Raw genomic sequence first — 112,895 nt, 5'->3', positions numbered from 1 at the left:
CATTAACTCGCTGACAGCGGCGCCGACCTTGCGCACGGCATTCTCCACTTCGCTGGTCGGCTTGGCCGAATAATTCATGCGCAGGCAGTTCCGGTATTTGCCGGACGCCGAGAAAATACTGCCTACCGCCACCTGCACGCCCTGATCGAGTAGCGCCCGATTCAAGCGCAGGGTATCGAAATCATCCGCCAGCTCCACCCACATCATGAAACCACCTTGTGGCCGACTGACCCGGGTGCCCGCCGGAAAGTAACGGGTAATCCAGTCGATCATCTGGTCGCGACCACGCTGGTACTGGCTGCGCATGCGCCGCAGATGCGGCTCGTAGTGGCCAGCCTGAAGAAACTCGGCAATAGCCATTTGCGGCTGGGTCGCGGTAGAACCCGTGCCGATGTATTTCATGTGCAACACCCGCTCCAGGTAGCGCCCCGGTGCAACCCAGCCAATGCGCAGGCCGGGTGCCAGGGTCTTGGAAAATGAACTGCACAGCAGGACACGACCATCGACATCGAAGGACTTGATCGTCCGTGGTCGCGGGTAGGTGTAGGACAGATCGCCATACACATCGTCTTCGATAACGGCGACGTCATAGCGCTGGGCCAGAGTCAGCAAGGCCTTCTTGCGCGCCTCCGGCATGATGTAGCCCAGCGGGTTGTTACAATTGGGGGTCAACTGTATGGCCTTGATCGGCCACTGCTCCAACGCCAGCTCCAGTGCTTCGAGGCTGATACCGGTGATGGGGTCGGTGGGAATCTCCAGAGCCTTCATGCCCAGCCCCTTAAGGGTTTGCATGGCGCCGAAAAAGCTCGGCGAATCCACGGCAACGATATCTCCCGGATCGCAAATCGCACGGATGCTGGCGGACAACGCCTCATGGCAGCCCGTGGTCACCACCAGTTCGGCGGCATTGACCCGGCAGCCCGAGTCCAGCATCAGCCGGGCAATCTGATCGCGCAGGGCCTGGGTGCCGTAGATATTGTCGTAATACAGGCCAGGCATATCGTGATGCCGGCTGATCTTGCCCAGGGCACGCAACAGCGGCCGCAGGGTCGGGCTGCTGACATCCGGCATGCCACGCCCCAACTGGATCACATTGATATCGAGCTTGGCCCTGATCAGCTCCAAGACCTGGTCCCACTGGGAAATATCCACAGGTCGCTGCGCCGGGCGCCCTACAGCGGGCAGAGCTGGCGCCTTACGACTGGCGGGCACGAAATAACCCGATTTCGGCTTCGGCGCCGCAAGGCCGTTGTCTTCGAGCAAGCGGTAAGCCTGCTGCACGGTGCTGAGGCTGACGCCGTGCTCCATGCTCAAGGCGCGCACGGAAGGCAGGCGGTCGCCGGGGCGGTAAAAGCCGTTTTCAATGCGCGCGCCGAGCAATTCGGCAAGATTGACGTAAAGCGTCATGGATTAATCTCGCTATAGGACAAAGGACCATACAGATAGCGCAAAAATACAGCATTCAGCCGCTGAAACAACCTGACTGTATGCAAATAAATAGCTTTGTTTGAATCTGTAATGGTTTTGCTTAAGCCACCATCATAGAGCCACACCACACAGTGATTGGAGGCAGGGAGATGAACGGGTTAAGCGATGTGCGTCTGGCGCTTTACAGCCAAGAATTGAGCGAGGGGATCGGGGCGAAACTGTCCTGCCCGCCAAACTTGAACCGCTGGGCGCTGTATCGTCACCGCTGGATGTCACGCAAGACCCTGCTTAAGCTGACAACCGAACAGTTGCATGACATCGGTATCACGACCGAACAGGCTAGGGCAGAAGGACTGAAACCGTTCTGGCGTGATTGAAGAAGGGCTCAGGCCAGCTCTTTGAGGCGATGCCAGAGCATCCCCAGTGCCAGCAGTGGCGAACGCAAATGCTGGCCGCCGGGGAAAGTGATATGCGCCACCCCGGCAAACAACTCGAAGCCATCGCTGTGTTGACCGGCGATGGCTTCGCCCAACAACCTGCCCGCCAGGTGCGTGGCATTCAGGCCATGGCCTGCGTAAGCCTGGGCGTAGAAGACATTAGGCTGATCCTTGAGCCGCCCGATCTGCGGCAGGCGGTTGGCACCGATGCCAATCATCCCGCCCCATTGATAGTCGATCCTGGTCCCGGCCAGCTGCGGGAACACCTTGAGCATCTTGGGCTGCATATACGCAGCGATATCCTGCGGGTCGCGCCCTGAATAATGGCAGGCACCGCCGAACAGCAGGCGTCGATCAGCAGACAACCGGTAGTAATCCACCGTGACCCGTTGATCGCACAACGCCAGATTTTGCGGCGATATCTCCCTGGCCAGCGCCTCACTCAGAGGCTCGGTGGCAATAATGTAGCTGCCCGCAGGCAGCACCTTGCCACTTAGCTGTGGATTCAGGCCGTTGATATAGGCATTACAGGCCAGCACCAGGGTCTTTGCCCGCACGTTGCCGTGGGCGGTATGGACGTTCACCTCAGGTCCATAGTCGATGCGTGTGACCGCTGACTGTTCAAATAAGCGCACGCCGAGCGTCTGCGCCACCGCCGCTTCCCCCAGGGCCAGATTCAACGGATGCAGATGCCCGGAGCCCATGTCGATCATGCCGCCGACATACCGATCCGAGCCGACCACGCTGTGCATGTCTTGCGGCTGAACCAGGCGCAACTCGTGGCGATAGCCCAGCTCGCGCAGCTCTGCGGCATCCTCCTCGAAACCGGCCAGGTGGGCAGGCTTGTTGGCCAGATCGCAGTAGCCCCAGGTCAGGTCGCAGTCGATACCATAGCGTTCGATTCGCTGGCGAACGATCTCCACCGCCTCAAGCCCCATGAGTTTGAGCTGGCGCACTCCCTCGCTGCCAATAGCCGGCGCGAACTGATCCAGACCATGACCCACGCCACGAATCAACTGCCCGCCATTGCGCCCACTGGCGCCCCAACCTATCCGATGCGCCTCCAGCAACACCACCTTCAGCCCGCGCTCAGCCAGTTCAATGGCTGTGTTCAGCCCGGAAAAGCCGCCGCCGACCACACAGACATCAGCGACCCACTCGCCTTGCAGAGTCGGATATACAGGTTGTTCGCGGCTGCTGGCGGCATAGTAAGAGGCAGTGTGCTGCATAAGATTTATCCGCAAGGCTGTGTGAAAAACTTTACGGAGAATAGGCCGCGAGTCGATCGACGGGCAAGGCGGCGCTGTCATGGCGCGGGTATCTGATGCAAAATTGCTCACCCGCGCCGTTGGAGCGAGGTTTGCCCGCGAAGGCCTCGACGCTGTGTGCCTGATTTACCGTGCCGCGCAATTCGCGCGTAAGCCTCGCTCCAACGCAGAAGTAATGACCTCGACACAGGAAAAACCCCTGCAATGAGCTGTAACAGCCAGACAATCCGCTCGTTGCGCCAACAGATCCCTTCTTTCGACTGCGTCCCCGGCTGCCATGACTGCTGCGGCCCGGTCACCACGTCATCAGAAGAAATGTCGCGCCTGCCACGCAAGTCCTCCGCCGAGCAGGAAGCCGCTCTTAACGAGCTGAACTGTGTGCACCTGGGCCCCAACGGCTGCACGGTGTACGACGAACGCCCGCTGATCTGCCGGCTGTTCGGCACTACGCCGACGCTGCCATGCCCGAACGGGCGGCGCCCGGTTGAGATGATTCATCCGCGCGTGGAAAAACAAGTGCATGAATACATTGCCAGTACGCGCCAGGTACTGGTCTAGACTCTGTACTTACTCCGGAATCGGCAGATTCAGACTCTCTTTCACCTCTTCCATCACGATATAGCTCTTGGACTCACGTACGTGGGGCAGCTTGAGCAGGATGTCGCCCAGCAGCTTGCGGTAGGAGGCCATCTCCGAGATACGCGCCTTGACCAAATAATCGAAATCCCCCGAGACCAGGTGGCACTCCAGGACGTGGGGCAGTTTCAGCACGGCGCGGCGGAACTCCTCGAAGGTGTCGCCGGACTTGTAGTCCAGGCTGATCTCGACGAACACCAGCAGGCTGGCCTTGAGGCTCTGCGGGTTGAGGCGGGCGTTGTAACCCATGATGATGCCTTCGCGCTCCAGACGCCGGACCCGCTCTGTACAGGGCGTGGTAGACAGCCCGACGCGCTCGCCAAGCTCAGTGAAAGAGATCCGGCCATCGGCCTGCAGAATGCGCAGGATGCTGCGATCGATCTTGTCCAGTTCACGTTTTGACTGGTGCTGGGTGCGCATGAAAAAGCTCCTCTCTGCCAAAGGCCCTGTTACCGGGAATTCCCGTTGAATATAGGTCTTTATATAGTGAAAAGCACTGCCCAATGCTTTTTATACTGAGCACATCCTTGCTTACATTTGCACATCTTCAGCGGATATCCGCGACGGAGTATTCAACATGCGCGTTCTGGTCCTCGGCAGCGGCGTCATTGGCACCACGAGTGCTTACTATCTGGCACGAGCCGGTTTCGAGGTGACGGTAGTTGACCGTCAACCGGCCGCCGCCATGGAGACCAGTTTTGCCAACGCAGGCCAGGTATCGCCGGGCTATGCTTCGCCCTGGGCTGCGCCGGGCGTGCCGCTCAAGGCGATCAAATGGCTGCTGCAACGCCACGCGCCGCTGGCGATCAAGGCCACGGCGGATATCGATCAGTACCTGTGGATGGCGCAAATGCTGCGCAACTGCACCGCCAGCCGTTATGCGGTGAATAAAGAACGCATGGTGCGCCTGTCCGAGTACAGCCGTGACTGCCTCGACGAACTGCGCGCCGAAACCGGCATCGCCTACGAGGGCCGCACCCTGGGCACCACCCAGCTGTTCCGCACCCAGGCACAACTGGACAATGCCGCCAAGGACATCGCCGTCCTCGAACAGTCCGGCGTGCCTTACGAACTGCTCGACCGCGACGGCATCGCCCGGGTCGAACCAGCTCTGGCCGGGGTCACCAATATCCTCGCTGGCGCCCTGCGCCTGCCCAACGATCAGACCGGCGACTGCCAATTGTTCACCACTCGCCTGGCGGACATGGCCGCAGAGCTGGGTGTGGAATTCCGCTACAACCAGTCCATCGAACGCCTCGACTTCGCTGGTGATCGCATCAATGGCGTATGGATCGACGGCAAGCTGGAAACCGCAGACCGCTACGTTCTGGCCCTGGGCAGCTATTCGCCGCAACTGCTCAAGCCGCTGGGTATCAAGGCCCCGGTCTACCCGCTCAAGGGCTACTCCCTGACCGTGCCGATCACCAACCCGGCCATGGCCCCGACTTCGACCATTCTCGACGAGACCTACAAGGTCGCGATCACCCGTTTCGACAACCGCATCCGTGTCGGCGGCATGGCGGAAATCGCCGGTTTTGACCTGTCGCTCAATCCGCGTCGACGTGAAACGCTGGAGATGATCGTCGGCGACCTCTATCCTCAGGGCGGTGATCTGACTCAGGCTGATTTCTGGACCGGCCTGCGCCCGACCACTCCGGACGGCACGCCGATTGTCGGTGCCACACCGTTCCGTAATCTATTCCTGAACACCGGCCACGGCACCCTTGGCTGGACCATGGCCTGCGGTTCCGGGCGTTTGCTGGCCGACCTGATCGCCCGCAAAACCCCGCAAATCAGCGCCGCGGGTCTCGATATTTCTCGCTATGGCAGTTCCAAGGAGATCGCAAAACATGTCAATCCAGCGCCAGCTCACTAATGAGCGCATGAGCCAGCTCGTCACGCACAACGGCACCGTATACCTCGCGGGCCAAGTGGGCGACGACATGGCCGCCGGGATCGAGCAACAGACCCGGGAGACGCTTAACAACATCGAGCGACTGCTGGACCTGGCCGGCACCGACAAGACCCGCATTCTGTCGGTCACCATCTATCTCAAGGACATCGACGCGCATTTCGCCGGCATGAACAGCGTCTGGGACACTTGGCTGCCAAAAGGCTCGGCACCTGCCCGGGCCACCGTGGAAGCCAAGCTGTGCGAACCGGAGATTCTGGTTGAGTTATCGGTTGTAGCGGCGTTGCCGTAAACGAACCTGCGGCACCGGCTCATGCCAATGCCCATGCCCATGCAGGCTGCGTGGGACCGGCTTCAGCCGGGAAGGCCATATGACAGACGATAGAAATGCATCGGTTATACAGGCGTTTTCCCGGCTAAAGCCGGTCCCACAGGTGGTGCCAGGGTTACAGCAATGCATCCCAAAGGCCCCTTTCCTTTTTCCAACCTAGAATCCCGTCATGCGTCCAGCTCGCGCTCTTATCGATCTTCAAGCCCTGCGTAACAACTATCAGCTCGCCCGTGAAAGCACCGGGGCCAAGGCCCTTGCTGTGATCAAGGCCGATGCCTACGGCCATGGCGCAGTAAAGGTTGCCCAAGCCTTGCAGGACCAGGCGGATGGCTTTGCCGTGGCCTGCATCGAAGAGGCGCTGGAGCTGCGCGCCGCCGGTATCCGTGCGCCGGTCCTGTTGCTGGAAGGCTTTTTCGAAACCGATGAACTGGCGCTGATAGTCGAACATGACTTCTGGTGCGTAGCCCATTCGCCTTGGCAGGTCGAGGCCATCGAGCGGGCGACGCTGAGCACACCGATCACGGTCTGGCTCAAGCTGGACTCGGGCATGCACCGCGTCGGTCTGCATCCTCACGAATATCAGGCGGCCCACCAGCGCCTGCAGGCAAGCGGCAATGTCAGCAAGATCGTCCTGATGAGCCACTTCGCCCGCGCCGACGAGCTGGACAGTTCGCGCAGCGAAGAACAGATGGCGATTTTCCAGGCCGCTCGTCAGGGCCTGAACGCCGAAATCAGCCTGCGCAACTCCCCGGCAGTATTGGGTTGGCCGCAGATCCCCAGCGACTGGGTACGCCCCGGCATCATGCTGTATGGCGCATCGCCCTTTAATCAGCCACAAACCTTGGCTGATCGCCTGCAACCGGTGATGAGCCTGGAATCGAAGATCATCAATGTGCGTGAGCTGCCTGCCGGTGAGCCGGTGGGCTATGGCGGCGCCTTTGTCACCGAGCGGCCGACCCGCATCGGTGTAGTGGCCATGGGTTATGCCGACGGTTATCCGCGCCAGGCCCCCACCGGTACACCGGTATGGATCGACGGCCAGCCGAGCCGACTGCTCGGGCGGGTATCCATGGACATGCTCTGTGTCGACCTGACCCATCTGCCCCGTGCCGGGCTCGGCAGTGACGTCGAATTGTGGGGCCGCAACGTCCCGGTCGGTGAAGTCGCCTCCCGCGCCGGAACCATTGCCTACCAAATCCTGTGCAACCTGCGCCGGGTGCCAAGGCTCTATTGCGGGGCTTGACGCGCGATCGTCAGCGCACCCTCCTGCAGCGGCCGCCTGCGCTTGGCGGCCGCTAGTCCCCTCTCTCTGCCGTCAGCCGGTTCAGGTGTTGTAAATACTGAACGCTGTTGCCATCATGCGCACTTCTGACCATCCCAGACCTATCAAGGGGGCTGCCGTATTGGACGTCGGTGAACGACTGCAATCCATTCGTAAACTCAGGGGCCTGTCCCAACGCGAGCTCGCCAAGCGCGCAGGCGTGACCAACAGCACTATCTCCATGATCGAGAAGAACAGCGTCAGCCCTTCGATCAGTTCGCTGCGCAAGGTGCTGGGCGGTATCCCGATGTCCATGGTCGAGTTCTTTTCCGAAGAGCTCGAACAAGAAAACCCCACGCAGGTCGTCTACAAGGCCAGCGAACTGATCGATATCTCGGACGGCGCCGTGACCATGAAACTGGTCGGCAAGGCCCACCCGAGCCGCGCCATCGCCTTCCTCAACGAAATCTATCCGCCGGGCGCCGATACCGGTGACGAGATGCTGGTGCACGAGGGTGAAGAGACCGGAATTCTGGTCGAAGGCCGCCTGGAGTTGGTGGTCGGACTGGACACCTACATCCTCGAAGCGGGGGACAGCTATTACTTTGATAGCACCAAACCCCACCGCTTCCGCAATCCGTTCGACGTCCCGGCGCGACTAATCAGCGCAGCCACGCCCGCCAACTTCTAAGCCAAAACCCGCCGAAGGCCCACAGAACGTGGGCTGTCGGCATGGGAAGCTGATTCGCACTGCCGCAGATGAATAACCCTTCTTTCACTAGGGATGTTTCGCGGTAAAAGGCGAGGGACTATACTTCTGCCGCCCGCTAAAACCGTGGCGGCGGGCGTGATCAGTCACCATGAGGGTGTAAAGCGTGGACCTAACTAACAAGATTCTGGCAGCGACTGCCGTGCTGGCCTTTTGGGCCTTCGGCGCTCAGGCCGCTACCAACGATGACATCGCCAAACGACTGGAGCCGGTGGGTCAGGTCTGCATTCAGGGCAAGGAGTGCGCCGGCATGAACGTAACGGCATCGGCCGGTGCTGGCGGCGGGGCAAAATCCCCCGACGACGTGATCGCCAAGCATTGCACTGCCTGCCACAGCACTGGCCTGCTGGGCGCGCCGAAGATCGGCGACGGCGCTGACTGGAGCAAGCGCGCCAAGGAACAGGGCGGCCTCGACGGCCTGCTGGCCAAGGCCATCACCGGCATCAACGCCATGCCGCCCAAAGGCACCTGCGGCGATTGCTCCGATGACGAGCTCAAGGGCGCGATCAAGAAGATGTCCGGGTTGTAAACACCCCTTCTTGCACAAACAGAAGCCGCCCGTTGGAGCCGGGCTTACCCGCGAACATCTCGACGCGATATGTCTGATATATCGCGGCGTCCTTTTCGCGGACAAGCCTCGCTCCAACGGATTAGATCAGCCCCCAGCGAACCGCACGGCTAAATCCTTAAAGCAAATGCAGTAATTTCCTACACACCCCGGTCCAACCTGAACATCCAGGATGTTCCGGGAAAAAAGCCGATGCCGCAGTACTGTTCCATCGAACACGCCGTCGATCAGGTTCTCGCGCAATTGCCGACCCATATTCGTATGGCCATGCCGCTGGGCCTGGGCAAGCCGAATCGGTTCGTCAACGCGCTGTACGCCCGGATCAAACAGCTGCCCGAGCGCCAACTGACTATCTACACCGCCCTCAGCCTGGGTCGGCCAAAAGTGGGTGACGGCTTGCCTGCGCGCTTTCTCGAACCCTTTCAGACGCGGATCTTCGGTGATTACCCGGAGCTGCAATACCTGAGCGACCTGCATGTCGACAAGCTGCCGGACAATATCCAGGTCGAGCAATTCTTCATGCAACCCGGCGACCTGCTGCACAGCAGCCAGGCGCAACAGAGCTACGTCAGCAGTAACTACAGCCACGCAGCACGGGATATCAACGCCAATGGCGTCAACCTGATCGCGCAGATGGTCGCTCGGGATGAGCAAAAACCCGACCGCCTGAGCCTGAGCTGCAACCCCGATGTCACCCTGGACCTGCTGCAACTGGTAGCCAGGCGCCGCGCCTTGGGCGAAACCATTCTGCTGCTGGGGCAGGTACACGCAGACTTGCCCTACATGCCCGGCGACTCGGAGCTGGATATCGAAGCGTTCGACCTGGTTCTGGAAGAAGAAGAGCGCAGCACCCTGTTCTCCACGCCCAACATGCCGGTGGGCACGCAGGACCACTTCATCGGCCTGCACGCCAGCACTCTGGTGCGGGACGGTGGCACGCTGCAGATCGGCATCGGCTCCATGGGCGACGCTCTGACCGCCGCCTTGCTTGCGCGCCAGGCCGATCAGGACAGCTATCACAGCCTGCTGGCCGAACTGGAAGTCAGCGACTGGCTGCCTCTGATCGAACGCGAAGGCGGCCTGGCGCCCTTTAGCATGGGCCTGTATGGCTGCAGCGAAATGTTCGTCAACGGCCTGCTGGTGTTGGCAGATGCCGGCATCATCCGACGACGGGTCTACGCCGATATCGATCTGCAACGCCAGGCCAACGAAGGCATGCTCGACGAAAGCGAGCAGCAGGGCGGCACCCTGATCCATGGCGGGTTCTTCCTTGGCCCACAGAGTTTCTACGCGCGCCTGCGCGAACTGCCCTCGGACCGGCTGGCGCAGTTCAATATGACCGCCATCAGCTATATCAACGAGCTGTACGGCAACGAAGAACTCAAACGCCTGCAACGCCGCGATGCACGCTTTATCAACAGCACGTTCAAGATGACCCTGATGGGCGCGGCGGTGTCCGACCAACTGGAAGATGGCCGGGTGCTCAGCGGCGTTGGCGGCCAGTACAACTTCGTCGCCCAGGCCCACGCCCTCGAAGGCGCGCGCTCGATCCTGATCATGCGCAGCTGGCGTGAGGCCGGCGGCGAAGTGACCTCCAATATTGTCTGGGACTACGGTCATGTGACCATTCCCCGACACCTGCGCGATATCGTGATCACCGAATACGGCATCGCCGATCTGCGGGCGAAAACCGACGCCGTGGTCATCGAGTCGCTGCTCAATATCACCGACTCACGCTTCCAGAGCGGCCTGATCGAACAGGCACAGCGGGCGGGCAAACTGCCCAAGGACTTCGTCCTCGATCCGCGTTTTACCCGCAATACGCCCGAGCGTTTGCAGGAAATCCAGGCACGTTATCCGCTGCTGTTCCTCGAATACCCCTTGGGCAGCGATTTTTCCTCCGAAGAAAAAGACCTGCTGCGCGCCCTGAACTGGCTCAAGAGCAAGTTCAAGCTCACCGAGCTGCTGGAACTGGGCAAAGCCACTCTGGACGCCCCGGACCCCACAACCTTTCCCGCGCACTTACAGCGCATGGACCTGGAAAAACCACGTGGTTTGCGCGAAGAGTTGTATCAGCGGCTGTTGTTGGCGGGCTTACAGGCCACCAAACAAGCCTGAAGGGAGCGATTTCCTGTGGGACCGGCTTTAGCCGGGAAAGCGTATTCCCGGCTAAAGCCGGTCCCACAGGATTACATCAGCGCTTTGCTTGCCATCAAAATCGCCGCCAACACCCCAACCACCGCAAATAACTGCTGCAACCGCGGCCCGGCCAGGTACTGGGTCAATTGCCTGCCCGCGATCAGCCCCAACACGGCGCCGACAGCAAAAGGCGCCCCCACCGCCCAGTGCATGACCCCGGCCACACTGGCCGTCACCACGCTGCCGGTAGACACCAAGGCAATCACCGCCAGGGACGTCGCCATGACGCTTTTCATCTCCAGATCGGTGTAGCGGGTCAGAGCCGGAATGATAACGAAACCGCCGCCCACCCCGAGCAAACCGGAAAGCAGCCCCGACAATGCACCGGTCACGGCCAACGCCCGAAAGCACGGCAAGGTCCAGCGCAGGCGGCCCTGCAACGGGTTGAGCACACAAGGCAAAAAAGCCGCGCGGGGCGCTGGCTGGGCGGTTTTCAGCTCGCGCCAGGCCTTGATGAAGATCCGCCCGCAGGCGTAAACCATCACTGCCGCAAACCCCAGGGCCAGAGGCATATTGGGCAGGCGATGGGCGAGCCACAGGCCCACGGGCGCGAACAGCACGCCAATCCCGGCGATATAAGCCGCCGCCCGATAACGCACGATGCCCTGACGCAGGCCGAGCAACGCACCCACCGCCGACGCCAGGCCCACGGCCAGTAAACCTACGGGCGCCGCTTCGACCATGGACAGACCGAGGCCGAAGACCAATAACGGCACCGCGAGAATGCCGCCACCGGCACCGGTCAGGGCCAGGATCATCCCGATCAGCGCGCCCAGCCCACCGCCCAACAGTTGATGGTCATTCATTGCGCAGCAGGCCCTACTGGTGCGAGTCGGGGTTCAGCCAGCCACTCATGGCCCTTGAGCATGCCGCGCCAGTACAGCGGTGGCAGGATGCGCTCCTTGAGCCACCAGGCCAGGCGAGTCGGCTTACGGCCGTCGAGCAACCAACCGGGGAAACTCGGCGCCAGCTTGCCGCCATAGGTGAACTCGGCCAGGACGATCTTGCCCCGCGCCACGGTCAGCGGGCAGGAGCCGTAACCATCGTAATGGGCCAGGCGCTCGCGGCGGCCCAGCGCCACCAACAGGTTATTCGCCACCACCGGCGCCTGCTTGCGCGCGGCTGCGGCGGTCTTGGCGTTGCTGGTGTTAGCGACATCACCGAGGCTGTGGATATTGGCGAATCGACGATGCTGCAAGGTCGCCGGATCGACATCGACCCAACCCGCCGCATCGGCCAGGGCACTGCCAAGAATGAAGTCCGGCGCCACTTGGGGCGGCACCACATGCAGCATGTCGAAGGCTTCAACCACCGTCTCACTGCTGCCATCGGCCAGGCTGCGGACAAAAGTCGCGCGCTTGCCCGGCCCGTCGACAGCGACCAGGCGGTGGCTGAATTGCAGATCGATCTCGTAGCGCTCGATGTAGCTCATCAGCGCCGGAACATAGTCAGCCACGCCGAACAGCACCGCTCCCGCGTTATAGAAGCGCGCGTCGATCTGACCCAACAGCCCCGCACGCAGCCAGTGATCACAGGACAGATAAAGCGCCTTCTGCGGCGCCCCGGCGCATTTGATCGGCATCGGCGGCTGGGTGAACAGCGCACGACCTTGCTTGAGCCGCTGCACCAGCTGCCAGGTATAAGGCGCAAGGTCATAGCGATAATTGGAAGTCACGCCGTTGGCGCCAAGGGTTTCGCTCAACCCGTCTATAGCCGCCCAGTCGAGCTTGAGGCCGGGGCAGACCACCAGTTGTTCGTAGCTGAGCGTGCGGCCGTTATCCAGAGTCAGAGCGTTGGCTTCGGGAGAAAAACCGTCCACCGCCGCCTTGATCCATTGCACGCCACGAGGGATCAGCGAGGCCAGGGTGCGCGCAGTGGACTCGGGGCGAAACACTCCGGCGCCGACCAGAGTCCAGCCCGGTTGGTAGTAGTGCACGTCGGCAGGGTCGATGATGGCGATATCCAGCGACGCGTCCCGGGCCAGCAGGCTCGACGCCGTGGCGATACCGGCCGCACCGCCGCCGATGATCAGGATCTGGTGATGGCGTTCGCCCATGGCATGGGTAGAAGCAACTTCAGGCATGGCAGCAATTCCGATTGAGTCAGAGGACATTGAGCGGGATTTTCAGATAGCTCACGCCATCGCTTTCCGGTTCCGGGAAATGGCCGCTGCGCATGTTGATCTGCACCGCAGGCAGGATCAGCACCGGCATATCCAGGGTCGCGTCCCGGGCTTCGCGCATGCGCACGAAGGCTTCTTCGTCGATGCCCTCATGCACATGGATATTGTTCATGCGCTGCTCCTCGACCGTGGTCATGTACTGCAACTCGCGGCCGTTGGGCAGGTAGTCGTGGCACATGAACAGGCGGGCCTGGGCGGGCAGGGCGAGGATGCGCTTGATCGAGTGATACAACGTGCGCGCACTGGCGCCGGGGAAGTCGCAGCGGGCGGTGCCGTAGTCCGGCATGAACAGGGTGTCGCCGACGAAGGCCAGGGTCTGGCCATCCGCTTCGATCACGTAGGTCATGCAGGCCGGGGTATGGCCGGGGGTGTGCATGGCCCGAGCCTGGATCGAGCCGATCATGAAACGCTCATCGTCCTCGAACAGCTGGTCGAACTGGCTGCCATCACGGGCGAAATCGGCGGGTGCGTTGAACAGCGTGCCAAACACCTTCTGCACCGCCGTGATATGGCTGCCAATGGCCGTCCTGGCCCCCAGTTGTTCCTTCAGGTAGGCCGCTGCCGACAGGTGATCGGCATGGACATGGGTTTCCAGAATCCATTGCACCTTGGCGTCCAATGCCTTGACCCTCGCAATCAGCTGATCGGCGGTGTCGGTGCGGGTGCGCCCGGACTTCGGGTCGTAGTCGAGCACGCTGTCGATCAGGGCGCAGTGGCGGGTGCTGCGATCCATGACCAGATAGCTGATGGTCCAGGTGTGCGGGTCGAACAGGGCTTCTATGTGCAGGGTCTCGCTGATAATCATGTGCAGGCTCCGCAAACAGGACTTTTGCCAGAAACATAGCTGGCAGTCATGCACTGTCAGTGTCAATTTGCGTGCCAAGCGTCCGATTAGCGTAAAGCCCTAATAAATGCTTGATACAGGTCAATATCTGGGTAGGCTGGGCAGGGCCGCCCTGCCAGTTTTGGCAGTCAAAATGGCAGTCATTGGCAGCTATTGGCAGAATTCGTTGATCTCTAAATCCTGTACGACCGGCTTCAGCCGGGAGGGCGCTCTCGCGGCTAAAGCCGCTCCTATGCTCGCAGCAATCGGGAAGTGACATGCAGATACCCCGCACCCCCCACATGCAGGCCCTGGTCTCGTACCTTGAACACGATGGCCTGCCGACCATTGTGCTCGACACCGAGTACAACATCATCGCCGCCAACACCGCCTACCAGCGCCAGTTCGGGGTCGAGGGCAAGCCGCATATCGGTGCCAAGTGCCATCGGGTCTCGCATCAGTATGCGGTGCCCTGCGATCAGGCCGGGGAGCTGTGCCCGATGCGCAAAGCCCATGAAACCGGGGCGCCGGAGCGTGTACTGCATATCCATCACACACCGCGCGGGCCGGAGCATGTGGACGTGGAACTGCGCCCGATCCTCGATGACCGGGGCGAAGTGTTTGCCTATGTCGAGCGCCTGACCAGCGTCACCGTCGCCTCGGTGCAGCCGCAGAAAAACATCCTGGTTGGCCGATCGGCAGCCTTCAACGAAGCGCTGATCGCCCTGCAACGCGCGGCACCGGCACAGATTCCGGTATTGCTGCAAGGCGAGTCCGGCACCGGCAAGGAGTTGTTTGCCCGCGCCCTGCACGTCAGCAGCCCGCGGGCCAACGGGCCGTTGGTGGTGGTGGATTGCACCGGGCTGACCGAGTCGTTGTTCGAGAGCGAGCTGTTCGGCTATGAGAAGGGCGCGTTTACCGGCGCCTTGCAACGCAAGATCGGCCTGGCCGAAGCGGCCCATGGCGGCACGCTGTTTCTCGATGAGATCGGCGAAGTGCCGCTGGCGATGCAGGTCAAGCTGCTGCGCCTGATCGAATCCGGCAGCTTCCGCCCAGTGGGCAGCCTGCGTACCGTGCATTCGGACTTCCGCCTGGTGTCGGCGACCCATAAGCCGCTCAAGGAGATGGTCGCGGCGGGCAGCTTCCGCCAGGACCTGTACTACCGCATCAGCGCTTTCCCGGTGCGCCTGCCCGCCTTGCGGGAACGCAGCGAAGACCTGCCCCTGCTGATCGACAGCCTGCTGCAGCGTCTGGCCCCCGGCACACCGCCACGGGTCGACGAGCAAGCCATGAAACTGCTATGCCTGTATGCCTATCCGGGCAATATCCGCGAGCTGCGCAATATCCTCGAACGCGCGCGCTTGTTCGCCGACGACGGGCTGATCCGCGCCGAGCACCTGCCCGCTGAAGTGCGGGGGCAGGCCGAGGCACCGTCACTGATGCGGCCACGCAAACGCAGCGAACTGGAGCAGTTGGCCCATGCCCTGGAAGTGTTCAAGGGCTCGCGCAGTGAGTTGGCGGTGGAGCTGGGGCTGAGCGAACGGACCTTGTATCGGCGGTTGAAGGCGCTAGGAATAGGGAGCCAGGCACTGTGGGACCGGCTTTAGCCGGGAAGGCGTCGGTGCAGACGTGAGAGATGTATCGGCTTCACCGGCCTCTTCCCGGCTAAAGCCGGTCCCACAATGTTTATTCGACGAAGGTCACGGCACCACCGGCCAATGACTTGACCCGCGCCAGCGACTCCACCCGATACCCCTGGGCATCCAGCTCGGCGCGGCCGCCCTGGAACGACTTCTCGATCACGATCCCCAAGCCGACCACCGTCGCTCCAGCCTGCTTGATGATCGATATCAGCGCCTGGGACGCCTTACCGTTGGCCAGGAAGTCATCGATGATCAGCACGCGGTCGCTGCTGCTCAGGTGCCGGGGCGAGATGGCCACGGTGCTTTCCACTTGCTTGGTGAACGAGTAGACCGTCGCCGACAGCAGGTTTTCCGTGAGAGTCAGGGACTGGTGCTTGCGCGCGAAAATCACCGGCACGCCGAGTTTCAGCCCGGCCATGATCGCCGGGGCGATACCCGAGGCTTCGATGGTGACGATCTTGGTGACACCTTCGCTGGCGAACAGCCGGGCGAATTCGTCGCCGATCTGCTGCATCAGCAACGGGTCGATCTGATGGTTGAGAAACGCATCGACCTTGAGCACCTGTTCGGACAGAACGATGCCTTCATCACGGATTTTCTGGTGCAGTGCTTCCACGTCGGCTCCTCAAGGGGCGCAATAATTCAGCGTTTGAGCATGGCGCGGATATCCGCCAATGCCGTGTTGCCGCGAACGGCTTTCACTTCGGTAGGGGTGTCGTCGTTGCCCTCCCAGGCCAGGTCGTCCGGGGGCAACTCATCGAGGAAACGACTCGGCGCGCAATCGATGATCTCGCCGTACTGCTTGCGTTTGCCGGCGAAGGTAAACGCCAGAATCTCCCTCGCGCGGGTGATGCCCACATAGGCCAGGCGGCGCTCTTCTTCGATGGTATCGGCTTCGATGCTGGAGCGGTGAGGCAGAATTTCCTCTTCCATGCCCATGATGAACACGTAAGGAAACTCCAGGCCCTTGGACGCATGCAGGGTCATCATCTGCACACCCTCTGCACCTTCCTCTTCTTCCTGTTGCCGCTCGAGCATGTCGCGCAAGACCAGCTTGCCGATGGCTTCCTCGATGGTCATGCCACCGTCTTCGTCTTTTTCCAGGGTGTTCTTCAGGGCTTCGATCAGGAACCAGACGTTGCTCATGCGGTAGTCCGCCGCCTTGTCGCTTGAGCTGTTCTGGCGCAGCCAGTTCTCGTAATCGATATCCATGACCATGCTGCGCAGCGCGGCGATCGGGTCGTTCTGCGCGCACTGCTGGCGCACGCCATCCATCCAGCGTTTGAAGCGTTGCAAGCGGTCGGTGTAGCGGCTGTCCAGATGCTCGCCCAGGCCGATTTCCTCGGTGGCGCTGTACATCGAAATCTTGCGCTCGGTGGCGTAGTTACCGAGCTTTTCCAGGGTTGTGGAGCCGATTTCCCGGCGCGGCACGTTGATCACCCGCAGGAAGGCGTTGTCGTCATCCGGGTTCACCAACAGGCGGAAGTAGGCCATCAGGTCCTTCACTTCCTGGCGACCGAAGAAGCTGTTGCCGCCGGACAGGCGATACGGCACCTGATGGTGCTGCAACTTCAGCTCGATCAGCTTGGCCTGGTAGTTACCGCGATAGAGGATGGCGAAATCGCTGTAAGGGCGATCGGTGCGCAGGTGCAGGGTGAGAATCTCCATGGCCACGCGCTCGGCCTCGGCTTCCTCGTTGCGGCAGCGGATCACGCGGATCTCGTCGCCGTGGCCCATCTCGCTCCACAGCTGCTTCTCGAAGGCGTGGGGGTTGTTGGAGATCAGCACGTTGGCGCAACGCAGGATGCGGCTGGTGGAGCGGTAGTTCTGCTCCAGCATGACCACCTTGAGGGACGGGTAGTCGTCCTTGAGCAGCATCAGGTTTTCCGGACGCGCGCCACGCCAGGCGTAGATCGACTGATCGTCGTCGCCCACCACGGTGAACTGGTTCCGCTGGCCGATCAGCAATTTCACCAGCAGATACTGGCTGGCGTTGGTGTCCTGATATTCGTCCACCAGCAGGTAGCGGACCTTGTTCTGCCACTTTTCGAGGATGTCGGCGTGTTCTTGGAACAGCTTGACCGGCAGCAGGATCAGGTCGTCGAAGTCCACCGCGTTGTACGCCTTGAGCGTGCGCTGATAGTGGGTGTAGACGATGGCGGCGGTTTGCTCGCGAGGGTTGCGCGCGTTTTCCAGGGCTTCGGCGGGCAGCACCAGGTCGTTTTTCCAGGAGCCGATCATGTTCTTGATCTCGTCGACGCCGTCGTCGCCCGAGTATTCCTTCTGCATGATGTCGGTCATCAGGGCCTTGACATCGGTCTCGTCGAAAATCGAGAACCCCGGCTTGTAGCCCAGCCGCGTGTGCTCCTTGCGAATGATGTTCAGGCCCAGGTTGTGGAAGGTCGAGACCGTCAGGCCGCGTCCTTCACCGCCGCGCAGCAGGGTGCCGACCCGCTCCTTCATCTCCCGCGCCGCCTTGTTGGTAAAGGTCATGGCGACGATGTACTGCGCACGGATCCCGCAGTTCTGGATCAGATGGGCAATCTTGCGCGTGATCACGCTGGTCTTGCCGGAGCCCGCACCGGCAAGAACCAATAGCGGACCGCCGACGTAGTTCACGGCTTCTTGTTGCCGGGGATTGAGTCGGGACATGAGTTTAGAGGGGTCGCTGCACGTAAAGGGCGGGCATTTTAACAGGCCGGAGATTTTGTGCAGCGACCGTCTGACGCTATCTAATTTTTTTGGTTTTGTTACATTTGCTGACAGGACACAAAAAAATGCATCCGGTTCCCTCTTTTGGATGGATGCTAAAAAATTTTCCTTTGCGTTTAGGGAGTTAGCTTGTCCAACCCTGTCGAACCCTTGCGGTTGCTGCTGCTGGCCGACGAGCCCGCGTGGCTCGGGCTTTTGCGCAATTGCCTCACACCTTTAGGGAAATCGGTGACGTTGGTGCAACTCTCTCGCTGGGACGGCGTAGGCGATCAGTATGCGGACGAACGCAATACGGTCCTGCTGACCACCGCGACCCTGCGTCCATTGGACTCGAGCTGCAAAATACCGGTGATTTTGCTTCTCGAGGAGGAACCGTTCGTCGGCATTTCGGGCGTCAGCGACTGGCTGGTACGCAGCCAGTTGACCTGCGATGTGGTACGCCGCTGCCTGCGCCATGTACGTGAACGCAGCCTGCTGGAAAACACCCTGCAACGCCTGGCCGAACAGGATCCGCTGACCGGCATCGCCAACCGCCAGGGTTTCCATGCCCTGCTCGCCGCGCGTCTGGCCGAAAATGGCGGCAGTGGCCTGGCCCTGGGCCATCTGGACCTGGACAACTTCCGCCGTGCCAACGACGCCCTCGGCCATCAGGCCGGCGACCGTCTGATCCTGCAGGTGGTCGCACGGCTCAAGAGCCAGTTGGAAGTCGGCGATCAAGTCGCGCGTCTGGGCAGCGATGAATTCGCCCTGCTGATCGACACCCGCCACGCGCCGCAACGCGCCGAGTGGATGGCCGAACGCATCGTCGAAGCGCTGTCCGAACCCTACTGGGTCGACGGCGAGAGCCTGTTGATTGGTTGCAGCCTGGGTATCGCCCACGCTCGCCCCGAAGCCGGTGCCGATCCGCTGATGTGGCACGCCCATATCGCCATGCAGCAGGCCAAGAGCATTCAAGGCTGCACCTTTCACGTCTTCAACGAACGCATCAACCGTAACGCCCGCAGCATCGCCGATCTGGAAAGCGAACTGCGCCGGGCGCTACGCCGTGACGAACTGGAACTGCACTACCAACCGCGCCTGTGCCTGACGACCGGCGTTGTGGTCGGCCTCGAAGCCCTGGTGCGCTGGCGCCATCATGAACGCGGCCTGTTGCCGCCCAGCGAATTCGTGCCCCTGGCCGAACAGAGCGGGCTGATCGTGCCACTGGGTTACTGGGTGATTTCCCGAGCCCTGCGCGATATGCAGGCCCTGCGCGAACTGGGCCTGCCGCCGATGCACATGGCGATCAACCTGTCGTTCCGCCAGTTCCAGGACAACCAGTTGCTGGCCACCCTCAGCCGTCTGATCGATGAACGCGGCGTCGATGCGCGCTGGCTGGAGTTCGAACTGACCGAAACCGCCGTTATGCGCCGCAGTGACCTGGTGCGCCAGACCATGGATGCCCTGGGCCGCCTGGGTGTGCGCTTCTCCCTCGACGACTTCGGCACCGGCTTCTCGTCCTTCGTGCACCTCAACAGCCTGCCGATTGCCCTGCTCAAGATCGACAAGAGCTTCGTCGGCGAAATGCAGACTCGGGAAGAAAACCGCAAGCTGGTCCACGCCATGATCAACCTGGCTCACAACCTGAGCCTGGAAGTGGTCGCCGAAGGCGTCGAAACCCCCGAGCAACTGGCCATGCTGCGTGAGTTCGGCTGCGACCAGATCCAGGGCTACCTGATCAGCCGGCCACTGCCGTTGGCGGAGTTGCTGAATTATTTGATGCGCGATGATCAAGGCACATCCAGTGCGAGCCAGATCGCCTGACGCAACCTCATTGCATGTGGGACCGGCTTTAGCCGGGAAGACGATAGGGCAGACGATAAAATTGCATCGATCCTGCCTACGCCTTCCCGGCTGAAGCCGGTCCCACATGGGTTCTGGACACAAGAAAAGTGACGAATCTGAAGGATCGCTCTCTATCTCTTGAGTGAAATTTCCTAAACAATCCCGCCCGCTTGTGCTCGTCGATTTCCGTCACTAGTCTGCGCACCGCCACTGCAAACCAGTGGCCGGGTGTGGAAACCTGGTAAATGAGGAGTCGATGAGCGTCATGTAGTTGGTTGCCCTTGGGCAGGCACTTTATGGCAGCTATGTTCGGGCAGACTTCGGTCTGGCCGAGGGACTCCTCACTCGGTTTTCCACCCCGTTCATAGCTGCCACCTCTTCGCCGTGTGGAAACGGTAAGGAGATGGCTCCGGAAATTGAGGAGTTACACCATGATTAAAAAGCTAATCCCCGATCCACCCCACACCACCGAAGAAACGTTGATCCGCATCTTCGACCTGCTGCGCAGCGCCGCAGCGGTGATGTATGAATCCGGCGATCAACAAAGCGGTACTAACCGCCATCTGGCATTTGCGGCGTTGTATCTGGTCGATATGGCCAAGGCGCTGGCGGATCATCAGATCCAGTCGTTCCATGAGCCGCGCACGGCCTAATCTCACAATTTAAGACCAAACCGTGGGAGCGGGATCCAACTGTGGGAGCGAATTCATTCGCGAAGAGGCCAGTCCATTCGACACATTCTCATCGACTGAAATATAGCTTTCGCGAATGATTCGCTCCCACAAGTCGCCCACACAAATAGCTCCCACGGTTCGCTCCCACAAATCGCTCCAGACAGGTCGAGCGAGCGTCACCCCATCACCACCGCACCCGCCGCCTCGCGCCGCAGCAACCGCGTGGTCTTGCGTTCAAATGCATAGGTCAGTGCCACCGCCGAGCACAGCAGCCCCAATGCCAAGCCCCACCACACACCCACGGCGCCGTCGGTGGTGTAGAACCCCAGCAGCCATGCCGCCGGGGCCGCCACTAGCCAATAGCAACCGAGGCCAATGAGGAAGGTGGTCTTGGCGTCCTTGAAGCCGCGGATCGCGCCCATAGCGATGGTCTGGGTGCCGTCGAGGATTTCGAACCAGGCGGCAATCGCCAGCAGTTGCGTGGCCAGGGCCACAATCGGCGCGAACTCGGGGTTGTTGATGTCGAGGAACAGGTTGATCACCTGATGAGGCGCCAGCCAGAACAGGATGCCGAAGCACAGCATCACCATGGCGCCAAAGGCGATGCCGACACGCCCGGCGGTACGCGCCAGCAGCAGGTTACCCGCGCCGTAATGCAAGCCGATGCGCATGGTCACGGCGTAGGAAATGCCCACGGGAATCATGAAGGCCATGGACACCGACTGCAGGGCGATCTGGTGCGCCGCCATCTGGTTGCTGCCCATGGCACCCATGCAAAAGGCCGCAAAGGTGAACAGGCCGACTTCCACTGCGTAGGTCCCGCCGATGGGCAGGCCCAGGCGCCACAGCTCCTTGAGATGCTGCAACGACGGCGACCAGAAGCCCTCGCGGATCGGGAAAGCGGCATAAGCCGGATGCTGGCGAATATGCAGGGCCAGCAGCGCCGCCATGCAGTTGGTGACAATCGCCGTGACCAGACCGATACCCATCAAACCCAGGTGCGGCAAGCCGAACAGGCCGTGAATAAAGGCATAGTTGAGGCCGAAGTTGGCGGCAGCGCCACCGAGGCTGATGGCCATCACCGGACCCGCGCGGCCCAGAGCGCTGGTAAAGCCGCGCAGGGCCATGAAAGTCAGCAGGCCGGGCAGGGCAAAGGGCAGGGTGATCAAAAACTGACCCGCCATATGCACGTTGGCTTCTTCCTGACCGAACAGATAAAGAATCGGCTCCAGATTCCATAGCAAAACCGCCGCGATCAACGCCATGCCCCAGGCCAGCCAGACCCCGGCCTGGATCAGCCGGGTGGCACCCAGGGTGTCGCCAGCACCGTGGCGAATGGCAACCAAAGTGCCCACCGCCGCCATGACACCCACGCAAAAGAACGAAATCAGGTTGTAGCTGGCCACGCCCAAGCCGCCACCGGCCAGGGCTTCAGGACCCAGATGGCCCATCATCACGGTATCGGTGAAGACCATCAGCATATGCGCCATCTGCGAGGCGATCAGCGGCCCGGCCAGACGCAGGATGACCCAAAGTTCTTTGATGGCGGGTTGTTGCATGGCGCGACACTCATTTCACAGGCATTGATGAGCGGCTCATTCTCATGATTTAGCAGCCGCTGCACAAAGGGATAAATCCGATCAGTTGCATGAGTTAAACTCATGCAGCCGTTTCTACACTCATTACCCCTCCAGCCAGCCATAGGAAAGTTCTGAATGCCTCGTAGCCTTCCTCCTCTTTACGCCCTGCGCGCATTTGAAGCGGCGGCGCGGCACAGCTCTTTCACTCGCGCGGCACAAGAGTTGTCGATCACGCAAAGTGCGGTGAGCCGACACATCCGTACTCTGGAAGAGCACTTCGCCTGCCGCCTGTTCCAGCGCAGCGGGCGCAATATCCAGTTGACCGAGGCGGCGCGCACGCTATTGCCTGGCGTGCGCGAAGGCTTTCTGTCGCTGGAGCGGGCGTGCAGCATTCTGCTGACCGAGGAGGGCATCCTGCGCATGAAGGCGCCGTCGACCCTGACCATGCGCTGGCTGTTGGCGCGGCTCAGTCGCTTCCGCCATTTGCAGGTCGGTAATGAAGTGCAACTGACCAGCGCCTGGATGGACATCGACAGCGTGGACTTCTCTCAGGAACCGTTCGACTGCGCAGTCCTGCTCAGTCATGGGCATTTTCCTGCGGACTGGGAAGCCACATTGCTGTTCCCGGAATGGCTGATTCCGGTTGGCGCACCGACCTTGTTGCAGGATCAACCCTGGGATGTCGAACGCCTGGCCAGTGCCGAACTGCTGCACCCCACGCCTGATCGCCGCGACTGGCGCAATTGGCTGGAGCGCATGGGGTTGTCGGATCAGGTCTCGCTCAAGGGCGGACAGGTATTCGATACCCTGGAGCTGGGCATGATCGCGGCGGCCCGTGGCTACGGGGTGTCCATGGGTGATTTGCTGATGGTGGCCGAAGATGTGGCGCAAGGCCGCCTGAGTCTGCCATGGCGCACGGCGGTGTTCAGCGGCGAAAACTATTACCTGGTCTGGCCCAAGACGCGCCCCGGTGGCGAGCGCTTGCGGCGCCTGAGCGAGTTTTTGCAGAGCGAAGTGCAGGCGATGGTCCTGCCTGAGGTGGAAATTCTAGGCTAAGTGCCATTTGGCCATGCGAACCCGCAAACGATTGGCTATACCCACATGTAGGACTCAAGTATTAGTTCTGTCGGCCGAATCTGTACGTATGTACCATTCGGTCCAACCTTATCCGTCATTGAAGTGAGTCGAGGCCAGGATAGCCCGATCTTTCTCCAGGAGTTTTCATGTCTCAACCCCGCGCCCGTATTGCCTCGCAACTGGGCCTCGCCCTGGCCGTCATTCTGGCTGTGGTCATCAGTGCCAGTACCTTGTTCGCCTTGCGTTCTCTGGACGATGCCAATCTGGATATCCGCGAAGAGCATATGAGCAGCGAAGCACGCTTGCTCGCCGACCAGCTCAACACCTTTCATAGCACCCTGCGCGACAGCACCCAGCGCTTGAGCGGGCTGTTCGAGCAGCGTTTCGCCAGCGGCCTTACGGTTGCGGCAGACAAGCAGGTCAACGTCGCCGGCATCCAGAGCCCAAGCCTGCTGCTGGGCGACACGGTGATCAATAACGATTTCACCCAGGCCGATGACTTCCGCAAGATGACCGCCGGTGTGGCGACCGTCTTCGTGCGCAATGGCGAGGATTTCATCCGCATCAGCACGTCACTGACCAAACAGGATGGCTCCCGGGCCATCGGCACCCTGCTCGACCGTGCCAGCCCGGCGTATGGCCGCTTGATTGCCGGCCAGAACTACGTCGGCCGCGCCCTGTTGTTCGGGCGCAACTACATGACCCAATACACCCCGGTGCGCGACAGTAGCGGCAAAGTGATTGCGGCGCTGTTCGTCGGCTTCGACTACACCGAGGCGCAGAACGTCCAGTTCGAAAACCTGAAAAACTTCCGCATCGGCGACACCGGTTCCCTGGCCCTGCTTGATGAACAGAACCATTGGCTGGTAGCGCCTGCGGACATCAACTCGCCGGACGATGCCGCCAGGACGGTCGCTGCATTCACCCAGAAACCGGGCGTTGGCCACTTCTGGAACGACGGTAAACAAGACATCTATAGCGTCGCCATGCCTTTTACCGGTGGCCCGTGGACCGTGTTGGCCAGCATGCCCCGCGCGGAAATCAGTGCCATGACCTGGAGCGTCGGTACTCAATTGGCCATCGGTAGCCTGTTGGCCATGCTGATCGCCGTGGGCGCGGCGATCTGGCTGTTGCGCAGCAAACTGCGTCCGCTGGCCGCGCTGGTATTGCAGGCCGAGGCCCTGGGCGCCGGCAACCTGAGCGTGCGCTCAAAAGTCAGCAACGACGAAATCGGCCAGTTGGCCCACGGCTTCAACACCATGGGCGAGGCGCTGTCGACCATGGTTTCCCATATCCGTGTCGCGGCGCAGGAAGTCAGCACCCGTGCCCATAGTCTGTCCGGCCTGTCCAGCGGCGCCCACGAAGGCATGGAGCAACAGTCCGGCGAGATCACCAGCATGGCCGGTGCGGTGGAGGAGTTCAGCGCCACTTCCCTGAATATCGCCGACAACATGACCAGCACCGAGCGCCTGGCCCAGGACAACGCTCAACAGACCCGCATCGGCCGCAACTCGATGCAGGAAGCCTCCACCTCCCTGGAGCAGATCGCCGGCTCGCTCAACAGCACCGCCAAAGTCATCGACACCCTCGGCCAGCGGTCGCAGGAAATCGGCAGCATCGTCGGCACCATTACCTCGATTGCCGAACAGACCAACCTGTTGGCCCTGAACGCCGCCATCGAGGCCGCCCGCGCCGGTGAAGCCGGACGCGGGTTTGCCGTGGTCGCCGATGAGGTGCGCAGCCTGGCCTCGCGCACCCGCCAGGCCACCGACGAAATCTCCGGCATGATCGCCAGCATTCAGCAGGAAACCGGCAACGCCATCAGCACCATGCAGGAAGGCAATGCCCTGATGCAGGAAGGCCTGAAGCTCAACGCCAACGTGGCTGCCGCTTTGGCGCGCATCGACGAACAAAGCCGCAGCGCCGGTGAGCAGTTCGCCGCTATCACCACTGCCACTCAGGAACAAAGCAGCACCGCGACCCTGCTCAGCAGCAACCTGCAAAGCATCGCCCTGGGCAACAGCGAGCAGCGCGAAGTGGTGTCGCACTTGGCCGACACCGCTCGGGAGCTGAACGCACTGGCGGCGGAACTGACTCAAGAAGTCGACCGTTTCCGCTGATTGCAGGCCCAGGCAATCGCTATCGCCAGCAGGATCAGTCCTGCGGCGATGGCGAAAGTGCAGCTTGTGCCGTGGGCAATTGCCTCGGCATCGGCACGACTGATATCGGTCGTGCGCGAGGCCGCAGAGAAGACCGCGCCCATCACCGACACCCCGCTGATCAAGCCCAGATTGCGTGACAGGCTGAGTGTGGCGGAAATCACACCGCGCTGATCGGCACGCACGCCGCTCATGATCCGCGTGTTATTGGCTGCCTGAAACAGCGCGTATCCGGCGGTCAGCAACATGATCGGCAAGACATAACCCGCCACGCCGAAGGTGTTTGGTAACAGCGCCAGTACGCTGCAACCCAGCGCCATGCCCAGCAGCCCAAGTGACGTCATGAACGGGCTGCCAAAGCGGTCGACCAGGCGCCCGGCGGGCATTCCGGCACACACCGCCGTCAGCGGCCCCACAGACAAGGTCAGACCCACCGCTGCCGTCGCCAATCCCAGACTGTGAGCCAGGTAAAACGGCCCGACCACCATGGTCGTTGCGATCACCGTTGCCACCAGCAGGGTCATCGCCAACCCCCCACTGAGCGTGCCCTCGCGGAACATCGCCAGGCGCAGCAAGGGTGCCGCCACTCGCGACTCGCCCCAGACAAACAGCCCCGCACCGCAAGCCGCCACGCCCAGCAGCGGACCATTGTGCGAACTGAGTGTCATGGAAAGAGCGAAAGCAATCAGGGTCAGGGCCAGTAGCAGCGTGCCAAGCCAGTCAAAAGCCGGCCGCTGCCGCGATTGCGCAAGGTTATCCACAGGCAGATAGCGGTACACCAGCCATAAGCAGATCAGCCCCAGCGGCAGATTGACCACAAAGATACTCGGCCAGCCGAAATGCCCGATCAGCACACCGCCCAAGGATGGACCAAGCGTCGTGCCGAACGCCGACATGCTGCCCAGCAGACCCATGGCGCTGCCGGTCCGGGCCTTGGGTACAGCCTCACCGACCAGGGCCATGGTCAGGGCCAGCATGACTGCCGCGCCCAGCCCCTGCGCCGCCCTGGCTGCGATCAGCATCCATAAGGTCGGCGCCAATGCGCAGAGCAATGATGCGCAGCTAAAAACGACGATGCCGACCAACAGCAACCGGCGTCGCCCGACCAAATCGCCGAGACGCCCGGCGCTGACAATCAGCGAGGTAATCACCAACAAGTAGGCCAGTACAATCCACTGTACCTGTGGGAAAGAAGCGTCAAACACCTGAGCCAGGGTCGGCAGGCCGACGTTGGCGATACTGGCGTCCAGCGAGGGCATCAGCATCGACAGGCACAGGCCGATAAGGGCCCAGCGGGTTTTGTTGTCAGAAAGGTTCGATGCAGATGCAGGAATGGATGACTCGCTCATGAAATGGCTCCCCTGGAGTGATCAAGCACTGTTGGAGCGAGGCTTGCCCGCGAAGAACGATGACGCGGTGCAACTGACACACCGCGCCGCTCAATTCGCGGGCAAGCCTCGCTCCCACAAAGCAATGAGGGAAGCCTATGCTTGTGCCACACATGGCGGAAGGCGCACGCTATACAGTTAATACCTGCAGCCAACGCCCCATATGGATAACGCCATGTCGACACCCGACTTCAATCTGCTGATCGCGCTGGATGTCTTGCTCGCCGAAGGCAGCGTCGCCCGTGCCGCCCGGCGTTTGCAGCTCAGCGCGTCGGCCATGAGCCGGACCCTGGCGCGGCTGCGGGAAACTACTGGCGACCCGTTGCTGGTCCGGGCCGGACGCGGCCTGGTGCCGACGCCCCGGGCACTGGAGCTGCGTGAGCGTGTCGCACAACTGGTGCAGGACGCCGAAGCCGTATTGCGCCCGGCCGAGCAGATCGACCTTTCGCAGTTACAACGCACCTTCACCCTGCGCAGCCGCGATGGCTTCGTGGAAAACTTCGGCGCCGCTTTGATCGCCCGCCTCGAACAGGACGCGCCGCACGTACGCCTGCGCTTCATGGCGAAACTGGACAAGGACAGCAGCCTGCTGCGCGACGGCACGGTCGATCTGGAAATTGGCGTCGTCGGCAGCAGCGCCAGCCCCGAGGTGCGTTCGCGGATACTGCTGCGTGATCGCTTCGTCGGCGTGGTGCGCGCGGGCCATGCACTGAGTCACGGCGCCATTACTCCGGAGCGTTATGCATCCGCCCGCCATGTGCTTGTCGCACGCCGCGCCCAAGGCGTTACGCCCATGGATGAGAGCCTGAAAGCACTGGGACTGGAACGGGAAATCACCACCATCGTCGGCGAATTCCCCGCCGCCATGGCCCTGGCCCGCGCCAGCGACCTGGTCGCCACCGTGCCTGAACGGCATGTCAGCCCGCAGCAACACGGGCTGTTCAGCTTTGCCCTGCCGTTCGACACACCGCCTTTGGTTGTTTCAATGCTCTGGCACCCACGCATGGATGCGGACGCAGCGCATCGCTGGTTGCGCGAGTGTGTGCGCGAGGTTTGCTCTGGCTAGTGTCAGTTAGTTGAGGGTCGATACTGCAACGCCTCAGCCAAATGCCCACGGCCAATAGCCTCGACCTCTTCCAGATCGGCCAATGTCCGCGCCACTTTCAGCAAGCGGTGCGCGGCGCGCAGGGATAGGGTCAAGCGTTCGCAGGCAGTCTCCAGCCAGGCTTCATCCTCGGCGGACAACGGACAGTGGCGGCGCAACCCCGGCAGATCAAGGAAGGCATTGGCGCAGCCCTGACGGCGCAGTTGCAGGTCACGGGCCTTAGCGACCAGAGCGGCGGCGCGGGCGGTGTTGTCGTCACTGGGGGCGCCCGGATTGAGGGCGGTGGCCTCTCGGGCGACGGTCAGGTGCAGGTCGATACGGTCGAGCAGAGGGCCGGAGAGTTTGTTGCGGTAGCGCTGAATCTGTTCCGGGGAGCAGCGACAGCGGCCCGTGGGTTCGCCCAGATAGCCGCAGGGGCAGGGGTTCATTGCCGCGACCAACTGGAAGCGTGCCGGGAAACGCACCCGGTCCCGGGCACGGGAGATGACTATATGGCCACTTTCCAGAGGCTCACGCAGCACTTCCAATACGCGGCGGTCGAACTCGGGCAGTTCATCAAGGAATAACACCCCGTGATGGGCCAGGGTGATTTCCCCCGGTTGCGGACGACTGCCACTGTAGGCTTTCGAAATAGACGAGAAATGGATAGGCTGGAGGCCGCTATGGGCCATCAAAACCTTCTGAAATTACTGAGAAACCTGTCGGTAATAAATGAGACCAAATAGAAAATGATCGGAAATAGATGCGACCGGATTAAGCCGGTTCGAAAAATTAAACCGACCCGCCGCAGCATTTCAGGAGTGATGGCTTTCAAAGGGCTAGGTGGGGTCGCATTCGAATCTTCATTGGAAAGAGACTTTCTGAAGCGTATGCGCTTTTCTCACCAAGTTGAGTCGGTCATCTCCCAACCAGTAGAGGTCCCTTTCACCGACTCTCTAGGTCGTCCGCAGATCTACACACCCGATTACCTTGTTTTCTACCACCAGCAGCACTTGCCCTACTTTGGCGAATTGCGGCCGCTGCTTGTGGAGGTAAAGCCGAGGAAGCAATGGGTAGAGAATTGGCGAGACTGGTCAGGTAAATGGAAGGAAGCTCGCAGGCTGGCTCGTAGCCAGGGATGGCAGTTCCGCATTTATGACGAGTCGCGGATTCGCGGCCTTCCGCTCGAAAACATTGTTTTTCTTGAGCGCTTCGAGCGAATGATTTTTGAAAAGGCTGACATCGACGCAGTGCTGAATACGCTGCGCGAGATGGAAGTCGCTCCGGTGCACTACCTCTTGGCGCGGCATTTCAACGGTATTTTCCGCGATCGGGGGGTGTCGCTGCTGTGGCACCTGATCGCCACGCGTCAGGTTGACTGCGACATCACCGAACCTCTGAACCATGACCTCGAACTCTGGGTGCCCGATCATGAAGCTATATGAGGACGACACTAGCGAGCATCTGGTTCCGTTTGAGCCCGTTCGGTCTCGCGTGGCTATTGAAGTCGGCGCAATGGTGCGTCGGGACAAGCAGATCTACCGGATTGTTCAGATCTTGGATCTGCAAACGGTGATTGCGACTGAGGTCGATACAGGTCGCAGTGCAGCCCTTCAAATTCTGGATCTCAGGGCTGTGGATGCGGAGAAACTGGATGGCCTGTACGTTAACCACGATATCAGTAGCATCAGTTCGGATGCGTGGGCTATCGCGCAAAAGCGCTACTCCGCCATTCTGCCGTTGCTAGGCAATACGGTTCTGTCCAAAGAGACCGTAGCAGCGCGTGCGAGGGCGACCGGCACCAGCCAGGCAACTCTTTACCGTTGGCTGAATCGCTACAATCGGTGGAATGAGGTTTTGGCTCTTGTGCCACGCAAACGAGGTTGGCGCGAGGGCAGTACGCGCCTCTCCGTCGAAGGAGAAAAGCTCGTTCAAGAGGTGCTGGATGATTACTACCTGACTGAGCAACGGTATACGGTTCAGTCCACGATTTCGGAGATTGAACGCAGAGCGCGAGCACTAGACATTCAGCCTCCGGGTGCATCCGCCATCAGGGCTCGGATCCGACAGATTCCCGAGGTAGTGAAGCTTCGCCGGCGCGGATATGCCGAACAGGCGAACAATAGACACACGCCTTCAGTCGGTCAATTTCCAGACGAAGGCTATCCCCTAGCCGTTGTGCAGATTGACCACACCCCAGTCAATCTCATTGTGGTGGACGAACGACATCGCAAGCCAATTGGTCGGCCATGGCTCACACTAGCCATAGATATCTATTCTTGCATGATCGCTGGCTACTACTTGGCGTTCGAGTCGCCTTCCGAGACATCTGTGGCGATGTGCATCGCACATTCGATTTTGCCCAAGGAAGCTTGGCTGGCCGCCCACGACATCCGTGGAGAATGGCCGGTATGGGGTTTTCCGCGCACTATTCACACCGACAACGGAGCAGACTTCAGGGCGCAGAATATCGTAGATTCCTGTAAGAACTACGGGATAGACAGCGTTTTCCGACCATCCAAAGTTCCAAAGTACGGTGGTCGAGTCGAGCGGGTGCTTGGCACCTTCATGAGAATGGTGCACGAGCTACCGGGCACCACCTTCAGTAACCCTCAGGAGCGTGAGGGTTATGACTCGGAAGCCAAAGCCGTTCTTACAATGGCAGAGTTCGAAGTATGGCTAGTTCGGTCAATTTTGAAGTACCACCAGACCTATCATAAAAAGATCCACATGAGTCCTGCTCGCAAGTGGCAGTTGGCATTTTTTGGCAATCGGGAGGTGGATCCTCTGATCAGTGTGCCGGCGCGACCAACCGACCCCTTGGCGGTGCAGCTGGATTTTCTTCCGTCCGTTCGCAGGACTGTGCAGACGTATGGCGTGCAGTGGGATCTGTTCTACTACTCCGAGGCGCTGCGTCATTGGATCAACCGTAAGGACCCCGCGACCGGGAAAGCACTCAAGCTGCTCTTCAGGCGGGATCCGAGAGATGTCAGTGTCATTTGGTTCTACGACCCGGTTCTAAAGCAATATTTCCGAGTGCCTGCCTCATACCAGGCATTTCCAGCAGTGACTCTCTGGGAATATCACGCTGCCAAGGACAAAGCCGTCAGCGAAGGGCGCGAGAACATAGATGATGCATTGATCGCCGAGTACGCCGTCGAAAATCGAAAGCTTGTCGAGGAGGCGTCAGCGACCAGCAAGAAAGCTCGTAAAGACGCGCAGAAGAGTCGTACTCACAGCAGGAAGGGAACGCCGGCCCAACCAACAAAGCCCGTTGCGAAGCTGGTACTCGATCCCGTTCCGGAGGATTCTGACCTACTTATGCTTTCGGAGGTGGAATCAACAGGTGAAGTCGAATGAGCACATACGAACACATTCATCCTGATTTTCGGCCAGTGTTGCAGCTGAGTGATCGGGATCGGATCCTTTTCATGGGAGAGGAGCGCTGGATCGGGTATGCATCGGCTCGCACTGTCCTAGGCACGCTCAATGACCTGATCGTCATGCCCAAGCGAGCTCGCATGCCTAATCTGCTGATTGTGGGCGATTCCAACAACGGCAAGACGACCATCATTCGGCGCTTCCAGAAAACGCATGGCGACGGGTACGTCGACGAAAATGATGATCCGGTCCGCCCCTTGATTCTGGCGGAGGCACCTTCGGCTGCTGACGAGAAGGCGCTGTATGTGGCTTTGTTGGAGCAGCTATGGATGCCTTACAGGATCACGGATACCAAGTTGGCATTGCGTTACCAGGTGATCCATTCCTTCCGTGAGCTCAGGGTCAGAATGCTGATCATTGATGAGTTCCATTCGTTGCTGACGGGCTCTGCGATCAAGCAGCGTGAGGTGATGAACGCCTTGAAGTCGCTTTGCAATGAGCTGGTGATACCGATCATTGGTGTCGGCACAACGGATGCAGTTCGTATCCTTCATCATGATCCACAACACGCCAGTCGCTTCGATGTCATCAAGCTCGATCAGTGGAAGCTCGACCCCGAATTCCAGCGAATGCTCAAAGGGTTTGAGTCGATATTGCCGCTGAAGAAGCCCTCTGGGTTGGCACATCCAGACAAGGCTCGGCGTGTTCACGCAATTTCCGGCGGTAACCTGGGGAATGTGCACCGGCTTCTGATGGAATGTTCGAAGCAAGCCATAGTTTCCGGTAAGGAGTGCATTGACATAGAACTTATCGAGAGCATGTCATGGTTGCGTCCTACTCGTGGCATTCGGGAGCAGGCCCTCTAAACCCGATCTGGCCCCTTAGTAAACCGCTGCTCGCCGACGAGCTTCTCAGTTCGTGGATTGTCAGGATGGCACTTGCTCACGGTTGCTCCCCCGCAACGTTGACCGCAATTGCATGGCCTGGCTTTAGAGCTTGGGCAAGTGATCTGGATAGATCTGTGGCAGAGAGCAGGCTTGCGGTTCTTAGCGGGCTGTCGGGTGTACCTTACGCGAGTCTGCAGTCCGCTACCCTTGGGCGTACGATGTTCTCGATCGTGCATCGGTCTGACAGACTGCCGTGCGGGAGTTGGCCCTGGCTAACGGTGCTGGGTTGCAGAGGGGGGCATCATAGCGGGGGGCTGCAATGCTGCCCGGATTGCATTTCGCAATACAACTCGCGGTACTGCATTCAATGGCGCCTAGCTTGGCATACCTGCTGCCCTATCCATGGGGTAAAGCTTGTTGATCGGTGTGGACGTTGTCTGGCTCCTCTGCAGCCGGAACTTCTGAGAGCCGGTGCCTCGCTCAGCGACTGCCATAGGTGCGGTGCTTCACTAAGCGGCGGAGCTCGGAGCGCTGCTGCAGAAGCTGCTCTGGCTTTCCAGAGGTACGTGGACGAAAGCATTGGCCTTCGGCCCATGTACGGAACATCGTCTCTCGATTTTCGCGATTGGTTGAGCGTTGCACGAACCATGGTGAGCTTTGCCCAAACAGCAGTACGTCGACATAGCGTTGCTGCTGGGCGATTCTTCGAATCACTGGGCATATTGCCTGAGTCTCTCCAGCCGATTCCGTTGGGGTTGCCTCTCGAATACCTCTCTCCCGCTGATCGCTCTGTGCTGCTCAGCATCGTGTGGGTAATAATGTCGGCTGGGCCAGAAAAGTTTATCGAAGCGGCGCGACATGAGTTGCTTCCAGCCTCGACTCTGCACTTTTCCCCCAATAGTGCGCCTCCAGTTCTGCTGGATTTGGTCGCAGCACTCCAGTCGCCTAGGCATCACTTGGTAAGTGGTGTTGGCCGTCAACATCCCAGTAGCCCTGCGCAGACGCTGCGTATGTGGCTGCGACTGAAGCGAAAGGTCAGACGACGTGGCATCCGTTGAACATTTGGATCGCTGTGAATGCGACGGCTGCGGCCGTGTCATAGCGCAGCCCAAAAGGGTTTACCAAGAAAAGCGCTATTGCGGGAACTGCTATCCGCGATTGTTCAAGCGTCGACTCTGTCTTGGCTGCGGCAATTTCTCCAGGCTTCCGACTTTCAATAAGGCGGCGCGCTGTAGCGCCTGTTTAAGGAGTAGGCCATGTGCCCGATGCAGCAAGGTCGATTTCAAAGTTGGGCGAATCACTCCCTATGGGCCTGTGTGCAAGCCCTGTGCAGTGCACTTCCGTGAACCGGCACTCTGCGAATCCTGCGGGACGCATTCACAGCGAACAGCGAGGAGCACGCTGACCGGTAAATTGCTTTGCCAAAAATGCAGTGGGCTTGCTGCCGAGACATGCCCTGATTGCCGGCGACATCGCGTATTGCTTGCGGGACCTGATGGTCGGCGGCGCTGCAAGGTCTGCATCTCAGTGGGTGTGCATGCGTGCTTGACTTGTGGTGTCAGTACACCAGCCGGGCGCGGCGAAGAATGTGAGCAATGCTATTGGGAGAGAACCTTCCACAAGCGCTTGGCAATTAACGTTGCCGGATTGAGCGTCCCATCCATGGCGCAGCGGTTTCAGCGATTCGGAAGTTGGGCTTTGCTTGAGCTTGGGCCCAAGGCGGGAGCCTTGAAAATCAACATTTATTACGAGTTCTTCAAAGAGCTCGAAAACGTCTGGCAGGATGTGCCTCCGTACGTTCAACTGCTGCGGCATTTCTCGGCTGAAGGATTGCGCCGTGCCCGCGTTCCGGTGCGCTGGCTGAGCGAGCTCGACGGTTTGATGGTATGCGCGCATGCCCGCGAAACAGATTCTGAACAGCGACGTGTGCAGGGCATCATGGAGCAACCCCGAGATCTATGGTCCCAGCAGTTGATTGTCGGTTATTACCGCATGCTGCAAAGCCGCTTGGAGGCCGGTGACATTAGCCTAAGATCAACCAGGCTCGCCTTACGATCTGCCTCTGATTTGCTGGATCACTCGCAGTTGAAGGCCACCGCCATGGTTGACCAGAAAGCGCTCGATGGTTATTGGCGTAGGTCGCCGGGTACGGTGGCAAGTGTCACCGGGTTCATCGGGTACTTGAATAAAGTTTACAGCGCGGGACTGAACTCTCGTCCGGATACGGATTGGGCAAGACGACAGAAACTAGCAAAACGCGAGCGAGAGCTTGTCGAGTTGCTGCCACAACGCGACGAGACAATTGATTTTGAGTCTCGATGGATTGTTAAGGCCTTGGCCTATTTCCATGGTATCGGCAGGATCAGTCGCAAGGCACTGGTTTATGTTCCTGCAACCTATCAAGGGACTGCAGGATTCAACATTGAATGCCCACAAGGGGTGCTGTGGGTGCCATCAGCGGGCACCTATGAGTGAACCATCGTCGATTAACGGGTAATCCATGGATCTGGCCATCTCTCTGCATTCGACCTGACCATCATGCTGCGCGGCCGCAGCCTGCGGAAAGTGTCCCATAGCAGTAAGTCATCTATGACTCCAGAGTCCGGGGTAGTTATATAGAACTGCCGTAGTTGCATGATCGCGTCCGCAATCGCTTTTGAATTTGCATCCAGGGTTTCCATGGCTGCCACTGCATTGGCTGCAACACTCTCTACACCATTCTCTGAAAGCCACTTGGTGATGTCTTCGATCGCTGCGCCTAGGGCGTGCTGGTTGTGCAGGAGCAGTGTCAGAGCATCGGCCGTGGCGATCTTGCAGTTTGAGTAGTCAGTCATGACGGTCGTCCTTGGAAAGAGCTTCCGGAAGCCTAGTTATCTTGCCGGCTACAGCGGGGCGCTTCTCTAGGGAGTCGTTATAGCTCCTCGATCAGACAAGCACTAGATCAAGCTCACCGAATTTGTTGATAAGGATGTTCCGGTAAAGAATTTCCTTGTCATGTTTGCCATGGTTAAACGTGACGTATTCTTCTGGGTACAGTTTCTTGAGTTTGCTGAACACCCCTCTGTAGCCGGGAATCCTTCGGCATAGCTCGTTGACGAAATGCTTGAAGGCCTCTTCATTTCCGCTGAACGTCATCAACAGTCCTGCAGATCCCGGAGGGATTTCACCTTTTTTCCCGTCCTTCCGCTGAACCTCGAAGCAAAAGAAATTGCCCTTGTTCGTCTTGATGCGGACGATCAATATTCCCCGTCGCAGTCCGGCGCTTCGGTCGAGATACAGCCAGGAGCGCACATCTGATGGAAGATCCTCTTCGTTTTCGACCACGAGCTCAACGACACCGAGTGGCGGCTTACTGCTGAATCGTGCCACGGGCGTGTACCAGTCAACGCGCAGGATCTTTTCCGGATTGTCAGCGGCGATTGATTTGAGTGCATTCCAGATGTCCATGAAAAAGCCTTGTGTTTCCAGCGCCACGTCAGGCGCTGTCTCATGCTCTGCATCCGACACGGTCTCAAGCTTGCCGACGTTCTTTCCACTTCCGGTGCCAGTACCTGCAGAAACTCCTTCTGCCTCAGGTGGCGCTGGGCCAAGTGGGCTTTTATTGGCTTTCACGACAGATTTTGATTTCTTCACTGGCCGTTTTTCGCCAAGCACTTTGAAAGGCGCGGCTTTCGCCTCGTAGATTTCGGCATGTCGATCGGGCTCAATCGTGGAGCGTTCTTGGAGGAACTCTTCGAGGGCAGCGCTTTTGATCGGGCGCGGCAGCACGATTCTTCCGAGGCCATCCATGCCTTCGCTGCTGTCGAACTTCAGTTTTTGAAATTCAACTTCAGGACCTTTGGGCATGCTTGTTCCCATCAGATCCAAGCACAAAAAAGTTTTTCCGCCATTCAGCCATTTGCCCCGACCGAGGATCTCACCATGACCTTCGAACCATGGTTCGCATTTGAGGAGCATGGGCTTGCCCGGTGCTTGAGACATGAATTGCGAATTCACCCTTTTTACAACGCTAGCCGTGTACGGGTCGTAGAGAATGTGAGCCAGGAACACTGCGTCGAAGAAGCGCATTCTCGGGCCCGGGCGAACTAGCCAAACGGGTAGATTACGCTCTGCTTTCGGGTTTTGATAAAGAACGTTAAACACATCGTCCCAGCGCAAATTAGCAAGGGCCCTGCAGATCTCCATGTTTCTGGCATAGGCACGTACGAAGTACTCTGTGCAGGGGATCAGTAGATTTTTATCATCACCCAACGAGAAGTCGAGAAGCTTGCAGGCATCGTCGTTTCCCTTGAGTAACGGATACTCGTCATCAGAGAAAAGTTTCCCTTGATCCGCGGCGATGAGCCCTCTGCGTGAGGTAATCCGCCGTCTTGATGCGTTGAAGTTTACCGCTAGCCTTGCCGTGTCGAGCTCGGTGTCTGATATGCAGTGACCATTGCGCCAGATTGTGCCGACTCTGTAATGGGGAAGGCTGGTGAAGGGAACGTGGGCCACCTTAAATTCACCAGGGACGTTATCCTTCAGTTCGCGGAACAGTACGGCCGCAAGGGGGATGGACATCGCCCTGTTATTACGCATCACTGGGCCGTACCACCAGACGATGTAGTCGCCTACCCAGTTTTGAGTTTTGCTATCAGGATTCCTGAGGTCAGGCCTTTGGTATGCAAAATTGCAACGCGTCACTGCTTTGGTCACCGACCATTCTCTCCTGACTTGCAGTTCAACCCATTCCACGCTTCATCGACACCGCCGATGTGCTACTTGTTTGCCATCACTTGCCAACGCCAGTGTATCTACTCGTTTTGTTTGATGCGATGAAAATTGGCGCCGGCTTTCCGTCAGCTGTCGGCTCGTTTAAATCAACTGGAACAGTGGACGTATTCGCGGACGACCAGGGGCGCTGATCAAACCAGGGAGGGTAAGAGTTCTGATCAAGGGGTCAGCAGTGAGAAATAGCAGCCATAGAGCTGCTAACGTCAATGTACGCAAAGTCGCATAACTATGATTATCCGTACATGGCAGGCCTCTCAACTGATGCAGTATTTTACTCAGCTGAAGCGATCCGCTGACCTAATGCTACAGCCATCATGGTAAGGTCTGAAAGCTAAGGCCAAGGATCGGACCATTTATGCACAAACTTCCCAGCTCTGCGTTCGACCAATTTCGACACATTCAGCCACCAAGCACATGGCAAGAAATGCAGAGCTTCTGTCTTGATGCGTTCCCTCTCGTGCAGGAAAGATTCAGCACCGGGCGTCCACGGACCGCGAATTACTGGGCCTCGTCTGGATATGGAAAAAACGGTGACACGCAGCACGGCGTAGATGTTTTCGATCACTTTTCGACTACTACAATGCAGTGCAAACGTGTAGACAATTTCGATCTACCCCTTTTAAAGAAAGAACTTAAGCTCCTGAAAGACTACCGCAGTCCTCTTAGCGCTCACTTCATCGTCACCTCACTCGAAGAGACCAACCGAACCGTCACCGATTATGTGCGAGAGCACAACGACGCGCTGGATTGTGATCCCGTCTGCGGACAAGTTCCACCGATGCTCCCCGCAACGCGCCTTCCAAAGCTTTATGTGCTGAATTGGCCAGATGTTAGAAACATCCTCTGTACGGATCCCTTTCTGGCCATGAAGTGGCGGTTCAATCCTCCCCACGCGGAGTACCTCGACCTCAATGGTGTCGACCTTGGATCCTTGATATGGGCAGCCAACACCATGGGCTGCTCGATACCACCCGGTGGGGGGGGAAAGAGCGATCGAGTTCTGGCCGCAATCAGAGCAATGACACAGCCGTTGGACGCAGATCAAATAGAATTCCTGGGCAGCTCGGAAACCATTGCATCCGCAACAATCCACGCACTGCGTATTTTTGGGGAGCGTGTAAACGAGACTTGGAAACAGGGGCTAAGGGTCAAGCCCGCGATCACGTATTGCGAGAGCCTAGATGGTGTTCAGAGGCTTAAGGGGTTGAAGTTTCTCAATGCGATCGTGCCTTTCCAAGCGCGTATCGAAGCCTTTAAATATCTAAACCGCCTCGCAGATATGGCAGGCCGACTGGTAGACCTACTCGACAATGAGCACAGCTTCGTATTCGGCTATACAGATGAGGAGTATGAAGGCAGAAGCTTCGAGGTGGAGAACGAGTGGATCCGACACTACAACTTCACAGATGACGACGTTGATTCGTCGCTTTTGTACATCCCTCGAGAAAAGGTAGTAGGAACTGCCCAGATGATTGCAAGCGAGCTTCGGAAGGTCCGGGTAAATAATCCTCCTGCGTAAGGGGCTTGGCGAAACGGTGCGCGAACGAGCGCGGTGTAACCCAGCAGTGATTAGTGGTTTGTATGGCTATGCCGACAGTTCGGATGGCTCAAATGGACAGCGCTAGCCGCTCAATCTCTGGACGTTTATAATCGCAGACTTGCGAAACTTAGTCCGCTTTCGGCGGCTAAGCCGAAACGGAAGACGATCGTGCAGTCCATTCCTAAGTGATCAGCTCGCGACTCTACGATCTTTAGGTAAAACAACTTAGACAGACCGCCAAGAAAAGCCTTGGCGGTCTAATGAAGCCTCAACGATTCATCCGCAAGATAGTATTGAATAGTACAGCACCGTTACCGCTGCTGCGCAAAAAAATCCTGAGCTGCCTTGATAATGAATTTGGCTGAAATGTAAGACCCATAGTTATGCAAAGCATCTGATTTGTCCACATCACCCAAATCGACCACTGTCTTCGCGCAGATACAATGAGGCTTCTCGGCGGAAAGCTCGGCTGCGCGATGAATTGCAAAAACCTCCATATCAAGTGCGTTGACTTTGCGATGAATGGTCTGAATCTGATCCATTAGCTCTTGGTTCGCAATTACGGCCGAACCACTCGTGAAAATGCCAACTTCGGGAATGTGTGCAGTGTCCGGACGTTTGCCTCTAAAGCCATTCTCGAGTTCGGAGATGATATTTTCGTCACCAGCAAGTAACTTTAGGTTCGTGAGTGTGTTGTGATCGGTGCTAACCTGATACGGTTCATGCCGGAACCCATCTGCGGCCCATTTACCAGATTGGTATTCGTACGCCATGCTGGAGAAGAGCAGCTGCCCCATTTCGGCGCGCCCTTTAAAGCCGCCGCAAATGCCGCTCATGGCCACAAGTTTAGGCTTGAAACGGTCGATAGTCTGGCCCGCTATAATGGCAGCATTCACCAATCCCATCTGCGGAAGAACTATAACCGAGCCCTTGCGTCCGCTGATTTCAATATCGTAACTGTCGAGTCCTGCGCGGTTTGACCTCCTTCCAGGGTTCAGCACGACGTAGGGATTTCGCTCTTCCGAGAGGGCGCAGAAGATGAGAAAATCAAATCGAATATTCTTGTTAAGCTGAATGATCAGGTGGTTTAGCGTGGACTGCCATCCAGCTTTGTTTGCAAAGTCCGCCAGAATGCATCCGTGGGCTTCAAATTTTTCTCGCAAGCCTGGGAAGTCGGATGGATAGGAACTGATGGCAAGCAGCAACGCGTTGTCCTTACCCGCTTTGATGATAGATTCAAGAATCGCTTCACCATTCTGAGAGGCGATACCGTTGTCCAGGCTTGGGAGTTTAAAGTCAATTATAAACAGCCCGATATCATTATTCAGGTTAGCGGTGAAGTCCGTCATATTCTTGGCATGAATGATATCTTGTTCAGTGATCCCTCTACTAATCAAGTGCTCGACGATATCGCGAGCCTTGTTTTTGTCGTCTTCGATCAGCATTATTTTCATTACAAACCCTTTAATATAGAAACAATGCGCTGAAGCGTCGCTGCGGACTTATAGTGGTACAGCACGGCGCCGATAACGTTTTGGCTATATTTTTCGCTAATTATTTTTGGGGAGTCCTTGAGTTTTACTTTGGTGCCACCTATGTAAAAATCCGGGTACTGCGTAACAATGATAACTTTGGTTGATTTCTTCTTCGACTTCAGGGCGCGGAGAACTTCAATGCCACCTTGCGCCTGGTCGTGGCCTTTTTTATTGTCGTCGGCGCTCTCTCCAAATGTTGACAGCGCCATATCCAAAATTATTAAATCAAAGTCATACTTCATGACTTTCAGCACGGCGCTACTCACTCCATCCACAAACTCTGGAGGTGAAGAAAACACATCCATCACACACTTATGAATTTCATCGCGTTTGTGCGTTTCGTCTTCAACAAGCAAGATCTTCATGCAGGCTCACCATTATCAGCTTCCTCTTGCACCGTCTCCATATGCATGGAAAACCCGAGAGTAAGCTGCCTTTCGTCATCGTTAACCTTACAACGGATCGTGTGCGCACTTTCACTATTACGTGTAATAAATTTCAGCTTTTTAATACCCGTATAGCCTTCAGTTACCATATCCGACCCAGCCTCAGCCGAATCTAATGCGCTATAGATTCGTGCTTTGGATGCTTCGTATGTATCTTCGGCCACCGTCGACGTGATAGCCACGGAAACCATTTCCAGCATGGAGTCGGAATCCGCTCTTGTCGCGCAGACGTCCACCGATATTTTCGTATGCTCCTCACCGTGTTTATGGGCGTTTTGGAGCAGAACCGCGAGGCAGTCGTAAAGTCGATGGACGCTGATACCCGTGTACTTGGTATCGACGGAGTCGCCAGAAAAATCAACTGAGTTCGGCCGGTTCAGTTCGATCAAAATTATTTGGCACAGATCCCTGACTGAAGCCGAGATAAATCCGGTTTGCGGTACCTGAAACCAGTCAGCGACTTTCCTGAACACCTCATTGACCGCTTCATGAAGCTCTGCCTTCATCTGCCCTTCCAGCGCGGCATATCCAGAAAATGACTTCTCGATGGAAGCATTAGCCTCCTTCAGGAGCGTCGTTTTTATAAAACGCGCAGCACTTTCTAGTTGAGGCGTGATCTGGCGCCAGCAAAAAGCGATGATCAGATCATTGAGCAACTCACTGCTGCCTGCGGTCCTTAATGTGTTCGATAGTTTCCTAATGTTTTCCTTCGTCGCAGGATCATCCACATCGATGGCAGCGTTGAAAAGAGATCCACTAGGCTTGAACTGCAGGTGGTCCCGACGCAGCTTGTCGATGATGGCCTTATAAGAGGCCATCCAGGCATCGACTGTGCGACGCATCAGCTGGCTGGATGTGATGCTGCGGTACTCTTGCTTTCGCAGCACAGCGTCCACAGTGTCCGTGGTCACGCCATCGAGCGTGTTGTGTCGAATCCTTCTGCCCAGGTACGACTGGATACCAAACTCGGTATTGAGGCAGAACTGTTCAAACGCATCCTTAGCAATTTGGGTTATCAAATATTCGCTTTGGTTGTTGATCTGAACGAAGAGTATACCACTCTCGTTCCTCGCCTCTATGCTAGGAAACAGAGAACGATACTGCTCAGTCGGAATCGTCGGATTACTGTCCAACCATTTTTTCATTGACACACTGTCGACATACATGCGGCTGCTATCAAAGTATTTTTGTAGTTTTGACACTTTCGAGCGAGTCGTGATTGCATCCGCCTCGATGATGTACTCAATGCGGTTGAGTTTTTGTCCCACTATTGTAAGAATTTCACAACGAATTGCAGACGCTTGTGACGCATTAGTCACGAGCGTGTACATTTTTTCGAGTGTGACCTCGTCAAGTGACCCCAGTATGTAGCTGGCAATTTGAGGGGTTCCATCCAATAAATTGCTGATAAAATCCGCAATCGATCCGTTGTGCGAACTGTTCACATGAGAGATGAAATCCGTTCTAAAGTCGAAGTCAACATCAGGGTCCACTGACTTTTTCCTGAACAGCGCCAGTGCCAACACGGCCACGAGACTTTTTGATTCTGGCGGTGCAGTGTCATAGAGAGCCCTCATCTCTTCTTCGCTGAGTAGCATCTCTAGTTCCATAGTATTCTCAAATATGGATCTGATATCACTTTTGGACAAATACAGAAGATTCGTACGGTCTGCCACAAAACGCAAGAACTGATAAGTCCTATAAAAAGGGTCCATCTCGACAGCAATATTTTCGTTTTTTTGAACGGCTCCATTCGCTTCAAGCAATAGATGCTGCTCGTACAGCGGAGCAGCAAAAACTCCCGGCTCTCCTTCGAAAATCTCGGCCAGCAACCGGGCGCCAATGACTTTGTCAAGCTGATGCCGGTAGATAGCAAGCTTAGGTCGCTCCAAAAAGGCGGCAGATACACGGTAGAGGTCCAGTGTAGCTATACCTTCCTCGTTCTGTGACCTGTAGAAGTCTGTAACGATTTCTATGCCTGCCTCACTGCTGATCTTATTTATAGTAGACAGTAGCGCCTCAAGAAATCGTACATCTAAATGCCGCTCAAGTTCCTGGCGTACCATGCCGAGTTCGTGCGAAAGGTTAAATATCACAATCACTGCATAGACAGTGTCCAGTAGACACGACTCGGTTGCGCGCAAAAGGAATCCGGCGCAGTCCGCTTCGTTAAGAGGTGTTGGAATGAAATTGCTTAAAGTAACCGATTTTCTGATATCGCCGGTTACTCGTCCAACGAGAGCGCTCACACGCCGCTGAGCCACTTGAAAAAGAGAGATTTTGGGGCTGAGATTCTCCAGGGCACTGAAATGCAGCCCGGCATTTTCTCTATGACGGATTTCATCCTCAATCTGCGTTGTTTTCTCAAGGGTGGTCGCAGGAAGTTCGCGCGCTGTACGAAGATACGCTAATTTGTAAGATAGAAAGTTGGATGCGCCGTATTTCTTGCTCATATCGAGAAGGACGTCTAGCGCAAAATCTGTCTCAATTTTTTCAAGCGGCGATAGCGACTGAACGTATCGCAAACACTCGATCGCGTTTTCCAACGATGAATTGATATATCCGGCGGTGTAGCACGCTTCCTTCTTCGAGTTCAGCGGCGTAATCGAAGTCATACTGAAAAGATCATTGCTCGTTTTTTTTATCGTTTTACTAAATGGGTTATACTCTTCAAGTAGCCCATATGGCCCCTTAAGAATTGCACCGATCAAACGTATGTCGCTAGACGTATTATCCTTTCGTATTGACTCAATATCGCTCGGATTCAGATGCGGTCTTGATGCATGTCCACGCAGCAGATTTCGTTTGTCTGTATTTTTTACTCTAGCGATGAGCCCATGAAGTCGGCCATCGCGATGTACTTTAGGAGTGTGGAAGTTCAGTGCCATGGGGCCTACCAATAAAGATATTAAGCTATGTATTGATATTATTTTTAATGCCTAGCCGCTAAGCGCTGCTGGCCCTGCTATTCACCAACCAAAAGCGAGAATGTCCCCTCGATGCTTTATTATCAATAGCAGCGATAGAAACACTCTCATTCCTGAATGGGTCCAACGCCCACCGTGCCGGTATTAAACCTGTAAACCTTGGCCGCTTGCGAAAATACGCACGGACGTGTTCTATTCGACTCGCCTGAGTTTGCGTGTAAGCTACATTGATCGTTTCGTGCGCGAATTGCGAAAAGCGTATATGGATCTCAACCAATCCGTTCCATGGTCGCAACATACGAGGGTATTTCCATATAACCCAAAAAGATTTGTAGATATTGCCTCCATTAGAGGCATTTTGCCACCCCTTTAGGTCGACATTTGGAAAAAATCTTCTGGCGACTGCGGTGTAGCGGATTTCTCCTGATCGCTACAGTGTGTCACCCCTCATGACAAGCCGTCGGTTTAGCCAAAGGCGAACCACTCCAAAGCAGTCTGTGGATTCGTCAAGCTGGGTTGCCATTAATCACACTCAAGGCGTCACGGGCATTGCTCGCTGCGCCGCCAACTCAGCCCAGAGTAACGCCATCAGCATTACTATTACCATCTAACTGACATAAGGGCGATTAAGCATGCTGACTAGAGAATATTCATTCGTAATAACACCGTCTCCCATAACAATATGCTAGAACACGACTGCTGGGGGATAGGCTAAAGGCAACGGAGGGAGTGATGAGCAGGTATGTCCTGCCGAGACCGTTGATGCCAAGGGTCGGCTATGGTAAATCAAAGCTCGCCGCCTGGGAGCTAACAGTGGTTAACTCCATTGAGAGCCTTGGTCATTTCTGCGAGAACACAGATTATCCTCGCCTGCTCGCGCGAATCGCCGGGAGCCGCGGCTCTAGCAACTGCTTCCGACTCTTCCAGCACCCTGTTTAATGCATCCAAGTCATTTTCGTTTAGATCTAGACTGAAAGCTACGTGGTGAGTCAAAAATTACTCTCCCGCGACCGTAAGGCAGCGCACTTGTTGTGTAAGCATTTCATGCGTCTCAATACGTGCATGAGGCGCTGGGCTACGATTCAGAGCTGACGGTGCCGTTCGACATCTGATACAACACGTTTCAGCATCACCTAATAACATGATAACAGGCCACGTCCCAGTGGCTAAGCATATTATGCTCTAGGAATAGGCTTTACAAGCGTGCCATCTCTCGACAAGTGAATCGGACTTCCTATTTCTGATGCTGGATATCAATGCCCCCCCGTGAACGGCCGTATAGTAAATCGCAGCTTAAAGAAACTTATTAATTGCTACTTGTAAGGCCTGTACTACGCAAAAAATATAACATCGACTAGGCTTCTTCTCACGCCCTCCCTTGAAATGAAATGCTAAACGCACGAAAAGACCCTAAAAATGCGTGCAAATATGCTGGCGCCTCGGGAGATATACCGCTGAACGTGCTGGGGCCTCTTCACGATACGAAGTCCGGGACGCCATGACGGAGGCTACGTTGATTCAAGCTTTTATGGTTGATGTGGATGGGGTCGTCGTTGATGGTCGGCCCTCCGACGGCAGGGGCAGGGTTTCATCTCTTAAGGAGGATTTCGGGCTAGCAAGCTCAGATCTCCATAAGGCGCATCAGCCGTTCATTTAAAAATCTGATTCGCTACAGATCGACCCGACTGCTGCTGCCGCACAGGTCGAAGAAACTGGAAGGATTATAGCCGCCGCTCAGATGAGGTTGAGTGGTTCTCGGTCGGCCGCGAGGTCGGCAACGTCTGCAATCAAGGCCAGGAACAGATTGCCCCTTTATTCTGAGCGAATGACCAATTCAGAATCACCTCCAGGGAGACCCAAGGATTTTCCCCCGTCTCGCCGAATTTACTGCAAGTGCCAGCGTGCTTGAACGGCTCGCCGAAGTAGTCGACGGATTGATACTCCAAACACTCAGTGCACGCCACAAATCCGCCCATCATTAGCCAGTTCTTATTCCACTCGATAACCTGACTGACAACGCTCCTGCGTTTTTCATAACTGACCATTTCACACCTCCATGGCGTCTTAGGCCGGGACGTCCGGCCCGTAGACTAATGGTAGTGGAGGAAGCGGTGCATCCACAGACTCTTGTGGAATAACCACTGCCGCGCATCCCATCATTCGATCCGACTGTAGGGGTCGATTGAACGGGGGACGCGTTATTAAACCCTTTGGATTGATGGTGTGCGGACGACAAATTCAATCAGATGACAATCCAGCCATTGGTCAAAAAACTGGGTTCGCCAAGATGATGGTCGACTGAGAATCACCTAAATTTAAGTACCCCACACAATTTTAGACAGTCTCATGAACACTCCAAGATCTCCGCAGGAAGCTAAGCTTTGGCTACAAGCTCAAGGAATTAGTGTGGCTGAGTTCGCGTGCAAACATAACCTCGATCAGGCCACGACATACCAAGTGTTGGCAGGCACAAAGAAAGGGCGCAGAGGGAAAGCCCACAAAGCCGCGCTGGCACTGGGGATCAAGGTAAGTACGAAACCCGGGGAGATTCAAAAGGCCTAGTTTTCAGGTTCAAACGGCGTTCCGATGCGATCCAGCCGTTACCGCTTAGCTCTGACTGTAATGTCATTAGTCTGATGGCGGTAAGTTAGCCTCGGCGTCCTGGACCAGCTTCAAAATGAGCGTGACGTCCATACCTACGTTCCCATAGGTGAAACTCGACTCAACGATGTTCTTCCGGGACTTTCTCAGATCCGGGTGCAGATGATCAGGACCATATGGCACCTCGTGGTGGTTGGCGGAATCTATCCGCGACAGATGTTTTCCCTCGGGGCTCTGTATGTTGTACGCATAGTTCATAGGCGATATGTACCTGACTACAACACCCACTCCAGAGCGTCTAAGGGCAGTGATGGTCTGGTCTTGCACCTTTTCGATGGTGCAGTCGAGCTCTGTCTTGAGCGTTTCAATTGCATATTTCAGCACCTCATCGGCGCCTGGCTTGCGGACATTGTAAAACATGATCATTCCGCCCAAGTGCTTGGCCACGTAATTCATCAGTGCCGATTGCTCTTGAGCCTCGGCTTCGTGTGTCGAACACAGCAACAGCCCGATCATCAGACCTGAGGCGCCCCGCACCGTACTGGTCGACATTCGGTCAGTGCGAGTGCCGCAGATCACGCATTTTCCATTCGACGATAGCCAGATGGCCTTATCCACGGCAGTGTTCTTGAGGCGGCCATCGACGAGCCCCTGGAATGTCTTGGCCTCGGCATCGCACTGTTCACGCCAAGCGCGGTAGCGTTGGGGGTATCCCCTATCATCGATGAGTTTGGAAAGGCCGGAATCGTTGATGGAAGGGAGGCTGATTCCCTTGTTCCGCAGAAAATCACCAATGCTATCAAGCACCATCGGGTCCACGGCTTTGAGGAAGTAGATGCGCGCCGCAGGAAATCGCTCGACTGGCTTGTATAGCGCGCTGATGTGGCACGCCCCCGAGGCAAAGTACAGATGCTGGTCGTCTGCCCCCTGGATCATCCACAATAGTGTTTCCTTGTCTCTGACCTGAATAGTCAACACCGGCTTTTGCTCGGTAAGAAAGTTTCCACCGAAGCTTCGTACTGCGCCGTCAGTCGCGTGACCGTCGAGGTTGAGCGCTATGCAATCTCTAATCAAATCGTTGAGCTTCAACGTCAACCCTACATCTGAATTTATGATCCTGCACTAAATGGGGTCAGCTGGACCGCTTGGCAAGGCCTCAGGCGTGAAAGGCTCGGCTGTATAGCGTCTCCTAAGTCGGCATGGTGGGTACGACCAACGTTTACTAACCCCCGAACTGATGACAATCAACACGGTGTGATTGTCTATCAGGCGACTGCCGGTCATTGACATCATCGTCATTTCTGACGATGCTTCGGTCATGAAATATCCCGGCGGAAAAGGCAAGTGCTACCAGCACTTGATCAACCTGATGCCCCCGCATCAGACCTACATCGAGTCCCATCTTGGCGGTGGCGCAGTCATGCGCAATAAAAAAACCGCGCAGCGGAGCATCGGACTCGATCTTGATTCGAGCGTCATCCAGCGTTGGCGGGTGGAACAGCCCTGCGCCTGTGAGCTTCATCAGGCCGACGCCGTGTCATTTCTTGAGACGTTTGCGTACAACGGCGCAGAGCTGGTTTACGTCGACCCTCCCTACCTGCCTGAAACACGGCGCAGGTCCAAGGTCTACCGCTGTGACTACACCGATGCCGATCACCTGCGGCTCTTGCGCTGCTTGGTGGCGTTGCCATGCATGGTGATCCTTTCCGGTTACGCCAACGAACTCTATGACCGTGAGCTGGCCGGATGGCGCAAGGTGAGCTTTGCGGCAAAAACGCATGTGGATGTTCGTGAGGAAGTGGTTTGGATGAATTTTGACGCTCCCAGTCGCTTGCATGACTCGCGGTATCTAGGCGAAACATTCAGAGACCGGCAAACCATTCAGCGACGTCAGTCTCGCCTACGCTCACGAATCGATGACATGGATCCGCTTGAGCGAGCGGAGTTGCTGCAGTGGATGCAGAAAAACTACGGCATTGCCGAGGAGGCCGCCTGATGCAATTAGGCGCAATTTTCGTGGACCAGTTAGTGTTCAATCTTGAGCTACCCAAACCGGACGAAGAAGTCATTCCGGGTGTGCCGTGGGGAGCGCTGGAAGCCTTTCCGACTCCGGCCTATTGGGCGTACCAGATCTATGCCAGGCGTTTGCACGGCGAACGAATCAACTACAAACTGGGTGCCACGCTGAAAGAGGAAGTCGGAGCCTGCCTTTTGGGAGGGCATGGCATACCTTCGACAGTCGGCTTGGCTGCTTTTCAGCACGTGAAGACTCATGGCGCTTTTGGTACCGAGCCGCCTTGTGAAGAAGCCCTGCTGCAATGGTTGCGTGAACCGATCGCGCTGGACGGTCGCACTGTCCGGTACCGCTTTGCCAAACAAAAAGCTCGCTATCTGGCAGCCGCACTGCAGAAACTTGCCGTTCAGGCCGCGCCCACCCAGTCTGGACGAGCATTGCGGGACTGGCTGCTTGATATCCCCGGCATAGGCTACAAGACTGCGTCGTGGATCGCCCGCAACTGGCTGGATGCCGATGATGTGGCGATCCTCGATATCCACATTTTGCGGGCTGGGCTGTTGGGGAAGTTTTTCGAAAGCAACTTAACCGTGGAGCGTCATTATCTGCAGCTTGAAGAGCAGTTTTTGAGATTCAGCAGAGGGCTTGGCGTCAAGGCATCGGAATTGGATGCCCTCATTTGGCTGGAAATGATGTCGTCGCCAGAAACGGTTCACTCAATCATGGGGATCAGACACGCACCGACGGCTTCAGGACGACGAGCCAAGAAGAGCAAGCCCGACACCAACCAGTTGTCCTTGATCGGATAACGTCCCTACCCATGGCTCACCGGTAATCCCCAACGGACAGAAGTTGAGGTCTTGAGCATGGGCGGTCAGTGCAATTACCGCCAGCAGTGCGCCTGCGTCCCGCCAGATCAGGCTGCAGCCATTCTTGTATTTCGTCAGCGTCTTGCCGGGCTCTGCTACAAAGAGCATGCGTACCGCTTGATCACTGGCCAACACGTCACTGCTATGTCGCAGCAACCCTTCAAGTCGCGCAGTTGCTCCTCGAATCTCGACTAGGTAGTGCCCTTGAGGCTGATACAGCCACCAACGAGGGTCGCTGGGTCTGCAGATAAGAACATGGATGGGGTGGATCGCTCCTGCAGAGGGGGCCGCCCGTTGTTCAAGGTCAAAGCCGTACGGTGACGGCCAGCTTTGCGAAGTGCTGCAGGATCGCCTGAGCAGATCTCCTAACTGATCATAGTTCAGAGGTCCGAATTGTCGCTGGGTCCTGCGACTGGTTAACACGGCATCGAAAGAATGTGCAGTGCGAGCCGTTCGGGCAGATAGACGTTGTATCTCGCCCGTCGGCCAATGAAACATGGCGTGAGGTTCGATAGAGGTGTTGGGCTGCGGATTACCCAGATCGATCCAGGTCATATCCCACCTCATCGAAAACATGGAAGTACTTGTTGCATCCTCGGCAGTTGCCACAGGGGACGTTGGCTTTGTGACAGCTATGCGCCCAGGCCAGAGCTCCAGGAGGGATCCCGGAAGTCCTCACCAGCTCTGCCGTGGACATCTCGATGGCCGGAGCCTCAACAACCAGGCCACCCTCCTGCAGCGAAAGCAATAGACTGATCGCGTGGATGAACTCTGATGAACCGTCCCGGTGAACACCGTCGGATTTTACGGTTCCCAGCCAGAGATGGGACACCCCCAGTGATATGGCCTTCATCGCTGCCAAAGTGATCAATAGCTGGTTGCGATAGGGCCACCAGTCGGATGCCGGTGCCAGTTGATCAGGCACGCCTCCAGCCATGTCGCCCGACCCAAGGGGCCGACAATCTATCGAGATGATGTGATGCTTGATGTCCAGCTGGGTACAAATCGTGCGTGACGCGGTAATCTCCGCATCGGCCGCGAGTTGACCGTAGTCCAACGTGATCGCCAAAGATGGGCGTTTCCACCACGCAATAGAAAGGGAGTCCATTCCCCCTGAAAGCAGTAATGCCGTTTTCATAGCACGCAGGCTTCCCATACCGTTTGATAGATCGCACTGACGTAGTCATTCGTGATCCGGCACCCGGAACCTTCCATCATTTTCTTGTCTTCCGCAGACTCGTTTTCCGCATAGAACACAACCGGTTTATTCAATGCCTTGGCGTAGCCAATCTCATAAATCGTTCCGGCGTCCAGCCCATCACCCACGGCGAACAGCAGGTCGCACTCGTGAATGGCATCAAGATCCTTTTGCACCACGTCTTCAGCTGAGCCCAGACCAACGTCGTGGTACGGGGAGAACACCTTCAGACCCAACGCGGAGAGATCATTGCGCGCTTGATTTATCATCCAGAGCTGGGCCAGTGAGAAAAACGGGCCCGCCAGATAAACCTTAGGAATGAAACCGCCCAGAAAACGTGTGGAGGGCTCCAGCGGCTCGGCGTGATAGTGCGTTAGCTGTTTAGGCGTTGGATAGCCTTGTGTGTCGCAGTAGTAGGCGGTGGCTTTTGATGCTCGCGCTGCGGCTTCGGGAGCAGGAAGTCTCTCTCCCATCCATGCTAGCGCGAAGTGGCCCGCAAACGTGTCGCCCGATCCGACTTTCCAAACGTTCTGCGTATGGAAGGCTGGCACCCGATTGAATATACCCCGCTCATAAACCAACGCCCCGAGCGGCCCCATTTTCAAGACCACGACCTCTGCCTGCTCCTGTGTAGCGACCGCCGTGGCCAACGCTTCGACAGACAGGTTTTTATCGCCGACAAGCAGACCGGCCTCATGACGGTTCACCACAAGAGCAAGGTGCTGAGCGTGGGAGCCGTTTGCTGAAAACGATTCGGGATTGATCGGGCTCTGGGGGTCGTACACCGCATATTCGGCGTCAATGACAGCGGATCCCTCGATCATTCCGAAGCGAAGTACTTTCTCGGCATGGATTGGTAAGGTCAGCGAGTCGCCGCTGTGACCTGTCAAAAACGGATCTGACAAGCCATGGAGGTATTGGAAGGTCAGTCCTTGGGGGACGTGAGTCGCATGGAAGGAGAACCCTTCCAGCGCTGCGCGGTTGTCCATGACAAATTGCTGATCGGCGTCTACTGCCCCATGCAAGGTGACGGTGCCGCCAAACCTCGCTATGGCTGTCGCAGCCCTCCCGGCCGAACCATAGATTTCGTCCCAGCTTGGACGCATGCACTGCTCACCGTAAATGCCGCCGACGATGTTGATCATGGAAGCCTCCTTGCTTCATTCAGATAGGAGAAATTTGAACGCGTACCTGTCCGCTGGAAATCGAGACAACACGAGCCGAAAACATATGCCCCTCGGTCATGCACTGGCGAAGCCGTTGGAGTCGTCGATCGGCAATGCCCCCGACTTCCTGGTCTTGCCAGTAGGCTAAAACCACTGACTGGCCGTTTTGATCGCCGATGACGATGTCCAGCATGCAGCCTACATACAGCTGCTCAACGACATCTTCTTTCGGCGAAGCGATTTGCGCTGCGAACGACAGCTGATCGCATGCCACTACCGGCTCTGAAGATGGACCTGTTCCGCCGCCCAAACCTGACATATGCATATCCCTTTGCAATCAAGAACGCATTAGCAATATCACGAATGATGACCTTCTGCTATCAAGGCTTCATCGCAGAGCGGGATGCTGAGCCCCCACAGATAGCCGATGAGCTCCTACTAGCGTGGGTAGGTTACCAAGCCATGCCCAGCATCAATACCCGTCACGAAGCGATCCGATCGAGCATGAGCGGTAAAGTGTGACGCCACTGCGCTGGCTCGGTAAGGCGTATTTTTCGCCTGCAAACACTACCACCACAGCGCGGCAACCCCAGCAACATAGGGGCACGTTGATGCCCTTGAGCTGTCATCCAGGCGAGGCAGAAAGGACGTTCGCCCCCGGTGCACTTGGCAGAGCGTTAGTGTTCGAGAAGCCCGCGATTTGGTACTGGGTAATTCGTTATCTTCGCAGCGGGTCTTCCGGCGCGCGCCCCCTTCGATCACTCGCAGTTATTTCGAAAACCCAAAGCAGCAACGGCTGAGTACTTGCCGTAGTAAAGCTTGGATCGGTGTTTAGTACAATTACTATGTGTGATTTGGAGCGGTGAAGCCGCCGAATTCCTGCTATGTAAATAGCGAAGGTATGCTGGCATTTCTTGGGTCCCCAGCAATGGATAATTGTTGAACAGCTTTCAAAAAATACGCTAATTAGCCGAAGCTTCCACCGGTGCAGCGGGGAGCCATACTTCAATGATTGGCTTATCAGGTGCACCAGCTAACTCTCGCTGTTGCCAAGCGCCAACGTTACTCCATATTGTAGGAACCTTAGGGAGATCCTCGCCGCTGATATTTCTTACCTCGCGGATTAAATCGGCTGCACAGTTAGCACCGTTTTTGGTGTACTGAATGGCGGTGGGTTGTGCGTACCCACCTGGAGTTTTTCTGCCCAGGCGTCGAGCGGTATCAAGCACATCCTCGATGCGAGGTACATCTGCGCCTAATTTTTCCCACCATATGCGGCTATAGACCTCTGCTATTTCGAGTGAAGTCGGGCCATAAATCTGAATGTAGACGGTATAACCTTTGCACGACTTAGGTCCATCTGGTGTCGGTGGGATGTTTTGGTTCGGCGACATGCAATTGTCAGGTTTCTGAACATCTCCTGCATATTCACGAACCCAATAACGCGGTGCGCAGTCTTGGCTGGGGGCGGGAGTTAGGCAACTTGGTGCATTTCTACCAGTAAGAAGCGCACAGAAAGGTCCTTTTGAGCCACCCTCTACCACTGCATTTATCTCATTCGTCGTATTTTTAAAACATTGGGTTTTAGTCGTATCAACGACCGTTTTCAAGTAACTGTTTTGGCTGAAATCATCGAAACCTGCTTTTTTGCAGTGCGACTCGGACACCCTAAAAATCACCGCAGCTAATGCGTCCCAAGGGGAAAATCCCGGCATTACGTTTATGTCGCGCTCCATAGCGCTGTTGACAGAAGCTGGAGGTACGTTCTTGGTTGCATCAATGTACCGAGCACTGATTTCATTAAGCTCTTCAACGCTAATCCCCTTGGCGGTAGTTGTGCGCTGCACCTGCGTATCGAAGGCCTGCCAAGCCGCGAGCCCCGCCGATGCCACTGCTCCAAAACTCAGCGTGGCATTGACCGCACCGGTCGACACCAGCCTAGACACACGCCGACCACCGTTGAACTTAAGATGTTTCTCTCCATTAACGGCAGTCACGATCACCGCACCATCGTCATCAATGAAGTTACCAAAGTACGTTGACAGTTTGCCGTCCGCCGGCATGTCGATCCCCTGTCCCAACCTACCCCCCAATTGGAAATAGCTTTCCCACTGCGCCTCGCTGAAAAACTGATCGGTAGTGGGCTCTTGCGGGAATAGGGGGTTACTGGATTTGAAGTTCTGTAGATCAACGGGAACGCCGTTGCATAGATTAGGTTTCACCAGAATCAAAAAACCTTCGTTACCTGTTGCGCGATAATGCACTTTTGCCAGTGATAAACAGGCATCACTGTCATTGGCTGCAAGGTCGGCCAACGCCCCGTAGCCATTGGCGTTAATAGGTATATTCGGGCGCTGGAAGACGATGTCGACATCAAGATCGATGCGCGCTTTGCGCACTAAATTTTCCAAGTCTTCAAACCGATATGCTGGATCAGCACCACAATCGGCCAGCACAATCAATTCGCACTCTTCACGCAGCAGAGCATAGGCACCAGTGTTATCAAAATGACCACCATCAGTGAGGAACCAGTGGCGTCGTGCTGTGCCAGCGAAACGTCCGGTTAACTCAGCCAACAAAAGAGAGTACTTGCCCCATACACTATTGTGAGTCTTACCACTGTCCCACCAATACCCTAGCCGGATACCAGCCATCGTCAGAAGCGCTGCAAGACCCGAACGCGTGCTGGCGCCCAATCCTGGCGCAAACGCAGCACCGGAAATCGCCATCCAATTCCCCAGTCCCATTGCCTGCTTTGACGTCATTCGCACCCAGCCGTCACGGGCAACCCGCAGCAAACCGTTGGGGCCTACCGTCATGGCCTCGCCTTTGCGGTCGCTGTTGAAGATGCCGCCTCGCGGATCCTGAGTCTGATTAATACAGACATTGAGCAAATGTACCGGTCCGCCACTGCGATATGGAGCATAGTTTTCGAGCTCAATATCGTCCTCCGACATTGGTGTCGCCACTGCCAGATCGTCGGGATTGGGGACACGCTGCTGCATTGGTCCCAAATTGCCCGAAGCCATCCGCTCGCGGGTGCTCGCGCCCAGGTAAGCACGTATCAACCGAGCGCGGTAGAATGCCTGCAATGACGAGCGATTGAGAAAGTCTAGATTTCCAAGTGAGGTAAACAGCATCAATAAAACCGGCAGGGCCAGACTCATCAAGGCAAATCCGCCCTGCTGGTAAAAGGCAACTTGGGCGCCGTCACGAAACAATGCTGCCGAGACTATGCCATGTACGACACTGACCCAGAAGACGAGCAATGCGGCAAGTAGGCCTAGGCCGACGATACTGAACAGTCCTAAGAGCGTTCCCCTGCTAACTGGTGCGAGGCTTTTTGGCATACTGGCAATCATCGGTAGCACAGCGCGTAAAGCGATGCCTACGATTATGAGAGCTGGCCCCAGATTGTCTGTTTTGCGATTTCGCGCAAGGTGCCAAGCCAGCTCATCTAGCCAGCCAAGCAGCAAAGTCGCTACTACGAAAATGAGGACGTAGCCCAGCCAGTGGGTTAGTTGGTTACGCGCTATATCTGCCTGATAATCACGACGTCCGCGCATCATCACCACGAGACAAGCACCGCAGAACCAAGAGGTCATGATTAGCCCCCCAAATATCAGCAAACCATCAGGAATTGCGGTCCAGCGCTCGGTAGCTTGATCTGCAGCACTCAATTTTCCGAAAGCCACCCAGATAATAAACCCGAGCCCTCCCAGCGCTGTCAGCGCAGTGCTGGTCACTCGAATGGTCGAGGAATCCTTAGCATGAGAAGGCAATAACCAATACCCGCAGCTCAACACTCCTGCAACCAGTGCCAGTAACGGCAACAAGAAAAAAAGAGTCGGCAGCGTTGCCATTGTCGGCAGCAAGGACCGCAGGACTGAGGTGCCTGCAATTGAAGAGTAGTCGCCAACATATCCACTAACGCAAGCCCATATGGATAGGTCGATGGCAGCAAGGATACAGCCCAACAACAGCCCCATGAGGCCAAGTTCCAAATGAACCCCTAACAGGTTACGGCCAAAATTTGCAAAAGCGAACAAAGTATCTTTGGCCCCATTGGGCGTCAGATATCGGCCATTGGCTCGCAGCCAGTTCAACCACCAAGACGATTCCATTCTTGCCAGTTTCGACTCCAGCTCTTGAGCACTTCCTGCCTCGTGCATCAGTTTGCCCAGACTCGATCCAGCATAACCTCCGCCCGAAACGGTGGACATTAGATCGAATTGTCGAAGTTGCTCTTTTTGCGCTAGGGCCTTAATCAATCCAAGGCAAAAGGTTGCACTGCGAATTCCGCCTCCAGACAACGCCAGACCCCAGTATCGTCGCTGTCCAGATAGCGGGGGCGTAAATGCAGCCCGTCGTTGCTGCACCATTGCGTCTAAATCTGAACGGGGCTGATCCATAGCGTGTCCCTTTCCTAGCTACCACACGGCGATGTCGTGTGTACGGGGGGTTAAGCAAGTCGCGAAAGGCAATACAGGGACCTAACCCGCCTTGCTTCCGAGAATTAAGTGCAGCTCGCGGTCGGATACCGCCAACATCGAATTCATGGACTATAGAGCGGAAAATCTGGGCGTCCAGTCGACGCGGGGGCAGACCGCCCATGTTTGCATAGTTTCAGCTGACATATTTGGCCGGAAGCGCTGTCAGAGCGCCACAGTCTCTTCGGTGAGCCAGCGCGAGTCTGCTTGCCACCAATAGCAGTGGATCCATCGCCAGCAGTCGCATTAATTTCAAAAAATTCTCATTTATTTCGAAAACCGACAGCCACCGCCCACCAACGCAGGCCCGGACGCGGAGTGATGAGGCTGCCGGAAAGGCCGCTGCGGCCAGTGCTGCAAAGGCACCTGACTGGCCACCGACTGGATCGCCGCCACTTCCAGTGCTTCGTGCTCGTCCAGCGGAGGCAGCAAACCCGGCAGACGGCTGGCCAGCAAAGTCTTGCCGGTGCCGGGCGGGCCGCTGAACAGCAGGTTATGGGCGCCCGCGGCAGCGACAACCAGAGCACGCTTGGCGGCAATCTGCCCTTGCACTTCGCTGAGGTCCGGATAGGGCTGGACCTGATGCAGCAGGCCACTGGACTGATACGGCACGATCAGCGTGCGGCCGTTGAAGTGCGCTACCAGATCGAGCAAATGGCTGACCGCGATCACCCGCAATCCCGACGCCAGGCAGGCTTCTTCGGCATTGGCCGCAGGCACTATCAAGGTGCGCTCCGCTGCCCGTGCCGCCAGTGCCGCTGGCAATACGCCCTGCACCGGGCGAATGGCGCCGGATAACGCCAGCTCGCCAAGGCACTCAACATCCTGCAACGCCAGCAATGGCACCTGGCCGCTGGCGGCGAGCAGGCCCAGGGCGATGGCCAGATCGAAACGTCCGCCGTCCTTGGGCAAGTCGGCGGGCGCCAGATTCAGGGTGATACGTCGTGCGGGGTAGTCGAGGCCCGAGGTCAGGATCGCGCTGCGCACCCGGTCCTTACTCTCCTTGACCGCACCTTCCGGCAGCCCGACCAGAGTCAGGGACGGCAGGCCATTGGCCAGATGGGTTTCAACCGTAACAGCCGGCGCCTCGACGCCCACTTGGGCGCGGCTGTGGACAATGGCGAGGGACATGGATCATTCCTTGATGTGCATGAACTGCGCATCCTGCGCGATTGCAGGCGAGGAAGGATCAGGGAATGGGTTGCAGGGTGTGACGAAATGGGCGCGGATCGGTTGGAGCGAGGCTTGCCCGGGAAAAGGCCGGTACATCCGACATATTTCTATCGCCTTCCATGGGGCCTTCGCGGGAAAGCCTCGCTCCCACGAAAGTAGTTGTTACCACCAGCACATCACTCAGCAGGTGGCGTCAGCTTCGCTTCCATCTCTGCCACTTTGGCTTCCAGCGCCTCAAGGCGGGCACGGGTACGGGCGAGGACAGCCATCTGGCTGTCGAACTCTTCACGACTGACCAGATCCAGTTTGCTGAAGCCGCTCTGCAGCAGCGCCTTGAACTGTGCTTCGAATTCATTGCGTGGCAGAGGGTTGTCGCCGTTGAACAGGCGCGAGGCATGGCCGCTCAGGGCATCAAGAAAAGCTTTGGGAGCCAGCATGGTCAACCTCCGGAATCAGATAGGCGGCAGTGTAGCACGCAGCGTCTATAGTCCATTGACGCGCACCAGCGATGCACATTTATCGCGCATCACGGTGGGCACGAGCGCACTGTAGTTGTGCGTTCATTGTGTCGATAGCTGGTGTTTTACTGCCTGGATCAGGGTCAACACCCTGAATTCAATGAAAATTCACGAGATGGCAAGGTTTCTGCTTAAGGGCTAATGACCCATGCACTGATGCAGTCGCTGTGACGAATGCAGTGCGGCAGGCGGAGCGGGGATGTGTTTCGTCAGAAGCGGTTTTCTGGGGTTGGTCGGGCCTGAACGGGTGACCGACACGTTACAAAGCCAGGTACTGCGCTTAGACTTGAGACGGGTTTGTTTTCCTGGGGCAAGTCCACCAATTCGGGAGAAAGTTTCATGAAGCTAGTCACTGCAATCATCAAGCCGTTCAAACTGGACGACGTGCGCGAGTCGCTGTCCGAGATCGGCGTGCAGGGCATCACCGTTACTGAAGTCAAAGGCTTCGGTCGTCAGAAGGGCCACACCGAGCTGTATCGCGGTGCGGAATATGTAGTCGACTTCCTTCCTAAGGTGAAGATCGATGTTGCCATTGACGACAAGGATCTGGATCGCGTTATCGAGGCGATAACAAAAGCAGCCAACACCGGCAAGATCGGTGACGGCAAGATCTTCGTGGTTAATCTGGAACAGGCTATTCGCATCCGTACCGGCGAAACCGATACCGACGCAATCTAAGCCGCCAAACCCCAACGCCCCAGGAGAAACAATATGACTCTGCGTCAATTCGCAGGGCTAGGAGCCCTGTTGTCCCTTGTAATACCTGGTCTGGCCCTGGCGGCTGACCCGGTACCAGCACCTGTCCTCAACTCCGGCGATACCGCCTGGATGATGACGTCGACTGCGCTGGTTCTGTTTATGACCATTCCGGGCCTCGCGCTGTTCTACGGCGGCATGGTGCGCTCGAAAAACATTCTTTCCGTGATGATGCAGTGCTTCGCCATTACCGGTCTGATCAGCATCCTGTGGGTCATCTACGGCTACAGCATCGCGTTCGACACAACCGGCATGGAAGCGAACGTTGTCAACTTCAACTCCTTCTTCGGTAGCCTGGCCAAGGCGTTCCTGGCGGGTATCACCCCTGCCAGCATCACTGGCCCGGCCGCGCTGTTCCCTGAAGCCGTGTTCGTGACCTTCCAGATGACCTTTGCGATCATCACCCCGGCGCTGATCGTCGGTGCGTTCGCTGAGCGCATGAAGTTCTCCGCAATGCTGGTGTTCATGGGCATCTGGTTCACCCTGGTCTATGCGCCAATCGCGCACATGGTCTGGAGCGGTCCTGGTTCGCTGCTCGGTGACTGGGGCGTACTGGACTTCGCTGGCGGCACCGTGGTGCACATCAACGCCGGTGTTGCTGGCCTGGTGGCCTGCCTGGTACTGGGCAAGCGTAAAGGCTTCCCGACCACCCCGATGGCTCCGCACAACCTGGGTTACACCCTGGTCGGCGCAGCGATGCTGTGGGTAGGCTGGTTCGGCTTCAACGCCGGTTCCGCTGCTGCTTCCAACGGCACTGCAGGCATGGCCATGCTGGTTACCCAGATCGCCACTGGCGCAGCTGCACTGGGCTGGATGTTCGCCGAATGGCTGACCCACGGTAAGCCAAGCGCTCTGGGCATTGCCTCGGGTGTGGTTGCTGGGCTGGTTGCCATCACACCGGCTGCCGGTACTGTCGGCCCAATGGGCTCGCTGATCATCGGTCTGGCCGCAGGCGTGGTCTGCTTCTTCTGCGCTACCAGCCTGAAACGCAAACTGGGCTACGACGACTCCCTGGACGCCTTCGGCGTGCACGGTATCGGCGGTATCCTCGGCGCGATCCTGACCGGCGTCTTCGCAGCCCCTTCGCTGGGCGGCTTCGGCACCGTGACTGACATCGCAGCTCAAGTCTGGATCCAGTGCAAAGGCGTAGGCTTCACGATCATCTACACCGCGATCGTGACCTTCATCATCCTCAAGGTGCTGGACGCGGTCATGGGCCTGCGTGTCACCGAAGAGGAAGAAGCTGTCGGCCTCGACCTTGCGCAACACAACGAGCGTGGCTACAACCTGTAAGCCATCGCAAAAAAAATGCCCGGTTTACCGGGCATTTTTTTGTCTGGTGTTTGTCAATCAGACAAGTTGGAGCACAAGCGTTATTGCGCCGAAGCAGTTTTTTCGCCGATGATTTCAGCATTGTCGATGCGTACTGGCCGCTTGCCCGTCAGACCTTTGGCTAACTTGTTGAAAAGCCGGTTTATTGCGCTCTTTGTTTTTTCTTCAGGCGCGTTAGAATGCGCGCCGAGCATGCGGAGAACGGTATGTGGCAACAAACCAGAATCACCCTGCGGGCCAGGCCCCGAGGGTTTCATCTGGTGACCGACGAGATCCTCGCAGGCCTGCCGCAGCTGCGTGAATGTCGTGTCGGGCTACTGCATTTGTGGCTGCAACATACTTCGGCTTCGTTGACCATCAACGAAAATGCCGACCCGGCGGTACGCCGTGACTTTGAACGTTTCTTCAACCGCCTGGTGCCTCAGGGTATCGCGGGTTATGAACATGACGACGAAGGACCGGACGACTTGCCGGCGCATTTCAAGGCCAGTTTGCTAGGCTGCCAGTTACTGTTGCCGGTTACGGCAGGGCGATTGGCAGTGGGTACATGGCAAGGCGTTTATCTTGGCGAACACCGTGATGCCGGTGGTGCTCGCAGCGTCCTCGCCACTTTGCAGGGCGAGGGTGCATGACCGCCGGGTAATGGCGGTTGTTGAATTTTTTCCGGCTGTGTTCGAAATTGGACGCAGCTGGGCTATAACTAATCTGCTTTCGCAAGTCATGAGGTAGAACATGAGCGACGACGACAACGACGATCTGGTTGATGATCTGGAAGGTGAAGAGGACGGTGAGGAGCTTGCAGCTGCTCCCGAAGACGATGGCACGGAAGTCGACGACAGCGTAGAAGTCTCGGCGACTCCCACCAAAGGCAAGGCCAAGGCCGCTGTCTCGGTGGACGAACTGCCTAGCGTCGAGGCCAAGAACAAAGAGCGTGATGCTCTGGCCCGCGCCATGGAAGAGTTTCTTGCCCGTGGCGGCAAGGTGCAGGAAGTGGAGGCCAATGTGGTCGCCGACCCGCCCAAGAAGCCTGACAACAAATACGGCAGCCGCCCTATCTAAGGGGCTGGCCGCTGCATGAAAAAAAGCCCGCTGTCGCTGCGGGCTTTTTTTTGCCTGTTGAATGGCAGGTATCGGACCTATGTAGGACCGGCTTTAGCCGGGAGGGCGCTCTCACGGCTAAAAACCGCTCCTACAACCTCACAAATGCCTCGCGGTCGACGCTGGCGTTAAAGAAGGAAAGCAATCAGGCCCAGCGCGCCAGCACCTCGGACAAGTCGGTCAACCTTCTGATCTCCGCATCCGGCGGCTTATCGCCTTCCCAGACCTTGCCACCCGGGTTGTACCAGATGGCGCGCATGCCGGCCCGTTGCGCACCGGCGACGTCGTCGCTGGGGTGGTCGCCGATGTGTACGGCTGCACTGGCCTCGACCTGGCCGCGTTTGAGCGCCTCCACGAACGGTGCCGGGTCGGGCTTGCCGATGCCCAGATCTTCGGCACACAGGGCGAAGGCAAAGTAATCCGCCAGACCCAGGCGGCGCACGTCGGCGTTGCCGTTGGTGATCACGCCCAGGGTGTAGCGCTGGGAGAGGAGTTCCAGGGTCGGCACCACCTCGGGGAATATTTCCACCTGATGCCGCCCATGCAGAAACACCTCGAAGCTCTGCCCTGCAAGCTCGAACGCCTGCTCGTTCGGGTAGCCGGCGTCTTCCAGAGCATGGAACAGCACGCGGCGGCGCAGAGCGCTGATGCGGTGGCGATACGACGGATCCTCTTCAACCAGACGCTCGCGGATCTCCCACAGGTGTTCCACCGGCACCGGCCCCAGCTTGGGCGCGTTCTCGGCCAGCCAGTCACGCAGGCCGGCTTCGGCACTGACGATGGCCGGGGCGGTGTCCCATAACGTGTCATCCAGATCGAACGTAACCAGCTTAATGCTCATTGTCGGAAGAACCTTTGCGTTTGGCCCGAGGATGGGCGCTGTCGTACACCGTGGCCAGATGCTGGAAATCCAGGTGCGTATAGATCTGCGTGGTCTTGATATCGGCGTGGCCGAGCAGTTCCTGTACCGCGCGCAAGTCCTGAGAGGACTCCAGCAGGTGGCTGGCAAAGGAGTGGCGCAGCATGTGCGGGTGCAGGTTCTGCCCCAGCTCACGCACACCTGCGGCCTTGATGCGCACCTGAATGGTCCGCGGACCGAGGCGACGACCCTGCTGGCTGATAAATACTGCGTCATCCTGAGGGTTGGCCTGGCTACGAAACGACAGCCAAGACTGCAACGCCTCACGGGCCTTGCGCCCCACGGGCAGCACGCGAGTCTTGCTGCCCTTGCCCAACACCTGCACCAGACCGTCACTCAGATCCAGCTGATCGAGATTCAGCCCGGTGAGTTCGGACAGGCGCAAGCCGGAAGAATAGAACAGTTCAAGAATCGCCTGATCGCGATGGGCGAGAAAATCGTCCTCGATGGCGCCATCCAGCAATTGCAGGGCGCGATCGGTGTCGAGAGTCTTGGGCAGGCGGCGTTCGCCCTTGGGCGGTGACAGGCCATTGGCCGGATCATGCTCGCACAGGCCTTCGCGGTTGAGGTATCGATAGAAACCGCGCACCGCCGACAGTAGCCGGGCCAAACTGGGGGATGACTGGCCCTTCTGATGCTGACGGGCCACCAGACTGCGCAGGCGCGCCGTATCCAGCGCGACCCAGCTGGCGATGCGCTCTTTCTCGCAAAACGCCAGGACCTTGCTCAGATCGCGACGATAGGCGTCCAGGGTATGGGGCGACACTTGGCGCTCACTGCGCAGGTGTGTGCAGTAAGCCTCCAGTTGTCGTTCCATCGCTAGCGGACCGAACGCAGGGCGTGGGTAAAGCGCGGCAGCAGGCGGCTCAGGACGTCGGCGATGTAGTTGAGGAACAGCGTGCCCACTGAGCTCTTATAGTGCTGCGGATCACGGCTGCCGATGGCCAGCACGCCGTGCAGGCCGAGATGGTTCAGGGTAACGATGGCTGCGGAGCCGACTTCCTTGCTCTGCTCGGCACCGAACAGAAAGGCCAGCTCGTGTTCACGGAAGGTGCCGCAGACGGTTTTTTCGCCCATCAGGCCGCCAATGGCCTTCTGCGCCTCGGCACTGCTGACCCAACGACCCACCGGCATGGCGCTGTCGCTGAACAGGATCAGGCTGACAAACGGCACCATGAATTCCTGGCGCAGGCTGTCTTCCACGGCGATGACGATTTCGTCCAGGCTGACGGCGTCCATCAACGCCAGATTCAGACGCCGGGTCTTGTCGAACAGCCGATCATTGTCCCGGGCCACATCCATCAGTTGCGACAGACGATGGCGCATCTCGATATTGCGTTCGCGCAGCAGCTTGAGCTGGCGCTCGACCAGCGAGACGGTATCGCCACGCTGGTGCGGAATGCGCATCGAGACCAGGAGTTCGTCGTGCTCGGCAAAGAAGCCCGGATGCTGGAGCAGGTAAGCAATGACTGCCTCTGCTTCAAGGTTGGGCGTTGCGGTATCGACAGGCGATTCGCTGGGCTTTTCGGTTGAAGTCTGAGGCTGATCAGTCATTGGATATGCTCACTCATAGACGAACTTGGCCTTCGTAAACCCGTACAGCGGGGCCGGTCATCACCACCGGTTGGCCAGGACCTGCCCATTCGATGGACAGTCTGCCGCCCGGCAGATCGATCAGCAGCGGTGAATCCATCCAGCCCTGGCTGATGGCCGCCACTGCAGCTGCGCAGGCGCCGGTTCCGCACGCCTGGGTTTCCCCGGCGCCGCGCTCCCAGACGCGCAATTGTGCGCGCTGACGATCCACCACATGGAGAAAACCGACATTGACCCGTGCCGGGAAGCGCGGATGGTTTTCGATCTTCGGCCCGAGCGTATGCACCGGGGCGCCGTTGATATCGTCGACGCGCAGCACCGCATGGGGGTTGCCCATGGATACAGCGAACAGCTCGACCGTCTGGCCCTCGACATCGACGCTGTAGTTCAGCGCCTGTTCGCTGGCCTGGAACGGAATTTCTTCCGGCACCAGGCGCGGCTGGCCCATGTCGACGCTGATCTGGCCGTCGTTGCGGATATCCAGCTCGATGATGCCGCTCTTGGTCTCGACGCGAATCTGCCGCTTGGCGGTCAGACGCTTGTCCAGCACGAAACGGGCGAAGCAGCGCGCGCCGTTGCCGCACTGCTCGACCTCGGAACCGTCGGAGTTGAAGATCCGGTAGCGGAAGTCCACCTCAGGGTTGTTCGGTGCCTCGACCAGCAATAACTGGTCGAAGCCGACACCGGTATGCCGGTCACCCCATTGCTTGGCGTGCTTGGGCAGAATATGCGCGTGCTGACTGACAAGGTCGAGGACCATGAAGTCGTTGCCCAGGCCGTGCATCTTGGTAAAACGCAGCAGCATGGGTCACTCCGGCAGCAGGCTTTCGCCGGCATACAGCTCGGCCACGGTTTCGCGGCGGCGGATTTCGAATGCCTGGTCGCCATCTACCAGCACCTCGGCGGCACGGCCGCGGGTGTTGTAGTTGGAGCTCATGACGAAACCGTAGGCGCCGGCCGAATGCACGGTCAGCAGGTCGCCTTCGGCAAGGCTCAGGTCACGGCTTTTGGCCAGGAAGTCGCCGGTCTCGCAAATCGGGCCAACGATGTCGTAGTTGCGGGTCTCGCCATCACGCGGGCGAACGGCCTTAACGTCCATCCAGGCCTGGTACAGCGCCGGGCGGATCAGGTCGTTCATGGCCGCATCGACGATGGCGAAATCCTTGTGTTCGGTGTGCTTGAGGTATTCGATCTGCGTCAGCAGGACACCGGCGTTGGCGACGATAAAACGCCCCGGCTCGAACATCAGGCCCAGGTCGCGGCCTTCCAGACGGGCACGTACGGCCTTGATATAAGAGTCGGCCAGCGGCGGTTCTTCATCACGATAACGCACGCCAAGACCACCACCCAGGTCGATATGACGCAGGTGGATACCGCAATCACCGAGGCGATCGACCAGATCGAGCAGGCGATCCAGAGCATCGATGAAGGGTTCCAGGGTAGTCAGCTGCGAGCCGATATGGCAATCGACGCCGATCACTTCCAGGTTTTGCAGGTGCGCGGCACGGATATACACATCTTCGGCATCCGCGATGGCGATGCCGAACTTGTTTTCCTTGAGGCCGGTGGAGATGTACGGGTGAGTGCCCGCATCGACATCCGGGTTGACGCGCAGGGAGACCGGCGCGCGAACGCCCAGCTCGGCGGCAACCAGTTGCAGGCGCTCCAGCTCGTCGGTGGACTCGACGTTGAAGCAGTGCACACCGACTTCCAGGGCGCGACGCATGTCTTCACGGGTCTTGCCGACGCCGGAGAACACGATCTTGTCAGCCTGACCACCGGCGGCCAGTACCCGCTCCAGCTCGCCACGCGAAACAATGTCAAAACCAGCGCCCAGACGCGCCAGGACATTGAGCACGCCCAGGTTGGAGTTGGCCTTGACCGCGAAGCACACCAGGTGCGGCATGCCGTCCAGCGCGTCAGCGTAGGCCCGGTATTGCGCCTCGATGTGGGCGCGGGAGTAAACGTAAGTCGGCGTGCCGAAGCGCTCGGCAATGGCAGACAATGCCACTCCCTCCGCGAACAATTCACCGTCGCGGTAGTTGAAGGCGTCCATGTTAGTCCTTACAAAGTCGAGTGCTTGTGCGATTGCGATTTGCCTTGCTGGGCTGACGATGTCTCGCCATCAGGCATGTACAACGGGCCTTTCTGGCCGCAGGCGCTAACAAGACAGGCGACCGCGAGGAGCGCGGCAACGGAAGAGATCAGGCGCTTCATGCGAAATCCTTTGGAAAGCATTAATTGCGCCCGAGTATACCGGCCACCTGTCGGCTTGCCTATGCGGCGAACCTCCCGTCCGGCGGGCCTTTGACGCGAGTATTGGCTATTTATGACATAGATGCGGAATATTGGCGTCCTGGCCGGTAGCCTTTGCATTTGCCTGAAAGCGACCGTATCTTGCGTCGCTGTGCCATCAGTAGACACTTTTCGAGGTTCCCGTAATGAGTTTGACCGAAGCCCGCTTCCACGATCTGGTCGATGCCACCCAGGAAAAGCTGGAGGATATTTTCGATGAAAGTGATCTCGATCTGGACCTGGAAAACTCGTCTGGCGTACTGACCGTGAAGTTCGAAAATGGCACCCAGCTGATCTTCAGCCGCCAGGAACCCCTGCGCCAACTGTGGCTGGCCGCCAAATCTGGTGGTTTCCACTTCGACTACGACGAAGAAGAGAAACGCTGGAGCTGTGACACCAGCGATGAGCTGCTTAGCGAAATGTTGGTGCGTATCGTCCTTGAACAGGCCGGTATCGAGCTGGACTTCGAAGAGATCTGATAGTGAGCGACACCCCCACAACGACCCCGACGCCGCGCCCGCCCAAGCCGCTGTTCAGCAATGTCAGCCCGGCCGTGTCGTCGCCATGCATCAGCCTGTGCCGACTCGACGAGCAGAAAGTCTGCATGGGCTGCTTTCGCCATGTGGAAGACATCCGCGAATGGCGCTCGGCTGATGATGAGCGCAGGCGGCAGATCAAGGCCCAGGCGCAAGTGCGCCGGGAAAACACCCCTTCATCTGAATAGATGTGGTTTCCTGTGGGACCGGCTTTAGCCGGGAAGGCGTATTCCCGGCTAAAGCCGGTCCCACATTAATTCCACACAGCAGATCACGCCCGCGCCATCGCCTCGTTCAGCGACTTCTCCAGATCCGCCTTGTAACGCAGGAACAGAATGCTCTGCCCATGGGTATCGCCGAGCAGCCCGGACAGGTCCAGGTCGGTGATGTAGCAGCGGTAGCGCTGGGGTTCGTGGCGCTGTTCGAGAATCTGTTGCGCCACGACGTCAAACAATTGATCGCCGTATTCCAGCTCCGAGACTTCCTGATCGTTGCAGTACAGAGTCACGCTGATCTGCCCCGGCGAGGCTTCCTCGACAATCGCCTGCACGTCGTAGAACGGCTTGTCGGCTGCCGTCGGCACGGGACGCGGCTCGATGCGACGGGCGCGACCCGGGCCGGAGGGCAGGATCTTGTAGTACAGGGCTTCCAGGGAAATCGGCTCCTGGGGGTTTTCCAGCGGCAGCATCGCCCCGCGCCGGTAAACCAGGGCCTGCAGGAAGCGCTGCAACGGCAAGAGCAGGCTTTGCTCGTCGTGGTACGGCAGGCGCTGATGCCACAGCGCGTTGTGTTCGTCGAGCACGTAGAGGTCGGCGTCGGGCTCGTTGACCCGGTAGAAGACCTGAATGCACTCGGGCTGGCCGTGAGGCAGGATCAGGGTCAGGTCGTGGTCGTCCAGTGCCTGCGGGTCCAGGTGCAACGGGCTATAGGTCGGCAGCTCGCTACCCAGATAATCAATCAGGCTCGGCCAGTCCGGCAGCGAAACGTGATTGACCTGGCCGGGGACCATTTCCAGTACGTGATACTGCTGCTGCACCTGAATCAGGTAGCGATGATTCAGACGTCGGGCCAATAGCAACCGGGCCGTCTTGATCAGCTCTTCGACACGCAGGGCAATGGCCGGCGCACGGTTGTGGCAGAAACAGCACACGCGAATGGTCGGCTGCGGCTGGCCTTCGGGCAGACTGTTGAGCAGTTCCTTCATGCAGTCGAGCAGCGCGTGGGCGCCATCGAAGCGGCTGACCTGGGTCTCGTTCCAGCTGTTGAGGGTGATCTGGTCCAGAGTCAGGACCAGATTTTCCCGCACCCCGGCATAACTCAGCGAGTCGGTACGCTCGGTGGTCATGAGGATATTCAGTTCTCGGTGATGCTTGAGCGGATCGACGCCAACGTTGACCAGTAGCAGGATCTGATCCGGCACGCTAGGGCTGAGCAGGCGTTCTTCACTGACCACCGGCAACGGCAGTTCCACCGCCTGCTGCAGGGCGCCGAGCAGGTTGAACAGCTCAAGCTCGGTCAAATCGCTGCTGCCCGGATGCAGGGCCAGACGGGTGCTGCTGTCGATCACACTGTTGCGATGACACCAGGCCAGCAGTTCCAGTAACTCGCGGCTGCGCTTGATCGGGGCAAAATGCTCCCACTCGTGGGCACCGAGGCTGCCGTTGTACAGACCCCACTGGTTCTTGCCCGGCTCACGCTTGTTGGGCGACTGCACCAGGGTCAGAGTGTCTTCGGCCATGTCCGGGGCAATGCCGGGGTTAATGAACTCGACCTTGCCCGCCTTGCGCTCAAAGGCGGCATACAGACGTCGGCCCAAGACATTGAGGTCGCGTTTATTGATCGAGCTGGCTACCTGCTGGGTGCGAGCGAACTGGGTCAGAAAGCGGTAGCTGTAGTTCAGCTCGTTAACCAGTGCCCGGCGCTCGTGGGTGACCTGGCGGACTTTCCACTGACTACGGCTGTCGAGCAGCATGAGGTGGCGCTCGTCCCACCCCCAATCCCTGGTCAGACGCTCAAGCAGATCGCGCTGCCAACTGGTGCTGCGCGAACGGGACAGACCAGTAAGACGCTTGTTGACCTTCAGATAGAGACTGCGCCGCACCAACTCCAGGCGCTCTAGCTCATTGCGCTCGGTCAGATACTCCTCAATGCGCCGATAGACCATCATGTAGGGGTCCAGCTCATCGAGGTGCAGGCGATTGGCGAACACCGCCTGCTTGAAGCGCATGCTCAGGCACTGCACCTTGGGGTGCTCACTGGCGTATACCTCGGTCAGTAAGAGCTTGAGCACCGATTTGTACGGCGACTCGATGCCCTTGAACAACTGCCAGAGGCCTGCGCCGATGTACTCGCCCGGCGGGATATGAGCCATGTTGCCCAGATCGAGGATCTCATCCGAACGAATGAAGCGCTTGGACAGCAGCGTATGGGTGTATTCGGCATAGCGCGGCTCTTCGTAGACCGGCACCAGCCACCACAGCGGCGTGCGCCCGGCCAGCCAGATCGCGGTGCGATAAAACTCGTCAAGCAACAGATAGTGCTGCGTCGTGCCACAATCTTCGGAACTTAGCTGGGCATCGCGATCGCCTACGGCAAAGCGCTGTGGGTCGATCAGGAAAAAGTGCACCTCGGCACCCTGGGTCGCGGCCCAGGTTTCCAGGGCCGTGCATTTTCTGCGCAATTCGGCGATATCTTCAGGAGGCAGGCCCGGCTCATGACAGATCCAGACATCCATATCACTCTGTTCAGCCTGAGCCAGGCTGCCGAGGCTGCCCATCAGGAATATCCCGTGGATCGGATCGGGCTGAGCGCCGCGCCGCGGCTTATAAGAGAAAGAGCGTGTCAGCCGCTGAGCCTCCGACAGCACCTGCGCCTCGGGCTCGTAGCTCGAAACCCCCGCAGGCGTGCTGCCGGACACGTAGCCGGGCAATAGCGGATGGTTGACGTGGAAGAACAACGGCAGAAGGGTCAGAACACCTTGCTGGCGGGTCGATAGCCCATCCATGGCACGGCTGAGCCGCCCGGCGTTGAGCGTCAGGAAACGGTTACGAAGCTGGCTGAGAACCTTGCGGTCGATGCCCTCATCCAGGTCAGGGCGAATCTCGGAGGTACGCGTCATCGCAACTTTAAACCGGCTGGCGAGGCTCGAAAGGTGGCATTCAAGGATCAAGCAGTCGAAAGCTGAATACGTGCTTCCGTTGATTATTATTCTGGCGCCAATTTTTTATCGGCCGGTTCCGGCAAAGATTAAGGGCTCGCAATGACTTTTTGCAAAGCGAGCCCCGGCGTACCCCCCCGATGCGAATCAGGCGGCTTCTTTTTTCAAGTCAAGAATGGTCAGCAGCGACTGCGCGTGCTCGGCGGCTTCGATTCCAAGACTCGTCAGGTAGCCGCCATCGACCTGGGTCGTCAGGCCCTTGTCAAAGAGTCGTTGGGCGGCGGCGATGGCAGTTGGAGCAGCCACATGATGGACCTTGAGGCCTTCATGGGTACTACCCAGATTGAACAGTGCAAGAATTTCCAGTTCGGCAACCAACTCAGGGGTATACGACATAGGTACTCCAGACTTTTCTAGTAATACGCCTCGCGAGCGGGGCGGTCAGTTCTGGAACCAATGCTTGAGAGCACGCGTTGGGTGCTCGTCGGTTCTGAATGACCGTTAAAGCTGGCTTGGCGTGACGACCCCGGTGAAAACCTGTGGCAGCGGGGCCTTTGGAGTGTAGCCATCGTCTGGATTATTTGCAGCCGATATCTTACTGAGCTTCTGGCGGCAGCTCTGGCAGGGCGCGCAGGGCCTTTTCGTACCATTCTGTATTGAATGCGCGATCCTCCTCGAGCAGACCGTCAATCTCGACCGCCAGTACGTGAGCCATCATTTCAAGGATCTCTTCACGCTCGTAACCCACCAGGGTCAGCTTGTTGAACGTGGCCTTGGCGGCAGGCGGGTTGTCGCTTTCTATCTGGTTTTCGATGGCCTGGACCAGGGTGGCTTCGGCGAATTCTTCTTCATCGTTGTCGATTGGGTCGGTCATGGGGATGCTTCTCAAAAGATTTGCTGCGCGAATCGACGCAGCTCGGTGGGACCGGCTTCAGCCGGGAAGGCGTCTTCCCGGCTGAAGCCGGTCCCACAATATTGATGATTGCTGCCAGGGCTCAGCGCGCAGCCAACAACGCCTGACCACGACCAACAGCCGCCCGGACCTGAGCCGGAGCGGTACCGCCGATATGGTTACGGGCGTTGACCGAGCCTTCCAGAGTCAGCACGGCAAATACGTCCTGCTCGATCTGGTCGCTGAATTTACGCAGCTCTTCCAGACTCATTTCCGCCAGATCCTTGCCGGTGTCCACGCCGTATTTCACGGCATGGCCGACAATTTCGTGGCAATCACGGAACGGCAGGCCGCGGCGTACCAGGTAGTCCGCCAGGTCGGTCGCGGTGGAGAAGCCGCGCAGGGCTGCTTCACGCATCACGTCATGTTTCGGCACGATGGCCGGGACCATGTCGGCGAAGGCTCGCAGCGAGTCACGTAGAGTGTCGGCGGCGTCGAACAGCGGTTCCTTGTCTTCCTGATTGTCCTTGTTATAGGCCAGAGGCTGGCCTTTCATCAGGGTCAGCAGGCCCATCAGGGCACCGAAGACACGGCCGGTCTTGCCACGCACCAGCTCCGGGACGTCAGGATTTTTCTTCTGCGGCATGATCGAACTGCCGGTGCAGAAACGGTCAGGCAAATCGATAAAGCGGAACTGCGCACTGGTCCACAGCACCAACTCTTCGGAGAAGCGCGACAGGTGCATCATCGCCACGCTGGCCGCCGAGCAGAATTCGATGGCGAAATCACGATCAGAAACGCCGTCCAGGGAATTACCGCCTACAGCGTCGAAACCCAATAGCCTGCAAGTCAGTTCGCGATCAATCGGGTAGGTGGTGCCCGCCAGTGCCGCGCTGCCCAGCGGCATACGGTTCAGGCGCTTGCGGCAGTCGACCAGGCGTTCGTAGTCTCGGCTGAGCATTTCGAACCAGGCCAGCATATGGTGGCCGAAGGTCACTGGCTGAGCGGTCTGCAGGTGCGTGAAACCCGGCATGATGGTCTCGGCTTCACGTTCGGCCAGGCCCAGCAGGCCTTGTTGCAGTCGGTTGACTTCGGCCAGGATCAGGTCGATTTCATCCCGCAGCCACAGGCGGATATCGGTCGCCACCTGGTCGTTACGGCTACGGCCGGTGTGCAGCTTCTTGCCGGTGACGCCGATGCGGTCGGTCAGACGGGCTTCGATATTCATGTGCACGTCTTCCAGGTCGACGCGCCATTCGAAAGTACCGGCCTCGATCTCGGTCTGAATGGTCTTCAGGCCGTCGATGATGGTGTCGCGCTCGGCATCGGTCAGCACGCCGACGTGGGCGAGCATGGTCGCATGGGCAATGGAACCCATGATGTCGTGGCGGTAAAGGCGCTGGTCGAAAGTGACGGAGGCCGTGAAGCGCGCGACGAAGGCGTCGACGGGTTCACTGAAGCGGCCGCCCCAGGACTGGTTGGTCTTGTCGGTGCTCATGGATTCGCTCGAATGATCTGCGGAAATAGTGACGTGCCCGTGCTTGTTTCGGGCCGTTACAGATAATAACAGGGTTGTCGTTTATTTATCCCCGGGCCGCTTGCCGAGGTCCTCGTCAGCGCCGAGACTGGGCCCATGCAAAACAACTGGCTCAAAGCCGACGCGAGCCCCGGCAAAGAATTTTTCATACCTGAACTGTGCCTGCCCCAGGCGCTGCTGGTGCTCGTCGTCTTGGCCGAGCTACTGGTCATGGTCCTGGTGCTGGTCGAACCCATGCACCCGAACTTTGACTGGGTGCGCCTGGCGCTGATATCGCTGTTCGTGCAGTGGATCGTATTGCTGTCGGCCGCTCTGCTGTGCGGCCTGCGGCCCTGGCTGGCACGCCTGCCCACCGGGGTGGCCGGAACGTTGTGCTGCCTGCTGGTGGTAGGGATAACAATACTGTGCACGGCGGTGACCGATATCTGCGAACTGACGGGCACCGCTTCGGCGGTGGGTATCGTCGAACGTTATATCCGTTATGCCCTGATCGCCCTGATCATGTCCGCGCTTTTGCTACGCTACTTTTATCTGCAGAGTCAGTGGCGCAAGCAGCAGCAGGCCGAGCTGCGTGCCCGACTCGAGTCGTTGCAGGCGCGGATCCAGCCGCACTTTCTGTTCAACACGCTCAACAGCATCGCCAGCCTGGTAGCCAGTGACCCGGTCAAGGCCGAGCAGGCAGTACTTGATCTCTCGGACCTTTTTCGCGCCAGCCTGGCCCGCCCCGGCAACGTGGTGATGTGGCGTGATGAACTGGAATTGGCGAAACGATATTTATCGATTGAGCAATATCGTCTTGGCGAGCGTCTACAGTTGGAGTGGGCGGTGAGTGCAATCCCGGAAGACTTGCCGATTCCACAGCTAACCTTGCAGCCACTACTGGAAAACGCTTTGATCTATGGCATCGCACCGCGCGTCGAGGGCGGCGTGGTGAGAGTCCAGGCAGATTATGAGCGGGGAGAGTTCGTATTGTGTGTAAGCAATCCCTATGAAGATGTTGCCACGCGGCAGACTTCCAACGGTACTCAACAGGCCCTGGTAAATATTGGTGCTCGTATTACGGCACTTTTTGGCCCTCACGCGAGTCTGAGCGTGGAGCGCCGTGACGGTCGTCACTTCACCTGTCTACGCTATCCTTGTGCGAGACTCACGCAGGAAGCCAGAGCAATATGAATGTCCTGATCGTTGATGACGAACCCCTAGCCCGCGAACGACTTGAACGTATGGTCGGCAAAATCGAGGGCTACCGGGTCTTAGAACCCAGTGCTTCCAATGGCGAAGAAGCCTTGGCACTGATCGACAACCTCAAGCCGGATGTGGTTTTACTCGACATCCGCATGCCGGGCCTCGATGGCCTGCAGGTTGCGGCAAAACTGTGCGAGCGGGAAACACCGCCCGCCGTGGTTTTTTGTACCGCACACGATGAATTTGCCCTGGACGCGTTCCAGGTCAGTGCTGTCGGCTATCTGGTCAAACCGGTACGCCCCGAAGACCTGCAGGAAGCCTTGAAAAAGGCCGAGCGGCCCAATCGCGTGCAACTGGCGGCACTGACCCGTCCGGCTGCCGTGAGCGGCAATGGTCCGCGCAGTCATATCAGCGCGCGGACCCGCAAAGGTATTGAGCTGATCCCGCTGGACGATGTGGTTTATTTTATCGCCGACCACAAGTACGTGACTCTGCGTCACGAGACCGGCGAGGTCCTGCTCGACGAGCCACTCAAGGCGCTGGAGGACGAATTCGGTAACCGGTTCGTGCGTATCCACCGCAATGCCCTGGTGTCCCGTGAACGCATCGAACGCCTGCAACGCACCCCCCTGGGGCATTTCCAGCTGTTCCTCAGGGGCCTTGGCGACGACGCACTGATCGTCAGCCGTCGACATGTCGCTGGCGTGCGCAAGATGATGCAGAGTCTGTGACGTTGCATCAGCGGCATCACTGAAACATTGACCGTGATCAGTAGGCGGCGGATGTTTAACGACAGCGCTCAAGCCATGGGGGCTGAGCTGTTATCATCCGCAGCATCTATTCAGGTACGGATTGATCCATGTCCTCTCGCGAAATCCGCATTGCTACGCGCAAAAGCGCCTTGGCCCTCTGGCAGGCCGAATACGTCAAGGCTCGCCTTGAGCAGGCGCATCCAGGCCTGAGCGTGGTCCTGGTGCCCATGGTCAGCCGGGGCGACAAGCTGCTCGACTCGCCACTGTCGAAAATCGGCGGCAAGGGCCTGTTCGTCAAAGAGCTGGAAACAGCCCTGCTGGAGAACCAGGCCGACATCGCCGTGCATTCGATGAAAGACGTGCCCATGGATTTTCCCGAAGGCCTGGGTTTGTTCTGCATCTGCGAGCGCGAAGACCCCCGCGATGCCTTTGTCTCCAACACCTACACCAGCCTTGAGCAACTGCCGCCGGGCAGCATCGTCGGCACCTCCAGCCTGCGTCGCCAGGCGCAGCTGCTGGCCCGACGTCCCGACCTGAAGATTCATTTCCTGCGCGGCAACGTCAATACGCGCCTGGCCAAGCTTGATGCTGGCGAATATGACGCGATCATCCTGGCTGCGGCAGGCCTGATCCGCCTGGGCTTCGAAGACCGTATCACTTCGGCGATCAGCATCGACGACAGCCTGCCTGCCGGCGGTCAAGGCGCGGTAGGTATCGAATGCCGCGGCGGCGATCCGGATATCCACGAACTGCTCAAGCCCCTGCATCATCAGGAAACCGCCCTGCGCGTGCGCGCCGAGCGTGCCATGAACAAGCACCTCAATGGCGGCTGCCAAGTGCCCATCGCCTGCTACGCAATCTTGCAAGGCGAGCAGATCTGGCTGCGCGGCCTGGTCGGTGATCCGGCGGGCAGCCTGCTGCTCAATGCCGATGCCCACGGCCCGCAGACCGAACCCGAAGCCCTCGGCGTTCAAGTCGCTGAAGCCTTGCTGGCTCAGGGCGCGCAGGCCATTCTGCAAGCCGTCTATGGCGAGGCAGGGGAGGAGTGACAGGTTGGCGCCTGTTACTGACCCGCCCTGCCGATGAATCGGCGGCGCTGGCACAACAGCTGGCTGACGTCGGAATTTTCAGCAGCAGCCTGCCGCTGCTGGAAACCGAGCCACTGGACATCACTGATGTTCAGCGCGGGCCGATTCTCGAACTGCTGCGTTATTGCGCCGTTATCGTCGTCAGCAAACCCGCTGCCCGTGCGGCTATCGAGCTGCTGGACGAATGGTGGCCCCAGCCACCCATCCAGCCGTGGTTCAGCGTGGGCGCCAGCACCGGTCAACTGCTGCGCGACTATGGACTGGACGTCACCTGGCCACAGCAGGGTGACGACAGCGAAGCCCTGCTCGATCTATCCGCCTTTCGGGACGCCCTGAACATTCCCGGCGCCCGGGTCCTGATCCTGCGTGGAGAAGACGGTAGAGAGATGTTGGCCGAGCGCTTGCGCGAACAGGGTGTTAGTGTCGATTATCTGCCGCTGTACCGCCGCTTCATGCCGGATTACCCTGCGCTGGCCCTACCCCGACGGGTATCTGAGGAACGCTTGAACGGGCTGGTGGTCAGCAGTGGGCAGGGTTTTGCACACTTGCAGCAGTTGGCAGGAGACAGCTGGGCAAAACTGGCCAGCCTGCCGTTGTTCGTACCGAGCCCCCGGGTTGCCGAATTGGCACGTAGCGCCGGGGCTCTGACAGTTGTGGATTGCCGTGGCGCGAACGCCGCGGCCTTGCTGGCGGCGTTGCGGGCACATCCCGCGCCCGCTGATCAGGCGTATTGAAATTACCTACGCCCCCATGCAAAGGATGGATACGTGAGCGAAACAATCTTGCCCAAAGATAATGCAGAGCCGGTGCTGACAACTTCCGCACCCACGCCCGATGCAACCCGCCCGCAACGTACGAGCGGCCGCGGCAATGGTTTGGCCATACTCGCTTTGCTGTTTGGCGCCGCAGGTATCGCAGTCGCCGGCTGGGGTGTGTTGCAGTTGCGCACTCTGCAATCGAGCCACCTGCAGCAACATAGCCAGATGGAAGATATCGTTGCCCAGACCCAGGCACTTTCCCAGAGCGAGCAGCAGATGTCTGCGCGCCTGGCGCAATTGCCCGGCGCCAGCGAACTGGAAGACCGCCGCCGGCTGGTCACCCAGTTACAGGGCGATCAGCAACGTCTGAGCCAGCGCCTGGAGACCGTGCTTGGCGCCAGCCGCAAGGACTGGCGCCTGGCCGAAGCCGAGCACCTGTTGCGTCTGGCCAGCCTGCGTCTGTCCGCATTGCAAGACATCAACAGCGCTCAGGCGCTGGTCCAGGGTGCCGATGAAATTCTGCGTGAACAGGACGATCCCGGTGCCTTTGCCGCCCGCGAGCAACTGGCCAAGAGCCTGGCCGCCCTGCGCAGCATCGATCAGCCGGACCGCACCGGCCTGTTTCTGCAACTGGCTGCGCTGCGCGATCAGGTCGCCCAACTTACCGAACTTGCCCCTGAGTACGTCGACAAGGGCGAATCCCTGTTCGGCCTGACCACCGGCAAAGAGCAGGACAACCGCTGGACGCAATGGTGGAATGACCTCTCCCATTACGTGCGCATCGACTTCAGTGCCGACAAGAGCGTGCGTCCGCTGCTGGCCGGGCAGAGCCTGAGCCAGGTACGCCTGGCCCTGAGCCTGGCTCTGGAACAAGCGCAATGGGCCGCCCTCAATGGCGAACCCAAGGTCTACAGCCAGGCGCTGGTTGAAGCCAAGAACGTCCTGCAGGGCAGTTTCAACCCGGACAACCCGCAGAGCAAAGGCCTCAATGAACGCCTGGACGAGTTGGCCAAGCAGCCGGTCGCCGTGATGACACCGGACCTGACCCAGAGCCTCAGTTCGGTACAGGCCTACCTCAATCGCCGCCACGCGCCGGCTGAAGATCTGGTGCGCAAGAGCGGTCAGCCTGACCAGACGCATCAGGAGACCAGCCCATGAAGCGGACTTATCTGCTGCTGTTCGCAGCCATCCTGATCGCCGCGCTGATCGGCATCGCCATCTCCGAGCACTCCGGCTATGTGCTGATCGCGTACCAAAACTTCCGCTATGAATCGAGCCTGTGGGCAACCCTGGCGCTGCTGGCCGTGGTCTGGTTGCTGGTGGTACTGATCCGCGCCCTGATCGCGCTGGTGAACACTTCGGGCGGGCTGGTCAACCCGTGGTCGCGTCGTCATCGCAGCCGTCGCGCCCAGGTTGCCATCGCGCAGGGCCAGATGGACCTGGCCGAAGGCCGCTGGGCCAGCGCCCAACGCCACTTGCACCGCGCCGCCGAAGCCGAGCGCCAGCCGCTGCTGTATTACCTCGGTGCCGCACGTGCTGCCAACGAGCAGGGGCGCTACGAAGAAAGTGACAACCTGCTCGAACGCGCCCTGGAGCGCCAGCCACAGGCAGAGCTGGCAATTGCCCTGAGCCATGCCCAGCTGCAACAGGACCGCGGCGAGATTGACGGTGCCCTGGCGACCCTGGAAGCCATGCGCGAGCGTCACCCGCACAACGCGCAGGTACTGCGTCACTTGCAGCGCCTCTATCAGCAGCGCGGCGACTGGTCGGCCCTGATTCGCCTGATGCCGGAGCTGCGCAAGGACAAGATTTTGCCCGCCCAGGAGCTGGCCGAACTGGAGCGTCGGGCGTGGGGCGAGAACCTCAGCCTTGCCGCCTACCGCGAGAACGAAGGAGAGGAGGGCCTGACCGGCTTGCCGTCACTGGACAAGGCCTGGCAGCAACTGACTTCGGCCCAACGACAGGAACCAGCGCTGGTACTGGCGTATGCCGAGCAGCTACGGCGCCTGGGTGCCGATGCCCAGGCCGAAGAAATCCTGCGTACTGCCCTCAAGCGCGAATACAGCAGCCATCTGGCCCGCCTGTACGGCCTGGTACGTGGCGCCGAGCCGACCAAGCAGCTGCAAATGGCCGAAGGGCTGCTCAAACAACACGCCAACGACCCAAGCCTGTTGCTGACCCTCGGCCGACTGTGCCTGCAGAACAGTTTGTGGGGCAAAGCCCGGGACTATCTGGAAAGCAGTCTGCGCGAGCAACGCAGCCCCGAAGCCTGCGCTGAACTGGCCCGCCTGCTCGCACAGCTGGGAGAGACAGAGCGCAGTAACCAACTGTTCCAGGAAGGTCTCGGCCTGCTTGATGAACGCTTCCTGTCGCGGCCGTTACCGGCGTTGGCACAGGCCTGACCTGCGCACACACAACCCCTGTGGGACCGGCTTTGGCCGGGAAGGCATAGGCAGGAGCGATACATTTCTGTCGCCAGCCGTATCGTCTTCCCGGCTAAAGCCGGTCCCACAAAGGCCGGCTTCGTAGGAAAATTCCCTGCGTTTTTTATGTTTCGAGATTATTCCTGCAAGCAGTGGTAAAAAATCGCACTTACAAGTCCGCAAACACCCATCGGATCAAGGAAATATCCCTACTTCGGCGCCTTGAAAGGGCTAAGGGCTTTCCTCTACCGTAACTGCCTTCGTTTTTTGTTACGGATCTGCCATGCCTCTGGCCCACTTGCGCTTCCTGTTCCTCCTGGCGTTCATCGCATGTGCATCGATCCTGGGCGCAGCCATTTACCTGCAACAAGCCTTTCTTCTTGAACCCTGCCTGCTGTGCTCAGTGCAACGCCTAGTCATGCTTGCCTGCGCAATCATCTGCCTGTGCGTGGCGATCCATGGGCCCGGCGTAGTTGCCGGGCGCTTTTACAGCGCGCTGCTCCTGCTGACGGCGTTGAGTGGCGGCATCGCGGCGGGAACCCAGGTCTGGTTGCAAATCGCCTCGATGGACGTTCTGGTGCCGCTCATGGCTGTAGTTGAGCGCATTCTCTACGCCCTTCATCTGTTCCAGGAGATCGACCCGTTGCGGGCCAAAGTGCTTGCGTGTGCCGAGATCAACTGGTCACTGTTCGGCTTCAGTATTCCGGAGTGGAGCCTGCTGGCGTTCTGCGCCGTGGGTCTGTTTGCACTATGGCCGCTGTGCAGGGGCTGGCGACGCTTTTCGACCGCCGAGGATTAAACACTTGTATGAACTTTCTCTCCTGCGTACCTTGAAGGGGTTGTCATGCGGGCATAATCTGGGCCGCATGAATCACAGGAACGATGTCGCATCTGCTGCGTTATCAGGCCCCCTCTTTTGTACAGAGTTGATTCCTGTCTTGAGGCCCACGCAGAGCGCATACCCCACAAGGGAAGAGAGAAAATCATGCTGGAAAGTTGTCGGAATGCTCAGGAACGCTGGGGTGGTGTCCACAAGCTGATTGATCGTTGGCTGAAAAATCGCGCCGATTTGATCAAGAGCTATGACGAGCTGGGCGCAAAAAAGACGGACCGGGCGGCATTGCAGGATTTCTGTCAGGCGTTGGTAGATTACGTTTCGGCCGGGCACTTCGAAATTTACGAGCAGCTCAACAGCGAGGCCAAGGCTTTCAATGATGAGCGAGGCCTTGAACTGGCCAAAACCATTTACCCGCGCATTGAAGCACTGACCGAGTCAGCGCTGGCTTTCAATGATCACTGCGACAAGGGTGATTGCTCAGATAGCGCACAGATTGCAGAGAAGCTCAAAAAGCTCGGCAGCCAACTGCATGAGCGCTTCGAACTGGAGGACTGCCTGATCGAAGTGCTGCATAACGCCCATCAAGAGCAAAACACGGCTCAGGCCTGATTGCGCTGATGCAGGTAGACAAAAGGGGGTGCTAAAGGCGCCCCTTTTTCATGTACGCAAAAGCTTCTACTGCCCGACGGCCAACAACTCGATTTCAAAAACCAGCGGGGTGTAAGGGTCGATCAGATCGCCCGCACCCTCAGCGCCATAAGCCTGCGCCGACGGGATCACCAAACGCCATTTCGCCCCGACCGGCATGCTTTCCAGCGCCGTGGTCCAGCCACTGATCACGCTGTCGACACGAAACCATTGCGGCTGGCTGCTCTGATCGAAGACGGTGCCGTCGGGCAGATGCCCCACGTAATTGACCTGGACCCGGCTGTTGATCGTCGGCTTGGCCCCGGTGCCAGCCTTGAGCTCAGTCATCAGGATACCGTCAGCCAGCTCCTTGACCCCCGGCTTGGCCTTTTCCGCGTCCATGAACTTGTGCTCGAGCGCCAGGGCCGCTTCACTCTGCGGCTCGGGATCACCGCTGGCCTCGGCCTGCGCCACTGCGGCGTCATGATCGGCGAGGATCTGATCCATGCGCTCTTTCTTCAGCGCCAGTGGCTTGCCCTTGTAGGCCTGCTGCAAGCCATCGACCAACGCCTTGAGATCCAGATCCGGAACCTCCTGGTGCAGGCGCTCACCGAGGCTGGCCCCCAGGCTGTAAGCGAGGTCATGGGCATCGGTGGAAGGTTCTGGCTCAGCGGCTTGAGCCAGCGGCAGCAAGAGGAACAAAGACGTTAACAGGTAGCGCGACATACATGCTCTCCGACCCGGGAAGGCAGCGATTATGCCAGTGCGGGCGCATGTGTGTGATGAAGTTACAAAGGAAATTAAGCTCAGGCCTTCAAGTATTTACCTCGACGTGCAACAGGTACGGGAAGACGCTGTCAACATGCGCTAGCGGCACTGCAATCAGAGGGCTAGTATGGGCCGCAATTTCAGTCAGTCAGGAGGTAAACCATGTCGGCCAAGAAGAAGACCGTAAACACGCCGTTGCATTTGCTCCAACAACTATCGGGCAGCCTGCTCGAGCATCTCGAAAGTGCCTGCTCGCAAGCTCTGACTGATGCAGAAAAACTGCTCGCCAAACTCGAAAAACAACGCGTCAAAGCGCAGGAAAAACTGCACAAGTCGCGCACCAAGCTGCAAGCCGCTGCCACCGCTGGCAAGGCCAAGGCGCAAGACAAAGCCAAGGGCGGCGTTGCCGAACTCGAAGGCCTGCTCGACGCCCTGAAAGATCGCCAGACCGAAACCCGCGCCTACATACTGCAACTCAAGCGCGATGCTCAGGAAAGCCTGAAGCTGGCCCAGGGTGTTGGCCGCGTTAAAGAGGCCGTTGGCAAGCTGCTGATCGATCGTGCTGCCAAGCCAGCGGCCAAAGCTGTTGCTGCCAAGGCACCGGTCGCCGCCAAAGCGCCTGCCAAGGCACCGGCTAAAGCCCCTGTCAAAGCTGCCGCCAGCAAGGCTGCACCTGCGGCCAAACCGGCTGCTGCCAAGCCGGCTGCAAAACCAGCTGCCGCAAAACCGGCCGCCAAGCCAGCTGCTAAAACCGCAGCGGCAAAACCTGCCGCTGCCAAGCCGGTTGCCGCCAAAGCACCTGCCAAGCCAGCAGCCAAACCTGCCGCTGCCAAGGCCGCAACAGCAAAAGCTCCGGCCGCTGCCGCCGCCAAGCCAGCCGCTGCAAAAGCACCAGTGAAAGCTGCTGCCAAGCCCGCAGCCGTCAAGGCGCCTGCCAAACCGGCAGCAGCCAAACCAGCCGCTAAACCTGCCGCTGCAAAACCGGCGGCTAAACCTGCTGCCAAGCCAGTAGCCGCCAAACCAGCAGCCAAGCCGGCCGCTGCCAAACCGGGAACTGCTGCACCTGCTGCGACAACAGCAGCCGCACCAGTGGCACCAACCTCTCCTGCTGCACCTGCTACAAGCTCGACAACGCCAAGCGCTTCCTAAGCGTCAAGCCTGGTCCGCCGCGACGCGCAATTTATTCAGCGCGTCGCGGCTCAGACCTCCTGCCTCACCCGCCAACGCCGTCAGCCATTGATGCTCGCCCCGAGTGATCTGCACCGGCCAGTCCTGCGCCAGCATTTCCAGGCGCGTCAGTAGCTCCCGCTCAGCCTTCAACTCCAACGCCTTGATCTCGTCACGCATGCCGCCCAGCGTCGCATCGCTGCTCGCCGCTGCTCGCCAGTTCGTGCGCAGTTGACGCAGGGGCTGCACGACCGCCTCGTCCCAAGGCCCGGTCAACTCAACGATCTGCTGTGTTCGGGAAGCCTCCCAAACCACGCCGCGCCTATCCAGCCAAATTCCCAGCAACAGCAGGCAGACATTGCCGCCACGGGCCTGCAAGTCCAGGCAGGCCTGCTCGATTCCGGGTCGGGCATAGAAATCGAGGGTGAAACTCCACAGGTCAGAAGGCATAGTGATCCACTTGTTCGGGACGAAGCTGGTAGACTCCGCCGCCATTATGATTCGACTTCAAAGCCTTACCTTACAGCGTGGTCCGCAACGTCTGCTAGAAGACGCCGAGCTGACCCTGCACGCCGGCCAGAAAGCCGGCCTGATCGGAGCCAATGGCGCCGGTAAATCCAGCCTGTTCGCCTTGCTGCGGGGTGAACTGACCCCCGATGGCGGCGACTGTCTGCTGCCTGCCGACTGGCGCATCGCCCATATGCGCCAGGAGGTCGACACCCTCGAACGCCTGGCCGTGGACTATGTCCTCGACGGCGACCTGCGCCTGCGTCAGGTCCAGCGCGACCTGGCCGACGCCGAGGCATCCGGGGACGGTGCCGCCCAGGCGCGCATGCATGCCGAACTGGACAGTGCTGACGGTTATACCGCCGACGCCCGAGCGCGCAAGCTGCTGGCCGGACTGGGGTTCACCAACGAACAAATGGAACGTCAAGTCGCAGATTTCTCCGGTGGCTGGCGGATGCGTCTGAACCTGGCGCAAGCCTTGATGTGTCCATCGGACCTGTTGCTGCTCGACGAACCGACCAACCACTTGGACCTGGACGCCATTCTCTGGCTCGAGGACTGGCTCAAGAGCTACCCCGGCACTCTGCTGCTGATTTCCCACGACCGGGATTTCCTCGACGCCGTGGTTGATCACGTCGCCCATGTCGAACAGCGCAAGATCACGCTTTATCGCGGCGGCTACAGCGCCTTTGAGCGCGCCCGCGCCGAACGCCTGGCCCAGCAGCAACAAGCTTACGAGAAGCAGCAGGCGCAACGCGCGCACATGGAGAAATTCATTACGCGCTTCAAGGCCCAGGCCACCAAGGCCAAGCAGGCCCAGAGCCGGATCAAGGCGCTGGAGCGCATGGAGGAGCTGTCGGCTGCCCATGTCGACTCGCCGTTCGACTTCACCTTCCGCGAGTCCGACAAGATCTCCAGCCCCTTGCTGGATCTGTCCGACGCCCGCCTGGGTTATGGCGACAAGACCATCCTGGAGAAGGTCAAACTACAGCTCACTCCCGGTGCGCGCATCGGCTTGCTCGGCCCCAACGGTGCCGGTAAATCGACCCTGATCAAGAACCTGGCCGGTGAGCTGGAGCCTCTGAGCGGTCGCCTGGCTCGCGGTGAAAACACCGTGGTCGGCTACTTCGCCCAGCATCAGCTCGACTCCCTCGACGCCAAAGCCAGCCCGCTGCTGCACCTGCAACGCATCGCGCCGACCGAACGTGAGCAGACCCTGCGCGACTTCCTCGGCGGCTTCGACTTCCGTGGCGCACGCCTGGATGAGCCGGTGCTGAATTTCTCGGGCGGCGAAAAGGCTCGTCTGGCCCTGGCGCTGATTGCCTGGGACAAGCCCAACCTCTTGCTGCTCGACGAACCAACCAACCACCTGGACCTGGAAATGCGCCTGGCCCTGACCATGGCCTTGCAGGAATTCAGTGGCGCGGTATTGGTGGTCTCCCACGATCGTCACTTGCTCAAGAGCACCACCGACGACTTCCTGCTGGTGGCCGACGGTCGCGTTCAGGAGTTCGACGGCGATCTGGAAGACTATGCCCGCTGGCTTGCCGACTACCGTCTGCGCAACGTCCCGGCCAGCAGCACGCCGGTCAACGCCGACAAGACTGACAAGAAGGCCCAGCGCCAACAGGCCGCGGCCTTGCGCCAGCAATTGGCGCCGCACAAACGCGAAGCCGACAAGCTGGAGCGCGACCTTGGCACCTTGCACGAGAAGCTGGCCAAGGTCGAAGCGGCCCTGGGTGACAGCGACATCTACGAGGCGGCGAACAAGGACAAGCTGCGTGACATGCTCGCCGAGCAGGCCAAGCTGAAGGTTCGCGAAAGCGAGCTGGAAGAGGCCTGGATGGAAGCTCTGGAGCTGCTGGAATCGATGCAGGCCGAGCTGGAAGCCCTGTCGTCGTAATTCAGGAGTGGTAATGGAGTTTTTCGGAGTAAACCTGCCTGCCCACTGGATCGAACCGATCTGGCTGGGCCTGCAAATCCTCTTGATCCTGCTGGCCGGCTACCTGGCGCAACGGCTGGTGGCGCGCTTCCTCAACAACCTGGGCGAGCGCTACCCTCTGCCACCCGAGCTGTTGATACCGGTACGCGGCGGCTTGCGCTGGCTGATCATGGGCAGCGCCTTCGTGATCGTGCTGGGACGGCTAGGGGTCTCTGCAACGGTGTTGTGGACGGCCCTGTCGGGCTTTGTCGCCGTTGCCGCAGTGGCGTTCTTCGCCATGTGGAGCGTGCTGTCCAACCTGCTGTGCGCGGTGCTGATCTTCACCATCGGGCCGTTCCGCATCGGCGATGTTGTGGAGCTGATCGACACCCTCGACAAGCCAGGCGTCAAAGGCAGGGTCACGGCGATCAACCTGATGTTCACCACCCTGATCGAACCGCCGGAGAACGGCGGTGCGCTGGTACAGGTGCCCAACAGCCAGTTCTTCCAGAAATCGGTGCGGCGTTGGCGCGGCAGTGATGCCATGCCTCTGACATCGCTGATCGACAAGCCACGGGATTCTTGAGTCAGCCGCACCACAGAAATCAATGGTCATTTTTTGCAACACCCATTAGCTTAACGGGTATTCCGTTCTGCCTGAGGTGTGTGATGTCACTGGAAACGTGGCTGGCATTTTTTGCCGCTTGTTGGGTTATCAGCCTGTCGCCGGGTGCGGGCGCCATTGCGTCCATGTCCAGCGGTCTGCAATACGGCTTCTGGCGTGGTTACTGGAATGCTCTGGGCCTGCAACTGGCGCTGATCCTGCAAATCGCGATCATCGCCGCCGGCCTTGGCGCCGTTCTGGCTACCTCGGCCACCGCCTTTACCCTGATCAAATGGTTCGGCGTGGCCTATCTGGTCTACCTGGGCATCAAGCAATGGCGGGCCCTGCCCAGCGATCTCTCCGACGACGCGACACCGCGCCCCATCGGCAAGCCGTTGAGCCTGGTATTCCGTGGTTTTCTGGTGAATATCAGCAACCCCAAGGCGCTGGTGTTCATGCTGGCGATCCTGCCGCAGTTCATCGACCCCAACGCGCCGCTGCTGGCGCAATACCTGATCATCGGCGCGACCATGGTGGCGGTGGACCTGACGGTGATGGCGGGTTATACCGGGCTGGCATCGAAGGTGCTGCGGGCATTGAAGACACCGAAGCAGCAGCGCCGCATGAACCGTACCTTTGCCGGACTGTTTGTCAGCGCGGCGGCGTTCCTGGCGACATTGCATCGGGCTTGATCAGCAAACCCGTAGGACCAGCTTTAGCCGGGAGGGAGCCCTCGCGGCTAAAGCCGCTCCTACGAGAATGCGTGGGGCACTTCAACGCAGAATGCGTGGTGCCTCATCAGGCGGCAAGTTGTTGCGTTGCATCGGCTGCGGCTGATCGTACGGCACCTCACCGCGCAGTTGCAGGCGCAGCTGGCCTGCCACGTCTTCGCCGATCGACTTCGACACGTCACGCACCACACGCCCGCGGTTGAGCGAGACATGCACGTCGCGGCCGTTGACCAGCTTGGTGTCCTGGCCTTCGCCCGTCGCCGTGAACGCCGAGGTAATCTCGAACGTACGGGTATTGATCAGGCTGAAGTCTGCGACCAGGGTCAGGCTCAGGATGGCCGAGTAGCTGTCGGTATTGGCCAGCTCGTTCATGTCCTGATTGAAGTCGATATCCGACACCGTCCCGAACAGCACATAGTCGGCGCCCTTGAAGTTACCGTTCTTGATGCGCTTGATGACGTCGTAGACGTCCTCGGTGGACTTGGCCGTATAAGGCGTGCCCTGGACCAGCTGGAACATCCCGGTACGCAGAATCTCGCCCTTGATGTCACCCGTGAATTTACGCAGTTCGCCCTGCTCGATATAGCTGCTGCGCTCCTCGTATTCGTTGTAGCTGCCCGAGGCGCTGGCGCTGTAGCGGTTGGCTTGCATATTCGTCTGGGCAGACACCGTGTGGATGTATTGTTCCACACGCTGCTGAAACGCCAGGTCAGCCACTGCGACCTTCGGCGCGGCCTGCACGCCAAAGGCGCACACCAGGCCAAGGATACCGATCCATGCACGCATTGATTAACGCTCCGTGGTTTTGCGGATTTCTTTCTCGTCCATCCACTCAGCAATGCCGCTCTCGACGTCGATCAACTGCAGGCTGAATTTGTAGAAGACGTCCTTGTAGTCGCTGCTGCGCTTGACGATGGAGCTGATGGAACCTTCGATGCGGTATTTGGCCGCCAGCATGTTGCCGGTCTTGCTGACCGTTGATTTCTTGTACAGGCCGCTCTGGTTCTGCAGCTTGAGCTGGTCGACCTGGCTCTGCATGTCGGTGTTGTCACTGGCGAAGCGGGCAGTGCCGGTCTTCATCAGCTGGGTCTTGATCGACGTGGTGATTTCGCGGGTATCGATGTACTCGCTGGTCTTGTTCTTCACGTCGTAGACCTGCACCACCGGACGGCCTTGCAGGACGCCGGACTGGGCCAGGGAGCGGGTCATGCTCTCGGCAATCATCTGCAGGTCGGTGGAACCGAACTCGTTGGTAACGGTTTCTACAGCCTTGGTGTCGCCGTAGCTGATGTTCTTGCTGCCCAGGGTCGGGGAGTTGTTAACGCAACCGGTAGCCAGCAGGGCCACAGCGGCAATGGAGCAGAGGCGGATAGACAACATATGCGGTTTCTCTTGAACTGATCGAAAGGGAAGACGGATCAAGGGGTTTTGACTTCAAGGCGGAAGTCAGTGGCCTTCGGCAGCGGCGCGATGGCGGACAGGAAGCTGGTCTGGGAGCCGTACAGGGTCACGCTCTTCCAGCTGTCCTCATCACCCACCGGGAAGCCGTCGTTACCCAGCCAGGCGAAGCGATAAAACATGCTCTTGTTGCGGAAGCTGGTGTTGTGCAGCTCGACCTTGACGGTCATGAAGCCGTTCTCACGAGCGACGCGCATCGCACCGACTTCAATGTTGTCCATGCTGCCCAGCGACACTACTTTGCTGGCTGCGCTGCCCGGTGCGGGTGGCGGCGGGGTGGCGCATCCGGCGAGCAGGGCCAAGGCCAGCGCGCCAAGCATCTTCATACGCATGCGGGTGTCTCCGTTCAAGGTTGTTTGGTAGCCACGGCTTGCGGCAGGGTCGATGGCACGACCTGGGCCATCAGACCATCGGCATACACCTGATTGCTGACGGCACGCAGGGCCACGACCTGATAAGGGCGGTCGATCTTGACCTTGACGTGGGTGCCGCCGGTGACGGACGGCAGCACAACGTCGTGCTCGCCTGGCTTCAGCCGCAGGCGTACGACCTGGGTGGTGTCCGGCAGGGTGCGCCAGGTACGGGTATCGGCGCCTTCGACGATGGCCGAGGTGATGCCCATGGCCAGGCCCGCGAGCGGGTTGACGTCATTGAGCTGCTTCTGCGCCACGCCACGGCTGATCGCACGCACGGTGGTACGCACGATGATGCCTGGCATGTCGTCACGCAGGGCGCGACGCGACATGTCCGTGGTGCTGTTGAGCAGGGTCAGGTCAACCGGCGCGCCGTTGACGACAATTTGCGAGAAGCGCTGGGTCGATGTATCGGGCTTGATCACCGGGAACGACAGAGCGGTGATCACAATGTTATTGGCGATTGGCAGCGGCAGCGGAATACGCACCGAGTCACGGGCCGGAGCAAAGCCGCTCTGCACCACGATCAGCACGTCACTGGTGCCTTCCGTGCTTGGCGCGGCCTCAACGACGGACTTGCTCTCCTTGCTGCCTTTTTTACCCTTGCCGCCCTTGCTGGCGGGCACTTTGCTGCCGCCGTCGTCCAGGTTCAGCAGGGCCTGGTCGAGCAGAGGGGTGTTAGGACGCAGCTCGGCGGCCTGACGATAGCCCGGTGCGGCGAGGTCTTTTTCACCAAGGGCTTCATAGACGAAGCCGGACAGGTAGTGGCTGAACGCACTCTGATAGCTGTTTTTCAGGCCAACGACTTCCGGAGCATCGAGAGAGGCGACCGGATAACCCTTGAGGTCCTTGAACTGGGTGGTCACACCCTTTTCACGGGCCTCGTCTTCACTCTTAAGGTATTCCTTGTCGCGCAGATCGGCGATCACGGCCTCACGCTCGTGAGTCTTCTTGATCTCGGTACGGGCACCGTCGAAATCGTTCTGGGCCAGCAGGTTCAGGGCCATCTGCGTGGTCAACATGACTTTCTCGTAGTCATAGCCTTCGTAACGACGGACCTTGTCGTTGACCAGATAGCTACCAAACTGGGCTACGTACTTGTCGGTATCGAATTTGACCGACTCTTCCCACTTGAACACCACGTCATCAGCCGAGCGCCAGGCAGTCTGGCTGCCGGTCAGGTCGCCCTTGGCGCGCAGGATCTCGCCTTTCTCGAAGTAATAAAGAAGGTCCTTGTCGGCGCCGGTGTTGTTCTTTTCCAGAGTCAGCAGGGCGCCGTCGACGTTGCCGCCGGACAATTGCTGGTTGGTCTCCTTCAGCTCGGTGTCGTAACTGCGGAACGCGGAACAGCCGGCCAACTGCAGGGAAACGATCAGAGCAGCCGCGGTCAGGACACGAGAGGACATGGTGCGTTCAATCCTTAGAGAGAGTCATGACGCGCCGATTGAGAGGCCATCATGCAAGTCCATTTGCCCCGGTAATGGGTTCCGGGTCGAATTTCCCGCGAAGCAGAACAGTCGCAGCGTTTGCAGGAAGGCGGGGATTATAAACAGCCATAACGTGAAAACAATGGCCTTTTTAACCCCATTTGCCAGCATGTGAATGGGATCACAGCCCTTTCGACGAGCGGTATTGAACCTTTTGCGCCCGCTTTGCGGGTAATAAATATTCATATCTGCCTTGAGCGAAACCGCCTTGCGCATCGACAATGCAGGCTTTAGACAACCCTGACCGAGCCTCCAATGTCACTGAGCGTGCGCTTACCAACCGGCCTGATCCTGGCGCCCTCCCTGTTCGGGCGCGAGGCATGAGCCTGCGCGTCTGGATCGATGCCGACGCCTGCCCCAAAGCCGCCAAGGACCAGGTGGTCAAATTTGCCCTCAAGCGCAAATTCGAGGTGGTGCTGGTAGCTGGTCAGGCCCAGATCAAGCCGGCCTTCAGTTGCGTGAAACTGATAGTGGTCCCGGCAGGACCCGATGCAGCCGACGACTATCTGGTCGAACAGGCGGTGCCCGGCGAGCTGGTGATTTGCAGTGATGTGCCGTTGGCGGATCGCCTGATCAAGAAAGGCGTGGCTGCTCTTGACCCTCGCGGCAAGGAGTTCGACCCGCAGAACATGGGCGAGCGCCTGGCGGTGCGCAATCTGTTTACCGATTTGCGCGAGCAGGGCCAGATGGGAGGAGGTCAGGGGCCTTATGGCGAGAGGGAAAGGCAGGCGTTTGCCAATGCTCTGGACCGGATTCTGACGCGGCTGGCGCGAGAGTTTCCAGCGATCTGACAATGTGGGACCGGCTTTAGCCGGGAAGGCGCCGACAGGATCGATAGATTTCTATCGCCTGCCGTGTCCTCTTCCCGGCTAAAGCCGGTCCCACAAAAAATGCCTGGCAATACAGCTCACTCGTCAGCCGACTTCTTGATATCGACCGACACCTGTACCGCAATCGGCTGCGCGCTGGCCTCTGCGGCTTCTGCAGCCTTGATACGCGCCGCACGGGCATTCTTGATACGCCGACGCAGCCACAGGGCAAGACCGAGCAGCAGCAGGCCGCCCAGGACCCACAGCTCGTATTTCTTGACGTTGCCCAGCAGGCCTTCCAGCACGGCGCCAAAGTGATAGGCCGCCGCCGCCAGTGCCGCCGCCCAGATCGCTGCACCGATGCCGTTGAGCAGCAAATAGCGCCCCGGCGGATAGCCGGACAGACCGATAGCCACGGGCATTACCGTGCGCAGGCCATAAACGAAGCGGAAGCTCAGGACCCAGATATCCGGGTGCTTGCGGATATGCTCCAGCGCCCGATCGCCCATGAGTTGCCAGCGCGGCTTGCGCGCGAGCAGTTTGCGGCCATGTCTGCGCCCCATGAAATACCAGAGTTGGTCACCGGCATAGCTCCCGAAGAAAGCCACGACCACGACCACATAGATATCCATGTAACCCCGGAACGCAAGGAATCCGGCAAGAACCAAAATGGTCTCGCCTTCAAAGAAGGTGCCGAGAAAGAGGGCAAAGTAACCAAATTCCTGCAAGAAATGTTGGAGCATTTTCTGGGTGCTGGCGAAATGAACGCGCAGCCTAACCCGCCAGTGTCATTGAGGAAAGTGTGGAGATGTGTCTCGACGTTAAAGTTTGTGACGAAGACAATGGCGACAGCCTCTGAACATTATGTTTACAGGCCCTGTGATACCCGTCTGAACCGCACAGCTGCGGCCTCGAGTCGCAGCCTGAGTCAGACTGTTACACATTAGTCATAATGGCGGCTTATAACTGTCGCGCTTGCCCGCGTATGCGGGCTCAGGAGTCTCGCCGTGAGCTTTACCCCCGCAAACCGCCTGTTTCCTCTCACTCGCCTGCGTCGTAACCGTCGCGACGATTTTTCCCGCCGACTGGTCCGTGAGAATGTTCTGACCGTCGACGACCTGATTCTTCCCGTTTTTGTACTCGATGGTGAAAACCAGCGCGAAAGCATTGCCTCGATGCCGGGTGTCGAACGCCTGAGTATCGATCTGCTGCTCAAGGAAGCTGAAGCCTGGGTTGCCCTGGGTATTCCGGCACTGGCCCTGTTCCCGGTCACCCCTGTGGAAAAGAAATCCCTGGACGGCGCCGAAGCCTGGAACCCGGACGGCATCGCCCAGCGCGCCACCCGCGCCCTGCGTGAGCGTTTCCCTGAGCTGGGCGTTATCACCGACGTCGCCCTCGACCCCTTCACCACTCACGGTCAGGACGGCATCCTCGACGACAGCGGCTATGTGCAGAACGACATCACCGTCGAAGCCCTGGTCAAGCAGGCACTGTCCCATGCTGAAGCCGGTGCCCAGGTCGTTGCCCCCTCGGACATGATGGACGGTCGCATCCAGGCCATCCGTGAAGCCCTGGAGCACGCCGGTCACGTCAACGTGCGGATCATGGCCTACTCGGCAAAGTACGCCAGCGCCTACTACGGCCCGTTCCGCGATGCAGTGGGCTCGGCATTGAATCTGGGCAAGGCCAACAAGGCCTCTTATCAGATGGATCCGGGCAACAGCAATGAAGCCCTGCATGAAGTGGCGGCGGACCTGGCCGAAGGCGCCGACATGGTCATGGTCAAGCCGGGCATGCCTTACCTGGACATCCTTTTCAGGGTCAAGGATGAATTCAAGGTGCCGACTTTTGTCTATCAGGTCAGTGGCGAGTACGCGATGCACATGGCCGCGATCCAGAACGGCTGGCTGAGCGAAGGGGTGATTCTCGAATCCCTTACCGCTTTCAAACGCGCAGGAGCTGATGGCATTCTGACTTACTTTGCCGTCCGCGCTGCCCAACTGTTAAAAGGGTAATTACCCTCAGGATTATTCATGAATACCGAAGGACTCACCCAGGCCGCTGTCGAAGCAAAAGTCGAAGTCGACGCTCAGGAAGCTTTGCCAGTGGTCGAGCCAAGCATTGAGGTCATCCCGGCCATCGAGCCGCCCGTTGTGGCCGCTCCGGCCGTCGTCAGCCTCAATATCGACGACAGCAGCCTCTACATCCATCGTGAGCTGTCCCAGCTGCAATTCAACATTCGCGTGTTGGAACAGGCGCTGGACGAGTCGTATCCGCTGCTGGAACGCTTGAAGTTCCTGCTGATCTTCTCCAGCAACCTGGATGAGTTCTTCGAAATTCGTGTCGCCGGTCTCAAGAAGCAGATCACCTTCGCCCGCGAACAGGCGGGTGCCGACGGCCTGCAGCCGCATCAGGCGCTGGCCCGCATCAGCGAACTGGTCCACGGCCATGTGGACCGCCAATACGCCATTCTCAATGACATTCTCCTGCCTGAGCTGGAGAAGCATCAGATTCGCTTCATCCGTCGCCGCAGCTGGACGGTGAAGATCAAAACCTGGGTGCGCCGCTACTTCCGCGACGAAATTGCGCCGATCATCACCCCGATCGGCCTCGACCCGACGCACCCGTTCCCATTGCTGGTGAACAAGAGCCTGAACTTCATCGTCGAACTGGAAGGCATCGACGCCTTCGGTCGCGACTCGGGTCTGGCGATCATCCCGGCCCCGCGCCTGCTGCCGCGCATCATCAAGGTGCCGGAAGACGTAGGCGGCCCTGGCGACAACTATGTGTTCCTGTCGTCGATGATCCACGCCCACGCCGATGATCTGTTCCAGGGCATGAAGGTCAAGGGCTGCTATCAGTTCCGCCTGACCCGTAACGCCGACCTGGCACTGGACTCCGAAGACGTTGAAGACTTGGCCCGCGCCCTGCGCGGCGAGCTGTTCTCGCGGCGTTACGGCGACGCAGTGCGCCTGGAAGTGGCCGATACCTGTCCCAAACAGCTGTCGGACTACCTGCTCAAGCAGTTCAACCTGTCCGAAACCGAGCTGTATCAGGTCAACGGCCCGGTCAACCTGACTCGCCTGTTCAGCATCACTGGCCTGGACAGCCACCCGGAACTGCAATATCCGCCGTTCACTCCAGCAATCCCCAAGCTGTTGCAGAACAGCGACAACATTTTCAACGTGATCAAGAAGCAGGACATTCTGCTGCTGCATCCGTTTGAATCGTTCACCCCGGTGGTCGACCTGCTGCGCCAGGCGGCCAAAGACCCGCACGTTCTGGCTGTGCGCCAGACCCTGTATCGCAGCGGCGCCAACTCGGAAATCGTCGACGCTCTGGTCGATGCCGCGCGCAACGGTAAGGAAGTCACTGCGGTCATCGAGCTGCGCGCGCGTTTCGATGAAGAATCCAACCTGCAACTGGCCAGCCGCCTGCAGGCAGCGGGTGCGGTGGTGATCTACGGTGTGGTGGGCTTCAAAACCCACGCCAAGATGATGCTGATCCTGCGCCGCGAGGCCGGTGAGATCGTTCGTTATGCGCACTTGGGCACGGGTAACTACCACGCCGGCAACGCCCGTCTGTACACCGACTACAGCCTGCTGACCTCGGACGACGCCCTGTGCGAAGACCTGGGCAAGCTGTTCACCCAGCTGATCGGCATGGGCAAGACCCTGCGCATGAAGAAGCTGCTGCACGCGCCCTTCACGCTGAAGAAAGGCATGCTCGATATGATCGCCCGGGAGACCCAGTTCGCTCTCGAAGGCAAACCGGCCCACATCATCGCCAAGTTCAACTCGCTGACCGATCCGAAGATCATTCGTGCGCTGTACAAGGCCAGCCAGTCGGGCGTGCGTATCGATCTGGTGGTGCGCGGCATGTGCTGCCTGCGTCCGGGCATCGCCGGGGTTTCGCACAATATCCATGTGCGCTCGATCATCGGTCGCTTCCTGGAGCACACCCGGGTGTTTTACTTCCTCAACGGCGGCGAGGAGCAAATGTTCCTGTCCAGTGCCGACTGGATGGAGCGCAACCTCGACAAGCGCGTCGAGACTTGCTTCCCGGTCGAGGGCAAGAAACTGATTCTGCGGGTCAAGAAGGAACTGGAAAGTTATCTGACGGACAACACCCACAGCTGGATTCTGCACTCAGACGGCCGCTACACCCGTAGCACGCCGACCGGCAACCAGAACCCGCGCAGTGCCCAGGCCACTCTCCTGGAGCGCCTGAGCATCCCCGTCCTCAGCGTACAGTAAGGACGATGCCGACTCGGGTCAGCCACTCCGCTTCCAGCGCGAAGTCGGCCTGAGTCAGCTGGTTGTTTTCCAGCCAGCCATCCGGAAATTGAATGTCCAGCTGATTGTCGTTGGCGTTCAATACCGGCTGGGGCATTTCCTGGGTGCCACGGATGTGGTGGAACAGGATGGCGAAGCGCAGCAGCACGCACAGGCGAATCAGCTTGATGCCTTCATCGCCGAACTCGGCAAACTTGTCCTTGGGAATATTGCGCCGGTGGCCACGCACCAGCAGGGCCAGCATTTGCTGGTCTTCGCGGGAGAAGCCGGCCAGGTCTGAGTGCTCGATCAGGTAGGCGCCGTGCTTGTGGTAGTGATAGTGGGCGATATCCAGACCTACTTCGTGCACCTTCGCGGCCCAGCTCAATAGCTCGCGATACAGATCGTCTTCCAGATCCCAGGCACCGGCGACCTGCTCCAGCGCCAGCAGCGCCTTGCGCTCGACGCGGGCGGCCTGTTCCATATCGACGTGATAACGCTCCATCAGCGAAGTCAGGGTGCGCTCACGCACGTCTTCGTGATGATGGCGACCCAGCAGGTCGTAGAGCACGCCTTCACGCAGGGCACCTTCGCAATGATCCATGCGCTGCAGTTCCAGGGCATCGAAGATCGCTTCGAGAATCGCCAGGCCCGCCGGGAAGATCGAACGGCGGTCAGGCTTGATGCCGTCGAAGTCGATCTTGTCGACGTCGCCCAGCTTGAACACCTTGCGCTTGAGCCAGGCCAGGCCTTCGGCGTTGACCTCGCCGGAACCATGACCGTTAGCCTTGAGGGCCAGGCCGATGGCGCGGATGGTGCCCGAGGAACCGATCGCTTCATCCCATTTCAGGCGATGCAGCGCGTGCTCGATACTCATGATCTCAAGGCGCGCCGCCGTGTAGGCCTGGGCATAGCGGGCAGGAGTGATCTTGCCGTCCTTGAAATAGCGCTGAGTAAAGCTGACGCAGCCCATTTGCAGGCTCTCGCGCAGCAACGGCTCGAAGCGCTGGCCAATGATGAATTCGGTGCTGCCGCCGCCGATATCGGCCACCAGGCGTTTGCCAGGGGTATCGGCCAGGGTATGGGACACGCCGAGGTAGATCAGGCGGGCTTCTTCGCGGCCGGAAATGACTTCGACGGGGTGGCCGAGGATTTCTTCGGCACGGCGGATGAACTCGCCACGGTTACGGGCTTCACGCAGGGCATTGGTACCGACGATACGCACGGCGCCCAGGGGCATACCGTTGATCAGTTGGGCAAAGCGCTTGAGGCAGTCCAGGCCGCGCTGCATGGACTCTTCGCTGAGGCGACGCTCGTCATCGATGCCCGCCGCCAGCTGAACCTTCTCGCCAAGGCGCTCCAAAATGCGGATTTCCCCGAGATTGGCTTTGGCAACAACCATATGGAAGCTGTTCGAGCCCAAGTCGATAGCGGCAATCAGGGAAAGATTCTTGGCGGTGGAATTCGGCATAGTCAGCAAATCTCGGTCGATAACCGCGCCATCCTGCCATGATCCATGCCTGCCGCCAACGCGAAGCGCGTCAGCGGCTCCAGGGCGAAGGGTTATTGCTCGGTGGAACCGATGAAATTTGCCAGCTCCGGGGTCCCCGGATTGGCCATCAACTCTTTCGGATCACCGACCTCATGCACCTTGCCCTGATGCATGAACACCAGTTTGTCGCCGACTTCGCGGGCAAAACGCATCTCGTGGGTGACCATGATCAGGGTCATGCCATCGGCGGCCAATTGCCGCACGACGCTAAGCACTTCATTGACCAGCTCAGGGTCGAGGGCCGAGGTTATTTCGTCGCATAGCAGCACCTTGGGCGACATGGCCAGCGCCCGGGCAATCGCCACGCGCTGTTGCTGGCCGCCGGACAGTCGGTCCGGGAAGGCATCGAATTTCTCGCTCAGGCCGACCCGCTCAAGCATGCGCCTGGCCAGCTTCGCCGCATCAGGCCGGGAAACCTTTTGCACCACCTGCGGGGCCAGCATCACATTCTCGCCGACGCTCAAGTGCGGAAACAGGTTGAACTGCTGGAACACCATGCCGACCTTCTGCCTGAGCGAGCGCAGATCAGCGCGGGCGGCGTCCAGATATTCGCCATCGACTTCGATGACGCCGTCGTTGATCGACTCCAGGCCGTTCAGTGTGCGCAGCAGGGTGCTTTTGCCCGAGCCGCTGCGGCCGATGATGGCCACGACCTGGCCTTCCTCGACCGAGAGGTCGATGCCTTTGAGAACGTGGTGATCGCCGTAGTATTTATGCAGGGCGGAAATTCTAAGCAGAGGCATGCAGTCTCCTTTCCAGGTAGCGGGCACTGAGCGACAAGGGGTAGCAAAGCAGGAAATAGCCCAGGGCAACGAAGCCATAGACCATGAAAGGCTGAAAGGTGGCGTTGGCCAGCATGCTGCCGGTCTTGGTCAGTTCGGTGAAGCCGATGATTGAGGTCACCGCCGTACCCTTGACCACTTGCACCGAGAAGCCGACCGTCGGCGCCACCGCAATACGCAGGGCCTGAGGCAGGATCACATAGCGCAACTGTTCGAAGGGCGTCAGGGCCAGGCTGGCCGAGGCTTCCCACTGGCCATTGGCGATGGACTCGACGCAACCGCGCCAGATCTCCGCCAGATAGGCACTGGTGAACAGCGTCAACGCCAAAGCCGCAGCGACCCAAGGCGAAATATCGACACCGATCAGCGCCACGCCGAAGAACACCAGAAACAACTGCATCAGCAGCGGCGTGCCCTGGAACAATTCGATATACACCCGCGCCAGACGTCGTGGCAGTTTTCTTTCAGAAATGCGCGCGGTCATCACGGCAAGACCGATCAGCCCGCCGCCGATAAACGCGACCAGGGACAGCGCCAGGGTCCATTGCAGGCCTGTGAGCAGGTTGCGCACCACATCCCAAAGGGTGAAATCCATCAGCCTTTCCTCGATATGTAGCGACGCCCGATCCAGGCCAGCAACTGGCGGATCAACAACGCCATGCACAGATAGATCAGCGTGGTAATGATGTAGGTTTCGAAGGCGCGGAAGTTGCGCGACTGGATGAAGTTGGCAAAGAAGCTCAACTCCTCAGTGGCAATCTGCGAGCACACCGCCGAGCCAAGCATGACAATAATGATCTGGCTGCTCAACGCCGGCCAGACCTTGCCCAGAGCCGGAATCAGCACCACGTAACGGAACGCTTCGAAGCGGTTCATTGCCAGGGCTGCTGCCGCTTCCAGCTGACCGCGGGGGATGGCCTGGATACCGGCGCGAATAATCTCCGTCGAATAGGCCCCCAGGTTGACCACCATGGCCAGCACGGCCGCCTGCCATCCGGAGATCTGTACACCCAACGACGGCAGGCCGAAGAAAATGAAGAACAGTTGCACCAGGAACGGCGTGTTGCGGATCAGTTCGACATAGACCCCGAAAATCGCCGAGAACGGCTGAATCTTCCAGGCCCTGACGATGGCGCCGACGATGCCCAGGGCAACCCCGAGCACCGTACCGATGGCCGTCAGCTCCAGCGTGAACAAGGCCCCGCGCAATAACAGATCGGTGTTTTGCAGGACCGGTAGAAAGTCGAAGTGATAAGCCATTGGCAGTTCCCGGACGCGGTGATCAGAGCTGGGCGATCAAAGATCGGCTGGCAGAGGTTGCTTGAGCCAGGTCTGGGAGTTCTTCTCCAGCGCGCCGTCAGCCTTGGCCGCGTTGAGAATCTCGTTGACCTTGGCGAGCAGCTCAGGCTGGCCCTTGTTCACACCGACGTAGACCGGCGAATCCTTGAGTTTCACTTTCAACGCCGGGATACGCTTGGGGTTCTTCTCGCTGATCGCAACCATGACCACGTTGCCGCTGGCGATCAGGTCGGTCTGGTTCGCCAGGTAAGCGGCGATGGTGGAGTTGTTGTCTTCGAAGCGCTTGATGGTGGCTTCTTTCGGCGCGACGGCGGTCAACTCGATATCTTCGATGGCGCCACGGGTCACGCTGATGGTTTTTCCTTTGAGGTCGTCCACATTGGCGATGGCCGCTTCAGGCGGGCCAAACACCGCCAGGTAGAACGGCGCGTAGGCGCGGGAGAAGTCGATGACCTTCTCGCGATCCGGGTTCTTGCCCAGGCTGGAGATGACCAGATCGACCTTGCCGGTGGTCAGGTAAGGGATGCGGTTGGTGCTGTTGACCGGCGTCAGTTCCAGCTTGACCTTGAGCTGGTCAGCCAGCAGCTGTGCCGTATCGATATCCAGACCGCGGGGCTTCATGTCCGGGCCGACCGAACCGAACGGCGGGAAATCCTGAGGCACCGCGACCTTCAAGGTGCCACGCGCCGTGATGTCGTCCAGGCCATTGGCGTGGGCAGGTGCCTGGCTGAGCATCAGGCTGGCAAACAGAGCAGAGAGCAGGGCGCTGTAACGCTTGGTCATAGGAAATCTCCGGTTCATGCGAAAGAGGGTTCGTTGCGATATCCAGTGCAGTGCACAGCCCATGCCATTCATGGGCTTTTGCCATGATCTGTTTTCCGTATAGAGCTGCCGAAGGCTGCGATCAGGCCCGCAAGGCGGTCACGAAAGCCATACAACAGGCATGCTACGCGCGCCATCGCAGCCTTCGGCAGCTCCTACAGGTCAGACCAGTCATACCAATAATGCACCGCCTTGGAGCGCCGAAAAGCCGCGGCGCGCCACGCTTGGGCGTCACTTGCCGGATTGTTCGGATGTCTATAAAAGGAGGTTTTCCCGGACTGACCAGCCTGAACAGTTATGCCTCAGAATCCGATTGCAGTACCTGAAACAGCCTTCCGGGCGATCCGTAAATTGATTGTCGAGCAAGGCTATCAACCCGGCGACAGCCTGCCCTCGCAGCGGGATCTGGCGCTGTTGCTGGGTGTCAGCCGCGCTTCACTGCGCGAAGCATTGTCGTCGCTGAGCGCCTTGGGCTTGGTCAGCGTGCAGCCGGGCAAGGGCGTATTCGTCCAGTCGCTTTCTGAACCAGAACAGCGCAGCAGTGGTTTTTCCTGGCCATTCGCCGCCCAGGCTTCACCGTCCGACACTTTTCAGCTGCGCTACGCTCTGGAAGGCTTTGCTGCCGGTCTGGCCGCCGTGACCCTGACCGCCGACGAACACGACATCCTGGAAGACAATGTCGAAGCCATGCGCCTGGAGTTGCGCGCCAGCGATTTCGAGGCCGCCGCACGCCTGGACTTCGAATTCCACCGGCATATCCTCGTCGCCAGTGGCAATCAGGCCATTCTCGGGATCATCACGGCGGGTGCGGACATTTTTCTGGAAAGCCAGAAGCTACCGTTCATCCGCGCCGGCAGGGCCATGGAAACCTGGCAGGAGCACCGTAAGATCCTCCGTTCGCTAGGGCGACACGCCGCCGGGCCCGCGCAAAAAGCCATGCAGGAGCATATCCGCGGCGCAGCATTGCGCACCGGTATTGTCTTCACGGCACCGACTGGCTGAGCAGTGCCATAAGGCCACTTAAACGCAGCCATAGTAAGGCTCAATGATCATCAGCTTCCTGTACAGGACGAGGCCCGCTATGATGGTGCACGTTTTTTAGCCTACGACCTCGGAGAATTTCATGAGTAGCGACCTGATCAAACACGTTAGCGATGCGAGCTTCGAAGCCGACGTCCTCAAGGCTTCCGGCCCTGTGCTGGTGGATTACTGGGCTGAGTGGTGCGGCCCATGCAAAATGATCGCGCCTGTGCTGGACGATATTGCCGATACTTACAAAGGCAAACTGACCATCGCCAAGCTGAACATCGACGAGAACCAGGAAACCCCGGCCAAGCACGGCGTACGTGGTATCCCGACCCTGATGCTGTTCAAGGACGGCGAAGTCGCGGCCACCAAGGTCGGCGCCCTGTCGAAATCGCAGCTGCAAGCATTCCTGGATGCAAACATCTGATGATGCCTAAAGCCCCGCAAATAGCGGGGTTTTTTTCGGGATTCGCACTAGACGTCCTGAAAATCAAGTGTTAAATTCGGCCCCGCAACGGTTTCTCCGCTGCCCCCTGCTAGCCGTCGCCGACGCTCTCCTTTCGATGCTTGTTCGCGATCCTTTCGCCTTCTCTGCGGCGCAGCCTCTTTAAGCTCCCAAAGCTTAATTTCTCCCTCCATACATGATTACGTCATTCCCATATGAATCTGACTGAACTCAAGCAAAAGCCGATTACCGATCTGCTCGAAATGGCCGAACAGATGGGCATAGAAAATATGGCCCGTTCGCGCAAGCAGGATGTGATTTTCTCCCTGCTGAAAAAGCACGCCAAAAGCGGCGAGGAAATTTCCGGTGATGGCGTGCTGGAGATCCTCCAGGACGGCTTCGGTTTCCTGCGCTCCGCAGACGCTTCCTATCTGGCCGGCCCTGACGATATCTACGTCTCGCCAAGCCAGATCCGTCGCTTCAACCTGCGTACGGGCGACACCATCGTTGGCAAGATCCGCCCTCCGAAGGAAGGCGAGCGTTACTTCGCACTGTTGAAGGTCGACACGATCAACTTCGACCGTCCGGAAAACGCGAAGAACAAGATCCTCTTTGAAAACCTCACGCCACTGTTCCCCAACGTGCGTATGAAGATGGAAGCCGGCAACGGTTCCACCGAAGACCTCACCGGTCGTGTCATCGACCTGTGCGCCCCGATCGGCAAGGGCCAGCGCGGCCTGATCGTTGCTCCGCCAAAAGCGGGCAAGACCATCATGCTGCAAAACATCGCGGCCAACATCACGCGCAATAACCCGGAAGTTCACCTGATCGTGCTGCTGATCGATGAACGCCCGGAAGAAGTGACCGAAATGCAGCGCACCGTGCGCGGCGAAGTGGTTGCCTCGACGTTCGACGAGCCGCCAACCCGGCACGTACAGGTCGCCGAGATGGTGATCGAGAAGGCCAAGCGCCTGGTCGAGCACAAAAAAGACGTGGTCATCCTGCTTGACTCCATCACCCGTCTGGCCCGCGCCTACAACACCGTCATCCCGAGCTCCGGCAAGGTCCTGACCGGTGGTGTCGATGCCCACGCCCTGGAAAAACCAAAGCGTTTCTTCGGTGCGGCACGTAACATCGAAGAAGGCGGCTCGCTGACCATTATCGCCACCGCGCTGGTTGAAACCGGCTCGAAGATGGACGAAGTGATCTACGAAGAGTTCAAGGGTACCGGCAACATGGAGCTGCCTCTGGATCGCAAGATCGCCGAGAAGCGCGTTTTCCCGGCCATCAACATCAACCGCTCCGGCACTCGCCGCGAAGAGTTGTTGACTGCCGACGACGAGCTGCAGCGCATGTGGATCCTGCGCAAACTGCTGCACCCGATGGACGAGGTCGCTGCTATCGAGTTCCTGATCGACAAGCTCAAGCAGACCAAGACCAACGACGAGTTCTTCCTGTCGATGAAACGCAAGTAATCGGCTGAACCGCTCGATAAAAATGGTGTCCTTAGGGACACCATTTTTTTGCATTTTTTCGGGCCGCAGAGACAGGGAGTCCTATGCATACCTTTGGCAATCGGCGCGACATCGACGGCCTGCGGGCTCTGGCAGTCATTCCCGTGGTGCTGTTCCATTTCGGCCTGGGCGGGGTGAGCGGCGGCTTTGTCGGCGTCGACGTGTTCTTTGTCATCTCCGGCTATCTGATCACCGCCGTGATCTGTCGCGAGATAGCGGCAGGGCGCTTCAGTTTCGTCGACTTCTGGGCGCGCCGGGCGCGGCGCATCATTCCCGCCCTGAGCGTGGTCATTCTGGCGACTCTGGCCGTGGGCTGGCTGCTGCTCACGCCCCACGATTACTCGCAGCTGGGCCGGGCCGTGCGCTACCAGGCCATGTTTATCTCCAACATCCTGTTCATGCGCCAGGACAGCTATTTCAACCCTGCCTCAGACTTCAAACCACTGCTGCACACTTGGTCACTGTCGGTGGAAGAGCAGTACTACATCTTCTTCCCGCTGCTGCTGGTGTTGTTCAGCCGCTACATGCGTCATTGGCGCTGGCTGCTGTTCGGGCTGTTGCTGGTGTCGTTCGGGCTTAACGTCTGGGTGATCAAGCGCCAGCCGGATGCTGCATTTTTTCTGCTGCCGATGCGCGCCTGGGAGCTGCTGTGCGGAGCGATGCTGGCCGCGTTGCCGCCGCTACAACACAAACCCAAGCCGTGGGTGTTCGAAAGCGCCAGCCTGGCGGGCCTGTTGGCGGTGCTGTACGCACTGTTCTTTTTCGACAGAGAAACCCTGTTCCCCGGCTGGGCGGCGCTATTTCCTGTGCTGGGCGCCACGACGATGATCTGGGCCAACGGCCAGGCTGCGACTGTGGTTGGCCGCCTTCTCAGCCTTCGCGGGCTGGTGGCGGTCGGGCTGATTTCCTATTCGCTGTACCTGTGGCACTGGCCGATTTTCGTCTATGCCAATGCTATTTCGATCGACGGCATGCAACCAACGGAAGCCTGGGCCTGGATAGCCCTCAGCGTGGCCCTCGCCTGCCTGACCTGGCGCTTCGTCGAACTGCCGTTCCGGGAAAAGCAGTTTTTCGTCAGCCAGCGCTCGATGCTCTGCGCAGGTATGGTTTGCCTGTTGGTGTTGGGCTTGGCGGGCCAATGGGTTCGCTCCGTCGATGGCGTGCCCGAACGCCTGTCAGGCCAGGCCATGCGATACGCCGAAGCCCGGGACTGGCAGCAAGGGCAAATGGGCTGCCTGCTGCAGAAGGACAGTCCGGACCTGGGCAAAATTTGCCGATTCGGCGGCGATGAAAACACCCCGCCCGTGCAACTGGTCTGGGGCGACAGCCATGCCGCCGCGCTGCTGCCCGCCATTCAGGCCGATGCCCGGCGCTATGGCATCGCCGTGTGGCTGGCGGCCCTGTCCGGTTGCCCCCCGATCCAGAGCCACGAAACCCGCGACCAGTGCCAGGACTTCAACGCCCGGACCCTGGAAGCGGTCAAGCAACACAAGATTCATGACGTGATCCTCGCTGCGCGCTGGAGCCTGTACCTCTACGGCGAAGAGGATGGCGACCGCGAGCATGTGCTGTATCACCGCGACAGCGTGCCTGACGCCGAACAGCAGGTAGCGCGCGACCTGACGCGCATGATTGCCGCCCTGCGTGCAGCTGGAGCACGGGTGTGGATTTTCAAGGAGGTGCCGCTGCAACGCCAGGGCACCGTAGCCCGCCTGAGCAGCCTGGCGATGGTCGGGCGCTCTGCCGAGGCCGTCGGGCGACCTTTGGCCGAGCATCAAGAGCGCCAGCATTTTCTCACTACGCTGTTCCATCGCCTCAGCGTGCAGGACCCGCAGGTGCAGGTGCTCGACCCCGCGCCACTGCTGTGTCAATCGGGTGTCTGTCGGGCCGAGTTCGACGGTTATTCGCAGTACATGGACGAAAATCACCTGTCGGATCAGGGTGGCGAGCGCATGAAGCCGCTGTTGGCCCCGATCTTCTTGAGCGAAAACGCCCGTTAGCACGCTCCAAGGATGGCGCCATGCTTCAGAGCAGGTAGGATGTGCGTCTATTTTATGAGTGGCCGGGTTAATGAAATTCAACGACCTACGCGATTTCGTGCAGCAGTTAGAGCAGCGCGGAGAGCTGAAACGCATCCAAGTGCCCATTTCCCCTGTGCTGGAAATGACCGAAGTCTGTGACCGGACCTTGCGCGCCAAGGGCCCGGCACTGCTCTTTGAAAAACCCACCGGCTTCGACATTCCGGTGCTCGGCAATCTGTTCGGCACCCCCGAGCGCGTGGCTATGGGCATGGGCGCCGAATCGACCGAAGAACTGCGCGAGATCGGCAAGCTGCTGGCCTTCCTGAAAGAGCCCGAGCCGCCCAAGGGCTTGAAAGATGCCTGGTCCAAGCTGCCGATCTTCAAAAAAGTCATCGCCATGGCCCCGAAAGTGGTCAAGGACGCGCCTTGCCAGGACATCGTCATCGAAGGTGACGATGTCGACCTCGGCATGTTGCCGGTGCAGACCTGTTGGCCGGGCGACGTCGCCCCGCTGATCACCTGGGGCCTGACCGTCACTCGCGGGCCGAACAAGGAGCGGCAGAACCTGGGCATCTATCGCCAGCAGGTCATCGGCCGCAACAAAGTCATCATGCGCTGGCTCAGCCATCGCGGCGGCGCCCTGGACTTCAAGGAGTGGAAGGACAAGCACCCCGGCGAGCCGTTCCCGGTGGCCGTGGCCCTGGGCGCAGACCCTGCGACCATTCTAGGCGCCGTGACGCCGGTGCCGGACAGCCTCTCCGAATACGCCTTCGCCGGCCTGCTGCGGGGCAGTCGCACCGAGCTGATCAAATGCCGTGGCAACGACCTGCAGGTCCCGGCCAGTGCCGAGTTCGTTCTGGAAGGGGTGATTTATCCGAACGAAATGGCCGATGAAGGTCCGTATGGCGACCACACCGGCTATTACAACGAAGTCGACAGCTTCCCGGTGTTTACCGTGCAGCGCATCACCCATCGCATCAAGCCGATCTACCACAGCACCTACACCGGTCGGCCGCCGGACGAGCCAGCCATTCTCGGCGTGGCGCTGAACGAAGTGTTCGTACCGATCCTGCAAAAGCAGTTCCCGGAGATCACCGACTTCTACCTGCCGCCCGAAGGTTGCTCCTACCGCATGGCCGTCGTGACCATGAAGAAGCAGTACCCCGGCCACGCCAAGCGTGTGATGCTGGGTGTGTGGTCGTTTTTGCGACAGTTCATGTACACCAAGTTCGTTATTGTCACCGACGACGACATCAACGCCCGTGACTGGAACGACGTCATCTGGGCCATCACCACGCGCATGGACCCCAAGCGCGATACGGTGATGATCGACAACACGCCCATTGATTACCTGGACTTCGCGTCACCGGTATCGGGGCTGGGGTCGAAGATGGGGCTGGACGCAACGCATAAATGGCCGGGTGAAACGACCCGCGAATGGGGTCGGGCAATCGTCAAGGACGAGGCCGTAACCCGCCGGATCGACGACATCTGGAATCAGTTGGGAATAGATTGATGCGCGTAACCTTGCAGCCATCGGGCGCAGTGCTGGAAACCTTGCCGGGTGAGCGGATTCTCGACGCCGCCCAGCGCCTGGGCTACGAATGCCCACAGAGCTGTCGCAATGGCAATTGCCATGTCTGCGCGGCACTGCTGGTCTCGGGCCAGGTCAGCCAGAACGGCGAGACACTCACCCATGGCGAGATCTACACCTGTGTCGCCGAGCCGCTGCAAGATTGTGAGCTGCTGTGGGACGGTATTCTTGCGCCGGGCGAACTGCCCGTGCGCACCTTTGCCTGCCAGGTCAGTGAATGCGCCGAGGTTGGCGGCGATGTCTGGCGTGTCGGGCTGCGGGCGCCAGCAGGCAAGGCGCCGCGTTATCACGCCGGTCAGTACCTGATGATCCACCGCGAGAACGGTGAGAAATCGGCGTTCTCCCTGGCCAGCGCGCCCCATAGCGGCCGCGACCTGGAAATGCACGTGTTGGTGCGCGAAGCCAGCGCCCAGAGCCTGATCGAACAACTGCAACGCAACGGTATCGCCAAGGTCGATCTGCCTTTTGGCGATACCCATCTGGCCGAGCTGCCCGACGGGCCACTGGTGCTGATCGCTGCCGGGACCGGCATGGCGCAGATGCACAGCCTGATCGAACACTGCCGCGCCAAGGGCTTCAAGCATCCGGTGCACTTGTACTGGGGTGTTCGTCGCCCGGAAGACTTCTACGAAATCCGCCATTGGGACGAGTGGAAGAGCCTGCCCAATCTGTATCTGCACAAGATCGTCAGCGACCTGTGCGGCTGGGAAGGGCGTTGCGGCATGCTGCACGAGGCCGTCTGCGAAGACCTAACCGATCTGTCCGGGGTGCACGTTTATGGCAGCGGCTCACCGGCAATGATCTATGCCACTCTCGACGCCCTGGTGGCTGCGGGCATGGACGCGCATCAGATGCGCGCCGACGTGTTCGCCTATGCACCGCGCGGCTAAGCGAATCTAGAAACGCAGCCCCAGATTGAGAATCGCGACGGAAGTGCCCAATAGCGCCACTTCCGTCGTGACCGGCCCCAGATGCATGCCCAGGGCGGGAACCACCACCGGCGCGACACCAAAGCGATTCAAGGGGATTTTGTCGCGATACTTGCCCCGGTAGCCGTGCAGCAAGCCACCGCTGACCTTCAGGTAAAGCGGATAGTCGGTACTGTCGAAGCGCATGCCGCCGTAGGCGTAGACCGAGCGTTGCTCGTAGGTATTGCGAAAAGTCGCCGCCCCGTACAGCAAACCCGAAGCCTCATTGCGCTCCAGGCCAATCAGGTTTTGCCGATTGTTATGCTCGGGATCCGGGTTGAAGTGACGCGTATACACGCTGGTCTGGACCTGCCAGAACGCGCCGTCTTCGCCGGCATGAGTGTCCTGCACCACACCGCATAACAGTATCAGTGCTACCAACAGCACAGCTTTCATCGCTCAACCCTGCCTATCGCTCGCAAAGGGCGGCTTTATAAACAATGCGTTTATAGGCTCGATAGCTGAAAAGTCAGCAGTTAACGTAGGACATTTCCCAAATTTGCGCCAAGCGGGAGATTTGCTGGATTACTAATTGCATCATGTGTTTTTGAATCGATTCAGCGTCAAAGAGTGACTGATGGCTTTTTGAGGCTGTCTGATAGTCATATAGCCAGTAAGCTTATTGGCTGATGCACTGCTTTTTTTCGCACGCATGGAACGCTACAACTGGTCATGCTTCGGCCAGGGGGAGCCCAATGAACAACCAAATCAATAGCTTGGCGACGGCCGTGCACGACGGCCTGGGCCTGACGTACCCGCCGGTCATCGACCTGGGCCCACAGCTGACCCACGAGCAATTGATCCACTCGATGGAAAATACCCTGCAGCGCCATCATGGTGGCCCGGTCTGGCTGTTCGCCTATGGGTCATTGATCTGGCGCCCCGAATGCTCTGCCGTGGAGCGCCAGCGGGGGCGCGTGCACGGCTACCATCGCGGTCTGTATCTGTGGTCCCACGAACATCGCGGCACACCGGAACAACCGGGGCTGGTGTTCGGCCTCGACCGCGGCGGTTCATGCAGTGGCTTTGCCTACCGCCTGCCGGAAGAAAACCTCAAGGAATCGTTGCTCGCACTGTGGCAACGGGAAATGCCGTATCCATCCTATCGCCCACACTGGCTCAGTTGCCGCCTGGAAGACGGCCGCCGGGTTCAGGCGTTGGGTTTTGTTCTGGAGCGGCATTTGCCCAGCTATGCCGGCAACCTGCCTGATAGCGTACTTAGCCAGGTACTGGCCAGTGCCAGCGGTCGCTACGGCACGACCCGCGACTACGTCGAGCAGACCGCCAGCGCCCTACGCAGTCACGCCATGCCAGACCTCAACCTCGAGGCCCGGCTCAAACGCTGCCGGGTTGATTGCCAGACGGTTTGATGGCCGCCCGATCATCTGCCCCGTAGGACCGGCTTTAGCCGCGAGGACGCCCTCCCGGCTAAAGCCGGTTCTACATGACTGCTACGTGCAATAGCTTATTTGCGACTCACACTCGCCACCTGCTTATGCCAAAGCGTCGGCAGCAGGAAGACAATCGACAGCACACACGCGATCAGCAGCAGAACAAAACCACCGTCCCAGCCGAAGTGGTCCACCGTGTAGCCCATCGCTGCGCTGGCTGCGACCGAACCGCCCAGATATCCGAACAGACCGGTAAAGCCTGCTGCCGTACCTGCCGCCTTCTTCGGCGCCAGCTCCAGTGCCTGCAAGCCGATCAGCATGACCGGGCCGTAGATCAGGAAGCCGATGGAGATCAGCGCGATCATGTCGATGGTCGGGTTACCCGGCGGGTTGAGCCAGTACACCAGAGTGGCAATGGTCACCATGACCATGAATACAACACCGGTCAGGCCGCGATTGCCCCGGAACAGTTTGTCCGACATCCAGCCGCACAGCAGCGTGCCGGGAATGCCCGCCCACTCGTAGAAGAAGTAGGCCCAGGAAGTCTTGTCGACGGTGAAGTGCTTGGCTTCTTTCAGGTAGGTCGGCGCCCAGTCCAGTACGCCATAGCGCAGCAGATAGACGAAAACGTTGGCCAGGGCGATGTACCAGAGCATTTTGTTGCGCAGTACGTATTTGACGAAGATTTCCTTGGCGGTGAATTCTTCCTCATGGCTCTCGTCGTAGCCTTCCGGATAGTCGTTCTTGTAGTGCTCGATGGGCGGCAAGCCGACCGATTGTGGGGTGTCGCGCATGGTTGCGAAGGCAAACAGCGCGACCAGCAGGGCCACAGCGGCCGGGACGTAGAACGCCGCATGCCAGTCGTTGGTCCAGCCCATACCCAACAGGAACAGCGGGCCGATCAGGCCACCGCCGACGTTGTGCGCCACGTTCCACACCGACACCACGCCGCCACGTTCTTTCTGCGACCACCAGTGCACCATGGTCCGCCCGCTCGGCGGCCAACCCATGCCCTGGGCCCAGCCGTTGATGAACAGCAGGATAAACATGATGGCAACACTGGAGGTTGCCCAAGGCACGAAGCCGAACACGAACATCACCGCCGCCGACACCAGCAACCCGAACGCCAGGAAGTAGCGTGGGTTGGAACGGTCCGAGACAATGCCCATCAGGAACTTCGACAAACCGTAGGCAATGGCAATGGCCGACATGGCCACGCCCAACTGCCCACGGGTGTAACCCTCGTCGATCAGGTATGGCATGGCCAGGGAGAAGTTTTTGCGCAGCAGGTAATACCCGGCATAACCGAAGAAGATGCCTGCGAAAATTTGCCATCGAAGGCGGCGGTAAGTGCTATCGATCTTTTCTTCGGGCAGGGGCGCCCGGTGAGCGGCAGGACGAAAAAAAGCAAACATCGAAATCTCCATTTTTTGTTTTTTTCAGCGCGAAAGTGAATGTTACATTTTCGTTACAGAAAAAAGGAGTGTTTCTCGTCTGCATATTTGTAGGAAATGGCCGGATTGCCGTGTTCATTTGTGAACATTGTGAGCAGATGTAACAAGAGCAGTTGCTCCGCCTGAACAACGGAGCAACAGGGGGATCAACGAACCGCAACCACCACTTTGCCCACCGCTTTGCGATTGGCCAGCGAATCAATCGCCTCGCCCGCCTTTTCCAGCGGGTAGACCTGAGACACCAGCGGCTTCAACTTGCCCTCTGCATGCCAGGCAAACAACTGCTGGAAGTTGGCCGCGTTATCCTGGGGCTGACGCTGGGCAAATGAGCCCCAGAACACGCCCAGTACCGCCGCGCCTTTGAGCAGCGCCAGATTCACCGGCAGTTCGGGGATGCGTCCGCTGGCGAAGCCCACCACCAGCAGGCGGCCATTCCAGGCGATGGAGCGGATGGCCTGGTCGAAGAGATCGCCGCCGACCGGGTCGTAGATGACGTCGACGCCGTTGCCTTGGGTGAGGCGCTTGAGCTCTTCCTTGAGATTGCTTTCGCTGTAGTTGATCAGCTCGTCGGCACCGGCATTCTTCGCCACTGCCAGCTTCTCTGCGGAGCTGGCGGCAGCGATGACCCGGGCCCCCATGGCCTTGCCGATCTCTACAGCCGCCAGACCAACGCCACCTGAGGCGCCGAGGACCAACAGGGTTTCACCGGGTTGCAACTGTGCGCGCTGCTTGAGGGCGTGCATGGAAGTGCCGTAGGTCATGCTGAAAGCGGCGGCCGTGGTGAAGTCCATCGCGGGCGGGATCGGCAAGACGTTGTAGCCCGGCACGGCGATCTGCTCGGCGAAGCTGCCCCAACCGGTCAGGGCCATGACCCGGTCACCAACCTTGAGGTGGCTGATCTTTTCCCCCACTGCAGCCACGACACCCGCCGCCTCGCCACCCGGCGAAAAGGGAAAGGGCGGCTTGAACTGGTATTTACCCTCAATGATCAGGGTGTCCGGAAAGTTGACCCCGGCGGCATGAACGTCGAGCAGGATCTCGTTTTTCTTGGCTTCAGGGCTGGCCACTTCTTCGAGCACCAGGTTTTCGGCAGGGCCGAAAGCTTTGCACAGCACGGCTTTCATCGGGGCTATTCCTTTCGCGGTGATGGCCGATAAGTGTAGGTGGCGAGTTTTTTCGGTCAATCAGCATGCCCGGCCATGATGGCTTTCTATAAGCTGACGTATGCTAGCCAACAAATAGTATTGAGGAGTGGACTGTGAAAGCGTGGATTCTGATGATGATGGTGGCCTTCTCACTGCCTGCTCTGGCCAACGAAGAAGCCAAGGAAGAAGGTCCGCCCAAGGCTATTTATGTGTCCCTGACCCCTCCGTTCGTGGGCAACTATGCCTTGGATGGCGGCCCCAAGCTGCGCGTGTACAAGGCTGATATCGCCCTGCGCGTGACCGGTCCTGACGCCCAGGCCGCGGTCAAGCGCAACGACCCGCTGATCCGTAACCAGTTGGTCGCCCTGTTCTCGCAACAGACCGTCGACAGCATGAGCAGCGCCGACGCCAAGGAAAAACTGCGTCAGGAAGCCCTCAAGCAGGTGCAACAGGTGATGACCGACGAAGAGGGCAAGCCCATCGTCGAAGACCTGTTGTTCAACAACCTGATCGTGCAGTAAGAGCGTTCAGCGCAGCGCCAGGATCGCCGCCCATTGCTCGGCGGTGACCGGCATCACTGACAGACGGCTGCCCTTTTGCACCAAGGGCAGCTGTTCCAGCGCACTCTGCAGTTTCAGATAGCCCAAACCCAAGACCTTCGGGAATGCCTCGACGAACTCTACGTCAACAGCGCTCCACGGGTTCTTTTCGGCACTGGCCTTGGCATCGAAATAGTGGCTTTGCCCATCCAGCGCTGTCGGGTCCGGGTAAGCCGCTTGCCTGATCCGGGCGATCCCGGCGATACCCGGCTCCGGGCAGCTGGAGTGATAAAAGAAAAACTCATCCCCCGCTGCCATCGAGCGCAGAAAATTACGCGCCTGATAGTTGCGCACGCCATCCCAGCGCGCCTTGCCCAGCCCTTGCAGGTCGCTGATCGACAACTCATCGGGTTCGGATTTCATTAGCCAATAAGCCATCATCGAGACTCCTCAAGCAGGGAATGGGCAGGTTCTTAGACAGTTTGATGACAAACCGACAGTCGGCTGACGCCAGTATTTGCGAACTGCGTCATGTTGTCGGAGAATGCCGCCATTTTAAGCTTCACGCTGTTGCGCGGCCTATACAAAACCGATGCTGACATCGTATTGATTTGCCGAAGGGGGGCAGTCAATGAAACGCAAGCCGGATTTACTATGGATTCTGGTCATTTTGTTCGGCTTGGGCATCGTGACCACGGGCTATGCCCAGAGCCTGTGGGCCAACAAGTCAGATGCGGCCCCGATTGAAATCACTCAGCAACAGCAGAAAAAGCCGGGTAAGCATTAATATTTTCGGATTGGAATGCTGCCATCGTGGGAGCCGGCTTGCTGGCGATTGCGGTGGACCATTCAACTACGCTGCTGCGAGCGCTTCGCACTCGATCGCCACCAAGGCGGCTCCCACACCCGGCAAGCCAGTTCCTGCAACCTCAGGCCAGATACCAACGCTTATCCGACACCGTCCCCGCCAGCGGCACATCCCAGCTGGCCTGGGCCAGGCGCGGGACCTTCTGGCATTCGTGGGCCAGGCCCAATAGCGTCGGCTTCTTCCAGGTCTTGCGGCGCGACCGATACGCCAGGCTGCGGTCATAAAAACCACCGCCCATCCCCAGTCGCCCACCCTCGTCATCGAAGCCCACCAGCGGCATCAGAATCAGATCCAGCGCCCAGATCTTGCGTTGCCGCCCGGTATTGATCAGCGGCTCTGGAATGCGGAAGCGGTTGGGCCGAAATTTTTCCCCCGGCCGTACGCGCTGGAACACCATCTTGGTTCGCGGCCAGGCATTGAGCACCGGCAGATAGGTGGCCTTGCCCCGGCGCTGGGCGGCGCGCAGCAACAGACGCGGGTCGATTTCACCGTCCATCGGCAAATACAGTGAGACATGCCGGGCACGGCGAAACAACGGGTGTTGCGCCAATTGGCGATACAGCCCAAGAGCGGCCTGGCGTTGTTGACTGGGGCTGAGTGAACGGCGGGCCTTACGCAGCTGGCGACGCAATTGCTGGCGCGAGGGCGGGGCGACATCGGTCATGCGGGCTGATCCATCGATGGTCGAACCGGGAACAAAGCCATCAGGACGATGACTTCATGCTGCTCACTGCCCGCTGTGCAGGCAATGAACATAAATGTGAGACTCCCCGACGAACCGCTGTCGGTGTAGCCCTTGAACCCGAAAGTTCAAGGTGGAGATTGCAGGAGGTCTTAAGGCTTTCCGTCAAGCGGACATGCACACCGACCCCAACGTGCAACCCCCGTGGTTGTGCGTATCGGCTCAGGGACATGACCGACTGGCAAGCACTCCAGGGAGCGGGCGCCAGTATACCGAAACATCTCGCAAGAATCAGCCTTGGGGTGTTCCCGGCTTGGAATCGGCGTCTTCGGCCAAGGCCAGATCGATGCGTCCGACCAGGTCACGTACCTGTTCACGAGTCGAGCCGCTGACCTGTACATCAGGCAGGCTCTGCTTGTGCAGCAGATCATGGGTGATGTTCAAGGCGGCCATGACAGCGATGCGGTCGGCGCCGATAACTTTGCCGCTGCTGCGGATTTCGCGCATCTTGCCGTCCAGGTAACGGGCGGCGGTGACCAGATTGGTACGTTCTTCCTGCGGACAAATGATCGAATATTCTTTGTCGAGGATTTGAACGGTGACGCTGTTGCCATTACTCATGAGTCTTGCTCCAGGGCCTTGAGGCGCGAAATCATGGACTCGACCTTCTGCCGGGCGATTTCGTTCTTTTCAATGAGGTGAGCGCGTTCCTCGCGCCAGGATTTTTCCTGAGCTAATAAGAGTCCGTTTTGGCTTTTTAGTTGCTCGACACGATTGATCAACAACTCCAGTCGGGTCATCAGCGCTTGCAGGTCGGTGTCTTCCATTGTTTTCCACTGAATACTTTCTGATGAGTGGTGCACGAGCTGGCTTTGCGCCAATACCATTGACCGCCGCTTTGGTGATCTTGTTGCGCGGATAGTCCAGTAACCCTACGATACAAGACCTTCATTCTAGACATTGCGCCCTTTGGCGACTAGCTGCCCATGCCCACTCAGAATTCCCCGTACAAAGCCTTCGCCACCCTGCTCGAAAACAGCGGCCATCCTGTTTCCCCGGCAGAACTCCACGGTCTGTTGCTCGGCCGCAGTTGCGCCGGCGCCGGCTTCGATAACGAGGGCTGGTTTGCCGATGCCTCGCAGCTGCTGGAAACCGAGCCGCAAGACACCGTGCGAATGGCCCTGATCGGCCTGCAAGAGATGGTCAAAGGCGAACTGACCAGTGACGACATGACCGTGGTCCTGTTGTTGCCTGGCGACGACGAGCCCCTGACCGATCGTGCAGCTGCGCTTGGCAAGTGGTGTGATGGCTTCCTGTCGGGCTTCGGCTTGACCATCGGTGGCCAGGACCTGAGCGCCGAAGCAAAGGAAGTACTCCAGGACCTCGCCGCCATCG

106 protein-coding genes, 1 other RNA gene and 3 pseudogenes (2 of these 110 running past the window's edge) are annotated in these 112,895 nt (G+C 58.8%); 54 read left to right on the top strand and 56 right to left on the bottom strand.

What is annotated here, in order from left to right; all coding sequences use genetic code 11:
• Nucleotides 1-1,407, bottom strand: partial view of an aminotransferase-like domain-containing protein gene (locus AC1Z24_RS01070; RefSeq protein ID WP_483744238.1) — the 5' portion only. 15 nt of this gene lie to the left of the window's left edge; 1,407 of the gene's 1,422 nt are visible here — the first part of the coding sequence; it begins with the start codon at nt 1,405-1,407; the stop codon falls past the left edge of the window.
• Between the two features lie 170 nt (nt 1,408-1,577).
• Between AC1Z24_RS01070 and AC1Z24_RS01065 the strand changes: the two genes are divergently transcribed.
• On the top strand, nt 1,578-1,805 hold the full coding sequence (locus tag AC1Z24_RS01065) for a DUF1127 domain-containing protein (protein WP_259101354.1): 228 nt from the start codon (nt 1,578-1,580) through the stop codon (nt 1,803-1,805).
• Between the two features lie 8 nt (nt 1,806-1,813).
• Here AC1Z24_RS01065 and AC1Z24_RS01060 read toward each other — a convergent pair whose 3' ends face one another.
• The gene (locus AC1Z24_RS01060; RefSeq protein WP_483744237.1) at nt 1,814-3,094 is read right to left on the bottom strand and encodes an NAD(P)/FAD-dependent oxidoreductase; all 1,281 of its coding nucleotides are present in this window, start codon (nt 3,092-3,094) and stop codon (nt 1,814-1,816) included.
• A gap of 243 nt (nt 3,095-3,337) precedes the next feature.
• Here AC1Z24_RS01060 and AC1Z24_RS01055 point away from each other — a divergent pair, with 243 nt between their 5' ends.
• Nucleotides 3,338-3,691: a YkgJ family cysteine cluster protein gene (locus AC1Z24_RS01055; RefSeq protein ID WP_483744236.1), complete on the top strand. Its 354-nt coding sequence runs from the start codon at nt 3,338-3,340 to the stop codon at nt 3,689-3,691.
• Nucleotides 3,692-3,700: 9 nt separating this feature from the next.
• Here the strand turns inward: AC1Z24_RS01055 and AC1Z24_RS01050 are convergent, their stop codons facing one another.
• Nucleotides 3,701-4,189 (bottom strand): Lrp/AsnC ligand binding domain-containing protein, encoded by a 489-nt coding sequence (locus tag AC1Z24_RS01050; RefSeq protein ID WP_259101343.1) that lies wholly within the window; start codon nt 4,187-4,189, stop codon nt 3,701-3,703.
• 157 nt (nt 4,190-4,346) lie between these two features.
• Between AC1Z24_RS01050 and dadA the strand changes: the two genes are divergently transcribed.
• The 6 genes from dadA to AC1Z24_RS01020 all read left to right on the top strand — a co-directional run bounded on the left by dadA (nt 4,347) and on the right by AC1Z24_RS01020 (nt 10,728).
• The gene (gene dadA, locus AC1Z24_RS01045; protein ID WP_259101340.1) at nt 4,347-5,645 is read left to right on the top strand and encodes a D-amino acid dehydrogenase; all 1,299 of its coding nucleotides are present in this window, start codon (nt 4,347-4,349) and stop codon (nt 5,643-5,645) included.
• Complete coding sequence (locus AC1Z24_RS01040) at nt 5,620-5,973, top strand: RidA family protein (RefSeq protein ID WP_259101338.1); 354 nt, start codon at nt 5,620-5,622, stop codon at nt 5,971-5,973. The genes dadA and AC1Z24_RS01040 overlap by 26 nt, the downstream gene beginning before the upstream one ends.
• Before the next feature lie 208 nt (nt 5,974-6,181).
• Nucleotides 6,182-7,255, top strand: a complete 1,074-nt coding sequence (gene alr / locus AC1Z24_RS01035; protein ID WP_483744235.1) for an alanine racemase — start codon at nt 6,182-6,184, stop codon at nt 7,253-7,255.
• A gap of 160 nt (nt 7,256-7,415) precedes the next feature.
• Nucleotides 7,416-7,964 carry a cupin domain-containing protein gene (locus AC1Z24_RS01030; RefSeq protein WP_259101703.1) on the top strand — a complete coding sequence of 183 codons (549 nt, stop codon included), beginning with the start codon at nt 7,416-7,418 and terminating at the stop codon, nt 7,962-7,964.
• 184 nt (nt 7,965-8,148) lie between these two features.
• Nucleotides 8,149-8,571, top strand: coding sequence for a c-type cytochrome (locus AC1Z24_RS01025; RefSeq protein WP_483744234.1), 423 nt, complete (start codon nt 8,149-8,151; stop codon nt 8,569-8,571).
• A gap of 231 nt (nt 8,572-8,802) precedes the next feature.
• Nucleotides 8,803-10,728, top strand: coding sequence for an acetyl-CoA hydrolase/transferase C-terminal domain-containing protein (locus tag AC1Z24_RS01020; protein WP_483744233.1), 1,926 nt, complete (start codon nt 8,803-8,805; stop codon nt 10,726-10,728).
• Between the two features lie 71 nt (nt 10,729-10,799).
• On the opposite strand, the gene AC1Z24_RS01015 is transcribed toward AC1Z24_RS01020, so the two are convergent.
• Genes AC1Z24_RS01015 through AC1Z24_RS01005 form a run of 3 tightly spaced genes read right to left on the bottom strand, consistent with a single transcriptional unit; the run spans nt 10,800 to nt 13,796 of the window.
• On the bottom strand, nt 10,800-11,615 hold the full coding sequence (locus AC1Z24_RS01015) for a sulfite exporter TauE/SafE family protein (RefSeq protein WP_483744232.1): 816 nt from the start codon (nt 11,613-11,615) through the stop codon (nt 10,800-10,802).
• Nucleotides 11,612-12,865: an NAD(P)/FAD-dependent oxidoreductase gene (locus AC1Z24_RS01010; protein ID WP_483746498.1), complete on the bottom strand. Its 1,254-nt coding sequence runs from the start codon at nt 12,863-12,865 to the stop codon at nt 11,612-11,614. Before AC1Z24_RS01010 ends, AC1Z24_RS01015 begins: the two co-directional genes overlap by 4 nt.
• A gap of 46 nt (nt 12,866-12,911) precedes the next feature.
• Nucleotides 12,912-13,796 (bottom strand): MBL fold metallo-hydrolase, encoded by an 885-nt coding sequence (locus tag AC1Z24_RS01005; protein WP_483744231.1) that lies wholly within the window; start codon nt 13,794-13,796, stop codon nt 12,912-12,914.
• A gap of 296 nt (nt 13,797-14,092) precedes the next feature.
• On the opposite strand from AC1Z24_RS01005, the gene AC1Z24_RS01000 reads away from it, so the two are divergent.
• On the top strand, nt 14,093-15,421 hold the full coding sequence (locus AC1Z24_RS01000) for a sigma-54 interaction domain-containing protein (protein WP_483744230.1): 1,329 nt from the start codon (nt 14,093-14,095) through the stop codon (nt 15,419-15,421).
• 79 nt (nt 15,422-15,500) lie between these two features.
• On the opposite strand, the gene xpt is transcribed toward AC1Z24_RS01000, so the two are convergent.
• Both xpt and rep read right to left on the bottom strand, forming a co-directional pair.
• Complete coding sequence (gene xpt / locus AC1Z24_RS00995) at nt 15,501-16,073, bottom strand: xanthine phosphoribosyltransferase (protein WP_259101328.1); 573 nt, start codon at nt 16,071-16,073, stop codon at nt 15,501-15,503.
• Nucleotides 16,074-16,099: 26 nt separating this feature from the next.
• Nucleotides 16,100-18,109, bottom strand: a complete 2,010-nt coding sequence (rep, locus tag AC1Z24_RS00990) for a DNA helicase Rep (RefSeq protein ID WP_259101326.1) — start codon at nt 18,107-18,109, stop codon at nt 16,100-16,102.
• A gap of 189 nt (nt 18,110-18,298) precedes the next feature.
• Here rep and AC1Z24_RS00985 point away from each other — a divergent pair, with 189 nt between their 5' ends.
• Together AC1Z24_RS00985 and AC1Z24_RS00980 are read left to right on the top strand one after the other, a co-directional pair.
• On the top strand, nt 18,299-19,972 hold the full coding sequence (locus tag AC1Z24_RS00985; protein WP_483744229.1) for a putative bifunctional diguanylate cyclase/phosphodiesterase: 1,674 nt from the start codon (nt 18,299-18,301) through the stop codon (nt 19,970-19,972).
• Between the two features lie 452 nt (nt 19,973-20,424).
• Complete coding sequence (locus tag AC1Z24_RS00980) at nt 20,425-20,646, top strand: DUF6124 family protein (RefSeq protein WP_483744228.1); 222 nt, start codon at nt 20,425-20,427, stop codon at nt 20,644-20,646.
• 197 nt (nt 20,647-20,843) lie between these two features.
• Here the strand turns inward: AC1Z24_RS00980 and AC1Z24_RS00975 are convergent, their stop codons facing one another.
• A complete protein-coding gene (locus tag AC1Z24_RS00975) occupies nt 20,844-22,226 on the bottom strand; it encodes a NorM family multidrug efflux MATE transporter (RefSeq protein WP_483744227.1) in 1,383 nt (460 codons plus the stop codon).
• A gap of 156 nt (nt 22,227-22,382) precedes the next feature.
• Between AC1Z24_RS00975 and AC1Z24_RS00970 the strand changes: the two genes are divergently transcribed.
• Both AC1Z24_RS00970 and AC1Z24_RS00965 read left to right on the top strand, forming a co-directional pair.
• A complete protein-coding gene (locus AC1Z24_RS00970; protein ID WP_483744226.1) occupies nt 22,383-23,303 on the top strand; it encodes a LysR substrate-binding domain-containing protein in 921 nt (306 codons plus the stop codon).
• Nucleotides 23,304-23,470: 167 nt separating this feature from the next.
• Entirely contained in the window at nt 23,471-25,444 is a 1,974-nt protein-coding gene (locus AC1Z24_RS00965) for a methyl-accepting chemotaxis protein (protein WP_483744225.1), read from the top strand.
• Here the strand turns inward: AC1Z24_RS00965 and AC1Z24_RS00960 are convergent.
• Nucleotides 25,420-26,832, bottom strand: coding sequence for an MFS transporter (locus AC1Z24_RS00960; protein WP_483744224.1), 1,413 nt, complete (start codon nt 26,830-26,832; stop codon nt 25,420-25,422). The genes AC1Z24_RS00965 and AC1Z24_RS00960 overlap by 25 nt on opposite strands.
• 214 nt (nt 26,833-27,046) lie before the next feature.
• Here AC1Z24_RS00960 and AC1Z24_RS00955 point away from each other — a divergent pair, with 214 nt between their 5' ends.
• On the top strand, nt 27,047-27,937 hold the full coding sequence (locus AC1Z24_RS00955; protein WP_483744223.1) for a LysR family transcriptional regulator: 891 nt from the start codon (nt 27,047-27,049) through the stop codon (nt 27,935-27,937).
• A 2-nt stretch (nt 27,938-27,939) separates the two neighbouring features.
• Here AC1Z24_RS00955 and AC1Z24_RS00950 read toward each other — a convergent pair.
• Nucleotides 27,940-28,593 (bottom strand): annotated as a pseudogene (locus tag AC1Z24_RS00950) (ATP-binding protein); the annotation flags it as partial.
• A 252-nt stretch (nt 28,594-28,845) separates the two neighbouring features.
• Here AC1Z24_RS00950 and AC1Z24_RS00945 point away from each other — a divergent pair.
• The 5 genes from AC1Z24_RS00945 (at nt 28,846) to AC1Z24_RS00925 (ending at nt 34,698) form a co-directional block, all read left to right on the top strand.
• Nucleotides 28,846-29,400, top strand: coding sequence for a TnsA endonuclease N-terminal domain-containing protein (locus AC1Z24_RS00945; protein ID WP_483746497.1), 555 nt, complete (start codon nt 28,846-28,848; stop codon nt 29,398-29,400).
• A complete protein-coding gene (locus tag AC1Z24_RS00940) occupies nt 29,387-31,315 on the top strand; it encodes a Mu transposase C-terminal domain-containing protein (RefSeq protein WP_483744222.1) in 1,929 nt (642 codons plus the stop codon). The genes AC1Z24_RS00945 and AC1Z24_RS00940 overlap by 14 nt, the downstream gene beginning before the upstream one ends.
• Nucleotides 31,312-32,202 (top strand): TniB family NTP-binding protein, encoded by an 891-nt coding sequence (locus AC1Z24_RS00935; protein WP_483744221.1) that lies wholly within the window; start codon nt 31,312-31,314, stop codon nt 32,200-32,202. The genes AC1Z24_RS00940 and AC1Z24_RS00935 overlap by 4 nt, the downstream gene beginning before the upstream one ends.
• Nucleotides 32,160-33,281, top strand: a complete 1,122-nt coding sequence (locus AC1Z24_RS00930) for a TniQ family protein (protein ID WP_483744220.1) — start codon at nt 32,160-32,162, stop codon at nt 33,279-33,281. The genes AC1Z24_RS00935 and AC1Z24_RS00930 overlap by 43 nt, the downstream gene beginning before the upstream one ends.
• A 670-nt stretch (nt 33,282-33,951) precedes the next feature.
• The gene (locus AC1Z24_RS00925; protein WP_483744219.1) at nt 33,952-34,698 is read left to right on the top strand and encodes a hypothetical protein; all 747 of its coding nucleotides are present in this window, start codon (nt 33,952-33,954) and stop codon (nt 34,696-34,698) included.
• Between the two features lie 146 nt (nt 34,699-34,844).
• Here the strand turns inward: AC1Z24_RS00925 and AC1Z24_RS00920 are convergent.
• Both AC1Z24_RS00920 and AC1Z24_RS00915 read right to left on the bottom strand, forming a co-directional pair.
• Nucleotides 34,845-35,057: pseudogene (locus tag AC1Z24_RS00920) on the bottom strand (hypothetical protein); the annotation flags it as partial.
• A 91-nt stretch (nt 35,058-35,148) separates the two neighbouring features.
• Nucleotides 35,149-36,918 (bottom strand): hypothetical protein, encoded by a 1,770-nt coding sequence (locus tag AC1Z24_RS00915; protein WP_483744218.1) that lies wholly within the window; start codon nt 36,916-36,918, stop codon nt 35,149-35,151.
• A 658-nt stretch (nt 36,919-37,576) separates the two neighbouring features.
• Here AC1Z24_RS00915 and AC1Z24_RS00910 point away from each other — a divergent pair.
• Nucleotides 37,577-38,515 carry a hypothetical protein gene (locus tag AC1Z24_RS00910; protein ID WP_483744217.1) on the top strand — a complete coding sequence of 313 codons (939 nt, stop codon included), beginning with the start codon at nt 37,577-37,579 and terminating at the stop codon, nt 38,513-38,515.
• Nucleotides 38,516-38,847: 332 nt separating this feature from the next.
• Here AC1Z24_RS00910 and AC1Z24_RS00905 read toward each other — a convergent pair whose 3' ends face one another.
• From AC1Z24_RS00905 to AC1Z24_RS00890, 4 genes are all read right to left on the bottom strand, one after another.
• Entirely contained in the window at nt 38,848-39,990 is a 1,143-nt protein-coding gene (locus tag AC1Z24_RS00905; RefSeq protein WP_483744216.1) for a 5'-methylthioadenosine/S-adenosylhomocysteine nucleosidase family protein, read from the bottom strand.
• Nucleotides 39,990-40,436 carry a hypothetical protein gene (locus tag AC1Z24_RS00900; protein ID WP_483744215.1) on the bottom strand — a complete coding sequence of 149 codons (447 nt, stop codon included), beginning with the start codon at nt 40,434-40,436 and terminating at the stop codon, nt 39,990-39,992. Before AC1Z24_RS00900 ends, AC1Z24_RS00905 begins: the two co-directional genes overlap by 1 nt.
• The gene (locus AC1Z24_RS00895) at nt 40,433-43,405 is read right to left on the bottom strand and encodes a hypothetical protein (RefSeq protein WP_483744214.1); all 2,973 of its coding nucleotides are present in this window, start codon (nt 43,403-43,405) and stop codon (nt 40,433-40,435) included. Before AC1Z24_RS00895 ends, AC1Z24_RS00900 begins: the two co-directional genes overlap by 4 nt.
• 1,826 nt (nt 43,406-45,231) lie before the next feature.
• On the bottom strand, nt 45,232-45,489 hold the full coding sequence (locus AC1Z24_RS00890) for a hypothetical protein (protein WP_483744213.1): 258 nt from the start codon (nt 45,487-45,489) through the stop codon (nt 45,232-45,234).
• Nucleotides 45,490-45,790: 301 nt separating this feature from the next.
• On the opposite strand from AC1Z24_RS00890, the gene AC1Z24_RS00885 reads away from it, so the two are divergent.
• The gene (locus AC1Z24_RS00885; RefSeq protein WP_483744212.1) at nt 45,791-46,006 is read left to right on the top strand and encodes a DNA-binding protein; all 216 of its coding nucleotides are present in this window, start codon (nt 45,791-45,793) and stop codon (nt 46,004-46,006) included.
• Between the two features lie 66 nt (nt 46,007-46,072).
• Here the strand turns inward: AC1Z24_RS00885 and AC1Z24_RS00880 are convergent, their stop codons facing one another.
• A complete protein-coding gene (locus AC1Z24_RS00880; protein ID WP_483744211.1) occupies nt 46,073-47,134 on the bottom strand; it encodes a hypothetical protein in 1,062 nt (353 codons plus the stop codon).
• Nucleotides 47,135-47,363: 229 nt separating this feature from the next.
• Here AC1Z24_RS00880 and AC1Z24_RS00875 point away from each other — a divergent pair, with 229 nt between their 5' ends.
• Nucleotides 47,364-48,041 (top strand): DNA adenine methylase, encoded by a 678-nt coding sequence (locus AC1Z24_RS00875; RefSeq protein WP_483744210.1) that lies wholly within the window; start codon nt 47,364-47,366, stop codon nt 48,039-48,041.
• Nucleotides 48,041-48,868, top strand: coding sequence for an 8-oxoguanine DNA glycosylase (locus tag AC1Z24_RS00870; RefSeq protein WP_483744209.1), 828 nt, complete (start codon nt 48,041-48,043; stop codon nt 48,866-48,868). The genes AC1Z24_RS00875 and AC1Z24_RS00870 overlap by 1 nt, the downstream gene beginning before the upstream one ends.
• On the opposite strand, the gene AC1Z24_RS00865 is transcribed toward AC1Z24_RS00870, so the two are convergent.
• The 7 genes and pseudogenes from AC1Z24_RS00865 to AC1Z24_RS00835 form a co-directional block, all read right to left on the bottom strand.
• Entirely contained in the window at nt 48,809-49,483 is a 675-nt protein-coding gene (locus tag AC1Z24_RS00865; RefSeq protein WP_483744208.1) for a nitroreductase family protein, read from the bottom strand. The genes AC1Z24_RS00870 and AC1Z24_RS00865 overlap by 60 nt on opposite strands.
• Nucleotides 49,461-50,066: a 7-cyano-7-deazaguanine synthase gene (locus AC1Z24_RS00860; protein WP_483744207.1), complete on the bottom strand. Its 606-nt coding sequence runs from the start codon at nt 50,064-50,066 to the stop codon at nt 49,461-49,463. The genes AC1Z24_RS00865 and AC1Z24_RS00860 overlap by 23 nt, the downstream gene beginning before the upstream one ends.
• Nucleotides 50,063-51,271, bottom strand: coding sequence for a PfkB family carbohydrate kinase (locus tag AC1Z24_RS00855; protein ID WP_483744206.1), 1,209 nt, complete (start codon nt 51,269-51,271; stop codon nt 50,063-50,065). The genes AC1Z24_RS00860 and AC1Z24_RS00855 overlap by 4 nt, the downstream gene beginning before the upstream one ends.
• A gap of 19 nt (nt 51,272-51,290) precedes the next feature.
• Nucleotides 51,291-51,611, bottom strand: a complete 321-nt coding sequence (locus tag AC1Z24_RS00850) for a hypothetical protein (RefSeq protein WP_483744205.1) — start codon at nt 51,609-51,611, stop codon at nt 51,291-51,293.
• Nucleotides 51,612-52,254: 643 nt separating this feature from the next.
• Nucleotides 52,255-55,605, bottom strand: a complete 3,351-nt coding sequence (locus tag AC1Z24_RS00845) for a patatin-like phospholipase family protein (protein WP_483744204.1) — start codon at nt 55,603-55,605, stop codon at nt 52,255-52,257.
• Nucleotides 55,606-56,061: 456 nt separating this feature from the next.
• Nucleotides 56,062-56,913 (bottom strand): annotated as a pseudogene (locus tag AC1Z24_RS00840) (YifB family Mg chelatase-like AAA ATPase); the annotation flags it as partial.
• 218 nt (nt 56,914-57,131) lie between these two features.
• On the bottom strand, nt 57,132-57,392 hold the full coding sequence (locus tag AC1Z24_RS00835; RefSeq protein ID WP_259101307.1) for an accessory factor UbiK family protein: 261 nt from the start codon (nt 57,390-57,392) through the stop codon (nt 57,132-57,134).
• 420 nt (nt 57,393-57,812) lie between these two features.
• Between AC1Z24_RS00835 and glnK the strand changes: the two genes are divergently transcribed.
• Complete coding sequence (glnK, locus tag AC1Z24_RS00830) at nt 57,813-58,151, top strand: P-II family nitrogen regulator (protein ID WP_002555808.1); 339 nt, start codon at nt 57,813-57,815, stop codon at nt 58,149-58,151.
• Nucleotides 58,152-58,184: 33 nt separating this feature from the next.
• Nucleotides 58,185-59,522, top strand: a complete 1,338-nt coding sequence (locus AC1Z24_RS00825; protein ID WP_259101306.1) for an ammonium transporter — start codon at nt 58,185-58,187, stop codon at nt 59,520-59,522.
• A gap of 80 nt (nt 59,523-59,602) precedes the next feature.
• Here AC1Z24_RS00825 and AC1Z24_RS00820 read toward each other — a convergent pair whose 3' ends face one another.
• Entirely contained in the window at nt 59,603-59,779 is a 177-nt protein-coding gene (locus AC1Z24_RS00820; protein ID WP_483744203.1) for a hypothetical protein, read from the bottom strand.
• On the opposite strand from AC1Z24_RS00820, the gene AC1Z24_RS00815 reads away from it, so the two are divergent.
• On the top strand, nt 59,768-60,193 hold the full coding sequence (locus AC1Z24_RS00815; protein WP_483744202.1) for a secondary thiamine-phosphate synthase enzyme YjbQ: 426 nt from the start codon (nt 59,768-59,770) through the stop codon (nt 60,191-60,193). The two genes, AC1Z24_RS00820 and AC1Z24_RS00815, sit on opposite strands and share 12 nt — an antisense overlap.
• 100 nt (nt 60,194-60,293) lie before the next feature.
• The gene (gene sutA / locus AC1Z24_RS00810) at nt 60,294-60,620 is read left to right on the top strand and encodes a transcriptional regulator SutA (protein WP_259101300.1); all 327 of its coding nucleotides are present in this window, start codon (nt 60,294-60,296) and stop codon (nt 60,618-60,620) included.
• A gap of 184 nt (nt 60,621-60,804) precedes the next feature.
• Here the strand turns inward: sutA and AC1Z24_RS00805 are convergent, their stop codons facing one another.
• The 6 genes from AC1Z24_RS00805 to lptM are packed head-to-tail and all read right to left on the bottom strand — an operon-like array spanning nt 60,805 to nt 65,388.
• A complete protein-coding gene (locus tag AC1Z24_RS00805; RefSeq protein ID WP_483744201.1) occupies nt 60,805-61,500 on the bottom strand; it encodes an HAD family hydrolase in 696 nt (231 codons plus the stop codon).
• Nucleotides 61,490-62,395, bottom strand: a complete 906-nt coding sequence (gene xerC, locus AC1Z24_RS00800) for a tyrosine recombinase XerC (protein WP_483744200.1) — start codon at nt 62,393-62,395, stop codon at nt 61,490-61,492. The genes AC1Z24_RS00805 and xerC overlap by 11 nt, the downstream gene beginning before the upstream one ends.
• 2 nt (nt 62,396-62,397) lie before the next feature.
• Complete coding sequence (locus tag AC1Z24_RS00795) at nt 62,398-63,132, bottom strand: DUF484 family protein (RefSeq protein ID WP_483744199.1); 735 nt, start codon at nt 63,130-63,132, stop codon at nt 62,398-62,400.
• Nucleotides 63,133-63,145: 13 nt separating this feature from the next.
• Nucleotides 63,146-63,976, bottom strand: a complete 831-nt coding sequence (gene dapF, locus AC1Z24_RS00790; RefSeq protein WP_483744198.1) for a diaminopimelate epimerase — start codon at nt 63,974-63,976, stop codon at nt 63,146-63,148.
• A 3-nt stretch (nt 63,977-63,979) separates the two neighbouring features.
• The gene (lysA, locus tag AC1Z24_RS00785) at nt 63,980-65,227 is read right to left on the bottom strand and encodes a diaminopimelate decarboxylase (protein ID WP_483744197.1); all 1,248 of its coding nucleotides are present in this window, start codon (nt 65,225-65,227) and stop codon (nt 63,980-63,982) included.
• A gap of 8 nt (nt 65,228-65,235) precedes the next feature.
• Nucleotides 65,236-65,388 carry an LPS translocon maturation chaperone LptM gene (gene lptM, locus AC1Z24_RS00780; RefSeq protein WP_259101289.1) on the bottom strand — a complete coding sequence of 51 codons (153 nt, stop codon included), beginning with the start codon at nt 65,386-65,388 and terminating at the stop codon, nt 65,236-65,238.
• A 224-nt stretch (nt 65,389-65,612) separates the two neighbouring features.
• Between lptM and cyaY the strand changes: the two genes are divergently transcribed.
• On the top strand, nt 65,613-65,945 hold the full coding sequence (gene cyaY / locus AC1Z24_RS00775) for an iron donor protein CyaY (protein WP_483744196.1): 333 nt from the start codon (nt 65,613-65,615) through the stop codon (nt 65,943-65,945).
• Entirely contained in the window at nt 65,945-66,190 is a 246-nt protein-coding gene (locus AC1Z24_RS00770; protein ID WP_483746496.1) for a DUF1289 domain-containing protein, read from the top strand. The genes cyaY and AC1Z24_RS00770 overlap by 1 nt, the downstream gene beginning before the upstream one ends.
• Nucleotides 66,191-66,273: 83 nt before the next feature.
• Here AC1Z24_RS00770 and AC1Z24_RS00765 read toward each other — a convergent pair whose 3' ends face one another.
• The 4 genes from AC1Z24_RS00765 to argH form a co-directional block, all read right to left on the bottom strand.
• Nucleotides 66,274-69,120: a class I adenylate cyclase gene (locus AC1Z24_RS00765; protein WP_483744195.1), complete on the bottom strand. Its 2,847-nt coding sequence runs from the start codon at nt 69,118-69,120 to the stop codon at nt 66,274-66,276.
• A 186-nt stretch (nt 69,121-69,306) separates the two neighbouring features.
• Nucleotides 69,307-69,555: a TIGR02647 family protein gene (locus tag AC1Z24_RS00760; RefSeq protein ID WP_259101280.1), complete on the bottom strand. Its 249-nt coding sequence runs from the start codon at nt 69,553-69,555 to the stop codon at nt 69,307-69,309.
• A 199-nt stretch (nt 69,556-69,754) separates the two neighbouring features.
• Nucleotides 69,755-70,033: a hypothetical protein gene (locus AC1Z24_RS00755; protein ID WP_259101278.1), complete on the bottom strand. Its 279-nt coding sequence runs from the start codon at nt 70,031-70,033 to the stop codon at nt 69,755-69,757.
• A 121-nt stretch (nt 70,034-70,154) separates the two neighbouring features.
• Nucleotides 70,155-71,549 (bottom strand): argininosuccinate lyase, encoded by a 1,395-nt coding sequence (gene argH, locus AC1Z24_RS00750; protein ID WP_483744194.1) that lies wholly within the window; start codon nt 71,547-71,549, stop codon nt 70,155-70,157.
• 135 nt (nt 71,550-71,684) lie between these two features.
• On the opposite strand from argH, the gene AC1Z24_RS00745 reads away from it, so the two are divergent.
• The 8 genes from AC1Z24_RS00745 to rsd all read left to right on the top strand — a co-directional run bounded on the left by AC1Z24_RS00745 (nt 71,685) and on the right by rsd (nt 79,241).
• Nucleotides 71,685-72,761: a sensor histidine kinase gene (locus AC1Z24_RS00745; RefSeq protein WP_483744193.1), complete on the top strand. Its 1,077-nt coding sequence runs from the start codon at nt 71,685-71,687 to the stop codon at nt 72,759-72,761.
• A complete protein-coding gene (locus AC1Z24_RS00740) occupies nt 72,758-73,504 on the top strand; it encodes a LytR/AlgR family response regulator transcription factor (protein WP_483744192.1) in 747 nt (248 codons plus the stop codon). The genes AC1Z24_RS00745 and AC1Z24_RS00740 overlap by 4 nt, the downstream gene beginning before the upstream one ends.
• 128 nt (nt 73,505-73,632) lie before the next feature.
• A complete protein-coding gene (hemC, locus tag AC1Z24_RS00735; protein ID WP_483744191.1) occupies nt 73,633-74,574 on the top strand; it encodes a hydroxymethylbilane synthase in 942 nt (313 codons plus the stop codon).
• Nucleotides 74,571-75,347, top strand: a complete 777-nt coding sequence (locus tag AC1Z24_RS00730) for a uroporphyrinogen-III synthase (RefSeq protein ID WP_483744190.1) — start codon at nt 74,571-74,573, stop codon at nt 75,345-75,347. The genes hemC and AC1Z24_RS00730 overlap by 4 nt, the downstream gene beginning before the upstream one ends.
• A 33-nt stretch (nt 75,348-75,380) precedes the next feature.
• Nucleotides 75,381-76,529 carry a uroporphyrinogen-III C-methyltransferase gene (locus AC1Z24_RS00725; protein WP_483744189.1) on the top strand — a complete coding sequence of 383 codons (1,149 nt, stop codon included), beginning with the start codon at nt 75,381-75,383 and terminating at the stop codon, nt 76,527-76,529.
• A complete protein-coding gene (locus AC1Z24_RS00720; protein ID WP_483744188.1) occupies nt 76,526-77,773 on the top strand; it encodes a heme biosynthesis HemY N-terminal domain-containing protein in 1,248 nt (415 codons plus the stop codon). Before AC1Z24_RS00725 ends, AC1Z24_RS00720 begins: the two co-directional genes overlap by 4 nt.
• 304 nt (nt 77,774-78,077) lie before the next feature.
• Nucleotides 78,078-78,593, top strand: a complete 516-nt coding sequence (locus AC1Z24_RS00715) for a disulfide bond formation protein B (RefSeq protein ID WP_483744187.1) — start codon at nt 78,078-78,080, stop codon at nt 78,591-78,593.
• A 186-nt stretch (nt 78,594-78,779) separates the two neighbouring features.
• Nucleotides 78,780-79,241 (top strand): sigma D regulator, encoded by a 462-nt coding sequence (rsd, locus tag AC1Z24_RS00710; protein WP_483744186.1) that lies wholly within the window; start codon nt 78,780-78,782, stop codon nt 79,239-79,241.
• 66 nt (nt 79,242-79,307) lie between these two features.
• Here the strand turns inward: rsd and AC1Z24_RS00705 are convergent, their stop codons facing one another.
• Complete coding sequence (locus AC1Z24_RS00705; RefSeq protein ID WP_483744185.1) at nt 79,308-79,985, bottom strand: FKBP-type peptidyl-prolyl cis-trans isomerase; 678 nt, start codon at nt 79,983-79,985, stop codon at nt 79,308-79,310.
• A 204-nt stretch (nt 79,986-80,189) separates the two neighbouring features.
• Between AC1Z24_RS00705 and AC1Z24_RS00700 the strand changes: the two genes are divergently transcribed.
• Entirely contained in the window at nt 80,190-81,176 is a 987-nt protein-coding gene (locus tag AC1Z24_RS00700) for an AlgP family protein (protein WP_483744184.1), read from the top strand.
• 3 nt (nt 81,177-81,179) lie between these two features.
• Here the strand turns inward: AC1Z24_RS00700 and AC1Z24_RS00695 are convergent, their stop codons facing one another.
• Nucleotides 81,180-81,644 carry a TIGR02444 family protein gene (locus AC1Z24_RS00695; protein ID WP_483744183.1) on the bottom strand — a complete coding sequence of 155 codons (465 nt, stop codon included), beginning with the start codon at nt 81,642-81,644 and terminating at the stop codon, nt 81,180-81,182.
• A gap of 46 nt (nt 81,645-81,690) precedes the next feature.
• Here AC1Z24_RS00695 and AC1Z24_RS00690 point away from each other — a divergent pair, with 46 nt between their 5' ends.
• From AC1Z24_RS00690 to AC1Z24_RS00680, 3 genes are all read left to right on the top strand, one after another.
• A complete protein-coding gene (locus AC1Z24_RS00690) occupies nt 81,691-83,604 on the top strand; it encodes an ATP-binding cassette domain-containing protein (protein ID WP_483744182.1) in 1,914 nt (637 codons plus the stop codon).
• 13 nt (nt 83,605-83,617) lie between these two features.
• The gene (locus AC1Z24_RS00685; protein WP_259101250.1) at nt 83,618-84,208 is read left to right on the top strand and encodes a mechanosensitive ion channel family protein; all 591 of its coding nucleotides are present in this window, start codon (nt 83,618-83,620) and stop codon (nt 84,206-84,208) included.
• A gap of 83 nt (nt 84,209-84,291) precedes the next feature.
• Nucleotides 84,292-84,918: a LysE family transporter gene (locus tag AC1Z24_RS00680; protein ID WP_483744181.1), complete on the top strand. Its 627-nt coding sequence runs from the start codon at nt 84,292-84,294 to the stop codon at nt 84,916-84,918.
• Between the two features lie 81 nt (nt 84,919-84,999).
• Here the strand turns inward: AC1Z24_RS00680 and AC1Z24_RS00675 are convergent, their stop codons facing one another.
• The 4 genes from AC1Z24_RS00675 to AC1Z24_RS00660 are packed head-to-tail and all read right to left on the bottom strand — an operon-like array spanning nt 85,000 to nt 88,234.
• Nucleotides 85,000-85,743 carry a penicillin-binding protein activator LpoB gene (locus AC1Z24_RS00675; RefSeq protein ID WP_483744180.1) on the bottom strand — a complete coding sequence of 248 codons (744 nt, stop codon included), beginning with the start codon at nt 85,741-85,743 and terminating at the stop codon, nt 85,000-85,002.
• Between the two features lie 3 nt (nt 85,744-85,746).
• Nucleotides 85,747-86,337 carry a penicillin-binding protein activator LpoB gene (lpoB, locus tag AC1Z24_RS00670; RefSeq protein ID WP_409033886.1) on the bottom strand — a complete coding sequence of 197 codons (591 nt, stop codon included), beginning with the start codon at nt 86,335-86,337 and terminating at the stop codon, nt 85,747-85,749.
• A 38-nt stretch (nt 86,338-86,375) separates the two neighbouring features.
• Nucleotides 86,376-86,747, bottom strand: coding sequence for a YcfL family putative periplasmic lipoprotein (locus tag AC1Z24_RS00665; protein ID WP_259101242.1), 372 nt, complete (start codon nt 86,745-86,747; stop codon nt 86,376-86,378).
• A 14-nt stretch (nt 86,748-86,761) separates the two neighbouring features.
• Nucleotides 86,762-88,234 carry a COG3014 family protein gene (locus tag AC1Z24_RS00660; RefSeq protein ID WP_483744179.1) on the bottom strand — a complete coding sequence of 491 codons (1,473 nt, stop codon included), beginning with the start codon at nt 88,232-88,234 and terminating at the stop codon, nt 86,762-86,764.
• A gap of 407 nt (nt 88,235-88,641) precedes the next feature.
• Here AC1Z24_RS00660 and AC1Z24_RS00655 point away from each other — a divergent pair, with 407 nt between their 5' ends.
• Nucleotides 88,642-89,106 carry a YaiI/YqxD family protein gene (locus AC1Z24_RS00655; RefSeq protein ID WP_483746495.1) on the top strand — a complete coding sequence of 155 codons (465 nt, stop codon included), beginning with the start codon at nt 88,642-88,644 and terminating at the stop codon, nt 89,104-89,106.
• A gap of 116 nt (nt 89,107-89,222) precedes the next feature.
• Here the strand turns inward: AC1Z24_RS00655 and AC1Z24_RS00650 are convergent, their stop codons facing one another.
• Nucleotides 89,223-89,867: a DedA family protein gene (locus AC1Z24_RS00650; protein ID WP_483744178.1), complete on the bottom strand. Its 645-nt coding sequence runs from the start codon at nt 89,865-89,867 to the stop codon at nt 89,223-89,225.
• Between the two features lie 264 nt (nt 89,868-90,131).
• On the opposite strand from AC1Z24_RS00650, the gene hemB reads away from it, so the two are divergent.
• Both hemB and ppk1 read left to right on the top strand, forming a co-directional pair.
• Entirely contained in the window at nt 90,132-91,139 is a 1,008-nt protein-coding gene (hemB, locus tag AC1Z24_RS00645) for a porphobilinogen synthase (protein ID WP_259101236.1), read from the top strand.
• 18 nt (nt 91,140-91,157) lie between these two features.
• On the top strand, nt 91,158-93,380 hold the full coding sequence (ppk1, locus tag AC1Z24_RS00640; RefSeq protein ID WP_259101234.1) for a polyphosphate kinase 1: 2,223 nt from the start codon (nt 91,158-91,160) through the stop codon (nt 93,378-93,380).
• Here ppk1 and ppx read toward each other — a convergent pair.
• The 5 genes from ppx to AC1Z24_RS00615 all read right to left on the bottom strand — a co-directional run bounded on the left by ppx (nt 93,367) and on the right by AC1Z24_RS00615 (nt 97,814).
• Nucleotides 93,367-94,869 carry an exopolyphosphatase gene (ppx, locus tag AC1Z24_RS00635; RefSeq protein WP_483744177.1) on the bottom strand — a complete coding sequence of 501 codons (1,503 nt, stop codon included), beginning with the start codon at nt 94,867-94,869 and terminating at the stop codon, nt 93,367-93,369. The two genes, ppk1 and ppx, sit on opposite strands and share 14 nt — an antisense overlap.
• 92 nt (nt 94,870-94,961) lie before the next feature.
• Complete coding sequence (locus tag AC1Z24_RS00630; protein ID WP_483744176.1) at nt 94,962-95,693, bottom strand: amino acid ABC transporter ATP-binding protein; 732 nt, start codon at nt 95,691-95,693, stop codon at nt 94,962-94,964.
• Nucleotides 95,680-96,330, bottom strand: coding sequence for an amino acid ABC transporter permease (locus tag AC1Z24_RS00625; RefSeq protein WP_483746494.1), 651 nt, complete (start codon nt 96,328-96,330; stop codon nt 95,680-95,682). Before AC1Z24_RS00625 ends, AC1Z24_RS00630 begins: the two co-directional genes overlap by 14 nt.
• Nucleotides 96,327-96,992: an amino acid ABC transporter permease gene (locus AC1Z24_RS00620; protein WP_483744175.1), complete on the bottom strand. Its 666-nt coding sequence runs from the start codon at nt 96,990-96,992 to the stop codon at nt 96,327-96,329. The genes AC1Z24_RS00625 and AC1Z24_RS00620 overlap by 4 nt, the downstream gene beginning before the upstream one ends.
• Before the next feature lie 36 nt (nt 96,993-97,028).
• Entirely contained in the window at nt 97,029-97,814 is a 786-nt protein-coding gene (locus tag AC1Z24_RS00615) for a transporter substrate-binding domain-containing protein (protein ID WP_483744174.1), read from the bottom strand.
• Between the two features lie 336 nt (nt 97,815-98,150).
• Here AC1Z24_RS00615 and AC1Z24_RS00610 point away from each other — a divergent pair, with 336 nt between their 5' ends.
• The 6 genes from AC1Z24_RS00610 (at nt 98,151) to AC1Z24_RS00585 (ending at nt 105,343) form a co-directional block, all read left to right on the top strand.
• Entirely contained in the window at nt 98,151-98,855 is a 705-nt protein-coding gene (locus AC1Z24_RS00610) for a FadR/GntR family transcriptional regulator (protein ID WP_483744173.1), read from the top strand.
• Nucleotides 98,856-98,976: 121 nt separating this feature from the next.
• On the top strand, nt 98,977-99,306 hold the full coding sequence (gene trxA, locus AC1Z24_RS00605; RefSeq protein ID WP_483744172.1) for a thioredoxin TrxA: 330 nt from the start codon (nt 98,977-98,979) through the stop codon (nt 99,304-99,306).
• Between the two features lie 233 nt (nt 99,307-99,539).
• Nucleotides 99,540-100,799, top strand: a complete 1,260-nt coding sequence (rho, locus tag AC1Z24_RS00600) for a transcription termination factor Rho (RefSeq protein WP_259101221.1) — start codon at nt 99,540-99,542, stop codon at nt 100,797-100,799.
• Nucleotides 100,800-100,882: 83 nt separating this feature from the next.
• Nucleotides 100,883-102,838, top strand: a complete 1,956-nt coding sequence (locus tag AC1Z24_RS00595) for an acyltransferase family protein (protein ID WP_483744171.1) — start codon at nt 100,883-100,885, stop codon at nt 102,836-102,838.
• Between the two features lie 70 nt (nt 102,839-102,908).
• Nucleotides 102,909-104,375, top strand: coding sequence for a 4-hydroxy-3-polyprenylbenzoate decarboxylase (ubiD, locus tag AC1Z24_RS00590; RefSeq protein ID WP_483744170.1), 1,467 nt, complete (start codon nt 102,909-102,911; stop codon nt 104,373-104,375).
• Nucleotides 104,375-105,343 (top strand): CDP-6-deoxy-delta-3,4-glucoseen reductase, encoded by a 969-nt coding sequence (locus AC1Z24_RS00585; protein ID WP_483744169.1) that lies wholly within the window; start codon nt 104,375-104,377, stop codon nt 105,341-105,343. Before ubiD ends, AC1Z24_RS00585 begins: the two co-directional genes overlap by 1 nt.
• A gap of 6 nt (nt 105,344-105,349) precedes the next feature.
• Here the strand turns inward: AC1Z24_RS00585 and AC1Z24_RS00580 are convergent, their stop codons facing one another.
• Complete coding sequence (locus AC1Z24_RS00580; protein ID WP_483744168.1) at nt 105,350-105,817, bottom strand: sn-glycerol-3-phosphate transporter; 468 nt, start codon at nt 105,815-105,817, stop codon at nt 105,350-105,352.
• 299 nt (nt 105,818-106,116) lie between these two features.
• Between AC1Z24_RS00580 and AC1Z24_RS00575 the strand changes: the two genes are divergently transcribed.
• Nucleotides 106,117-106,791: a gamma-glutamylcyclotransferase gene (locus tag AC1Z24_RS00575; RefSeq protein ID WP_259101209.1), complete on the top strand. Its 675-nt coding sequence runs from the start codon at nt 106,117-106,119 to the stop codon at nt 106,789-106,791.
• 95 nt (nt 106,792-106,886) lie between these two features.
• On the opposite strand, the gene glpT is transcribed toward AC1Z24_RS00575, so the two are convergent.
• Together glpT and AC1Z24_RS00565 are read right to left on the bottom strand one after the other, a co-directional pair.
• On the bottom strand, nt 106,887-108,227 hold the full coding sequence (gene glpT / locus AC1Z24_RS00570; protein ID WP_483744167.1) for a glycerol-3-phosphate transporter: 1,341 nt from the start codon (nt 108,225-108,227) through the stop codon (nt 106,887-106,889).
• A gap of 185 nt (nt 108,228-108,412) precedes the next feature.
• Nucleotides 108,413-109,390 carry an NADPH:quinone oxidoreductase family protein gene (locus AC1Z24_RS00565; protein ID WP_483744166.1) on the bottom strand — a complete coding sequence of 326 codons (978 nt, stop codon included), beginning with the start codon at nt 109,388-109,390 and terminating at the stop codon, nt 108,413-108,415.
• Nucleotides 109,391-109,524: 134 nt separating this feature from the next.
• Here AC1Z24_RS00565 and AC1Z24_RS00560 point away from each other — a divergent pair, with 134 nt between their 5' ends.
• Nucleotides 109,525-109,932, top strand: a complete 408-nt coding sequence (locus AC1Z24_RS00560) for a flagellar basal body-associated protein FliL (protein WP_259101203.1) — start codon at nt 109,525-109,527, stop codon at nt 109,930-109,932.
• Nucleotides 109,933-109,938: 6 nt separating this feature from the next.
• On the opposite strand, the gene AC1Z24_RS00555 is transcribed toward AC1Z24_RS00560, so the two are convergent.
• Nucleotides 109,939-110,391 carry an EVE domain-containing protein gene (locus AC1Z24_RS00555; RefSeq protein ID WP_483744165.1) on the bottom strand — a complete coding sequence of 151 codons (453 nt, stop codon included), beginning with the start codon at nt 110,389-110,391 and terminating at the stop codon, nt 109,939-109,941.
• 190 nt (nt 110,392-110,581) lie between these two features.
• Between AC1Z24_RS00555 and AC1Z24_RS00550 the strand changes: the two genes are divergently transcribed.
• On the top strand, nt 110,582-110,737 hold the full coding sequence (locus tag AC1Z24_RS00550; RefSeq protein ID WP_483744164.1) for a hypothetical protein: 156 nt from the start codon (nt 110,582-110,584) through the stop codon (nt 110,735-110,737).
• Nucleotides 110,738-110,879: 142 nt separating this feature from the next.
• Here AC1Z24_RS00550 and AC1Z24_RS00545 read toward each other — a convergent pair whose 3' ends face one another.
• The 4 genes from AC1Z24_RS00545 to AC1Z24_RS00530 form a co-directional block, all read right to left on the bottom strand.
• Nucleotides 110,880-111,482, bottom strand: a complete 603-nt coding sequence (locus tag AC1Z24_RS00545) for a 5-formyltetrahydrofolate cyclo-ligase (protein ID WP_483744163.1) — start codon at nt 111,480-111,482, stop codon at nt 110,880-110,882.
• A gap of 99 nt (nt 111,483-111,581) precedes the next feature.
• Nucleotides 111,582-111,760, bottom strand: a non-coding RNA gene (ssrS, locus tag AC1Z24_RS00540) — 6S RNA.
• A 31-nt stretch (nt 111,761-111,791) separates the two neighbouring features.
• Nucleotides 111,792-112,121, bottom strand: a complete 330-nt coding sequence (locus tag AC1Z24_RS00535) for a cell division protein ZapA (RefSeq protein WP_483744162.1) — start codon at nt 112,119-112,121, stop codon at nt 111,792-111,794.
• Complete coding sequence (locus AC1Z24_RS00530) at nt 112,118-112,327, bottom strand: TIGR02449 family protein (RefSeq protein WP_259101194.1); 210 nt, start codon at nt 112,325-112,327, stop codon at nt 112,118-112,120. Before AC1Z24_RS00530 ends, AC1Z24_RS00535 begins: the two co-directional genes overlap by 4 nt.
• Before the next feature lie 159 nt (nt 112,328-112,486).
• Between AC1Z24_RS00530 and AC1Z24_RS00525 the strand changes: the two genes are divergently transcribed.
• On the top strand, nt 112,487-112,895 hold the 5' portion of the coding sequence (locus AC1Z24_RS00525; RefSeq protein ID WP_483744161.1) for a YecA/YgfB family protein. It continues 146 nt past the right edge of the window; the window shows 409 of its 555 coding nt (coding positions 1-409); it begins with the start codon at nt 112,487-112,489; the stop codon falls past the right edge of the window.

The organism is Pseudomonas sp. JL23 (assembly GCF_056933585.1).
The sequence above is the reverse complement of the archived record's forward strand: the minus strand, read 5'-3'. Positions and strand labels throughout refer to the sequence as shown.

Excerpts from the sequence above, each read along its gene's own strand:
- glnK (WP_002555808.1), top strand. The coding sequence starts at position 57,813 with ATGAAGCTAGTCACTGCAATCATCAAGCCGTTCAAACTGGACGACGTG.
- AC1Z24_RS00955 (WP_483744223.1), top strand. The coding sequence starts at position 27,047 with ATGTCGACACCCGACTTCAATCTGCTGATCGCGCTGGATGTCTTGCTC.
- rho (WP_259101221.1), top strand. The coding sequence starts at position 99,540 with ATGAATCTGACTGAACTCAAGCAAAAGCCGATTACCGATCTGCTCGAA.
- AC1Z24_RS00580 (WP_483744168.1), bottom strand. The coding sequence starts at position 105,817 with ATGAAAGCTGTGCTGTTGGTAGCACTGATACTGTTATGCGGTGTGGTG.
- AC1Z24_RS00680 (WP_483744181.1), top strand. The coding sequence starts at position 84,292 with ATGTCACTGGAAACGTGGCTGGCATTTTTTGCCGCTTGTTGGGTTATC.
- AC1Z24_RS00940 (WP_483744222.1), top strand. The coding sequence starts at position 29,387 with ATGAAGCTATATGAGGACGACACTAGCGAGCATCTGGTTCCGTTTGAG.
- lysA (WP_483744197.1), bottom strand. The coding sequence starts at position 65,227 with ATGGACGCCTTCAACTACCGCGACGGTGAATTGTTCGCGGAGGGAGTG.
- AC1Z24_RS00695 (WP_483744183.1), bottom strand. The coding sequence starts at position 81,644 with ATGCCTTCTGACCTGTGGAGTTTCACCCTCGATTTCTATGCCCGACCC.
- AC1Z24_RS00965 (WP_483744225.1), top strand. The coding sequence starts at position 23,471 with ATGTCTCAACCCCGCGCCCGTATTGCCTCGCAACTGGGCCTCGCCCTG.
- dapF (WP_483744198.1), bottom strand. The coding sequence starts at position 63,976 with ATGCTGCTGCGTTTTACCAAGATGCACGGCCTGGGCAACGACTTCATG.
- lptM (WP_259101289.1), bottom strand. The coding sequence starts at position 65,388 with ATGAAGCGCCTGATCTCTTCCGTTGCCGCGCTCCTCGCGGTCGCCTGT.
- AC1Z24_RS00720 (WP_483744188.1), top strand. The coding sequence starts at position 76,526 with ATGAAGCGGACTTATCTGCTGCTGTTCGCAGCCATCCTGATCGCCGCG.
- AC1Z24_RS01020 (WP_483744233.1), top strand. The coding sequence starts at position 8,803 with ATGCCGCAGTACTGTTCCATCGAACACGCCGTCGATCAGGTTCTCGCG.
- AC1Z24_RS00895 (WP_483744214.1), bottom strand. The coding sequence starts at position 43,405 with ATGGCACTGAACTTCCACACTCCTAAAGTACATCGCGATGGCCGACTT.
- AC1Z24_RS00535 (WP_483744162.1), bottom strand. The coding sequence starts at position 112,121 with ATGAGTAATGGCAACAGCGTCACCGTTCAAATCCTCGACAAAGAATAT.
- AC1Z24_RS00585 (WP_483744169.1), top strand. The coding sequence starts at position 104,375 with ATGCGCGTAACCTTGCAGCCATCGGGCGCAGTGCTGGAAACCTTGCCG.
- AC1Z24_RS00865 (WP_483744208.1), bottom strand. The coding sequence starts at position 49,483 with ATGACCTGGATCGATCTGGGTAATCCGCAGCCCAACACCTCTATCGAA.
- AC1Z24_RS01000 (WP_483744230.1), top strand. The coding sequence starts at position 14,093 with ATGCAGATACCCCGCACCCCCCACATGCAGGCCCTGGTCTCGTACCTT.
- trxA (WP_483744172.1), top strand. The coding sequence starts at position 98,977 with ATGAGTAGCGACCTGATCAAACACGTTAGCGATGCGAGCTTCGAAGCC.
- AC1Z24_RS00545 (WP_483744163.1), bottom strand. The coding sequence starts at position 111,482 with ATGACCGATGTCGCCCCGCCCTCGCGCCAGCAATTGCGTCGCCAGCTG.
- AC1Z24_RS00620 (WP_483744175.1), bottom strand. The coding sequence starts at position 96,992 with ATGGCTTATCACTTCGACTTTCTACCGGTCCTGCAAAACACCGATCTG.
- AC1Z24_RS00665 (WP_259101242.1), bottom strand. The coding sequence starts at position 86,747 with ATGCGTATGAAGATGCTTGGCGCGCTGGCCTTGGCCCTGCTCGCCGGA.
- AC1Z24_RS00610 (WP_483744173.1), top strand. The coding sequence starts at position 98,151 with ATGCCTCAGAATCCGATTGCAGTACCTGAAACAGCCTTCCGGGCGATC.
- AC1Z24_RS00650 (WP_483744178.1), bottom strand. The coding sequence starts at position 89,867 with ATGCTCCAACATTTCTTGCAGGAATTTGGTTACTTTGCCCTCTTTCTC.
- AC1Z24_RS00760 (WP_259101280.1), bottom strand. The coding sequence starts at position 69,555 with ATGTCGTATACCCCTGAGTTGGTTGCCGAACTGGAAATTCTTGCACTG.
- AC1Z24_RS00550 (WP_483744164.1), top strand. The coding sequence starts at position 110,582 with ATGAAACGCAAGCCGGATTTACTATGGATTCTGGTCATTTTGTTCGGC.
- AC1Z24_RS00575 (WP_259101209.1), top strand. The coding sequence starts at position 106,117 with ATGAACAACCAAATCAATAGCTTGGCGACGGCCGTGCACGACGGCCTG.
- AC1Z24_RS00855 (WP_483744206.1), bottom strand. The coding sequence starts at position 51,271 with ATGATCAACATCGTCGGCGGCATTTACGGTGAGCAGTGCATGCGTCCA.
- AC1Z24_RS00690 (WP_483744182.1), top strand. The coding sequence starts at position 81,691 with ATGATTCGACTTCAAAGCCTTACCTTACAGCGTGGTCCGCAACGTCTG.
- ppk1 (WP_259101234.1), top strand. The coding sequence starts at position 91,158 with ATGAATACCGAAGGACTCACCCAGGCCGCTGTCGAAGCAAAAGTCGAA.
- AC1Z24_RS00615 (WP_483744174.1), bottom strand. The coding sequence starts at position 97,814 with ATGACCAAGCGTTACAGCGCCCTGCTCTCTGCTCTGTTTGCCAGCCTG.
- rsd (WP_483744186.1), top strand. The coding sequence starts at position 78,780 with ATGCTGGAAAGTTGTCGGAATGCTCAGGAACGCTGGGGTGGTGTCCAC.
- lpoB (WP_409033886.1), bottom strand. The coding sequence starts at position 86,337 with ATGTTGTCTATCCGCCTCTGCTCCATTGCCGCTGTGGCCCTGCTGGCT.
- AC1Z24_RS00740 (WP_483744192.1), top strand. The coding sequence starts at position 72,758 with ATGAATGTCCTGATCGTTGATGACGAACCCCTAGCCCGCGAACGACTT.
- AC1Z24_RS01050 (WP_259101343.1), bottom strand. The coding sequence starts at position 4,189 with ATGCGCACCCAGCACCAGTCAAAACGTGAACTGGACAAGATCGATCGC.
- AC1Z24_RS00745 (WP_483744193.1), top strand. The coding sequence starts at position 71,685 with ATGCAAAACAACTGGCTCAAAGCCGACGCGAGCCCCGGCAAAGAATTT.
- AC1Z24_RS00975 (WP_483744227.1), bottom strand. The coding sequence starts at position 22,226 with ATGCAACAACCCGCCATCAAAGAACTTTGGGTCATCCTGCGTCTGGCC.
- AC1Z24_RS00685 (WP_259101250.1), top strand. The coding sequence starts at position 83,618 with ATGGAGTTTTTCGGAGTAAACCTGCCTGCCCACTGGATCGAACCGATC.
- rep (WP_259101326.1), bottom strand. The coding sequence starts at position 18,109 with ATGTCCCGACTCAATCCCCGGCAACAAGAAGCCGTGAACTACGTCGGC.
- AC1Z24_RS00900 (WP_483744215.1), bottom strand. The coding sequence starts at position 40,436 with ATGAAGATCTTGCTTGTTGAAGACGAAACGCACAAACGCGATGAAATT.
- AC1Z24_RS00805 (WP_483744201.1), bottom strand. The coding sequence starts at position 61,500 with ATGAGCATTAAGCTGGTTACGTTCGATCTGGATGACACGTTATGGGAC.
- AC1Z24_RS00660 (WP_483744179.1), bottom strand. The coding sequence starts at position 88,234 with ATGTCCTCTCGTGTCCTGACCGCGGCTGCTCTGATCGTTTCCCTGCAG.
- AC1Z24_RS00870 (WP_483744209.1), top strand. The coding sequence starts at position 48,041 with ATGCAATTAGGCGCAATTTTCGTGGACCAGTTAGTGTTCAATCTTGAG.
- AC1Z24_RS00860 (WP_483744207.1), bottom strand. The coding sequence starts at position 50,066 with ATGAAAACGGCATTACTGCTTTCAGGGGGAATGGACTCCCTTTCTATT.
- AC1Z24_RS00885 (WP_483744212.1), top strand. The coding sequence starts at position 45,791 with ATGAACACTCCAAGATCTCCGCAGGAAGCTAAGCTTTGGCTACAAGCT.
- AC1Z24_RS00765 (WP_483744195.1), bottom strand. The coding sequence starts at position 69,120 with ATGACGCGTACCTCCGAGATTCGCCCTGACCTGGATGAGGGCATCGAC.
- AC1Z24_RS00875 (WP_483744210.1), top strand. The coding sequence starts at position 47,364 with ATGAAATATCCCGGCGGAAAAGGCAAGTGCTACCAGCACTTGATCAAC.
- AC1Z24_RS00815 (WP_483744202.1), top strand. The coding sequence starts at position 59,768 with ATGTGGCAACAAACCAGAATCACCCTGCGGGCCAGGCCCCGAGGGTTT.
- AC1Z24_RS00705 (WP_483744185.1), bottom strand. The coding sequence starts at position 79,985 with ATGTCGCGCTACCTGTTAACGTCTTTGTTCCTCTTGCTGCCGCTGGCT.
- AC1Z24_RS00630 (WP_483744176.1), bottom strand. The coding sequence starts at position 95,693 with ATGCCTCTGCTTAGAATTTCCGCCCTGCATAAATACTACGGCGATCAC.
- AC1Z24_RS00835 (WP_259101307.1), bottom strand. The coding sequence starts at position 57,392 with ATGCTGGCTCCCAAAGCTTTTCTTGATGCCCTGAGCGGCCATGCCTCG.
- AC1Z24_RS01060 (WP_483744237.1), bottom strand. The coding sequence starts at position 3,094 with ATGCAGCACACTGCCTCTTACTATGCCGCCAGCAGCCGCGAACAACCT.
- AC1Z24_RS00795 (WP_483744199.1), bottom strand. The coding sequence starts at position 63,132 with ATGACTGATCAGCCTCAGACTTCAACCGAAAAGCCCAGCGAATCGCCT.
- AC1Z24_RS00930 (WP_483744220.1), top strand. The coding sequence starts at position 32,160 with ATGGTTGCGTCCTACTCGTGGCATTCGGGAGCAGGCCCTCTAAACCCG.
- AC1Z24_RS01015 (WP_483744232.1), bottom strand. The coding sequence starts at position 11,615 with ATGAATGACCATCAACTGTTGGGCGGTGGGCTGGGCGCGCTGATCGGG.
- AC1Z24_RS00530 (WP_259101194.1), bottom strand. The coding sequence starts at position 112,327 with ATGGAAGACACCGACCTGCAAGCGCTGATGACCCGACTGGAGTTGTTG.
- AC1Z24_RS00850 (WP_483744205.1), bottom strand. The coding sequence starts at position 51,611 with ATGTCAGGTTTGGGCGGCGGAACAGGTCCATCTTCAGAGCCGGTAGTG.
- AC1Z24_RS00675 (WP_483744180.1), bottom strand. The coding sequence starts at position 85,743 with ATGCGTGCATGGATCGGTATCCTTGGCCTGGTGTGCGCCTTTGGCGTG.
- ppx (WP_483744177.1), bottom strand. The coding sequence starts at position 94,869 with ATGCCGAATTCCACCGCCAAGAATCTTTCCCTGATTGCCGCTATCGAC.
- AC1Z24_RS00715 (WP_483744187.1), top strand. The coding sequence starts at position 78,078 with ATGCCTCTGGCCCACTTGCGCTTCCTGTTCCTCCTGGCGTTCATCGCA.
- AC1Z24_RS01005 (WP_483744231.1), bottom strand. The coding sequence starts at position 13,796 with ATGATTATCAGCGAGACCCTGCACATAGAAGCCCTGTTCGACCCGCAC.
- argH (WP_483744194.1), bottom strand. The coding sequence starts at position 71,549 with ATGAGCACCGACAAGACCAACCAGTCCTGGGGCGGCCGCTTCAGTGAA.
- AC1Z24_RS00980 (WP_483744228.1), top strand. The coding sequence starts at position 20,425 with ATGATTAAAAAGCTAATCCCCGATCCACCCCACACCACCGAAGAAACG.
- xerC (WP_483744200.1), bottom strand. The coding sequence starts at position 62,395 with ATGGAACGACAACTGGAGGCTTACTGCACACACCTGCGCAGTGAGCGC.
- AC1Z24_RS00890 (WP_483744213.1), bottom strand. The coding sequence starts at position 45,489 with ATGGTCAGTTATGAAAAACGCAGGAGCGTTGTCAGTCAGGTTATCGAG.
- AC1Z24_RS01055 (WP_483744236.1), top strand. The coding sequence starts at position 3,338 with ATGAGCTGTAACAGCCAGACAATCCGCTCGTTGCGCCAACAGATCCCT.
- AC1Z24_RS00970 (WP_483744226.1), top strand. The coding sequence starts at position 22,383 with ATGCCTCGTAGCCTTCCTCCTCTTTACGCCCTGCGCGCATTTGAAGCG.
- glpT (WP_483744167.1), bottom strand. The coding sequence starts at position 108,227 with ATGTTTGCTTTTTTTCGTCCTGCCGCTCACCGGGCGCCCCTGCCCGAA.
- AC1Z24_RS00755 (WP_259101278.1), bottom strand. The coding sequence starts at position 70,033 with ATGACCGACCCAATCGACAACGATGAAGAAGAATTCGCCGAAGCCACC.
- ubiD (WP_483744170.1), top strand. The coding sequence starts at position 102,909 with ATGAAATTCAACGACCTACGCGATTTCGTGCAGCAGTTAGAGCAGCGC.
- AC1Z24_RS00910 (WP_483744217.1), top strand. The coding sequence starts at position 37,577 with ATGCAGTGCAAACGTGTAGACAATTTCGATCTACCCCTTTTAAAGAAA.
- AC1Z24_RS00825 (WP_259101306.1), top strand. The coding sequence starts at position 58,185 with ATGACTCTGCGTCAATTCGCAGGGCTAGGAGCCCTGTTGTCCCTTGTA.
- AC1Z24_RS00945 (WP_483746497.1), top strand. The coding sequence starts at position 28,846 with ATGCGCTTTTCTCACCAAGTTGAGTCGGTCATCTCCCAACCAGTAGAG.
- AC1Z24_RS00905 (WP_483744216.1), bottom strand. The coding sequence starts at position 39,990 with ATGAAAATAATGCTGATCGAAGACGACAAAAACAAGGCTCGCGATATC.
- AC1Z24_RS00960 (WP_483744224.1), bottom strand. The coding sequence starts at position 26,832 with ATGAGCGAGTCATCCATTCCTGCATCTGCATCGAACCTTTCTGACAAC.
- AC1Z24_RS00700 (WP_483744184.1), top strand. The coding sequence starts at position 80,190 with ATGTCGGCCAAGAAGAAGACCGTAAACACGCCGTTGCATTTGCTCCAA.
- AC1Z24_RS00935 (WP_483744221.1), top strand. The coding sequence starts at position 31,312 with ATGAGCACATACGAACACATTCATCCTGATTTTCGGCCAGTGTTGCAG.
- dadA (WP_259101340.1), top strand. The coding sequence starts at position 4,347 with ATGCGCGTTCTGGTCCTCGGCAGCGGCGTCATTGGCACCACGAGTGCT.
- AC1Z24_RS01065 (WP_259101354.1), top strand. The coding sequence starts at position 1,578 with ATGAACGGGTTAAGCGATGTGCGTCTGGCGCTTTACAGCCAAGAATTG.
- sutA (WP_259101300.1), top strand. The coding sequence starts at position 60,294 with ATGAGCGACGACGACAACGACGATCTGGTTGATGATCTGGAAGGTGAA.
- AC1Z24_RS01010 (WP_483746498.1), bottom strand. The coding sequence starts at position 12,865 with ATGGGCGAACGCCATCACCAGATCCTGATCATCGGCGGCGGTGCGGCC.
- hemC (WP_483744191.1), top strand. The coding sequence starts at position 73,633 with ATGTCCTCTCGCGAAATCCGCATTGCTACGCGCAAAAGCGCCTTGGCC.
- AC1Z24_RS00555 (WP_483744165.1), bottom strand. The coding sequence starts at position 110,391 with ATGATGGCTTATTGGCTAATGAAATCCGAACCCGATGAGTTGTCGATC.
- AC1Z24_RS01040 (WP_259101338.1), top strand. The coding sequence starts at position 5,620 with ATGTCAATCCAGCGCCAGCTCACTAATGAGCGCATGAGCCAGCTCGTC.
- cyaY (WP_483744196.1), top strand. The coding sequence starts at position 65,613 with ATGAGTTTGACCGAAGCCCGCTTCCACGATCTGGTCGATGCCACCCAG.
- AC1Z24_RS00595 (WP_483744171.1), top strand. The coding sequence starts at position 100,883 with ATGCATACCTTTGGCAATCGGCGCGACATCGACGGCCTGCGGGCTCTG.
- alr (WP_483744235.1), top strand. The coding sequence starts at position 6,182 with ATGCGTCCAGCTCGCGCTCTTATCGATCTTCAAGCCCTGCGTAACAAC.
- AC1Z24_RS00565 (WP_483744166.1), bottom strand. The coding sequence starts at position 109,390 with ATGAAAGCCGTGCTGTGCAAAGCTTTCGGCCCTGCCGAAAACCTGGTG.